At 72.6% G+C, this 107,372-nt stretch carries 95 protein-coding genes (1 of these 95 only partly in view); 30 read left to right on the top strand and 65 right to left on the bottom strand.

Annotation, left to right across the window (positions count from 1 at the left end):
* Nucleotides 1-477 precede the first annotated feature (477 nt).
* The gene (locus AB0H75_RS38835) at nt 478-954 is read right to left on the bottom strand and encodes a MarR family winged helix-turn-helix transcriptional regulator (protein WP_367804788.1); all 477 of its coding nucleotides are present in this window, start codon (nt 952-954) and stop codon (nt 478-480) included.
* Between the two features lie 63 nt (nt 955-1,017).
* Here AB0H75_RS38835 and AB0H75_RS38830 point away from each other — a divergent pair, with 63 nt between their 5' ends.
* Entirely contained in the window at nt 1,018-1,464 is a 447-nt protein-coding gene (locus AB0H75_RS38830; RefSeq protein ID WP_367804786.1) for a PPOX class F420-dependent oxidoreductase, read from the top strand.
* 184 nt (nt 1,465-1,648) lie between these two features.
* Nucleotides 1,649-3,094: a glycosyltransferase family 39 protein gene (locus tag AB0H75_RS38825; RefSeq protein ID WP_367804784.1), complete on the top strand. Its 1,446-nt coding sequence runs from the start codon at nt 1,649-1,651 to the stop codon at nt 3,092-3,094.
* 109 nt (nt 3,095-3,203) lie between these two features.
* Here the strand turns inward: AB0H75_RS38825 and tyrS are convergent, their stop codons facing one another.
* Nucleotides 3,204-4,469, bottom strand: a complete 1,266-nt coding sequence (tyrS, locus tag AB0H75_RS38820; RefSeq protein WP_367804782.1) for a tyrosine--tRNA ligase — start codon at nt 4,467-4,469, stop codon at nt 3,204-3,206.
* Between the two features lie 91 nt (nt 4,470-4,560).
* Here tyrS and AB0H75_RS38815 point away from each other — a divergent pair, with 91 nt between their 5' ends.
* On the top strand, nt 4,561-4,962 hold the full coding sequence (locus AB0H75_RS38815) for a PH domain-containing protein (RefSeq protein ID WP_367804780.1): 402 nt from the start codon (nt 4,561-4,563) through the stop codon (nt 4,960-4,962).
* On the opposite strand, the gene AB0H75_RS38810 is transcribed toward AB0H75_RS38815, so the two are convergent.
* Genes AB0H75_RS38810 through argC form a run of 8 tightly spaced genes read right to left on the bottom strand, consistent with a single transcriptional unit; the run spans nt 4,902 to nt 12,830 of the window.
* The gene (locus tag AB0H75_RS38810) at nt 4,902-5,738 is read right to left on the bottom strand and encodes a DNA-3-methyladenine glycosylase (protein ID WP_367804779.1); all 837 of its coding nucleotides are present in this window, start codon (nt 5,736-5,738) and stop codon (nt 4,902-4,904) included. The genes AB0H75_RS38815 and AB0H75_RS38810 overlap by 61 nt on opposite strands.
* Entirely contained in the window at nt 5,720-7,141 is a 1,422-nt protein-coding gene (gene argH, locus AB0H75_RS38805) for an argininosuccinate lyase (RefSeq protein ID WP_367804777.1), read from the bottom strand. Before argH ends, AB0H75_RS38810 begins: the two co-directional genes overlap by 19 nt.
* Nucleotides 7,142-7,192: 51 nt before the next feature.
* On the bottom strand, nt 7,193-7,699 hold the full coding sequence (locus AB0H75_RS38800) for an arginine repressor (protein WP_367804775.1): 507 nt from the start codon (nt 7,697-7,699) through the stop codon (nt 7,193-7,195).
* The gene (gene argF / locus AB0H75_RS38795) at nt 7,696-8,616 is read right to left on the bottom strand and encodes an ornithine carbamoyltransferase (protein ID WP_367804773.1); all 921 of its coding nucleotides are present in this window, start codon (nt 8,614-8,616) and stop codon (nt 7,696-7,698) included. The genes AB0H75_RS38800 and argF overlap by 4 nt, the downstream gene beginning before the upstream one ends.
* Entirely contained in the window at nt 8,613-9,779 is a 1,167-nt protein-coding gene (locus AB0H75_RS38790; RefSeq protein ID WP_367804771.1) for an acetylornithine transaminase, read from the bottom strand. The genes argF and AB0H75_RS38790 overlap by 4 nt, the downstream gene beginning before the upstream one ends.
* On the bottom strand, nt 9,779-10,663 hold the full coding sequence (gene argB / locus AB0H75_RS38785) for an acetylglutamate kinase (RefSeq protein ID WP_367804769.1): 885 nt from the start codon (nt 10,661-10,663) through the stop codon (nt 9,779-9,781). The genes AB0H75_RS38790 and argB overlap by 1 nt, the downstream gene beginning before the upstream one ends.
* Nucleotides 10,660-11,811 carry a bifunctional glutamate N-acetyltransferase/amino-acid acetyltransferase ArgJ gene (gene argJ / locus AB0H75_RS38780; RefSeq protein WP_367804767.1) on the bottom strand — a complete coding sequence of 384 codons (1,152 nt, stop codon included), beginning with the start codon at nt 11,809-11,811 and terminating at the stop codon, nt 10,660-10,662. Before argJ ends, argB begins: the two co-directional genes overlap by 4 nt.
* A complete protein-coding gene (gene argC, locus AB0H75_RS38775; RefSeq protein WP_367804765.1) occupies nt 11,808-12,830 on the bottom strand; it encodes an N-acetyl-gamma-glutamyl-phosphate reductase in 1,023 nt (340 codons plus the stop codon). Before argC ends, argJ begins: the two co-directional genes overlap by 4 nt.
* Nucleotides 12,831-12,970: 140 nt before the next feature.
* On the opposite strand from argC, the gene AB0H75_RS38770 reads away from it, so the two are divergent.
* The gene (locus tag AB0H75_RS38770; RefSeq protein ID WP_367804763.1) at nt 12,971-13,507 is read left to right on the top strand and encodes a hypothetical protein; all 537 of its coding nucleotides are present in this window, start codon (nt 12,971-12,973) and stop codon (nt 13,505-13,507) included.
* Nucleotides 13,508-13,583: 76 nt separating this feature from the next.
* On the opposite strand, the gene AB0H75_RS38765 is transcribed toward AB0H75_RS38770, so the two are convergent.
* The 5 genes from AB0H75_RS38765 to AB0H75_RS38745 form a co-directional block, all read right to left on the bottom strand.
* Nucleotides 13,584-14,975 carry an alkaline phosphatase PhoX gene (locus tag AB0H75_RS38765; RefSeq protein WP_367804761.1) on the bottom strand — a complete coding sequence of 464 codons (1,392 nt, stop codon included), beginning with the start codon at nt 14,973-14,975 and terminating at the stop codon, nt 13,584-13,586.
* 180 nt (nt 14,976-15,155) lie between these two features.
* A complete protein-coding gene (locus AB0H75_RS38760; RefSeq protein ID WP_367804759.1) occupies nt 15,156-17,210 on the bottom strand; it encodes a bifunctional aldolase/short-chain dehydrogenase in 2,055 nt (684 codons plus the stop codon).
* Nucleotides 17,211-17,216: 6 nt separating this feature from the next.
* Nucleotides 17,217-18,368 (bottom strand): L-rhamnose isomerase, encoded by a 1,152-nt coding sequence (rhaI, locus tag AB0H75_RS38755; RefSeq protein WP_367804757.1) that lies wholly within the window; start codon nt 18,366-18,368, stop codon nt 17,217-17,219.
* A 10-nt stretch (nt 18,369-18,378) separates the two neighbouring features.
* On the bottom strand, nt 18,379-18,696 hold the full coding sequence (locus AB0H75_RS38750) for an L-rhamnose mutarotase (RefSeq protein WP_367804802.1): 318 nt from the start codon (nt 18,694-18,696) through the stop codon (nt 18,379-18,381).
* 121 nt (nt 18,697-18,817) lie between these two features.
* Nucleotides 18,818-20,749 (bottom strand): beta-galactosidase, encoded by a 1,932-nt coding sequence (locus tag AB0H75_RS38745; protein ID WP_367804755.1) that lies wholly within the window; start codon nt 20,747-20,749, stop codon nt 18,818-18,820.
* Nucleotides 20,750-21,084: 335 nt separating this feature from the next.
* Here AB0H75_RS38745 and AB0H75_RS38740 point away from each other — a divergent pair, with 335 nt between their 5' ends.
* From AB0H75_RS38740 to AB0H75_RS38730, 3 genes are all read left to right on the top strand, one after another.
* Nucleotides 21,085-22,086 (top strand): LacI family DNA-binding transcriptional regulator, encoded by a 1,002-nt coding sequence (locus tag AB0H75_RS38740; protein WP_367804753.1) that lies wholly within the window; start codon nt 21,085-21,087, stop codon nt 22,084-22,086.
* On the top strand, nt 22,083-23,507 hold the full coding sequence (locus AB0H75_RS38735) for a rhamnulokinase family protein (RefSeq protein ID WP_367804751.1): 1,425 nt from the start codon (nt 22,083-22,085) through the stop codon (nt 23,505-23,507). Before AB0H75_RS38740 ends, AB0H75_RS38735 begins: the two co-directional genes overlap by 4 nt.
* A gap of 276 nt (nt 23,508-23,783) precedes the next feature.
* Nucleotides 23,784-24,320, top strand: a complete 537-nt coding sequence (locus tag AB0H75_RS38730; RefSeq protein WP_367804749.1) for an NUDIX hydrolase family protein — start codon at nt 23,784-23,786, stop codon at nt 24,318-24,320.
* An 18-nt stretch (nt 24,321-24,338) separates the two neighbouring features.
* Here the strand turns inward: AB0H75_RS38730 and AB0H75_RS38725 are convergent, their stop codons facing one another.
* The 3 genes from AB0H75_RS38725 to AB0H75_RS38715 all read right to left on the bottom strand — a co-directional run bounded on the left by AB0H75_RS38725 (nt 24,339) and on the right by AB0H75_RS38715 (nt 27,581).
* Nucleotides 24,339-24,857 (bottom strand): hypothetical protein, encoded by a 519-nt coding sequence (locus tag AB0H75_RS38725; protein ID WP_367804747.1) that lies wholly within the window; start codon nt 24,855-24,857, stop codon nt 24,339-24,341.
* A 104-nt stretch (nt 24,858-24,961) separates the two neighbouring features.
* Nucleotides 24,962-26,590, bottom strand: coding sequence for an arylsulfatase (locus AB0H75_RS38720; protein WP_367804745.1), 1,629 nt, complete (start codon nt 26,588-26,590; stop codon nt 24,962-24,964).
* Between the two features lie 97 nt (nt 26,591-26,687).
* A complete protein-coding gene (locus AB0H75_RS38715) occupies nt 26,688-27,581 on the bottom strand; it encodes a sulfotransferase (protein WP_367804743.1) in 894 nt (297 codons plus the stop codon).
* A gap of 228 nt (nt 27,582-27,809) precedes the next feature.
* Between AB0H75_RS38715 and AB0H75_RS38710 the strand changes: the two genes are divergently transcribed.
* The 7 genes from AB0H75_RS38710 to AB0H75_RS38680 all read left to right on the top strand — a co-directional run bounded on the left by AB0H75_RS38710 (nt 27,810) and on the right by AB0H75_RS38680 (nt 37,249).
* Nucleotides 27,810-29,066, top strand: a complete 1,257-nt coding sequence (locus tag AB0H75_RS38710; protein ID WP_367804741.1) for an anhydro-N-acetylmuramic acid kinase — start codon at nt 27,810-27,812, stop codon at nt 29,064-29,066.
* Nucleotides 29,063-30,130: a serine hydrolase domain-containing protein gene (locus AB0H75_RS38705; protein ID WP_367804739.1), complete on the top strand. Its 1,068-nt coding sequence runs from the start codon at nt 29,063-29,065 to the stop codon at nt 30,128-30,130. Before AB0H75_RS38710 ends, AB0H75_RS38705 begins: the two co-directional genes overlap by 4 nt.
* Before the next feature lie 58 nt (nt 30,131-30,188).
* A complete protein-coding gene (locus AB0H75_RS38700; protein WP_367804737.1) occupies nt 30,189-30,935 on the top strand; it encodes a carbon-nitrogen hydrolase family protein in 747 nt (248 codons plus the stop codon).
* A gap of 99 nt (nt 30,936-31,034) precedes the next feature.
* Entirely contained in the window at nt 31,035-32,231 is a 1,197-nt protein-coding gene (locus AB0H75_RS38695; RefSeq protein WP_367804735.1) for an endonuclease domain-containing protein, read from the top strand.
* Nucleotides 32,232-32,233: 2 nt separating this feature from the next.
* Nucleotides 32,234-32,902, top strand: a complete 669-nt coding sequence (locus tag AB0H75_RS38690) for a hypothetical protein (protein ID WP_367804733.1) — start codon at nt 32,234-32,236, stop codon at nt 32,900-32,902.
* Nucleotides 32,899-36,315 (top strand): DUF87 domain-containing protein, encoded by a 3,417-nt coding sequence (locus tag AB0H75_RS38685; protein ID WP_367804731.1) that lies wholly within the window; start codon nt 32,899-32,901, stop codon nt 36,313-36,315. Before AB0H75_RS38690 ends, AB0H75_RS38685 begins: the two co-directional genes overlap by 4 nt.
* Nucleotides 36,316-36,436: 121 nt before the next feature.
* On the top strand, nt 36,437-37,249 hold the full coding sequence (locus AB0H75_RS38680; protein ID WP_367804729.1) for an alpha/beta hydrolase: 813 nt from the start codon (nt 36,437-36,439) through the stop codon (nt 37,247-37,249).
* Here AB0H75_RS38680 and AB0H75_RS38675 read toward each other — a convergent pair.
* Together AB0H75_RS38675 and AB0H75_RS38670 are read right to left on the bottom strand one after the other, a co-directional pair.
* On the bottom strand, nt 37,220-38,320 hold the full coding sequence (locus AB0H75_RS38675) for a hypothetical protein (protein WP_367804727.1): 1,101 nt from the start codon (nt 38,318-38,320) through the stop codon (nt 37,220-37,222). The genes AB0H75_RS38680 and AB0H75_RS38675 overlap by 30 nt on opposite strands.
* On the bottom strand, nt 38,317-39,366 hold the full coding sequence (locus AB0H75_RS38670) for a TOMM precursor leader peptide-binding protein (RefSeq protein ID WP_367804725.1): 1,050 nt from the start codon (nt 39,364-39,366) through the stop codon (nt 38,317-38,319). Before AB0H75_RS38670 ends, AB0H75_RS38675 begins: the two co-directional genes overlap by 4 nt.
* 293 nt (nt 39,367-39,659) lie before the next feature.
* On the opposite strand from AB0H75_RS38670, the gene AB0H75_RS38665 reads away from it, so the two are divergent.
* Entirely contained in the window at nt 39,660-40,265 is a 606-nt protein-coding gene (locus AB0H75_RS38665; RefSeq protein WP_367804723.1) for a VOC family protein, read from the top strand.
* Nucleotides 40,266-40,336: 71 nt separating this feature from the next.
* Here the strand turns inward: AB0H75_RS38665 and AB0H75_RS38660 are convergent, their stop codons facing one another.
* Nucleotides 40,337-42,001, bottom strand: coding sequence for an endo-1,4-beta-xylanase (locus tag AB0H75_RS38660; RefSeq protein WP_367804721.1), 1,665 nt, complete (start codon nt 41,999-42,001; stop codon nt 40,337-40,339).
* Nucleotides 42,002-42,251: 250 nt separating this feature from the next.
* Here AB0H75_RS38660 and AB0H75_RS38655 point away from each other — a divergent pair, with 250 nt between their 5' ends.
* From AB0H75_RS38655 to AB0H75_RS38640, 4 genes are all read left to right on the top strand, one after another.
* Nucleotides 42,252-43,922, top strand: a complete 1,671-nt coding sequence (locus tag AB0H75_RS38655; protein WP_367804719.1) for a class I adenylate-forming enzyme family protein — start codon at nt 42,252-42,254, stop codon at nt 43,920-43,922.
* A gap of 203 nt (nt 43,923-44,125) precedes the next feature.
* Nucleotides 44,126-44,527, top strand: a complete 402-nt coding sequence (locus tag AB0H75_RS38650) for a hypothetical protein (protein WP_367804717.1) — start codon at nt 44,126-44,128, stop codon at nt 44,525-44,527.
* Between the two features lie 50 nt (nt 44,528-44,577).
* Nucleotides 44,578-44,937, top strand: a complete 360-nt coding sequence (locus AB0H75_RS38645) for a nuclear transport factor 2 family protein (RefSeq protein ID WP_367804715.1) — start codon at nt 44,578-44,580, stop codon at nt 44,935-44,937.
* A 228-nt stretch (nt 44,938-45,165) separates the two neighbouring features.
* Nucleotides 45,166-46,410 (top strand): MFS transporter, encoded by a 1,245-nt coding sequence (locus tag AB0H75_RS38640; RefSeq protein WP_367804713.1) that lies wholly within the window; start codon nt 45,166-45,168, stop codon nt 46,408-46,410.
* Nucleotides 46,411-46,535: 125 nt separating this feature from the next.
* On the opposite strand, the gene AB0H75_RS38635 is transcribed toward AB0H75_RS38640, so the two are convergent.
* Nucleotides 46,536-46,769 carry a hypothetical protein gene (locus AB0H75_RS38635; RefSeq protein WP_367804711.1) on the bottom strand — a complete coding sequence of 78 codons (234 nt, stop codon included), beginning with the start codon at nt 46,767-46,769 and terminating at the stop codon, nt 46,536-46,538.
* A 103-nt stretch (nt 46,770-46,872) separates the two neighbouring features.
* Between AB0H75_RS38635 and AB0H75_RS38630 the strand changes: the two genes are divergently transcribed.
* Nucleotides 46,873-47,451, top strand: coding sequence for a Uma2 family endonuclease (locus AB0H75_RS38630; RefSeq protein WP_367804800.1), 579 nt, complete (start codon nt 46,873-46,875; stop codon nt 47,449-47,451).
* A 62-nt stretch (nt 47,452-47,513) separates the two neighbouring features.
* On the opposite strand, the gene AB0H75_RS38625 is transcribed toward AB0H75_RS38630, so the two are convergent.
* From AB0H75_RS38625 to AB0H75_RS38550, 16 genes are all read right to left on the bottom strand, one after another.
* A complete protein-coding gene (locus AB0H75_RS38625) occupies nt 47,514-50,069 on the bottom strand; it encodes a phenylalanine--tRNA ligase subunit beta (protein ID WP_367804709.1) in 2,556 nt (851 codons plus the stop codon).
* Nucleotides 50,069-51,109 (bottom strand): phenylalanine--tRNA ligase subunit alpha, encoded by a 1,041-nt coding sequence (gene pheS, locus AB0H75_RS38620; protein WP_367804798.1) that lies wholly within the window; start codon nt 51,107-51,109, stop codon nt 50,069-50,071. Before pheS ends, AB0H75_RS38625 begins: the two co-directional genes overlap by 1 nt.
* Nucleotides 51,110-51,250: 141 nt before the next feature.
* Entirely contained in the window at nt 51,251-52,345 is a 1,095-nt protein-coding gene (locus AB0H75_RS38615; protein ID WP_367804707.1) for an ATP-binding protein, read from the bottom strand.
* Nucleotides 52,346-52,395: 50 nt separating this feature from the next.
* Nucleotides 52,396-53,199 carry a TrmH family RNA methyltransferase gene (locus tag AB0H75_RS38610; RefSeq protein WP_367804705.1) on the bottom strand — a complete coding sequence of 268 codons (804 nt, stop codon included), beginning with the start codon at nt 53,197-53,199 and terminating at the stop codon, nt 52,396-52,398.
* Between the two features lie 79 nt (nt 53,200-53,278).
* Nucleotides 53,279-53,662 carry a 50S ribosomal protein L20 gene (gene rplT, locus AB0H75_RS38605; RefSeq protein ID WP_367804703.1) on the bottom strand — a complete coding sequence of 128 codons (384 nt, stop codon included), beginning with the start codon at nt 53,660-53,662 and terminating at the stop codon, nt 53,279-53,281.
* A gap of 24 nt (nt 53,663-53,686) precedes the next feature.
* Nucleotides 53,687-53,881 carry a 50S ribosomal protein L35 gene (gene rpmI / locus AB0H75_RS38600; protein ID WP_113702878.1) on the bottom strand — a complete coding sequence of 65 codons (195 nt, stop codon included), beginning with the start codon at nt 53,879-53,881 and terminating at the stop codon, nt 53,687-53,689.
* Nucleotides 53,882-54,006: 125 nt separating this feature from the next.
* Nucleotides 54,007-54,612 carry a translation initiation factor IF-3 gene (gene infC, locus AB0H75_RS38595; RefSeq protein WP_367804796.1) on the bottom strand — a complete coding sequence of 202 codons (606 nt, stop codon included), beginning with the start codon at nt 54,610-54,612 and terminating at the stop codon, nt 54,007-54,009.
* 366 nt (nt 54,613-54,978) lie between these two features.
* Nucleotides 54,979-55,830 (bottom strand): shikimate dehydrogenase, encoded by an 852-nt coding sequence (locus tag AB0H75_RS38590; RefSeq protein ID WP_367804701.1) that lies wholly within the window; start codon nt 55,828-55,830, stop codon nt 54,979-54,981.
* Between the two features lie 165 nt (nt 55,831-55,995).
* Nucleotides 55,996-57,156, bottom strand: coding sequence for an endolytic transglycosylase MltG (gene mltG / locus AB0H75_RS38585; protein WP_367804699.1), 1,161 nt, complete (start codon nt 57,154-57,156; stop codon nt 55,996-55,998).
* 211 nt (nt 57,157-57,367) lie between these two features.
* A complete protein-coding gene (gene mltG, locus AB0H75_RS38580) occupies nt 57,368-58,885 on the bottom strand; it encodes an endolytic transglycosylase MltG (protein WP_367804697.1) in 1,518 nt (505 codons plus the stop codon).
* A gap of 55 nt (nt 58,886-58,940) precedes the next feature.
* Entirely contained in the window at nt 58,941-59,420 is a 480-nt protein-coding gene (ruvX, locus tag AB0H75_RS38575; RefSeq protein ID WP_367804695.1) for a Holliday junction resolvase RuvX, read from the bottom strand.
* A 1-nt stretch (nt 59,421) separates the two neighbouring features.
* Nucleotides 59,422-62,094 carry an alanine--tRNA ligase gene (gene alaS, locus AB0H75_RS38570; RefSeq protein WP_367804693.1) on the bottom strand — a complete coding sequence of 891 codons (2,673 nt, stop codon included), beginning with the start codon at nt 62,092-62,094 and terminating at the stop codon, nt 59,422-59,424.
* A 58-nt stretch (nt 62,095-62,152) separates the two neighbouring features.
* Nucleotides 62,153-62,386 (bottom strand): hypothetical protein, encoded by a 234-nt coding sequence (locus AB0H75_RS38565; protein ID WP_367804691.1) that lies wholly within the window; start codon nt 62,384-62,386, stop codon nt 62,153-62,155.
* Nucleotides 62,383-62,772 carry a DUF948 domain-containing protein gene (locus AB0H75_RS38560; protein WP_367804689.1) on the bottom strand — a complete coding sequence of 130 codons (390 nt, stop codon included), beginning with the start codon at nt 62,770-62,772 and terminating at the stop codon, nt 62,383-62,385. Before AB0H75_RS38560 ends, AB0H75_RS38565 begins: the two co-directional genes overlap by 4 nt.
* Nucleotides 62,773-62,860: 88 nt before the next feature.
* Nucleotides 62,861-64,165, bottom strand: a complete 1,305-nt coding sequence (locus AB0H75_RS38555; RefSeq protein ID WP_367804687.1) for a replication-associated recombination protein A — start codon at nt 64,163-64,165, stop codon at nt 62,861-62,863.
* Nucleotides 64,166-64,174: 9 nt separating this feature from the next.
* A complete protein-coding gene (locus AB0H75_RS38550; protein ID WP_367804685.1) occupies nt 64,175-64,657 on the bottom strand; it encodes a hypothetical protein in 483 nt (160 codons plus the stop codon).
* Between the two features lie 168 nt (nt 64,658-64,825).
* Between AB0H75_RS38550 and AB0H75_RS38545 the strand changes: the two genes are divergently transcribed.
* Complete coding sequence (locus AB0H75_RS38545) at nt 64,826-65,728, top strand: peptidylprolyl isomerase (RefSeq protein ID WP_367804683.1); 903 nt, start codon at nt 64,826-64,828, stop codon at nt 65,726-65,728.
* 90 nt (nt 65,729-65,818) lie between these two features.
* On the opposite strand, the gene aspS is transcribed toward AB0H75_RS38545, so the two are convergent.
* The 3 genes from aspS to AB0H75_RS38530 are packed head-to-tail and all read right to left on the bottom strand — an operon-like array spanning nt 65,819 to nt 69,485.
* Complete coding sequence (aspS, locus tag AB0H75_RS38540; RefSeq protein WP_367804681.1) at nt 65,819-67,552, bottom strand: aspartate--tRNA ligase; 1,734 nt, start codon at nt 67,550-67,552, stop codon at nt 65,819-65,821.
* Nucleotides 67,549-68,805, bottom strand: coding sequence for a histidine--tRNA ligase (gene hisS / locus AB0H75_RS38535; protein WP_367804679.1), 1,257 nt, complete (start codon nt 68,803-68,805; stop codon nt 67,549-67,551). The genes aspS and hisS overlap by 4 nt, the downstream gene beginning before the upstream one ends.
* Nucleotides 68,805-69,485 carry an MBL fold metallo-hydrolase gene (locus AB0H75_RS38530; RefSeq protein ID WP_367804677.1) on the bottom strand — a complete coding sequence of 227 codons (681 nt, stop codon included), beginning with the start codon at nt 69,483-69,485 and terminating at the stop codon, nt 68,805-68,807. Before AB0H75_RS38530 ends, hisS begins: the two co-directional genes overlap by 1 nt.
* A gap of 138 nt (nt 69,486-69,623) precedes the next feature.
* Here AB0H75_RS38530 and AB0H75_RS38525 point away from each other — a divergent pair, with 138 nt between their 5' ends.
* The 3 genes from AB0H75_RS38525 to AB0H75_RS38515 all read left to right on the top strand — a co-directional run bounded on the left by AB0H75_RS38525 (nt 69,624) and on the right by AB0H75_RS38515 (nt 72,971).
* Nucleotides 69,624-70,493 (top strand): peptidylprolyl isomerase, encoded by an 870-nt coding sequence (locus AB0H75_RS38525; protein ID WP_367804675.1) that lies wholly within the window; start codon nt 69,624-69,626, stop codon nt 70,491-70,493.
* A 62-nt stretch (nt 70,494-70,555) separates the two neighbouring features.
* A complete protein-coding gene (locus tag AB0H75_RS38520; protein ID WP_367804673.1) occupies nt 70,556-71,785 on the top strand; it encodes a DUF349 domain-containing protein in 1,230 nt (409 codons plus the stop codon).
* A 94-nt stretch (nt 71,786-71,879) separates the two neighbouring features.
* Nucleotides 71,880-72,971 carry a cupin domain-containing protein gene (locus AB0H75_RS38515; protein WP_367804671.1) on the top strand — a complete coding sequence of 364 codons (1,092 nt, stop codon included), beginning with the start codon at nt 71,880-71,882 and terminating at the stop codon, nt 72,969-72,971.
* Between the two features lie 24 nt (nt 72,972-72,995).
* Here AB0H75_RS38515 and AB0H75_RS38510 read toward each other — a convergent pair whose 3' ends face one another.
* From AB0H75_RS38510 to pgsA, 21 genes are all read right to left on the bottom strand, one after another.
* A complete protein-coding gene (locus AB0H75_RS38510) occupies nt 72,996-75,188 on the bottom strand; it encodes a bifunctional (p)ppGpp synthetase/guanosine-3',5'-bis(diphosphate) 3'-pyrophosphohydrolase (protein WP_367804794.1) in 2,193 nt (730 codons plus the stop codon).
* A gap of 203 nt (nt 75,189-75,391) precedes the next feature.
* Nucleotides 75,392-75,910 (bottom strand): adenine phosphoribosyltransferase, encoded by a 519-nt coding sequence (locus tag AB0H75_RS38505; RefSeq protein WP_367804669.1) that lies wholly within the window; start codon nt 75,908-75,910, stop codon nt 75,392-75,394.
* A 154-nt stretch (nt 75,911-76,064) separates the two neighbouring features.
* Nucleotides 76,065-77,069 (bottom strand): protein translocase subunit SecF, encoded by a 1,005-nt coding sequence (gene secF, locus AB0H75_RS38500; protein ID WP_367804667.1) that lies wholly within the window; start codon nt 77,067-77,069, stop codon nt 76,065-76,067.
* Between the two features lies 1 nt (nt 77,070).
* Nucleotides 77,071-78,903: a protein translocase subunit SecD gene (gene secD, locus AB0H75_RS38495; protein WP_367804665.1), complete on the bottom strand. Its 1,833-nt coding sequence runs from the start codon at nt 78,901-78,903 to the stop codon at nt 77,071-77,073.
* A 40-nt stretch (nt 78,904-78,943) separates the two neighbouring features.
* Nucleotides 78,944-79,324: a preprotein translocase subunit YajC gene (gene yajC / locus AB0H75_RS38490; RefSeq protein WP_367804663.1), complete on the bottom strand. Its 381-nt coding sequence runs from the start codon at nt 79,322-79,324 to the stop codon at nt 78,944-78,946.
* A 211-nt stretch (nt 79,325-79,535) separates the two neighbouring features.
* A complete protein-coding gene (gene ruvB, locus AB0H75_RS38485; protein ID WP_367804792.1) occupies nt 79,536-80,567 on the bottom strand; it encodes a Holliday junction branch migration DNA helicase RuvB in 1,032 nt (343 codons plus the stop codon).
* Between the two features lie 267 nt (nt 80,568-80,834).
* Nucleotides 80,835-81,455 (bottom strand): Holliday junction branch migration protein RuvA, encoded by a 621-nt coding sequence (ruvA, locus tag AB0H75_RS38480; RefSeq protein WP_367804661.1) that lies wholly within the window; start codon nt 81,453-81,455, stop codon nt 80,835-80,837.
* Nucleotides 81,456-81,582: 127 nt separating this feature from the next.
* Nucleotides 81,583-82,113 carry a crossover junction endodeoxyribonuclease RuvC gene (gene ruvC, locus AB0H75_RS38475; protein WP_367804659.1) on the bottom strand — a complete coding sequence of 177 codons (531 nt, stop codon included), beginning with the start codon at nt 82,111-82,113 and terminating at the stop codon, nt 81,583-81,585.
* Between the two features lie 141 nt (nt 82,114-82,254).
* A complete protein-coding gene (eis, locus tag AB0H75_RS38470) occupies nt 82,255-83,406 on the bottom strand; it encodes an enhanced intracellular survival protein Eis (protein WP_367804657.1) in 1,152 nt (383 codons plus the stop codon).
* Between the two features lie 11 nt (nt 83,407-83,417).
* The gene (locus AB0H75_RS38465) at nt 83,418-85,166 is read right to left on the bottom strand and encodes a hypothetical protein (protein WP_367804655.1); all 1,749 of its coding nucleotides are present in this window, start codon (nt 85,164-85,166) and stop codon (nt 83,418-83,420) included.
* 248 nt (nt 85,167-85,414) lie between these two features.
* A complete protein-coding gene (locus AB0H75_RS38460) occupies nt 85,415-86,173 on the bottom strand; it encodes a YebC/PmpR family DNA-binding transcriptional regulator (protein ID WP_367804653.1) in 759 nt (252 codons plus the stop codon).
* Between the two features lie 3 nt (nt 86,174-86,176).
* On the bottom strand, nt 86,177-86,755 hold the full coding sequence (pdxT, locus tag AB0H75_RS38455) for a pyridoxal 5'-phosphate synthase glutaminase subunit PdxT (protein ID WP_367804651.1): 579 nt from the start codon (nt 86,753-86,755) through the stop codon (nt 86,177-86,179).
* Between the two features lie 83 nt (nt 86,756-86,838).
* Nucleotides 86,839-88,071: an MFS transporter gene (locus AB0H75_RS38450; protein WP_367804649.1), complete on the bottom strand. Its 1,233-nt coding sequence runs from the start codon at nt 88,069-88,071 to the stop codon at nt 86,839-86,841.
* A gap of 23 nt (nt 88,072-88,094) precedes the next feature.
* On the bottom strand, nt 88,095-88,517 hold the full coding sequence (locus AB0H75_RS38445; protein WP_367804647.1) for a MarR family winged helix-turn-helix transcriptional regulator: 423 nt from the start codon (nt 88,515-88,517) through the stop codon (nt 88,095-88,097).
* A 49-nt stretch (nt 88,518-88,566) separates the two neighbouring features.
* Nucleotides 88,567-90,258: an alkaline phosphatase gene (locus AB0H75_RS38440; protein ID WP_367804645.1), complete on the bottom strand. Its 1,692-nt coding sequence runs from the start codon at nt 90,256-90,258 to the stop codon at nt 88,567-88,569.
* Nucleotides 90,259-90,466: 208 nt separating this feature from the next.
* Complete coding sequence (gene pdxS / locus AB0H75_RS38435; RefSeq protein WP_367804790.1) at nt 90,467-91,381, bottom strand: pyridoxal 5'-phosphate synthase lyase subunit PdxS; 915 nt, start codon at nt 91,379-91,381, stop codon at nt 90,467-90,469.
* Nucleotides 91,382-91,510: 129 nt separating this feature from the next.
* Nucleotides 91,511-92,530, bottom strand: a complete 1,020-nt coding sequence (locus AB0H75_RS38430; protein WP_367804643.1) for a DUF3048 domain-containing protein — start codon at nt 92,528-92,530, stop codon at nt 91,511-91,513.
* A 66-nt stretch (nt 92,531-92,596) separates the two neighbouring features.
* A complete protein-coding gene (locus AB0H75_RS38425; RefSeq protein ID WP_367804641.1) occupies nt 92,597-93,139 on the bottom strand; it encodes a hypothetical protein in 543 nt (180 codons plus the stop codon).
* Nucleotides 93,136-94,266 (bottom strand): glycosyltransferase family 4 protein, encoded by a 1,131-nt coding sequence (locus tag AB0H75_RS38420; RefSeq protein ID WP_367804639.1) that lies wholly within the window; start codon nt 94,264-94,266, stop codon nt 93,136-93,138. Before AB0H75_RS38420 ends, AB0H75_RS38425 begins: the two co-directional genes overlap by 4 nt.
* Nucleotides 94,263-95,171 (bottom strand): phosphatidylinositol mannoside acyltransferase, encoded by a 909-nt coding sequence (locus AB0H75_RS38415; RefSeq protein ID WP_367804637.1) that lies wholly within the window; start codon nt 95,169-95,171, stop codon nt 94,263-94,265. The genes AB0H75_RS38420 and AB0H75_RS38415 overlap by 4 nt, the downstream gene beginning before the upstream one ends.
* The gene (pgsA, locus tag AB0H75_RS38410) at nt 95,168-95,770 is read right to left on the bottom strand and encodes a phosphatidylinositol phosphate synthase (protein WP_367804635.1); all 603 of its coding nucleotides are present in this window, start codon (nt 95,768-95,770) and stop codon (nt 95,168-95,170) included. Before pgsA ends, AB0H75_RS38415 begins: the two co-directional genes overlap by 4 nt.
* Nucleotides 95,771-95,934: 164 nt before the next feature.
* Here pgsA and AB0H75_RS38405 point away from each other — a divergent pair, with 164 nt between their 5' ends.
* Nucleotides 95,935-98,073 (top strand): elongation factor G-like protein EF-G2, encoded by a 2,139-nt coding sequence (locus AB0H75_RS38405; protein WP_367804633.1) that lies wholly within the window; start codon nt 95,935-95,937, stop codon nt 98,071-98,073.
* Between the two features lie 140 nt (nt 98,074-98,213).
* Nucleotides 98,214-99,782, top strand: coding sequence for a glycoside hydrolase family 10 protein (locus AB0H75_RS38400; RefSeq protein ID WP_367804631.1), 1,569 nt, complete (start codon nt 98,214-98,216; stop codon nt 99,780-99,782).
* On the opposite strand, the gene AB0H75_RS38395 is transcribed toward AB0H75_RS38400, so the two are convergent.
* Nucleotides 99,769-100,461 carry a TetR/AcrR family transcriptional regulator gene (locus tag AB0H75_RS38395; protein ID WP_367804629.1) on the bottom strand — a complete coding sequence of 231 codons (693 nt, stop codon included), beginning with the start codon at nt 100,459-100,461 and terminating at the stop codon, nt 99,769-99,771. The two genes, AB0H75_RS38400 and AB0H75_RS38395, sit on opposite strands and share 14 nt — an antisense overlap.
* A gap of 97 nt (nt 100,462-100,558) precedes the next feature.
* Between AB0H75_RS38395 and AB0H75_RS38390 the strand changes: the two genes are divergently transcribed.
* Entirely contained in the window at nt 100,559-101,488 is a 930-nt protein-coding gene (locus tag AB0H75_RS38390) for a zinc-binding dehydrogenase (protein WP_367804627.1), read from the top strand.
* On the opposite strand, the gene AB0H75_RS38385 is transcribed toward AB0H75_RS38390, so the two are convergent.
* On the bottom strand, nt 101,481-102,962 hold the full coding sequence (locus AB0H75_RS38385) for a PLP-dependent aminotransferase family protein (RefSeq protein WP_367804625.1): 1,482 nt from the start codon (nt 102,960-102,962) through the stop codon (nt 101,481-101,483). The two genes, AB0H75_RS38390 and AB0H75_RS38385, sit on opposite strands and share 8 nt — an antisense overlap.
* An 81-nt stretch (nt 102,963-103,043) precedes the next feature.
* Here AB0H75_RS38385 and AB0H75_RS38380 point away from each other — a divergent pair, with 81 nt between their 5' ends.
* Together AB0H75_RS38380 and AB0H75_RS38375 are read left to right on the top strand one after the other, a co-directional pair.
* Nucleotides 103,044-103,961 carry a branched-chain amino acid transaminase gene (locus tag AB0H75_RS38380; protein WP_367804623.1) on the top strand — a complete coding sequence of 306 codons (918 nt, stop codon included), beginning with the start codon at nt 103,044-103,046 and terminating at the stop codon, nt 103,959-103,961.
* Nucleotides 103,962-104,162: 201 nt separating this feature from the next.
* The gene (locus AB0H75_RS38375) at nt 104,163-106,397 is read left to right on the top strand and encodes a hypothetical protein (protein WP_367804621.1); all 2,235 of its coding nucleotides are present in this window, start codon (nt 104,163-104,165) and stop codon (nt 106,395-106,397) included.
* Here AB0H75_RS38375 and AB0H75_RS38370 read toward each other — a convergent pair.
* Nucleotides 106,353-106,883 carry an HIT domain-containing protein gene (locus AB0H75_RS38370; RefSeq protein ID WP_367804619.1) on the bottom strand — a complete coding sequence of 177 codons (531 nt, stop codon included), beginning with the start codon at nt 106,881-106,883 and terminating at the stop codon, nt 106,353-106,355. The genes AB0H75_RS38375 and AB0H75_RS38370 overlap by 45 nt on opposite strands.
* A gap of 219 nt (nt 106,884-107,102) precedes the next feature.
* On the opposite strand from AB0H75_RS38370, the gene AB0H75_RS38365 reads away from it, so the two are divergent.
* Nucleotides 107,103-107,372 carry the start of a PIG-L deacetylase family protein gene (locus tag AB0H75_RS38365; protein ID WP_367804617.1) on the top strand. The gene runs 459 nt beyond the window's last position, so 270 of the gene's 729 nt are visible here — the first part of the coding sequence; the start codon lies at nt 107,103-107,105; its stop codon lies beyond the right edge, outside the window.

The raw sequence follows: 107,372 nt of genomic DNA, 5'->3' as shown, positions 1-107,372 counted from the left end.
TTCCGTCAATCAAATGACGGGGTGATACATGTGTTGCACATGCACTGGCTTTTAACACACTGTTGAGTTCTCAAGAAACGGACGCGTCCATCCTCGCCGCGACTCCACTGGAGTCTCGCTTCGGAAGTGCTATCTCGTCTCCGCAATCTTATCAGACCGATCGGACCCTGTCAAGTTTGGCGCTTGACCGGAGCCGGCACGAACCGACTAGGATTGCGCGCCCCGTTTCCGGGGCAACCCTCACAACTTACCGTGACATCCGGGGCTTGTCCAATCAACCGATTTTCCGGCTACTTCGGACGCGCCCTGGAGCACCTCGGGCTTGAAGCATGCCGTGGCAGCTCAGCCGAGTGGCTCGTCGATCGAGGGGCTTGCCCGGGGCCCGTCCGCCAGAGCGGCGTCCGGCTCACTCCCGGGGCGAGGTGAAAGATTAGGTCGCGATTCGCGAGGCGTCAAATCGCCGGGCCCGGCTCCTCGTCACAGGTCCGTCGCCGCGCGGTCGATGGCCCTCTCGCAGCGGAGCAGGAACTCGCGCAGCATCGCCCGCTCCTCCTGCGTGAACTCCTCCGACAGTGCCCGCTCGATCAGCACGGCCCGCGCGTCGGCCGCCGCGAGGGCTTCGCGGCCGGCGTCGGTGAGACGGGTCTCCAGGACGTTGCGGTGCCAGGGGTGGGGCGAGCGCTCGATGAAGCCGCGTTCCTCCAGGTTCTTGAGGACGACGGTCATGGCCTGCGGGGTCACGAGACAGCTACGCGCGAGGCCCGCGCCCGAGATGCCGGGATTGTCGGCGAGCGCAAAGAGGGCGGCGTACTGCGGGACGGTCAGCCCTGCCGGGCGCACGGCGAGTTGCTTGGCGGTGATCAGGGCCTGCTCGGTGCGTTTGATGTTCATGCCCAGCCGCTTGTCCGGCCGCAGGCCGGCGGCCTGGCCGCGCTTGTCCCTGGACGTCGCCATGGTCGCAATCGTACAAGCCCGGATGGACATTCCAATATTGACGAGCATCAAAGCTTTGATAATGTGCCCGTCGCCGATGAAGGCGTACTGGATGGAAGGGATGAGATGAGCGGAGAGCTGAGGACCATGATCCCGGAGAGCCATCTTGATCTGCTGGAGCGGCCGTTGTTCGCGCACCTGGCGACCGTCGGCGGCAGCGGCGGGCCCAATGTGAACCCGGTCTGGACCGTGTGGGACGGGGAGTTCCTGCGGTTCACGACCACGACCGACCGGCGCAAGTACCGGAATGTCATGGCGGATCCGCACGTGGCCGTGTCGATCAACGATCCGGAGCGGCCCTATCGCTACCTGGAGGTCCGGGGAGTGGTCGAGCGGATCGAGGCGGATCCGGCGGGTGACTTCTTCGACGTGCTGGCGAGGCGTTACGGGCTGGAGTACGACAGACCGGTCGGCGACGCCGAGCGGCGGGTGGTGATCGTTGTGAAGCCGACACATGCCACGAGCCAGTAGGGAGGGTGCGCCGGCGGCCGGGTGCGTGGCGGTGGTGGTGTTGTTGTCGTTCGGTTCGATGGGGTGATCGGGTCCGGTTATCGGCTCGGATGCGAGCGGGTGCGATTCGCGGGTGTTCGCGGGTGATTGTCGCGTGCCGGGCATGACGCCATTCTTGTGGGCCTGTGCCGCGTATCCTGCCCCGGTGACCACTGCCGCCACACTCGCACCCACCGCCCGCCACGCCACACGCCGCCCCCGCGCGTGGAGCCCGTGGTGGACGGCGCTGCTCGCCGCCGGCGTGGCCTTCTCGGGCACCGGCTCCGCCACGCTGAACGGCGACGAGCTGGCCACCGTCAGCGCCGCCCGCCGGTCCCTGGCGGGGATGTGGGAGCTGGCGCTGAACATCGACGGTCACTTCCTGCCGTACTACCTGTTTATGCACTTCTGGACGATGGCGGGCACCTCCGAGCTGTGGCTGCGGTTGCCGTCGGCCCTGGCGGTCGGCGCGGCGGCCTGGCTGCTCACCGATCTGGGCCGGCGGCTGCACTCCGTCCGGGCGGGGGTGTTCGCGGCGGTGATCTTCGCGGTCCTGCCGTCCGTGTCCTACTTCGGGGCGTTCGCCAGGTCGTACGCGTTCGCGGCGGCCGCGGCGGTGCTGGCGTTCTGGGCCCTGCACCGGGCGCTCGAACGGCCGGGGGCGGGCGGGCGGTGGGTGCTGTACGGCGTGGCGGTCGCGCTGGTGTGCTCGACGCACCTGTTCGCGGTCCTGGTGCTGCCGGCGCACCTGGCACTGATCCGGCGGGACGTCGTGGTGCGCATGCTGGGGGCGCTCGCGGCCGGTGGCGTTCCGGCCGTGGTGCTGGGGCTGATCGGGTTCGGGGAACGGCACGCGATCAGCTGGATCCCGCAGCGCGGGCCCGAGGTGTGGCTCAAGTTCCCGAAGATGGCGGCGGGGACGAGCGTGTTCGGGGTGGTGCTGTTCGCGGTGGCGGTGGCGGGGGTCGTCCTGCTGTGTGCCGGGCGGCGGCGTGCGTGGGGTGCTGCGCTGGCGGGCTGGCTGGTGCTGCCGCCGTTGCTGCTGCTGGCGGTGTCGCATCTGGTGACGCCGGTGTACGTGGACCGGTACCTGTTCGTGACGGCGCCCGCGCTGGCGCTGCTGGCCGGGCTGGCGGTGGCGGCGCTCCCCCGCTTCGCCGTGGTGGCCGGGGTCGCGGTCGTGCTGCTCGGGTGCGTGTTGTCCTTCCCCGATCACGTGGACATCCGGGAGGAGAACGGGCGGTTCGAGAACATCCCGTGGGCGTTGCGGGTGATCAGGGCCGAGCCGGACGACGCGATCGTCTACGGCCAGAGCCAGCTTCGCACCGGTTTCGACTACTACGCCGACTCGCTGATGCCGGTGGACGTGCTCAGGTCGGGCGACGAACCCTCCCCCGACGGGTTCGGCTATCCCGAGCGGCCGGACGTGGCCGCCGCGCTCAAGGGGCGCGAGCGGGTGTGGGTGGTCTGGCGGGGTGACAAGCGGGCCGGGCTCGAAGGGGACGCCGTGCCGCGGGTGGCGGAGGTCGAGCGGGCGGGGTTCGAGCTGAGCCTGGCCAAGCACTCCGCCGACCTGCCGGGGCTCACGGTGGCGTTGTTCACCCGGCGGTGAACGGCTGACCGGTGAACAACTGACCGGTGAACGGCTGACGGCGGCGGGCCCCTCCCGCCCGCTCCCCCGTGACGAGGGGCGGGCGGGAGGGCCCGTTCGGATGCGGAGGTCAGCCGACCTCGACGCCGCCGATGGACTTCTTGCCGCGCCGCAGCACCATGAACCGGCCCTGCAGCAGGTCGCCGGCGTCCGGCACGTACGACTCGTCGGTGATCTTGACGTTGTTGAGGTACGCGCCGCCCTCCTTGACCGCCCGCCGGGCCGCCGACTTCGACTCGACGAGCCCGCTGTCGGCCAGCAGGTCCACGAACGACGCCCCGAGCGTGTCGATCTTGGCCTTGGGGACCTCGGCGAGCGCGCCCTCCAGGGTGGCCGCCGACAGCTCCTCCAGCGAGCCCTGTCCGAACAGCGCCTTGGAGGCGGCCACGACCGCGGCCAGTTCCTCGGCCCCGTGCACCATCCTGGTGAGATCCTCGGCCAGCGCGCGCTGCGCCTCCCGGGCGAACGGGCGCTCGGCGACGGCCTTCTCCAGCTCCTCGATCTCCTCGCGCGAGCGGAACGTGAACACCTTCAGGAAGCGCACCACGTCGCGGTCGTCGGCGTTGAGCCAGTACTGGTAGAACGCGTACGGCGAGGTGAGCGCGCCGTCCAGCCAGACGGCGCCGCCCGCGGTCTTGCCGAACTTGGTGCCGTCGGCCTTGGTGATCAGCTTGCCGGTCAGGGCGTGCACGTGGGCGCCCTCGACCCGCCGGATCAGGTCGACACCGGCGGTGATGTTGCCCCACTGGTCGCTGCCGCCGAGCTGGAGCGAGCAGCCGTGCCGCCGGTAGAGCTCCAGGTAGTCGTTGGCCTGGAGGATCTGGTAGCTGAACTCGGTGTAGCTGAGCCCTTCGCCGGACAGCCGGGCCGAGACGGACTCGCGGGCCAGCATGCGGTTGACCGGGAAGTGCTTGCCCACATCACGCAGGAAGTCGATGGCCGACATCTCCGCGGTCCAGTCGAGGTTGCTGACGAGTGTGGCCGAGGTGGGCCCCGGCTCGAACGACAGGAACTTCTCCACCTGTACGCGGATGCGCTGCACCCACTCGGCCACCACCTCGGTGGTGTTGAGCACCCGCTCGGTGCTACGGCCACTGGGGTCGCCGATCAGGCCGGTGGCGCCGCCTACCAGGCCGATCGGCTTGTGGCCCGCGCGCTGGAAACGGGTGAGGATCAGCAGGGTGGCGAGGTTGCCCACGTGCAGCGACGGGGCGGTCGGGTCGAAGCCGGCATAGACGGTGATCGGACCCTTCGACAGCGCCTCACGCAGGGCGTCGATGTCGGTGGTCTGCGCGAGGACGTCGCGCCATTCGAGTTCGTCGAGAATGTCGGTCACTGTGCCGGCTTTCCACGTAGTCAGACAATGGGTTGGGGTACAGCGTGCCCGATCGCGCGGGTGGCCCGCCACTTGGATACGCTCTGTGCCCATGTGGAGGGTCCGTCGCGAGCTGGCCGTTTTCAAGATCTTAGGGGCTGTGGCGTGTGCGGGGCTCGCCGTCTACTGGTGGGTCGGTGGCGACTATCGCGGGGTGATCCTGGCCGTTCCTGCGGCCGCGCTGATCGGGGGGATGGGGCTGCGGGACCTGCTGGCGCCGGTGCGGCTGGCGGCCGACGAGAGCGGGATCACCGTGGTGCACGGGTTCGTCGGCCGGCGGCACGTGCCCTGGGAGGCGATCCGGGACGTCAAGGTGGACGTGAGCCGGCGTTACGGGCGGCGCAGCGAGATGCTGGAGATCGACACCGGCGACCACCTGCACGTCTTCAGCGCTCACGACCTGGGCGCCTCTCCGACGGAGGTGGCCGCGGAGCTGCGGCGGCGCGGCACGTGAGCCCGGTACGGCGACACGGTCGGGTCGCCGTCGATCCAGAACCGCCACGGCACGTCCTTGGCGCTGGAGATGCCGGTGCGCGGCCCGGACCTGATGAGCGCGGGATCGGGCGGCGCGCCTTCGAGCACGGCGGCCGGGCCACCGGGGTGTCCGGCGGCGTGTCCTGCGGGTGAGCCCTCCGCCTCCGGAACGGCGTCCTCCAGGACGGCGTCCTCCAGGATGGCGTCGAGACCGTTGTGCTCGCGGGCCAGGCCGAGGGCGACCGCGAGCCGGGCCGGGCCGCGCGCCAGGTCCCGGTCGGGCACCGGACGGCGCCCGGAGGCCGAGCCACCGGACGGGCCGGTGGCGCGGTCGGTGGGGCGGTCAGTGGCGCGGCCGGCGGTGCGGTCGGTGGGGCGGTCGGTGGCGCGGCCCGTGGTGCGGCGGGTGCGGGCCACGTCCAGGCCCTCCACCACCTCGCCGGCCCGCAGCAGCACGGCCGAGCCGTGGCCCTCGGGCAGGCAGACGAGGTTGGTGCAGTAGTGCATGCCGTAGGTGAAGTACACGTACAGGTGGCCGGGCGGGCCGAACATGACCGCGTTGCGGGGCGTCTTGCCGCGGTAGGTGTGCGCCGCGGGGTCCTCGCCGGGGCCGCCGTACGCCTCGACCTCGGTCAGGCGCACGGCGACGGGGCCGTGGACGAGGACGCGCCCGAGCAGGTCGGGCGCCACCTCGTGCGACGGCCGGTCGAAGAAGCTCCGCGGCAGCGGCGCGGCGCTCAGCTCCCCGTGGCCCATGCCGCCTGGGCGTCGACGATCTCGCGCAGCGCGGCGAGCTGGTCGCGGACGCGGTCGGGCGCGGTGCCGCCGTGCGCCTTGCGGGCGGCGAGGGCGCCGGGCACGCTGAGCACGTCGCGCACGTCGGGGGTCAGGTGGGCGGAGACCTTGAGCAGCTCGTCGTCGGTGAGCTCGCCGAGGTCCTTGTCGTTGACCTGGCACCACACCACCAGGTGGCCGACGGCCTCGTGTGCCTCGCGGAACGGCACGCCGCGCCGCACCAGCAGCTCGGCCAGGTCGGTGGCCAGCGCGAACCCGTCGGGGGCCGAGGACTCCAGGCGGGCGGTGTTGACCCGCATGGTGGCGACCAGGCCGGCCATGGCGGGCAGGACCAGCAGCAGGGTGTCGACGGCGTCGAAGACCGGCTCCTTGTCCTCCTGCAGGTCGCGGTTGTAGGTGAGCGGCAGGCCCTTGAGGGTGGTCAGCAGCGACATGAGGTTGCCGATGAGCCGGCCGGACTTGCCGCGGGCCAGCTCGGCCACGTCGGGGTTCTTCTTCTGCGGCATGATGGACGAGCCGGTGGAGTAGGCGTCGTCCATCTCGATCCAGCGGAACTCCTGCGAGGCCCACAGGACGATCTCCTCGCCCAGCCGCGACAGGTGCACGCCGATCATGGCGGCGTCGAAGAGGAACTCGGCGGCGAAGTCGCGGTCGGCGACGGCGTCCATCGAGTTGGGGGCGGCGGAGGTGAAGCCCAGCTCCGCGGCCACGGCCTGCGGGTCGAGCGGCAGCGACGAGCCGGCCAGCGCGCCGGCGCCGAGCGGCGAGACGGCCGCGCGTTTGTCCCAGTCGGTGAGCCGCTCGACGTCGCGGGCGAAGGCGTGCACGTGCGCCAGCAGCTGGTGGCCGAACGACACCGGCTGCGCGTGCTGCAGGTGCGTCATGCCGGGCGCGGCGGTCTCGGCGTGCTGCTCGGCCTGGGCCATGAGCGCCGTCTCCAGCTCGGCCACGCGGGAGACGATCCTGCGGACGTGGTCGCGCAGGTAGAGGCGCAGGTCGGTGGCGATCTGGTCGTTGCGCGAGCGGCCGGCGCGGAGCTTGCCGCCGAGCGAGCCGAGCCGCTCCAGCAGGCCGCGTTCCAGCGCGGTGTGCACGTCCTCGTCGGCCACCGTCGGCCGGAACTCGCCCTCCTGGCAGGCGCGGTCCAGGTCGTCGAGCGCGCCGATCATGCGCTCGAGCTCCTCGTCGCTCAGCAGCCCCGCTCTGTGCAGCACCCGCGCGTGCGCCCTGGACGCGGCCAGGTCGTACGGCACGAGCCGCCAGTCGAAGTGCACGCTCACCGACAGCCGGGCCAGCGCGTCGGAAGGGCCGCTCTCGAAGCGCCCGCCCCACAGCCGCATCGGCTTGCCTTCACTCACCGTCATCTCCTTCGTGTCCCCCGCGACCCTAGTGCAAGTCGGCTGCGCGGGTGTACGTCAGCTGCGCCGGTCGGCGACTTTCAGCAGCGCCTCGGCGACGGCCCGCCCGCCCTGCGGGTCGCGGGTGATGACGAGGATCGTGTCGTCGCCCGCCACCGTGCCGAGGATGGACTCCCAGTCGGCGTGGTCGATGGCCGAGGACATGAACTGCGCCGCGCCCGGCGGGGTCTTCACGACGACCAGGTTGGCCGAGGCCTCGGCGCTGACCAGCAGCTCCTCGGCCACGCGCTGCAGGCGCGCGGAGGGGGACTCGCCGGCGCCGACCCGGGCGACCGGGATGCGGGCGCCGCCCTCGCCGGGCAGCGCGTACACCAGTGAGCCGTCCTCGGCGCGCAGCTTGAGCGCGCCGAGCTCGTCCAGGTCGCGCGAGAGCGTGGCCTGGGTGACCTCGACGCCGCTGTCGGCGAGCAGCTTGGCGAGCTCCGGCTGGGAGCGCACGGCCTGCCGCCGCAGCAGGTCGGTGATCTTCGCCTGCCGGGCCGCCTTGGTCATCGGGATGGTCATGGTCTGGTCACCAGCCAGTGGAGCAGGGCCTTCTGGGCGTGCAGGCGGTTCTCGGCCTGGTCCCACACGACGCTGCGGGGGCCTTCGAGGACCTCCTCGGTGATCTCGTAGCCGCGGTAGGCGGGCAGGCAGTGCAGCACGATCGCCTCGGGCGCGGCGTGCTCCAGCAGCCCGGCGCCGACCTGGTACGGCATGAGCGCGGCCACCCGCTCCTCCTTGCCGCTCTGGCCCATCGACACCCAGGTGTCGGTGGCGATGACGTGGGCGCCCTCGGCGGCGGCGGCCGGGTCGGTCAGCGCGGTCACCGAGCCGCCGGTCGTCGCGGCGATCTCGCCGGCGCGGGCGAGCACGGCCGGGTCGGGCCGGTAGCCGTCGGGGGCGGCGACGCGCACGTGCATGCCGGCGGTGGCGCAGCCGAGCAGGTAGGAGTGGGCCATGTTGTTGGCGCCGTCGCCGAGGTAGGCGAGGGTCAGGCCGGCGGTGCGGCCCAGGCTCTCGCGGACGGTCTGCAGGTCGGCGAGGATCTGGCAGGGGTGGTAGGCGTCGGTGAGGGCGTTGACGACCGGCACGCGGGAGTGGGCGGCCATCTCCTCGATGAGCTCCTGGCCGGTGGTGCGCCAGACGATGGCGGCGACCTGCCGGTCGAGCACCCGGGCGAGGTCCTTGGCCGGCTCGCCGCGGCCCATGAGGGCCGAGACGTTGTCGACGACGAGCGGCAGGCCGCCGAGCTCGCCGATGCCGGTGTGGAAGGAGACGCGGGTGCGGGCCGAGGGCTTGTCGAACAGGACGGCGACGGTCTTCGGGCCCTCGAAGGGGCGGTAGCCGAAGCGGTCCTTCTTCATGGCCTCGGCCAGGTCGAGGACCTCCGCCTGCTCGGCGGGGGTGAGGTCGTCGTCCTTGAGGAAGTGCCTGGTCACCGGGATGCCTCTTCCACGATCGCGGGGAACGCCGTCACGAAGGCGTCCACCTCTTCGGCCGTCACCACCAGCGGGGGCGCGATGCGTACCGCGTCCGGCTGGAGGGCGTTGACCAGGAACCCGGCCTCGGCCGCGGCCTTCTGGAGCTGTGCCGAGCGCGGCTCGCGCAGCACCGCGGCCAGCCACAGGCCGCGCCCGCGCACGCCCTTCAGCAGCGGGTGGCGGACGGCCTCCAGGCCGGAGCGCAGCCGCGCCGCCACCTCGCGCACGTGGGCGAGGTCCACGTTGTCGAGCACCGCCAGCGCGGCGGCGCAGGAGACCGGGTTGCCGCCGAAGGTCGAGCCGTGGTCGCCCTTCTCGAACAGCCGGCCCACGTCGCCGAAGCCCACGCAGGCGCCGATCGGCAGGCCGCCGCCCAGGCCCTTGGCCAGGGTGAGGATGTCGGGGACGATGCCGTCGGCCTGGTGGGCGAACCAGTGGCCGGTGCGGCCGATGGCGGACTGGATCTCGTCGGCCACCAGCAGCGCGCCGGTGGAGTCGCAGATCTCGCGGGCGGCCTCGAAGTAGCCGTCGGGGGGCGGGACCACGCCGGCCTCGCCCTGGGTGGGCTCCAGGAAGACCGCGATGCAGTCGCCGGTGACGGCTTCCTTGAGCGCGTCGGCGTCGCCGTACGGGACGAAGCGCACGTCCACCGGGAACGGCCCGAACTGGTCGCGGATGGCCGGCTTGCCGGTCAGCGACAGGGCGCCGATGGTGCGGCCGTGGAAGCCGTTCTCGGCGGCGACGAAGTAGCTGCGGCCCTCGCGGCGGCCGTACTTGAGCGCCAGCTTGTAGGCGGCCTCGTTGGCCTCGGTGCCGGAGTTGGCGAGGAAGACGCGGGCCGGGGCGTTGAGCAGCTCGCGCAGCTTCTCGGCGAGCAGCACCTCGGGCTCGTGCAGGAACAGGTTGCTGGTGTGCGCGATGGACGACACCTGCGTGCAGACGGCCTGGACCAGGGCCGGGTGGGCGTGGCCGAGGGAACTGGTGGCGATGCCGGCGATGAAGTCGAGGTATTCCTTGCCGTCCACGTCCCACACGCGGCTGCCCTCGCCGCGCGCCAGGGCGACCGGCGGGACGCCGTAGTTGGGCATGAAGGCGTCTTCGAACCTCTTGAACAGGCTCATCAGGGCATCACCATCGTTCCGATTCCTTCATTGGTGAAGATCTCCAGCAGCAGGGAGTGCGGCACCCGGCCGTCGAGCACGTGGGCCTGCGGCACGCCGCCCCGCACCGCCGTCAGGCAGGCCTCCATCTTCGGGACCATGCCGCTGGACAGGGTAGGCATGATCGTCTCCAGCTCGTCGGCGGTGAGCTGGTCGATCACGTCGGTGTCGTCGGGCCAGTTGGCGTACAGGCCCTCGACGTCGGTCAGGACGATCAGCTTCTGCGCCTGGAGCGCCACGGCCAGCGCGGCGGCGGCCGTGTCGGCGTTGACGTTGTAGATCTCGCCGTCGTCGCCGCGGGCGACACTGGAGATCACCGGGATGCGGCCGTCGCCGAGGAGGGCGTGCACGGCCCCCGGCTCGACCTTGACGATCTCGCCGACCTGGCCGATGTCCACCGGCCGGCCCTCCACGACCGCGTGCTTGCGGACGGCCGTGAACAGGTGGGCGTCCTCGCCGGACATGCCGACGGCGAACGGGCCGTGCCGGTTGACCAGGCCGACGATGTCGCGGTTGACCTGGCCGACCAGGACCATCCTGACGACCTGCATGGCCTCGGCCGTGGTGACGCGCAGGCCCGCGGTGAAGGTGGACTCGATGCCGAGCCGGTCGAGGGCGCTGCTGATCTGCGGGCCGCCGCCGTGGACGACGACCGGGCGCAGGCCGGCGTGCCGGAGGAAGACGACGTCTTCGGCGAAGCCGGCCTTGAGCGGTTCGTCGGTCATGGCGTTGCCACCGTACTTGACGACGACGGTCGCGCCATGGAAGCGGGTCAGCCAGGGCAGCGCCTCGATGAGGGTGCCCGCCTTCAGCTCCGCCGCGCTGCGCCTCCTGAGCTGCGTCACGAGCTGTACGCCGAGTTCTCGTGGACGTAGTCCGCGGTCAGGTCGGTGGTGTGGACGGTCGCGGTGTGCGGGCCCGCCGACAGGTCGATGGTGATCGTCACGTCCCTGGGGCGCATGTCCACCTTGGAGCGGTCGTCGCCGACCGCGCCGCCGCGGCAGATCCAGATGCCGTTGATGGCGACGTTGAGCCGGTCGGGCTCGAAGGCGGCGTCGGTGGTGCCGACGGCGGCCAGGACGCGGCCCCAGTTGGGGTCCTCGCCGTGGACGGCGCACTTGAGCAGGTTGGAGCGGGCGACCGCGCGGCCGACCGTGACGGCGTCGGCCTCCGAGGCGGCGCCGACGACCTCGATGGCGATGGCCTTGGAGGCGCCCTCGGCGTCCACCAGGAGCTGGCGGGCCAGGTCGGCGCAGACCTCGTACACCTTCTGCTCGAACTCGGCCGGGTCGGGCCTGACGCCGGAGGCGCCGCTGGCCAGCAGCAGCACGGTGTCGTTGGTGGACATGCAGCCGTCGGTGTCGAGCCGGTCGAAGGTGCGGGAGGTGGCCCTGCGCAGCGCGGCGTCGAGCTCCTCGCTGGTGAGGTCGGCGTCGGTGGTGATCACGCAGAGCATGGTGGCCAGGGCCGGGGCGAGCATGCCGGCGCCCTTGGCCATGCCGCCCACCATGTAGCCGGCGGCCCGCTTGAAGGAGATCTTGCTGACGGTGTCGGTGGTGCGGATGGCGTCGGCCGCGGCCAGGCCGCCGTCGCGGGAGAGCTGGCCGGCGGCGGTCTCGACGCCGGACAGCAGCGCGTCCATGGGCAGCCGCTCGCCGATGAGGCCGGTGGAGCAGACGGCGACCTCGCCGGCGGAGTCGCTCAGCGCCTCGGCGACCTTCTCGGCGGTGGCGTGGGTGTCCTGGAAACCCTCGGGGCCGGTGCAGGCGTTGGCGCCGCCGGAGTTGAGCACCACCGCTCGCAGCCGGCCGCCCGCGAGGACCTGCTGCGACCACAGCACGGGGGCGGCCTTCACCCGGTTGGCGGTGAAGACGCCCGCGGCGGCGCGGCTGGGTCCGTCGTTGACGACGAGGGCCAGGTCGCGGGCGCCGCCGGGCTTGATCCCGGCGGCGACGCCTGCGGCTCTGAAACCAAGAGGAGCAGTGACGCTCACGGTGCGACTCCTGTCAGGGGGAGGCCGAGCTCTTCCGGCAGGCCGAGGGCGAGGTTGACGCTCTGGATGGCGCCTCCGGCCGTGCCCTTGGTGAGGTTGTCGATGGCGATGACGGCGACGACGCGGCCGGCGCGCTCGTCGAGCGTCACCTGCAGGGCGGCGGTGTTGGCGCCGCAAGTCATGGAGGTGGCCGGCCAGACGCCCTCGGGCAGCAGGTGGACGAAGGGCTCGTCCTTCAGCGCCACCTCGTACGCGGCCCGCAGCGCCTGCCTGGTGAGGCCGGGCGCGGCGGGGGCGGTGCAGGTGGCGAGGATGCCGCGGCTCATGGGGGCCAGCGTGGGGGTGAACGAGACGCGCACCGGCGTGCCGGCGACCGCCGACAGGCCCTGCTCCATCTCGGGGGTGTGGCGGTGGACGCCGCCGACGCCGTACGCGCTGACCGAGCCCATGACCTCGCTGCCCAGCAGGTGGGGCTTGGGCGACCTGCCGGCGCCGCTGGTGCCGCTGGCGGCGACCACGACCACGTCGGGGCCGGCCAGGCCGGCGGCGAAGGCCGGGAAGAGGGCCAGCAGCACGGAGGTGGGGTAGCAGCCGGGCACCGCGACGCGCCGCGCGCCGCGCAGGGCCTCGCGCTGGCCGGGCAGCTCGGGCAGGCCGTAGGGCCAGGTGCCGGCGTGCTCGCCGCCGTAGAACTCCTGCCAGGCGGCGGGGTCGGCGAGCCGGTGGTCGGCGCCGCAGTCGACCACGACGGTGTCCGGGCCGAGCTGGGCGGCGACCGCCGCGGAGTGGCCGTGGGGCAGCGCCAGGAAGACGACGTCGTGGCCGGCGAGCGCGGCGGCGGTGGTGTCCTCGACGACGCGGTCGGCGAGTTGCGGCAGGTGGGGCTGGTGGGCGCCGAGGCGGCTGCCCGCGCTGGAGGCGGCGGTGAGCGCGCCGATCTCGAACTCGGGGTGCCCGAGCAGGAGGCGCAGCAGCTCTCCGCCCGCGTAGCCGCTGGCTCCCGCTATCGCCGCTCTCATGTCCGCCCCTCCTGCATATTCATGCACCACAGCTCATGACCTTGCTTGTGAGAATGATGCACGTCGGAGCGGGGATACGCAAGCGGGCTTTCCCAGCCGGTTGCAGGTGAACACCAAGTGGCGGCCGGAATGATGAGCTTATGAGCGATTTCTTGTCCGATGTGCAGTTCGTCACACCAGGCCGGGGGCGGGACCCGGGGCGGTGGGGGCGCGTCGTGCTCGTGCTGCTCTGGCTGACGATGGGCCTCGTGCCGATGTGGTTCGCCGTGGGCGACCTGGAGCTCGCGACCGGGCGGGTGGGCACGCCGGGGACGTTGCGGGTGATCTCCTGCGAGGACCTGGGCCAGGGGCGCTACGACTGCAAGGGCGAGTTCGCGCCGGACTCCGGCGGCGCGCCGGTGCCGGTGGACGCCTCGCCAGACTCCTCGGCGGGCGACGTCGTGCGGGCGCAGCTCACCCCGGCGGGCGACCGGGCGGTGCCGGCGGGGACGAAGGGAGTGCTGGCGGCGCTGGCGCTGCCGTCGGTCGGGTTCGGCGGGCTGGGCTTCCTGCCGTACGTGATCATGTACTGGGCCGGGGCCCGCCGGGGGCGGCGGGCCGCCGTGATCGGCGGGTGGCTGGTCACGGCGGCCGGGGCCGCGGGGATGCTGGTCGGCCTGGTGGCGGCCTACTCCTGAGCGGTCGGATGCGCCGCCCCCCGGGCGGTCGGATGCGCCGCCCCCCGGGCGGTCGGATGCGCCGCCCCCCGGGCGGTCAGGTGCGCTGCCAGGGGCCGGTGACGGCCAGGACGTGGCCGGGCGAGTAGATGTTGGCGAACAGGATCGAGCCGTCGCCGCTGAAGGTCGGGCCGGCGAACTCGCTCTCGTTGGCCTCGTTGCGGGCCAGCATGTACGGCGTGCCGTCGCGGGTCACCCCCACCAGGTGGTTGTAGCCCTCGCCGTCCTCGGCCAGGATCACCCCGCCGTGCGGCGACAGCGCGATGTTGTCGGGGCCGCCATAACCGCCGGCCGGGTCGGGGTTGACGCCGAAGATGGTCTTGAGCGTGACGGTGCGCGTGCGCGGGTCGTAGAACCACACCTGGCCGTCGTGCTCGCGGGCGCTGCCGTCGCCGGTGCGGGCGAAGCTGGAGACCAGGTACGCGCCGCCCTCGCCCCAGTAGGCGCCCTCCAGCTTGTGCGCGTGGGTGACCTGCCCGGCGGCGAACTGGCTGCGGATCGAGGTGGTGCGGGCGTCGCGGTCGGGCACGTCCACCCAGCGCACCTGGTACGTGGTGCCCGGCCGGCTGGCCTCCGACAGGTCGGCGACGGGCCGGCGGCCGTCGTAGCAGGCCATCGCCTGGAGCCGGCCGGCCGTGTCGCCCCCGGCGGACAGGGCCAGCGCGCGTAAGGCGCCCTTGCCGCCGCGGAAGCCCTGCGGGGGCAGCCAGCGGTAGTACAGGCCGTTGGGGCCCTCGGCGTCCTCGGTGAGGTAGATGGCGTAGGTGTACGGGTCCACCGCGACGGCCTCGTGCGCGTAGCGGCCGAGGAACTTCAGCGGCACCGGGTCCCGGTTGGCCTCGCGGTCGAAGGCGTGCACCTCGAAGACGTAGCCGTGGTCCTTCTGCAGCGGCCCCTGCGCCAGGTACTCGGCCTCCTCGCAGCTCAGCCAGGAGTTCCAGGGGGTGCGGCCGCCCGCGCAGTTGTTGAGCGTGCCGGCGAGGCTGACGTACTCCCTGACGCGCTCGCCGCCGGCGGTCAGCTCGATCGTGGTGGTGCCGCCGCGCGCGCCGGGGTCGTAGGTGAGGCCGGGCAGCGTCGGCACGGCGTAGGGCTCGTCGAAGACGATCTCGTGGTTGCAGACCAGCACCCCGCCCCCGCCGCGCCCGGCGGCGAACCAGGCCATGCCGTCGGGGTCGCTCGGCGTGGGCTGGCCGCTGTCGAGCAGCGTGACGCCCGCCTCGGCGACGATCCGGTACGAGAACCCGGCGGGCAGGCTGAGCAGCCCGGCCGGATCGGGGACGAGCGGCCCGTATCCCTGGAGGACGCGGGTGGCGGCCCGGGCGGTGCCGGTCTCCGCGATGGCCTCGATGCTGCCCGCGAGAGCGATCCCCAGACCCCCTGCGGCGCTGTGGCGGAGGAACGAGCGACGGGACACCGGTGTTGACATGGGAGATCGCCTCCTGTTGCGAGAGGTGTTACCAGTCGGCGGATCGTCGCCGCCGGACTCGCTCCATGTCTCGCACACCGACACCAGGTGAATCCAGGATGAACGCGAAATGAACTGATATTCAGGGGTCGTTGATAGGGGTCCCCTACCGGCGCGCGGCCGGCGGGGGACCCCGCAAGGTCAGCGCAGGAACGCCGCGGCCACGCCCGCGTCCACCGGGACGTGCAGGCCGGTGGTGTGGGTGAGGTCGCCGGCGGCCAGCACGAAGACGGCGGCGGCCACGTGCTCGGGCAGCACCTCGCGCTTGAGCAGGGTGCGCTGGGCGTAGAACTCGCCGAGCCGCTCCTCCTCCACCCCGTACACCTTGGCCCGGTTGGCGCCCCAGCCGGAGGCGAAGATGCCGGAGCCGCGGACCACGCCGTCGGGGTTGACGCCGTTGACGCGGATGCCGTGCTCGCCCAGCTCGGCGGCGAGCAGGCGCACCTGGTGGGCCTGGTCGGCCTTGGCGGCGCCGTAGGCGACGTTGTTCGGGCCGGCGAAGACGGAGTTCTTGGAGGAGATGTAGACGAGGTCGCCGCCGATGCCCTGGTCGATCATGACCTTGGCGGTCTCCCTGGAGACCAGGAACGAGCCGCGCGCCATGACGTCGTGCTGCAGGTCCCAGTCGTCGAGGGTGGTCTCCAGCAGCGAGCGCGACAGCGACAGGCCGGCGTTGTTGACCACCAGGTCCACGCCGCCGAAGGCGAGCACGGCGGCCCGTACCGCGGCGGTGACCTGCTCCTCGGAGGTGACGTCCACGCCGACGGCCACGGCCACGTCCGAGGCGCGGTGGGCGCCGGCGCCGATCTCGGCGGCCACCTTCTCGGCCGCGGCCAGGTCGCGGTCGGCGACCACGACGCAGGCGCCCTCGGCGGCCAGGCGGCGGGCGGTGGCCGCGCCGATGCCCGAGCCGCCGCCGGTGACCAGCGCCACCCGCGTCGCCAGGGGCTTGGGGCTGGGCATGCGGCGGAGCTTGGCCTCCTCCAGCTCCCAGTACTCGATGCGGAACTTCTCCGACTCGGGGATGGGCGCGTAGCGGGAGACGGACTCGGCGCCGCGCATGACGTTGATGGCGTTGACGTAGAACTCACCGGCCACCCGCGCGGTCTGCTTGTCCCTGCCGAAGGAGAACATGCCGACGCCCGGCACCAGCACGATCGCCGGGTCCGCGCCGCGCATCGGCGGCGAGCCGGGGGTGGCGTGCCGCTCGTAGTAGGCGGTGTAGTCGGCGCGGTAGGCGGCGTGCAGCTCGCGCAGCCGCTCGACCGCCTGCTCCAGGGGCGCGTCCGGCGGCAGGTCGAGCACCAGCGGCGCGACCTTGGTGCGCAGGAAGTGGTCCGGGCAGGACGTGCCCAGCGCGGCCAGGCGCGGGTGCTCGGCGCGCGAGACGAAGTCCAGCACCTCGGGGGTGTCGGTGTAGTGGCCGACCACCCGCGTGTCGGTGGCGGCCAGGCCGCGGACGACCGGGAACAGCGCGGCGGCGCGGGCGTGCCGCTCGGCCTCCGGCAGCGGCTCGTGGACCACCGGGCCGAAGGGGTCGGGGCGGCCGTGCTCGGCCAGGTACGCCTCCGCGGTGCGGATGATCTCCAGGGACCGGCTCTCGCACTCCTCGGAGGTCTCGCCCCAGGCGGTGATGCCGTGGCCGCCCAGGACGCAGCCGATGGCCTGCGGGTTGGCCGCCTTGATCGCGGCGATGTCGAGGCCGAGCTGGAAGCCGGGCCGGCGCCACGGCACCCACACCACGCGGTCGCCGAAGACGCGCCGGGTCAGCTCCTCGCCGTCGGCGGCGGTGGCGAGCGCGATGCCCGCGTCCGGGTGCAGGTGGTCCACGTGGCCGGCCTCGACCAGGCCGTGCATGGCGGTGTCGATGGACGGCGCGGCGCCGCCCCTGCCGTGCAGGCAGTAGTCGAACGCGGCGACCATCTCGTCCTCGCGCTCGACGCCCGGGTAGACGTCCTTGAGCGCGCGCAGCCGGTCCAGGCGCAGCACCGCCAGGCCGGACTCCTTCAGCGTGCCGAGGTCGCCGCCGGAGCCCTTGACCCACAGCAGCTCGACGTCCTCGCCGGTGACCGGGTCGGGGGCGCTGCCCTTGGCGGAGGTGTTGCCGCCGGCGAAGTTGGTGTTGCGCGGGTCGGCCCCGAGGCGGTGCGAGCGGTCGAGGAGCTCGTTGATGACGTTGGGCGTGACGTTGGACATGGTGGTTCAGGCCCCCCAGCCGGCCTGCTGCCCGCCGACGCGCTCGGCGGCGATCTTCTCGAAGTACCCGGACGTGGCGTAGGCGGCCATCGGGTCGGGCGCGAGGCCCATCTCCTCGCGCAGCTCGGCGAGCAGCGGCCGCACGTCGGTGTTGTAGGCGTCCATGAGGACGGCGTTGGCGCCCAGCACGTCGCCGGCCCGCTGCGCGGCGGCCAGCGCCTCGCGGTCCACGAGCAGGGCCTTGGCGGTGGCCTCCTGGACGTTCATGACCGAGCGGATCTGGCCCGGGATCTTGGGCTCGATGTTGTGGCACTGGTCGAGCATGAACGCGACCTCGTCGGTGAACCCGCCGCCCCTGATCACCTCGTACATGATGCGGAAGAGCTGGAACGGATCCGCCGCGCCCACCATCAGGTCGTCGTCGGCGTAGAAGCGGGAGTTGAAGTCGAAGCCGCCGAGCTTGCCCTCGCGCAGCAGGAACGCGACGATGAACTCGATGTTGGTGCCCGGGGCGTGGTGGCCGGTGTCCACGACGACCTGGGCCTTGGGGCCGAGCTTGACGCAGTGGGCGTAGGCGGTGCCCCAGTCGGGCACGTCGGTGGCGTAGAAGGCGGGCTCGAACAGCTTGTACTCCAGCAGGAAGCGCTGGCCCTCGCCGAGCCGGTCGTAGACCTCGGCCAGCGCCTCGGCCAGGCGGTCCTGGCGGGCCCTGATGTCGTCCTGGCCGGGGTAGTTGATGCCGTCGGAGAACCACAGCTTGAGCGTGCCGGAGCCGGTGGCGTCCATGATGTCCACGCATTCGAGCAGGTGGTCGGTGGCCTTGCGGCGTACCCGGGCGTCGGGGTGGGTGACGCTGCCCAGCTTGTAGTCGTCGTCCTGGAAGACGTTGGAGTTGATCGCGCCGATGGCCACGCCCAGGTCGCGGGCGTGCCGGGCCAGGTCGGCGTAGTCGTTCACCTTGTCCCAGGGGATGTGCAGCGCGACCGTGGGGGCGATGCCGGTGTAGGCGTGGACCTGGGCGGCGTCGGCGAGCTTCTCGTACGGGTCGCGCGGCACGCCCTGCTGGGCGAAGACCTTGAAGCGCGTGCCGCTGTTGCCGTACGCCCAGGACGGCGTCTCGATGCGCTGCGCGCGCAGCGCGGCCTTGATGTCAGTCATAGCTCCCCGATCAATCCAGGTGGAACACTTCGGTCAGCGGCGTCATGCCCTCGTCGGGACGGCCGTCGAGATCCTCGAAGAACGGCGCCATCTCGGCCTGCCAGCGGGCGTTGACCTCGGTCCCGGCCATCGCCTTCCTGGCGGCCTCGAAGTCGTCGGTCTCCAGGTAGCCCACGAGCAGGCCGTCGTCCCGCAGGAAGAGCGAGTAGTTGTGCCAGCCGGTGCGTGACAGCGCCTCTCGCATCTCCGGCCAGACGTGCTGGTGGCGTTCGCGGTACTCCGCCAGCCGCTCTGGGCGGACTTTCAGCAGGAAGCAGACCCGTTGCACTGGCACCCCCTTCAAAACGTTTTAATCTTTCGTGCAGGAAACTATGATTCCTGGTGCTCGCTGTCAATGCGCCCGCCGCCCCCGGTGCGGCCGGAAGATCGCCCGGGGGCGGTGAACCGTTTTAATCCTCGGGCACCACCAGGGCGTCGCCGGCCGCCACCGTCACCCGGGTGCCGCCGGGCGTGGTGACGGCGGCGTCGGCGCCGGTGTGGTTGATCGCGAACAGGAACGAGCGGCCGTCCCGGTGGGCGCGGCGGACCACCTCGACGCCCGGCGGGGCCGTGGCCGCCGGGCGCACGCCGGCCTCGGCGCAGACCGCCGCGAGGACGCGGGCCAGCGTGGCGTCGTCCAGGAGGGTGGTCAGGTAGTGGGCCGCGCCGGCGCCGTGCTCGTTGCGCGTCCAGGCCGGACCGCCCGCCGCGTACGCGTCCAGGACCTTCGCCCCGGTGGCGCGGGCCAGCTCGCTCCACACCGTGCCGGTGCCGCCCGACTCCAGCGGGATCGGCCGCTCCAGCGGGAAGAACTCCTCGGTGGTGACCCCGAGCAGGTCGCGCCAGGCGCCCGGGTAGCCGCCCAGGCGGACCCGGTCGTGCTCGTCCACGATCCCGCTGTACGGCCCGACCAGCGCCACCCCGCCCCGGCGGACGAACTCCGCCAGCCCGGCCGCCCCGGCGTCGCTCACCAGGTACAACATGGGGACCAGGACCAGGCGGTAGCCGCTCAGGTCGCCCTCGGGGCGGGCCAGGTCGCAGGTGACGCCGGCCCGCCACAGCGCGGCGTGCCAGCGCTTGGCCTCCTCGACCGGGTCCAGCTCGGCGCTCGGCTGGGCGGGGTGGTCCTGGGCCCAGACGCTGGCGTGGTCGAGCAGGATCGCGGCCTCGGCGCTCACCCGGCTGCCGGTCACGCCGGCCAGCCCGGCCAGCTCGGCCCCGAGGGCGGTGACCTCGCGGAAGATCTTGGTGTCGGGGCCCGCGTGCGGCAGCATCGCCGAGTGCCACTTCTCGGCCCCGGCGCGGGAGGCCCGCCACTGGAAGAACATGATGCCGTCCGCGCCCCTGGCCAGGTGCTGGAGGGAGTTGCGGCGCAGCTCGCCGGGGGCCTTGGCGAGGTTGCGCGGCTGCCAGTTGACGGCGCTGGTGGAGTGCTCCATCAGCAGCCAGGGCCGGCCGCCGCCGAGCGAGCGGGCGTAGTCGGCGGCGAAGGCCAGGTCGATGTGCGGCTCGGGGCGGGCGCCGATCAGGTAGTGGTCGGTGGAGACGACGTCGAGTTCGGCGGCGAAGGCCCAGCAGTCCATGTCCCAGTGGGCGCCGGCCATGAGGTTCGTGGTGGCGGGCACGTCAGGGGTGATCGACCTGAGCAGGTCGCGTTCGGCGGCGTACAGCCCCACCAGGGTGTCGGAGCTGAAGCGGCGGAAGTCGAGCTGCTGGCCGGGGTTGGGGAAGCTGGGCGTGGCGCGGGGCGGCAGGATCTGCGTCCAGTCGCCGTAGCGCTGGGACCAGAACGCGGTGCCCCAGGCGTCGTTGAGCGCGTCGAGCGAGCCGTACCGGGCGCGCAGCCAGGCGCGGAAGGCCGCCGCCGAGGTGTCGCAGTAGCAGCGGGCGTTGTGGCAGCCGTACTCGTTGTGCACGTGCCACAGGGCCAGCGCCGGGTGGCCGGCGTAGCGGGTGGCGACCCGCTCGGCGATGCGCAGCGCCTTCTCGCGGTAGATCGGGGAGCTGGGGCAGAAGCCCTGCCTGCTGCCGTGGTGGAGCCGCCGCCCGTCGGCGTCCACCGGCAGCGCCTCGGGGTAGGCGGCGGCGAACCACGGCGGCGGGGAGGCGGTGGGGGTGGCCAGGTTGGCCCGGATGCCGGCGGCGGCCAGCAGGTCCAGCGCGCGGTCGAGCCAGCCGAAGTCGAACACCCCCTCGGCGGGCTCCAGCGCGGACCAGGAGAAGATCCCGACGCTGACCCGGTTGACGCCGGCCTCGCGCATGAGCGCGACGTCCTGCTCCCACGTCTCCTCCGGCCATTGCTCGGGGTTCCAGTCGCCGCCGTAGGCGATGACATCCGGCATGAGCCTGCCTTTCCGTCCGTACGTGACTGTTAGCGCTCACAGCGCGTTGCGCCGATCTTCACGGGGATTAAAACGTTCCTGAGGTGTGCGGCACAAGGGTTCGCGGCCCGCGTGATGCCGTCGTCGCCGGTCGGGGCGGGGAAACAGGGATCGCCCGGGCACTGCGGGAGCGGTCGCCGGGCGGTCGGCCGGAGGGCCGCCAAAAGCGGTTCAAGGTCGCCGTTCAACCGCCGGCCGGGGACCGGGCACCGGGCCTGCCACGGCCGCGGCCGGTTCCGGCCGTGGCCGGTGCGCTGACTGGCGCCCTGCCCATTAGTACGTTTTAATTGGGCTCCATGGCCATGGTCAGCATCAAGGACGTCGCCGCGCACGCCGGCGTCTCCCCCGGCACGGTCTCCAACGTCCTGAACCGGCCGGACAAGGTCGCCCCCGCCACCCGGGAGCGCGTCGAGGCGGCCATCAGCGAGCTGGGGTTCGTCCGGCACGGCTCGGCCTCGACGCTGCGCGCCGGCCACAGCAGGACGATCGGCCTCAGCGTGATCGACATCGGCAACCCCTTCTTCACCGAGGTCGCCGCCGGCGTCGAGGACGTCGCCAGCGAGCTGGGCTACGCCGTCATCCTGGGCAACTCGGCAGGCTCGCCCGACAAGGAGGACCGCAACCTGCGGGTGCTGGCCGAGCACCGGGTGCGCGGCGTGCTGATCACCCCCTCCGGCGAGGACCCCGCCCGGCTGGACCGGCTGCGCGAGCACGGCATCAGCGTGGTGCTGGTGGACCACCCGGCGCACCGCCCCGACCAGTGCGCGGTGGCCGTGGACGACGTGGCGGGCGGCCGGGCCGCGGTCGCGCACCTGCTGGCCAGGGGCGCGCGCGAGATCGCCTGCATCACCGGCCCGCTGACCATCCGCCAGTGCGTGGAGCGCCGCGAGGGCGCCAGGGCGGCGCTGCGCGACGCCGGGCTCGACCCCGGCGGGCTGCGGGTGGTCGAGGCGGCCACGATGACGGCCCGGGGCGGCGAGAAGGCCGGCGCCGAGCTGCTGGCCGGTGCCCTGCCCGAGGCCGTCTTCTGCGCCAACGACCTGCTCGCGCTCGGCGTGCTGCGGGCGTTGCTGCGCGCGGGGGTGCGGGTGCCCGAGGACGTCGCGCTGATCGGCTACGACGACATCGACTTCGCCGCCGCCTCGACGGTGTCGCTGAGCTCGATGCGGCAGCCGACGTACCAGCTCGGGCGCATCGCCACCGAGCTGCTGCTGGACGAGTGCGACAACCCCGACACCCACGCCCATCAGCACATCATGTTCCAGCCCGAGCTGGTCGCGAGGGAGTCGACGCAGTGAGCCGCCGTTTCGCCGCCGTGGACCTCGGCGCCTCCAGCGGCCGGGTGATGCTGGCCGACCTGTCCGGCGGGATCCGGCTGACCGAGGCCCGCCGCTTCCCCAACGGCCCGGTCCGCGTGGCCGGCCGGCTCCACTGGGACATCCTGGGCCTGTACCGGGAGATCCTGGCCGGGCTGCGCGAGGCCGGGCCGGTCGCCTCCGTCGGCGTGGACTCCTGGGCGGTCGACTACGGGCTGCTCGACGAGACCGGCGCGCTGCTGGGCAACCCGGTGCACTACCGCGACGAGCGCACCGGCGGCCTGCCCGAGCGGGTGGCCGCCGAGATCGGCGCGGAGAGCCTGTACGAGACCTCCGGCCTCCAGGTCCTGCCGTTCAACACGGTCTACCAGTTACTGGCGGAGCAGCGCGAGGGCCGGCTCGACCGGGCCGCCACGATGCTGCTCGTCCCCGACCTGCTCGGCTACTGGCTGACCGGCGAGATCGGTGCCGAGGTCACCAACGCCTCCACCACGGGCCTGCTCGACGTGCGCACCAGGACGTGGGCGGCGCCGCTGATCGAGCGGCTGGGCCTGCCCGCGCGGCTGTTCCCGCCGCTGCGGCAGCCGGGCGAGGCGATCGGCGGGCTGCGCCCCGACGTGGCCGCCGAGCTGGGCTGGTCGGCCCCGGTGCTGGCGGTGGGCTCGCACGACACCGCCTCGGCCGTGGCCGCCGTGCCCGCGACCGGCCCCGCCTTCGCCTACGTCTCCTGCGGCACCTGGTCGCTGGCCGGGGTGGAGCTGCCCGAGCCGGTGCTGACGCCGGAGAGCCGGGCGGCGAACTTCACCAACGAGGCCGGCATCGACGGCACCGTCCGCTACCTGCGCAACGTGATGGGCCTATGGCTGCTGCAGGAGTGCCTGCGCGCCTGGCCGGGCGCCGACCTGGCGCGGCTGCTGAAGGCCGCGGCGGACGAGCCGGCGTTCGCCGCCGTGGTCAACCCGGACGAGCCGGTGTTCCTGCCGCCGGGCGACATGCCGGCCAGGATCGCCGCCGAGTGCCGCCGCACCGGCCAGACCCCGCCCGCCACCGAGGCCGGGTACGTGCGCTGCGTGCTGGAGAGCCTGGCCCTCGGGCACCGGCGGGCGGTGCGGCAGGCGATGGAGCTGTCGGGGCGCGAGGTCGAGGTCGTCCATCTGGTGGGCGGCGGGTCGCGCAACGAGCTGTTGTGCCGGCTCACCGCGGACGCCTGCGGGCTACCGGTGGTGGCCGGCCCGGCCGAGGCGACCACGTTCGGCAACGTGCTGGTGCAGGCGCGGGCGGCGGGGCTGGTGCGCGACCTGGCCGAGATGCGGGCGCTGGTCGCCGGGGCCGAGCCGCTGCGCCGCTACGAGCCCTCCGGCCACGCCCGCGCCTGGGACGAGGCCGCCTCCCGCGTGTTCTGAGCCCCGGCCCTGGGTACGACCGTGCTGACCTGCCGGTTTCCGGTTCCGTCCGTCCGGGCGGAGCCGGGCCGGAGGCGGCGGAGACGGTGGAACGTCGGGGGCGGCGGAAGGGCCGCACGGAGCGGAGCGTGGTGGGGCATGGACAAGAAGATCGTCGGGTATCTGCCGTTCCTCGGCATCGTGCTGACCGTCTGCGCGGTGTCGTGGCTGGCCGGGCGCGGCCTTCCGCGGCCGGTCCCGGTACGGCGGTGACGGCTGAGGTCGTACGATCAAGAAATGACCGAAAAGACCGAAACGACGCCCGCCTGGCTGTCACCGGAAGAGCTGGAGTCGGTACGCGGCAGGATGCCGATCCTCTACATCGACGCCGTGCCGGTGCGGGTCGACGAATCCGGCGTGGTGACCCACGTCGGCCTGCTGCTGCGCATCGCGTCGGACGGGACGGTCAGCCGGGCGCTCGTCTCGGGCCGGGTGCTGCACCACGAGCGGGTCCGCGACGCGCTGCTGCGCCACCTGGAGAAGGATCTCGGGCCCGTGGCGCTGCCCCAGATCCCGATCTCGCCGCAGCCGTTCACCGTCGCCGAGTACTTCCCGACGCCCGGCGTCACCCCCTATCACGACCCGCGCCAGCACGCGGTGTCGCTGGCCTACATCGTGCCCGTGGCGGGCGACTGCCGGCCCCGGCAGGACGCCCTCGACCTGGTGTGGTTCACGCCGGAGGAGGCGGCCTCCCCGGCGGTGCAGCAGGAGATGACCGGCGGGCAGGGAGTGCTGCTGAAGCAGGCCCTGGCCCACGTCGGCCGCCTGACCTGAACGGCCCGTCCCGGGCCGTCACGGGCGCCGGGCGCCGTCGCGGACCCACCGGTAGAGCGGGTCGCCGGGGCAGGAGGTCTGGTAGCCGTCGCGGTGGCCCTTGACCTCGTCGCCGGCGCCGCCGTGCTCGCGGAGGTATTCGATGGCGTCGACCAGCCCGTTGAGCAGGTCGTCGTTGGGCTCGTCGAAGCCGGAGTCGCCGAGCAGCGCGAGCACGGCGTAGTGCCCGGAGTTGAGGCCGGCGCCGTTGGCGGCCGGCAGGTGGTGCGGCCCCCGCCCCATGAACAGCTTCCGGTGGGGGCAGCACACCATGTTGTAGCCGATGTCGATGTACCGCTCGCCGCGTCCGCCCCCCATGTGCATGCGCTGGATGCCACGCACCAGGCCGGGACAGTGGTCGTGGTTGTCGGGGTCGGCGAGGTCGGCGAGCACCTTGCCGCCCGTGTAGTGGATCTTCACGCCCCTGGTGGAGGACAGCCGCACGTAGCTCGCGGTGGGCTCCTTGGCGTGCCATTCGCTCCTGGTGATGAGGTGCATGGCTTCCCTCCTCGTTCGCCGTCGCCGATCCCCTGCCGTGTTTAACTATCCGTACGGGGACAGTGACAATCTGTCACCAGGGTGACGGTGGACTAGCGCGGAGGTCAGCGGGCCGTCAGCGCGCTCCTTGAGTGCGCCCTGCGGAAGAGCTGCGAGCGGCCGAGCGCCCTGAACGCGGCGCGGGCGACCAGGCGGTCGCGGCCGGCGGCGGGCAGCGGGAAGCCGACCGAGATCGCCATGCCCGGCTCCACCCGCCGCACCTTGCTCGCGCGGGCCCGGCGCGGGCCGTCGACACCCAGCACGACGTCGTCCCAGGGCACGGTGGAGCCGTTCTCCAGGGTCACCACGACCTCGTCGCCGCGGATCTCGCTCCTGAGCCCGTACGGGATGCGCGGGTCGGGCCCGATGGCGGCGTCCAGCGTGGCCATCAGCTCCTCGGCCAGCTCGGGCCGGGCGGCGGCCAGGTCGCGCGTCTCCCCCGGGTCGGCGGACAGGTCGTACAGCTCGACGCGGCCGTCCGGCCCGGCGCCGGAGATGTGCGGGGCGAACCGCACGCCCTTCCACCGGCCGCGGCGGATGGCCTGCGCCTTGCGCGGCCGGTTCCAGATCAGGTACTCGTGCCTGGGGGCACGCGCGCCGGTGAGCAGCCCGCGGTAGGAGATCCCGTCGAGGTTGGCCGGGACGGGCACCCGGGCCAGGTCGGCCAGCGTCGGCAGCAGGTCCCAGCCGGTCACCGGCTGCCGCACCACGCGCGGCCGCAGCCGCGGCGACCAGGCGATCAGCGGGACCCGGATGCCGCCCTCGTACACGTCGCGCTTGTCGGCCCGCCAGGGGCCGTTGGAGTCGAACAGCCAGGGCGTCACGCCCTTCTCGCGGTGCGGGCCGTTGTCGCTGGTGAACAGCACCAGCGTGTGCTCGGCCTGCCCCGACTCGCGCAGCGCGCGCAGCAGCGCGGCGACGTCGTCGTCCATCCGGGCGACCTGGGCGGCGTGGCGGCGGTTGGCCTCGCTCCAGGGGCGGCTCTCGTACGGGCCGGCGTCGCCGGGGACCGCGCTCGGCGCGTGCGGCAGGTTCGTCGGGAAGTAGAGCAGGAACGGCCGGTCGTGGTCCCGCTTGATGAACTCGACGGCCCGCTGCCGGAACAGGTGGGGCGCGTACTGCTTGCCGTCGAGCCGGACCCGCTCGCCGTTGTGCCACAGGTACGCGGGGAAGTACTGGTGGGCGTGCTTGTGGCCGATGTAGCCGAAGAACTCCTCGAAGCCGCGCTCGTTCGGGTGCGAGGGCTGGCCGGCCCGCTCGGGGCCGAATCCCCACTTGCCGATGCAGGCGGTGCGGTAGCCGGACAGCTGCAGCAGCTCGCCGAAGGTCAGGTCGGCGGAGGTCAGCGCGTGCTGGGGGCCGCCCTCGGGGTTCTCGCGGACGGTGCCGTGGCCGGTGTGCAGGCCGGTGAGCAGCGCGCAGCGGGAGGGGGCGCACAGCGGCGCCCCCGAGTACGCGTCGGTGAAGCGCACGCCCTCGGCGGCCATCCGGTCCAGGTTCGGCGTCCTGATCAGGCACTGGCCGTAGCTGCCGATCTCTCCCCATCCCAGGTCGTCGGCGAGGATGACGACGATGTTGGGACGGATCGGCAGGCCGCCGCCGGACGCCTCGGCGGGCGCGGACATGGCGGGCGGCACGGCGAGGCCGGCGAGGGTTCCGGCGAGTACAGCGCGGCGCGAGGGCCTGTTGATCACGAACGGCAACATATCGGAGGCTCGGGCGAATGGCGGGCAAATGGGAGGCGAACTTCGTCACAGACCCGCAACCGTCACCAAGCGGTCACGGGCCACGTCACCGCATGTAGTCCCAGGCCCGGCAGACCTCGTGCAGCGCCTCCGGCACCTCGTCCGGGGCGGGCAGCGGGCGGCCGGCCACGACCGTGCCCGTGCGGATCTTGTCACGCCAGTCGCCGACGCCCTTGACGAACGCGCCGTGGTCCTTGTCGCCGTACCTGAGCATGCCCGGCTCCCACTCGACGCCCAGGAACAGGCAGATCCTGCGCAGCTCGGCCTCCGGATCGGCGACCAGCGACTCGTAGCGCACGCTCAGCCCCTCCAGATGGGTACGGGCCTCCTCCAGGTACGTCATGTAGCTGAGCGTGCGCGGCACGGCCTCGCTCATGGGCCGCTTGACCGGGTCGGCCTCGTGCCAGGACTGCACGATCGACATGGGGTGGCGCAGCAGGAAGACGAAGCGCGCGTCCGGCCAGCAGGTGGCCAGGCGCTTCCAGACGAACACGTTGCTGGGCGTCTTCTCCACCAGGACCGGCTTGCCGCTGCGGGCCAGCTCGCGGTGGAGCACGCGGTCCCAGACCAGGTGTTCGAGGTCGCTGTGGGTGTGGCCGAGCAGTTCCATGGCCTGGCGTACGGGGTCGGTGCCGAGGCCGACGGTGATGCGCCGGAAGTGCGTCTCGATCGGCGCGTGTATCCGCGAGTGGCTGTTGAGCATGACGCGCAGCAGCGTCGAGCCCGACCGCACGGACGACAGCAGGAAGACGGGCTCGCGCAGCAGCCGGTCGTGCGCGGGGTCCACCGGGGGCCGTACGACGTCGCCGGGCAGGCGCCGCAGCTCCAGCGGGACCTTCGGGGGCGGCGGGGGCTTGGGCGGCGCCTTGCGCGGCTGCCTGGTCAAGGTGTATCCGGTCAGGCCCTCAAGCGTCGCGTTGGCCCGGTACTTCCAGTTCATGGCCCCACAAGGTAGAGACGGCCAGTGAACCCCGGGTGAATCCGGCCTGTGAAGATGTCGCCGGCGGTACAGCCGGAAACACAGCCGCCCGCCCCCGGCCTCCTCAGCCGGAGATAAACACCCAGGTGGTAGGGTCTGCGTCATTCTGACCTACTGTCGTCACTCTGACCTACTGTCCCGAGGAGGCCGCATGCCGCGTGGCGCGCACCTGAGCGCCGGAGGACGGGCATGAGGGTCCTCGGGATGATCTCGGGCACCTCGCACGACGGCATCGACGTGGCCCTCGTGGACTTCACCCTGGAGGGGGACGTGCTGCGCGGGCGGGTCGGGCACACGGCGAGCACGCCGTACCCGGCCGAGCTGCGGGCCGGGCTGCTCGCCGCGCTGCCGCCCGCGGCCACGACGCTGGCCGAGGTGTGCGTGCTGGACACGCTCATCGGGCAGTGCTTCGCCGGGGCCGCCGAGGCGGCGATCGCGGCGGGCGGGCCCGCCGACCTGATCGTCTCGCACGGGCAGACGGTGTTCCACTGGGTGGAGGGCGCGCACGCGCGCGGCACCCTGCAGCTCGGGCAGCCCGCCTGGATCGCCGAGCGTACCGGCGTGCCGGTGCTGTCGGACGTGCGCGTGCGCGACATCACCGCGGGCGGGCACGGGGCGCCGCTGGTGTCGGTGCTGGACGGGCTGCTGCTGGGCGGCCTGGACGGCGGGGCCGCCGTGCTCAACCTGGGCGGCATCGCGAACATGACCGTGCTGCGGGACGGTCGACTGCTCGCCTACGACATCGGGCCCGCCAACGCGCTCATCGACGCCGTGGTGACCGGCCGCGGGCTGAACGCGCGCGGCTTCGACGAGGACGGCGGGATCGCCGCCGCCGGGCGCGTCCATCCCGGGTTGCTGGCGGCGCTGCTCGACGAGCCCTACTACCGGCTGCCGCCGCCGAAGAGCACCGGCAAGGAGCTGTTCCACCTCGGGTACGTGGAGTCCGCCCTGGCCAGGGCGGGCCTCACCGGCCCGGCCGGCACCGGCGTGACCGACGCCGATCTAACCAGCACTGGCGTGACCGACGCCGACCTGACCGGCACCGGCCTGACCGACACGGACCTGACCGACGCCGACCTGGTGGCCACGCTCACCGAGCTGACCGTGCGGACCGTCGCCGCCGACGTGCGGGCGGCCGGCGTCGCGACGCTGGTGGTCTCCGGCGGCGGCTGCCGCAACCCGGTCGTCATGGCCGGCCTGCGCGCGGCCCTGCCCGGCGTGAAGGTGTCCCCCTCCGACGCCTACGGCGCGCCCGCCGACGACAAGGAGGCCATCGCCTTCGCCCTGATCGGCTGGCTGAGCGCGCACGGCCTGCCCGGGACCGTTCCCGGCGGCACCGGCGCCGCCGCCCCCCGCGTCCTCGGCACGCTGACCCCCGGCGCGGGCCCGCTGCTGCTGCCCGCCCCGGTGGCCACGCCGCCCCGCTCGCTGGTGCTGGCCCCATGACCGTGGAACCCGCGGCCGGCGGGCTGCCGGCGGAGCCGCCGCCCGGCCTGATCCTGGCCGCCCGCACGCCGTGGACCGAGCTGACCGAGGTCACCGGCCACCGCACCGTGCGCGCGGTGGACGGCGGCCTCGCCGGCGAGGAGCCCATGACGCTCGACACCCACCACGACCTCGCCTCGGTCACCAAGGTCGTGGCGACCACGACGGCGCTCATGCGCCTGGTGTCGGAGCGGCTGGTGGACCTGGACGCCCCGCTGAGCGCGTACCTGGCGCGCTCGTACGAGGCGATCACCGTCCGGGACCTGCTGCTGCACCGGGGCGGCCTGTGGGAGTGGTGGCCGCTCTACATCCAGGCGGCCCTGCCGCCACCCCGCTACCGCCCCGGCCGCGCCCGGCACTACTCCGACCTCGGCTTCATCCTGCTGGGCCGGATCGTCTCGGCCGTGACCGGGCTGCGGCTGGACCGGGCCGTGGCCGAGCTGGTCACCAGGCCGCTCGGCCTGACCCGCACCACCTACGCCCGGCCCACGGGCACCGAGGTCGCCATGAGCGCCCTGGACGACCGGATCGAGATGACCATGCTCGACACCGGCCGCCCGTACCCGGTCCCCTACCGCAGCGGCGACTTCGCCGGCTGGCGGCACGAGCCGGTGCTCGGCGAGCCGGCCGACGGCAACGCCTACCATGCCCTCGACGGCGTCGCCGGGCACGCGGGGCTCTTCTCGACGGTGCCCGACCTGCTGCGGTACTGCCTGGCGCTGTCCCGCTACCAGGAGCACGACCGGCTGTGGCGGCCGGAGACGGCCCGCGAGTTCTTCGCTCCCGGGCCGGACCCCGAGCAGGCGCTCGGCTTCCGCCGCTACGGCCTGGAGCTGGCCGGCGAGACGGTGACCGTGCTCGGCCACCCCGGGCACGTCGGCTGCGCGATCGGCTTCGTCCCCGGCCGCGACGTCGCGCTGGTCGTGGCGAGCAACCGCCTGCTCGTCGCGGGCGCCCCGACCCCGGCCGACGACCTCTGGCACGGCCTGCTGCGGACCGTCGCGGAGCAGGCGAGGAACGCCTGACCGGGCCCGCGGGAGGAGCGGTTCCGGGCATCGCGTCCGGCGGGTCACAGTAGAAGGCGTGCAGATCATCCTCGTTCAGCCCCCGCGCTACTCCTCCGACGGACACGCCAACTTCGACACGATCGAGGGGCTGGTCACCCCTCGCTCGGCCGAGCTGATGCTGCTGCCCGAGCTGGCCGGGGCGAGCCTGCCGCGCGCCGACTACCTGGCCCGGGTGCGCGAGCTGGCCAGGGGCGCCGGCATGGCGGTGGTGGGCGGCTCGCACTACGACGGCTCCCCCGGCGGCGGGCGGGTCAACCGGGGCGCCGTCGCCGACGCGGGCGGCACGCTGCTCGCCGAGTACGACAAGGTCCACCCCTACGGGCTGGAGCTGCGCTCGGGCGTCGTCCCCGGGCGGCCCGGCACCGGCTTCGAGCTGAACGGCCGCCGCCTGCGCGTGCTGCTGTGCGCGGACCTGTGGTACTCGGCCAGCCTGGCCGGGTACGAGGGCCTGGACGCGGTGCTGGTGCCCGCCTTCTCGGTCACCCGCTGGGAGGGGCCCGCCCCCGCCCGGCAGCTCTGGCAGCACATGAGCGTCGCGCGGGCCTACGAGTTCATGACGTACGTGGCCGTCAGCGACTGGCACCACGAGACCACCTACCACGGGCACCCGTGCGCGGGCGTGACCGGCCTGGCCAACCCGTGCCCGCGCACCCACGCCGGCTTCTTCACCGGGCCGCCCGAGGCCGCCGTCTCCGTCCACGAGCTGGACTTCGCCCGCCTGGACGCCTTCCGGCGTGATCGTGCCGAGCGCGGCTTCCGGTAGGGTGATCCGCCGTCCGGGGGCGGGGGCCGAGGACGGGAACGCGGTCCCGGGGTGACGCGATAGCCTGCCGTATCCGATTTCTCAGGGGGGCGGTGCCGGGTGGGGGCATGGGCGGAGCTGCCGGCCGGGCGGGTGGTCCGGCTCGGCGCGGACGCCGACGCCCTGGCGCCGGCCCTCGACCCCCTGCCGCCCGGCGCGCCCGCCGTCGTCACCTACCTGCCGGCCGGTGCCCTTCCCCTCGACGACCTGGTGGCCTCCGTCCTGGGCGAGCTGGACGAGGCGGCCGTCGCGCTGTTCCCCGCCTGGTTGCCCGAGGCCGGTGACATCGAGGGCGCGGGAGGCGCCGGGGTGGCGGCGGTCCGCGCGCTGGCCCGCCGCCGGGCCGCCGCCAGCGACCACTACGGCCCCTTCCTGGCCGAGCTGGCCGAACGCGCGCTGCTGGCCCGGACACCGCCAGGCGAGCCATGCGGGCCCGGGACAGGCGGGCCCGGGACAGACGGGTCCGGGACGGGCGGGCCCGGGACGGGCGGGTCCGGGACGGGCGGGTCCGGGACGGGCGGGTCCGGGACGGGCGGGTCCGGGACGGGCGGGTCCGGGACGGGCGGGTCCGGGACGGGCGGGTCTCTGCGGAGCAGGGCCGGGCGGAGCAGGTTCGGGCCCGAGACGCGGGCGGCGGGGCTGGCCAGGGTGCTGGCCGACGGCTACGGCAGGCGGGGGGCGGCGATCCTGGTGCGCGTGCCCGGCGGGCTCGCCCCGTGGGCGCAGGAGGCGCTGGTGGCCGCCGGCGAGTGGCTGGCCCACCGGGGCGGGTTCGGCGTGTGGCTCGCCGGCGCGCCCCTGGACGCGGTCGATCGTGTCGCGACCGTTCCGCTGGACCTGCCCGTACCGCCCGCGCCGCCCCTGACCCCCTCCCCCGGGACGCCCGCGATGCGGTACCCGCCCGTCGCCGGGCGGCCCCATCCCGCCAGCCGCGGCGAGCAGGCGCTGGAGGCGGCGCTCGCGGGCCGCGCGTGGGCGCGGGGCCGGGCCTGGAACCAGACGTACCGGCCGCACCCGCTGTCCGCCCCGATCCGGGTGGACCTGATGTGGGAGAAGGAGCGCTGCGTCGTCGAGATCGACGGCGACGAGCACCGGGGGGCCGCCATGTTCGCCGCCGACCGGCAGCGCGACGTACGGCTGCAGCTCGACGGTTACGCCGTCCTGCGCTTCCCCGATGTTCAGGTGATGACGGACATGGACACCGTCGTCCACCAGATCCGGCAGTTTTTACGGTCCCGCCGCGGGACGGAAGGATGAAGATGCCCGAGAAGGCGCTCTCGCTGCCCGAGTTCACCGCCCTGCTGGTGCTGGCCGTCGAGGCCCGCGAGGTCTCCAACACCGAGCTGAAGGAGCGCCACCGGCTCACCATCGACGGCTCCAAGCGGCGCAGGCTCAACGAGCTGCGGCTGGTGGACAGCCGCCGGGAGGGGCGGGCCTACCTGCACCTGCTGACCGACGCCGGCTGGGCCCGCCTGCAGGAGGACCTGCGCGCGGGCGCGGTGCCGCCGCAGACCGGCTCCTCGGGCGCCATCGCGCGGGCCCTGCTCGACTGGCTCCCCCGCTACCTGCGACGGACCGACCAGCGGCTGGCCGACGTCTTCCAGCCCGACGAGCCCGCAGAGCCCACCGAGCCCACCGAGCCCGCCGGGTCCGCCGGGTCCGCGGACGTCGAGGAGCGCATCCGCCGCGCCTACGCCGGGCTGGCCGTGCCCGGCGGCGCGGGCTGGGTGAGCCTGGCCAAGCTGCGGCCGCTGCTCGGCGGCGTCCCGAGGGCCGAGGTGGACGCGGCCCTCGTCCGCATGGAGCGGCTGCCGGACGTGGACCTCGTCCCCGAGTCCAACCAGAAGACGCTCACGCCCGAGGACCGGGAGGCGGCGGTGGTGATCGGCAACCAGGCCAAGCACCTGCTGTGGATCGGCGCCGCATGACCGTCCTGGGAGTGGACGCCCTCGCGGCGCTGCGGATCAACTACACCGCGAGCGCGGACGACGTCTGGCGGCACTCCGCCTTCCACGTGGAGGGCCTGCACCCGGACTCGGCGCGGTCCCTGCTCGCCGGGCTGGCCGAGACCGCCGCCACGCCCGACTCCAGCCCGATCGGGCTGGTGCTGCAGGGCCAGCGCGGCACCGGCAAGACGCACCTGCTGGGCTGGCTCCGCGAGGAGACGCAGCGCGCCGGCGGCTACTTCGTGCTGGTCGGCCTGCTGAGCGCCAAGGGCTTCTGGGAGAGCGTGGTCGTCTCCCTCCTCGACAGCCTCAACCGGGAGGGCGAGGACGGCCAGAGCCAGCGCACGGCGTTCCTGTCCCGCCTGGCCGCCCGGGCCGGCCTGACCCGGATGGCGCGGCGGGCGATCTGCGGCAAGCGCCCGGTCACCAGGGAGGAGCTGGACGCCTTCATCGCCGCCCTGCGCCGCCTGGACCGGCACGTCGGCGGCCAGGCGCAGGACACCGCGCGGGCGCTGGTGCTGCTGGCCGCCGAGGACCAGGCGCTGCAGGACCTCGGCGAGGCGTTCCTGTCCTCGGCGCCGGAGGAGGAGCCCGGGGAGCGGGCCCGCTGGGGCATCCGCCAGGTCGAGCGCACGCCGCAGGAGATCGTCAGGGACGTCTCCCGCCTGCTCGCCCTCACCGGCCCCACGGTCGTCGCCGTGGACCAGATCGACCCCCTCGTCGCCCAGTCCTCGACGGCCAGCGCGCACGACGTGATCCGCTCGCGGCAGGAGCGGCTGACGATCGAGCGCATCGCGGGCGGCCTCATGGAGCTGCGCGAGGTCACCCGCCGGACGCTGACCGTCGTCTCCTGCATCCCCGCGACCTGGGCGCTCGTCGAGAACGTCGCCGTGGACACCGTCCAGGACCGCTTCCGGCGGCCGGTCCGCCTGATGACCGTCTCCGACCCGGACACCGCCCGGCGGCTGGTGGCCCGGCGCTTCGAGGTCCTGTACGAGGCGGCCGGCGTCAAGCCGCCCCACCCGACCTGGCCGGTGCGGCCCGAGGCGTTCGAGCAGGCGCCCGGGTTCACCCCCCGGCAGTTGCTCATCGAGATCGACCGGCACGTGCAGGGCTGCCTGCGCGACGGCGTGGTCAGGGAGCTGGAACGGTTCCAGGACGTGGCCGCACCCCCGGCCCGGCCGCCCGTCCCGGCCGCCGAGCTGCGGGCGATCGACGCCCGCTACGCGCGGCTGCGCGACGCCGTACCGGCGCCGGAGATCGACCAGTTCTCCGAGGACGTGGTGATGCCGGCGCTGCTGTCGGCCGGGCTGTCGGCGTGGATCGCCGAGCAGGGCGAGGTCGGGGCGGCCTACAGCGTGGACCCGCCGCCCAGCTCCAAGCCGCCGCTGCACGCCCGGCTGCGGCGCACGCTCGACGAGGCCAGGGAGGACGAGGTCCACTGGGCCTTCCGCGCCGTCACCGCCGAGCACGGCAACGCGGCGCTCAACCGGGTGCGCAGGGCGTGCGTGGCGGCAGGGCTGGACGCGGAGGTGCCGAAGCGGCGGCTGTTCCTGCTGCGCAACCTGCCGTGGTCGAAGGGCACGGCGACGCGGGAGACGATCGCGGCGTTCGAGCGGGCCGGCGGGCGCACGCTGGCGTACGGCGAGCGCGACCTGCGGGTGCTGGCCGCGCTCAAGGCGCTGCGGGAGGAGAACCCGCCGGGCCTGGCGGCCTGGCTGGCCGCGCGCCGCCCGACCACCGAGGTGAGCTTCCTGACCGACGCCCTCTCCGCCCCCCGGACCACCCCCACCCCGGCAGGCGCCCCGGCCCCGGCGGGCATCCCGGCCCCGGCACCGGCCTCGGCAGGTACGCCGGCACCGGCGGCGGCGGACGCCCCGGCTCCAGCGCCCGCGCCGCCCGCTCCGCCCAGCGCGACCCTGCCCGGCGCGACCCTGCCCGGCGCGACCCTGCCCGCGCGCGTCCCGGGGCTTCCCGTGCGGACGCCGTCGGCCGCGCCGTCCGCCATCGCGCGGGCCGCGGCGGCGCGCCCGGCCGCCGGCCCCGCCGCCGGTCCCGAGGCCGGTTCCGGGGCCGGTTCCGGGGCCGGTTCTGGGGCCGGTTCCGGGGCCGGTTCCGGGGCCGGTTCCGGGTGGGCGTCGCGGTCGTGGTTGCCGCTCGGGCGGCGGGTCGCCGACAGGGCGCCGGTGGGCGTGGAGCTGGAGGCGCTGCGCAAGCACGTGACGATCTTCGCCGGCTCCGGGTCCGGCAAGACCGTGCTCATCCGGCGCCTGGTCGAGGAGTGCGCGCTGCTCGGCGTCCCGGCCATCGTGCTCGACCCGAACAACGACCTGGCCAGGCTGGGCGACCCCTGGCCCGAGCCGCCGCCCGGCTGGCACGGCGACGACGCGCGCAGGGCCGCCCGCTACCTGGCCGGCACCGACGTGGTCGTCTGGACGCCGGGCCGGGCGGGCGGCCGCCCGCTGAGCTTCCAGCCGCTGCCGGACCTGGCCGGGCTGGCCGGTGACCCCGACGAGTTCGCCGAGGCGGTGGAGGCCGCGGCCGAGTTCATCGTGCCGCGCGTCCGGCTGGCCGCCAACACGAGCAGGGCGCAGCTCGGCCAGGCCGTCCTGCGCAAGGCCCTGGCGTACTACGGCCGCCGCGGCGGCACGAGCCTGAAGGGCCTGGCCGCGCTGCTGTCGGACCTGCCCGACGGGGTGAGCGAGCTGGCCGACGCCCGCCGCATCGCCGCCGGCCTGGCCCAGTCGCTGACGGCCGCCATGGACAACGATCCGCTGTTCGGCGGCGTGGGCGAGCCCGTGGACCCGGGCCTGCTGATCACCCCGCCGGAGGGGCGCCGGGCCCGCGTGTCGGTGATCAACCTGGCCGGGCTGCCCGGCCTGGAGCAGCGGCAGAGCTTCGTGAGCCAGCTCCAGATGGAGCTGTTCGTCTGGTTCAAGCGGCATCCGGTCCAGGACCGGCCGCTGGGCGCGCTGCTGGTGATGGACGAGGCGCAGACCTTCGCCCCGGCCGTCGGCGCGGCGGCCTCCACCCGCAGCACGCTGCTGCTCGCCTCGCAGGCCCGCAAGTACGGCCTCGGCCTGGTCTTCGCCACCCAGGCGCCCAAGGGCCTGCACAACCACATCCCCGGCAACTCTTCCACCCAGCTCTTCGGCCTGCTGAACGCCCCGATCCAGATCTCCGCCGCCCGGGACATGGCCCGCGCCAAGGGCGGCGACGTGCCGGACGTCTCGCGGCTGGGCGCGGGCGAGTTCTACGTGGCGCCGGAGGGCGGCTCGTTCGCCAAGCTGCGGGCGCCGATGTGCCTGAGCTGGCATCCCCGCGCGCCGCTGACGACGGAGGAGGTCGTCGAGCGCAGCCGGCGGGCCGCGACGGGAACGAGGCCCGCCGGCTGACCGCCGAAATACGCCCAATTTCCGGAAATCGCGATTTCTTCTTCAAAAAAGAGGAGACTTGGCGGCCGCGGGCCGGCGTTCTAAAGTGGCTCACCGCCATTCCGAAGGACCGGAGGAGAACATGGGCTCCGGAATGTTCCCCGTCCCGGGCGCCGAGCTCTATTACGAGGTACGCGGCTCGGGCCCGGTCCTGCTGACGATCCTCGGCGGCGGCTCGGACGCGGCGATGGCGGCACCGCTCGCCGAGGCGCTGGCCGCCCGCTACACGGTCATCACCTACGACCGGCGCGGCTTCACCCGCAGCCCGCTGTCCGGCCCGCCGGGCGAGCAGCGCGTCGAGGAGCACGCCGACGACGCCCTGCGGCTGCTCGACGCCTCGGGCGGGACGCCCGCGCTGGTGTTCGCCAGCCATTCCGGCGCCCTGATCGGCCTCGACCTGCTGGCCCGGTGCCCCGACCGGGTCCGGCGGCTGGTGGCGCACGAGCCGCCCGCGTTCGGGTTGCTGCCCGACGCGGGCCGGTGGCTCAGGCTGTCGGAGGAGACGGCGGAGCTGTGCCGGAGCGAGGGCGTCGGCCCGGCCGCGCGCAGGCTCGGCGAGGAGACCGGCATGGCCGCGCCGCCCGAGCCCGACCCGCGCCTGCCGGAGTGGGTGCGGGCCATGCTGACCAGGATGAAGGCCAACCTGGGCACGAGCCTGCTGTACGAGCAGCTGCCCTTCTCGCGCTACGTCCCCGACGCGGCGGCGCTGCGCCCGCTCCCGCTCGTGCCCGCCTGCGGCGCGGACACCCGCGGGCCCATCCGCGACTGCACGCTCGCGCTGGCCCGCCGGCTGCGGGCGGAGGTGGCGGAGCTGCCCGGCGACCACGTGGGCTACCTGCGGCTGCCGGCCGAGTTCGGCGCGGCGCTACACGGCCTGCTGTCGGCGGCGGCGTGAGGTGATCACCCGGCGGCCGAGGACGTACAGGTAGAGCAGCCATCCCGCCGCCACCAGCGCCAGGGTGGCGACCGGCTGCCAGCCCGGCGGCCCGGCCAGGGAGCGCCGGCACACCTCGGCCGTGATCGGCACCGTGTAGAGGGCGAAGAACGCCAGCCCGAGCACCCGCCCGGCGACCAGGAACCAGGCGTAGGCCCGCACGCTGCGCCGGGCGGGCGGCCGCTCGCGCCGCAGCACGGCCCGCAGGTACGCCTGCGCGTCCGCCATGAGGTTCTTGTCCCCGGCGGCGTTGGCGAGGGCGTAGTAGACGTCGGTCCGCATGAAGAACAGGAACTGCCAGGCGATCTGCGACAGGCAGATCACCATGACCAGCCGCACCGCGGGCAGGTCGGCGACGTACAGCAGGCACGCCCCCGCGCACGCCAGGAACCAGTCCACCCGCATGCCCGCCAGGTACGCCCGGTAGCGCCGCCGCCGCGGCACCGCCCAGATGCCGGTGATCCTGGTCTGCACGACGAGGAACTGCATGCGGGTGCCGAGCGACAGCTCGGCGCGCACGCCCAGGGACCGGGCGGCGGCGACGTGGCCCAGCTCGTGCACCAGCACCAGGAGCCACGACCCGGCCGCGAACGCGACGGTGAAGGCCAGGCCGTTCCCCCACACCAGCGACGACAGGCTGGGCAGCACGCGGGGGTCGGCGAGCGCGGCGGCCACGGCGGCGGCGGTCAGCAGGGCCAGCAGGGCGTCGGCCGGCCGGGAGAACAGCCAGGCGACGTGGCCGGGCCGGACGCGGTCCCAGAGGTTGGGCGGGCGGCTCGGGCGGGCGAGCAGCCCGGCGCCCTCCAGCCCGGCCACGAACGCGGCCACGTCCACGTCCTCGCCCCGCTCGGCCAGGACGCGGGCGCGGGCCTCGGCGGCGGTCCTGGTGCCGTCGAGTGCCCGGATCACGGCCACCGCGACGCCGGGCACGTTGACGAACGTCTCGCCGTTGCCGATCACGTAGTCGTCCGGGCCGTCGGCGACCACGGACAGGAACGACAGGTCGGCCCGGACGTCCTGGGCCGCCGTCACGCGCACACCCCGCACCCGCCGGACCGGTCGAACTCCCAGGTCGTGGTGGTGAGCGTGAGCAGGTCCAGCCAGACGGCGCGGCCCTCGACGGCGGGCGCGCCGGTGCCGGTGAGGTGCCGGATCACCTCGGCGGCCAGCATCCCGGACACGATCGCGCACAGCGGCCCGAACGAGGGGATCGTCCGCCCGGGGTTGTCGCCCGCGGGCAGCGTGGCCGAGCCGTAGCGGGCGGCGAGCGCGCGTTCCTGGCAGGCCAGGCAGCCGGTCCTGCCGGGCACGACGAGCGGGCCGAGCAGGCCGACGTGCTGGTTGAAGCCGCCGGTGACGAACGGCGTCCCGGCCCGGACGCAGGCCAGGTTGACCCAGCGGCGGATGTGCGGCTGCGGCGTGTCCACGGTGTTGACCACCAGGTCGGCGTCGGTCGGGACGTCATCGGGGCCGGTGATGCGCCGGCGGAGCTGGCGGACCTCCAGGCCGGGGCGGTGCTCGGCGAGCCGGCGCGCGGCGGCGGCCGTCTTGGGCTCGCCGACGTCGCGCGGGGTGTAGAGGTGCTGGCGGTGCAGGTTGCTGGGCTCGACCCGGTCGTCGTCGAGGAGGGTGAGCCGGCCGACGCCGGAGGTGGCGAGCTGGAGCGCCACGCCGCCGCCGATCGCGCCCGCGCCGAGCACCGCGACGTGCCGGTCCTTCAGCCCGGCGAGCGCGGCGGCGGCCTCCCGCGCGGGATGGAACATGGCCAGGAACAGCGCGAACCTCGACAGCTCGGGGTCGGCGGCCAGCAGGTCGAGGTCGTCGGCGGTGACCAGGACGCGGGCGGCGCGCAGCTGCTCGACGGCCGCGTCGATCTCCTCGGGCGGGACGTCGCCGATGAGCTCGTACAGCTCGGCCTGCTCGACGGGGGCCTCGGCGCACAGCCGCACGAGGCGGCGCAGGGGCGGCGGGGCGGGGTCGAGGATCTGCCCGGTCGGCGGGAAGTCGCCGAGCCGCACGCGCTCACGCGCGTCGTCCACGAACAGCGGGAAGGCGGGGTTCACCTGAATCTTCGGCATCAGGGGTCTTCCGGATACGCGGGCGGGCCTCCTGCTCCGGGGGCAGGCGCAGGAGGCCCCATGGCACGTGGGTCAGCAGCTGTTGCTGTTGCCGGTGGTCTCGATCTCCTCGACCTTTCTGATCTCGATCGTCATGAGCGATCCCTTCCTCGATCTTGACGGTTCGCTGTGATCGTAAGTAAATACGGTGAAAAAAGGGAGACCCAATGACGTATGGGAAAATTGTATTTCCGAAAGGACTCTCCGGATTACCGCCCCTTACCACAAATAGTTGAAAGGCGTACAATTAGGGAATGGCCGATACATCCGATCCGGTGCACTGGCGTGGCGTGCACCATCTCGCCCTCGTGACCGCGGACATGGACGCCACCGTGCGCTTCTGGCACGGCGTCCTCGGCGCCCGCCTGGTCACCACGCTGGCCGTCCCCGCGTTCCGGCACTACTTCTTCGAGGTCGCGCCGGGCAACACGATCGCCTTCTTCGAGTACGCCGACCAGCCGCTCGACAGCTTCGCCAAACCGGCCGGCGTCCCGTACGCGCGGGCGGCCCAGTTCGACCACCTCTCGCTGCACCTGCCGGACGAGGACGCGCTGCACCGCATGCGCGACCGGCTGAAGGCGCACGGCTGCGAGGTGACCGACGTCATCGACCACGGCTTCCTGCGCTCGATCTACTTCAGCGACCCCAACGGCATCGCTCTGGAGGCGTCCTGGTGGACGGTCGATCCGACCGGCCGCCCGGCGGACCACTCCGACGAGCGGCTGTTCGCCGACCCCGACCCGGTGCCGGCCGTGCGCGAGCTGCGCGAGGAGGGCCGCCTGCGGCACACGGTCGCCACCCGCCTGGTGGAGGGCATCATCGAGGACCTGCGCCGCGAGGGCGTCACCCTGGACCCGTGACCCCCGGGCGGCGGCAGACCACCCGGGGGCGTACGCGGGGCCGGACCGGCCGGTCAGGCGGGTCAGGCGGGTCAGGCGCAGGTGTAGCCGGAGGGCGTCTGCGTGTCGCCGCTGGGCCGCGCGACCTGGAAGCCGAACGACGTGGTGGCGTTCGGGCCCAGGTTGCCGTTGTAGTTCGCGTTCTTCGCGGTGACGGTCTGGCCGCTCACCGTCACGCCGGCGTTCCAGGAGCCGACCAGCGTGTGCCCGGCGGGCAGGGTGAAGGTGACCGTCCAGCCGGTGATAGCGGAGGTGCCGGTGTTGGTGACGGTCACCGGCTGGACGACGTAGCCGCCGCCCCACTGGGTCTGGACGGTGCCGGCCGCGGTGCAGCCGCCGCCCCCGCCCGGCCCGGACTCGGTGGTGAAGGTGGCGAGCGCGGAGTTGGCCGACAGGTTGCCCGCGCCGTCGCGCGCCCGCACGTACACCTGGTACTGGGTGCTGGGGCTCAGCCCGGTCAGCGTGATCGAGGCGCCGGTGCTCTGGCCGAGCAGCGTGTCGGTGGCGCCCTGCTCGCGGTAGACGTTGTAGCCGGCCAGGCCGCTGCCGCCGGTGTCGGTGGAGGCGGTCCAGGTCAGGGCCGCGGAGTTGGAGGTCACCGTGCCGGCCGTCGGCGTGCCGGGCGTGCTGGGCGGGGTGGTGTCGGTCGGGGTGCCGCCCGCCAGCGCGTCGTGCACGGCGGTGTACGACGGCTTCTGCTGGTAGTTCTCGTCGTAGATGAGCGCGGCGCCCTCGCCGGAGAAGGTGTCCGGCACCCACGAGTACTTGTCGGTGAAGCCCCAGATGGTGACGCCGGCGCAGGCGGTCACGGCCAGGCAGGCGTTGACGACGTTGCGGTAGTAGGTGGCCTGGGTGGTGTCCTTGCTGCTGCTGCGCGGCATCTGCATGCGCACGTCCAGCTCGGTGACGCGGACCTGGACGCCGAGCGCGGCGAAGCGCTCCATGTTCTGCTGCATGTCGTTCGGGAAGCCGTACTGGATGGAGAGGTGGCTCTGGAAGCCCACGCAGTCCACCGGCACGCCCTGCTGGCGCAGCGAGGAGACCAGGTTGTACATCGCGGTGCTCTTGGCGTTGATGCCCTCGACGTTGTAGTCGTTGATGCACAGCTTGGCGTCGGGGTCGGCGGCGCGGGCGGCGCGGAAGGCGTCGGCGACGAAGCTCTGGCCCAGCGTGTTGTACCAGAACGAGGAGCGCCAGCCGCCGTTCTCGTCGAAGACCTCGTTGACGACGTCCCACGACGTCACGGTGGCGTTGCTGGCGTAGCGGCCGACGACCTGCGCGATGTGGCTCTGCATCGCCGAGCGCATCTGGGTGGCGCCGAGACTCTGCACCCAGCCGGGCGTCTGCTGGTGCCAGACCAGCGTGTGGCCGTGGACCTGCTGGTTGTTCTGGGTGGCGAAGTTGACGATCTGGTCGGCGCCGGAGAAGGTGAACTGGCCCGGGTTGGGCTCGGTGGACTCCCACTTCATCGCGTTCTCGGCGGTGACCTGGCTGAACTCCTGGGCCGCGATGGTGCGGTAAGAGGCCTCGTTGGCCAGTTGGCTGGTGGCGAGCGCCGTGCCGATGAACTTGCCCTTGGCGGCGGCGTGCGTGCGCAGCGGCGCGGAAGCGTCGGCCGCCGTGGTGGGCAGGAGGAACGCTGCGGCGACCCCCAGCAAGGTGAGGACTCTGACGAGCGCGGACGAAAGGACGGACATCTACCCTCCGGGTGCGGGCAATCGATCCGAAAGTTTCGATCCCTCGTGGATCGCATCGCAGACGGTATTGACATGCCCTTGGAGGGTCAATGCCGGCGCTCATCGGCGGCTAAAGCAGCAGCTTGGAGGCTGAAAGTATCGGCGTTCCCATGAAATTTTCATCGGGAGGGCGGCCCTAGCGCAACGTACTGACCGGTCGGTACTGTGATTTATCCAGAATAATCGTCCAAAGGCGGGGAGCGTTCTGCAGATGTCCCTTACGCACGCCCAGGTCCAGGCCCAGCTCACCGGCCCCGGCCAGCTCTTCGAGATGGAGGAGATAGGCGACACCGGGGTACGCACGTGGAAGCACGCGCCCACGCACTTCCGCGCCCTGCTGGAGATGAGCCGCTTCCACGGCGAGAAGGTCTTCCTCGTCTACGAGGACGAGCACATCACCTTCGAGGACCACTTCCGCCGGGCCGCGACGCTGGCCAACCGCCTGGTGGACGAGTACGGCGTGCGCAAGGGCGACCGGGTCGCCGTGGCCATGCGCAACTACCCCGAATGGGTGATCTCGTTCTCCGCCGTGCTCGCCGCCGGAGCCGTCGCCGTGCCGCTCAACGCCTGGTGGACGGAGAGCGAGCTGGCCTACGGCGTGCACGACTCCGGCGCGAAGGTGCTCATCGCCGACGGCGAGCGGGCCACCCGGCTGGCCTCCACCGGCGTGCCCATGATCGTCACCCGGGGCGAGCCGGGGGCGGGGGCGCGGGCGTTCGCCGACGTCATGGGCGAGGTCGCGGCCGACGTGCGACTGCCCGAGGTGGAGCTGTCGCCCGAGGACCCGGCCACGATCTTCTACACCTCCGGCACCACCGGCAACCCGAAGGGCGCGCTCGGCAGCCACCGCAACATCGGCCAGGCCCCCATGACCGTCGCCTACGGCCTCATGCGCGCGGTCGCGATGGCCGGCAAGGACGTCGGCACCGCCGCCGGCACCCGCAAGATCACGCTGCTGACCGTGCCGCTGTTCCACGTCACCGGCTGCTTCTCGGCCATGACCACGACGATGTTCAGCGGCGGCGGCCTGGTCCTCATGTACAAGTGGGACCCCGAGCAGGCGCTGCGCCTCATCGAGCGGGAGAAGGTCACCGCCATGATCGGCGTGCCGACCAACGCCTGGCAGCTCATGTCCCACCCCGACTTCGGCAAGTACGACCTGTCGTCGCTGTCCACCCTCGGCTACGGCGGCGCCCCCGCCCCGCCCAAGCTGCTGGAGCGCATCACCGAGAACCTCCCCGACCGCGCCCCCTCCAACGGCTACGGCATGACCGAGACCAGCGCCCTGGCCATCGGCAACGGCGGCGCCGACTACCAGGCCAAGCCGGACAGCATCGGCCTGCCCTCCCCCGTCGTGGACGTGCGCGTGGTGGACCCCGCGGGCGGCCAGCTCGCCCCCGGCGAGGTCGGCGAGCTGTGCATCCGCGGCCCGAACGTCATCCTCGGCTACTGGAACAAGCCCGAGGCCACGGCCGAGACCTTCGTGAACGGCTGGGTGCACACCGGCGACCTGGCCAGGATCGACGAGGACGGCTTCGTCTACATCGTGGACCGCGCCAAGGACATGGTCATCAGGGGCGGCGAGAACGTGTACTGCGCCGAGGTGGAGGCCGCGCTGTTCGAGCACCCGGCGGTGGACGACGCCGCCGTCATCGGGGTGCCGCACGACGAGCTGGGCGAGGAGGTCGGCGCGGTCGTCCGGCTCAAGCCGGGCGCGTCGCTCACCCCGGAGGAGCTGCAGGAGTTCCTGGCGGGCCGGCTGGCCAAGTTCAAGATCCCGGTACACGTCTGGTTCCGCGACGACGAGCTGCCGCGCAACCCCGGCGGCAAGATCCTCAAGACCCACCTGCGGCGCGAGGTCCTCGGCACCTCCCGGTCCTGATCCTCCCCGCGGCCGGTCCCCGGCCGCGGGTCGTTCCCGGCGGCGGCCGCAAGTGGCCGCCGCCGACGAATTTTACCGGCGTTCCCGCAGGTCAGGCCGCATGCCCTGTCCTGCTCTTACCTGGCGCGTAATCGCGGCTCCTACCCCGTGGCTGACATCTTCGAGGTGTCGCAAGCAGTGCAAGCCACTTCAAGGAGGCCGATATGACCGCCGTCACCGTCACCGCCGACAAGACCAGGTTCCTGCGTCTCGCGCTGGCCGCCGACGCCGTCGTCACGGGCGGCAACGGCCTGGCCTACCTCGTCCTGGCCGGGCCCGTCGCCGGACTGCTCGGCCCGGACGCGGGACTGCTGCGCGGGATCGGCGCCTTCCTGCTGGCGTACGGGGTGGCCGTCGGCCTGCTGGCCGCCCGCCCCGATGCCGGCCGGGCCGCCGTCAAGGGCGTGATCGCCCTGAACATCGCCTGGACCCTCGGCAGCGTCGCCGCCGTCGTGACCGGCGCCCTGGAGCTCACCACCGTCGGCGCGGTGTGGGCCCTCGCCCAGGCGCTCGTGGTGGCCGCCTTCGCCGAGCTGCAGATCATGGGCCTGCGCAAGGCCCGCTGAGTAGAACACCTCACTGAGAAGAACACCTGACTCACAAGGAGATGACGATCATGGACAACGCCCTCGTCGAGCGCTACGTCGCCGCCTGGAACGAGACCGACGCCGACGCCCGCGCCAAGGCCGTGGCAGCGCTGTGGACCGAGGACGGCACCTACACCGACCCGCTGGCCGACGTGGCCGGGCACGACGCGATCGCCGCCGTCATCGAGGGCGCGCAGGGCATGTTCCCCGGCCTGGTGTTCACCCCGGGCGAGGTGTACGACGCCCACCACCACATCGCCCGCTTCACCTGGCACCTCGGCCCGGCGGGCGGGGAGCCGGTGGCCGTCGGCTTCGACGTCGTGGAGCTGGCCGAGGACGGCAGGATCCGCCGGGTGCTGGGCTTCCTGGACAAGGCCCCGGCCGCCTGACGACCATCTGACGGCCACCTGACGTCATCCGACGCCATCCGACGCCATCCGACGCCACGTGAGACGGTCACCGACCGGCCCGCCGGAGGGCCCCGGGGTTCTTCCCCCGGGGCCCTCCGGCGCGTCCGCGATCTGCGAAAACGATTTGCGGCGCGGCGCCGCCGCCCCGGACAATCTAAGGTCGTGCCTGACCGAGTAAAAAGTCTTCTTCGTCACTTTCGCATTGATGTGGGCCCGCTGCGCGACTCGCGCGACTACCGGCTGATGTTCATCTCCGGGGTCATCACAATGTTCGGCACCTTCATCTCCGCGGTGGCCGTGCCCTACCAGATGAAGGAGCTGACGGACTCCTACCTGGCGGTCGGGCTGGTCAGCCTGGCGGAGTTCGTGCCGATGGTGGTGTGCGGGCTCTGGGGCGGCGCCATCGCCGACGCCCTCGACCGCCGCAAGATCATCGTACTGAGCGAGGCGGGCCTGCTGGTCACCGCGCTCGCCCTCATGGTCAACGCCCTGCTGCCGGAGCCCCAGATCTGGGTCCTCTACGTGATGGGCGCGATCTCCACCGGTGTCGCCTCCCTCCAGCGGCCCAGCATGGAGGCGGTCTTCCAGCAGGTCGTCAAGCACGACCAGCAGGGGGCGGCCGCGGTGCTGTCGAGCCTGCGCTGGAACTTCGGCGCCATCGTGGCCCCGGCGCTGGGCGGCCTGCTGGTGACCTCGGCGGGGCCGGCGGCGGCGTACGCGGTGGACGCGGTGACGTTCGTGCTCTCGCTGGTGCTGCTGTGGCGGATCCGGTCGCTGCCGGCCGGCGAGGACGCCGCGCCCGCGTCGCTGCGGTCGCTGGTCGAGGGCGTGCGGTACGCGGTGGGCCGGCGCGACCTCATGGGGACGTACCTGGTGGACATGGCGGCCATGATCTTCGCCATGTCCACGGCGCTGTTCCCGTTCCTGGCCGACCAGTTGCGCGCGCCGCAGGCGCTCGGGCTGCTGTACTCGGCGGGCGCGGTCGGCGCGCTCATCGCCTCGCTCACCGGGGCCTGGGCGGCCCGCGTGCACCGGCACGGCCTGGGCGTGATCATCGCGGCGGCGTTGTGGGGCGCGGCCGTGGCCCTGACCGCGCTGGCTCCCAACATCTGGTTCGTCGTGCTGTTCATGGCGCTGGCCGGAGCGGCCGACATGATCAGCGGCATCTTCCGCTCGACCATGTGGAACCAGACGATCCCGCAGGAGCTGCGCGGCCGGCTGGCGGGCATCGAGCTGCTCTCCTACGCCAGCGGCCCGATGCTGGGCAACGCCCGCGCCAGCCTCATGGCCAACCTGGGCGGTGTGCGCTTCTCGCTGGGGGCGGGCGGGCTGCTCTGCGTGGGCGCGGTGCTCGCCCTGGCCGCGGCGCTGCCCGGCTTCCGCCGCTACGACGCCCGTACCGACGAGCACGCCCTGGCCGAGAAGGCCCGCCGCGAGGTCAGCCCGGTGTGAGACCGGGCGGCACAACCACCGCCCCGCGCACCGGCTGAGCGCGGGGCGGGCGCAGAGGGCGGGCGCAGAGGGCGGGCGCGGGGTGCGCGCGGGGTGCGCGCGGGTGCGCGCGGGGCGGGCGGTGCTCAGCCCGCCTCGCGCCAGCCGCCGTACCGCTCGACGAGCTCGTCCACCTTGGCCAGCGCCTCGGGGTCGAGCCCCTCGACGGCCACCACCCACTGGGCGTCCTCGGCGTCGTCCTCGCCGGCCAGCGTCTCCCGCACCACGCGCGGCACCCCGAGCCCGGGAAACCACTCCCCCAGCGTCTCGGCCACCTCCTCGGCATCCTCCCGCTCCCCGAACACCAGCAACTGCGTCATGCACCGATTCTCTCAGGCTCAATTCGTATGCGTTCTTTTACACAGCGTGAACGCACTACATTGGTAGCGTTGAGTCATGACTGCCGAAGCGGTGAACGTTGAGATGACGTCTCCCTCACTGCCCGATTGGGTCTTCCCGCCTCCACGAGGCTTCACGGCAGAAGACCTCGATCACATTCCGGATTTGCCTGCGCACACTGAGTTGATCGATGGAAGCTTGGTTTTCGTGAGCCCCCAAGCCTCCTTCCACATGTGCGTCGTGTCGCTTCTGGAAGGCGAGATGCGTCGCGCGGCGCCGGCGGACTACCGCGTCCGCAGGGAGATGAGCGTCATCCTCAACCCGTCCCAGCGGCCCGAGCCAGACCTCTGCGTCGTGTCGGCCAGCGCCATCAGAGACCACGGGCAGACCTTCTTCCACGCGCAGGACGTGATCCTGGCAGTTGAGGTGGTCTCTCCCGAGTCCTCCGTCCGCGACCGCAGGCGCAAGCCGGTGCTCTACGCCGAGGCCGGGATCCCGCACTTCTGGCGGGTCGAGGAGCAGGGGGGCAAGCCGGTCGTCTACGTCTACGAGCTCGACCCCGCCACCAGCCTCTACGCCCTGACCGGGCTGCACCACGACCGGCTGAAGCTCACCGTCCCCTTCGACCTCGACCTCGACCTGGGCGAGATCGACCGCATGTGACGAGGGCCGGCACGGCGTCCACCGTGCCGGCCCTCGGGCCCGGGCCCTCGGCCCGAGAAGGGTCAGGAGCTGCGTAGCTGGGCGCCCACGCGGTCGGCGGCCATCGCGACCGCCGCGTCCCGGGCCGCCGTCGTCTCCTCGGCCGTCAGCGTACGGTCGGGGGCGCGGAAGCGCATCGTGTAGGCGAGCGACTTGTTGCCCTCGCCCACCTGCTCCCCGGCGTACACGTCGAACAGCCGGATCGACTCCAGCAGCTCTCCGGCGCCGTCGCGCAGCGCCGCCTCGACGTCGGCCACCGGCGTGAAGTCGGGCACGATGAGCGCGACGTCCTGGGTGGCCACCGGGTAGGCGGACACCGCCGGCGTCTCGACCGGGCCGGGCATGGCCTGCTCCAGGCGCGTCAGCTCCAGCTCCATCGCCGCGGTGCGCGGCGGCAGCCCGTACGCCTCGACCACCCGAGGATGCAGCTCGCCGGCGTGCCCCACCAGCGTGTCGCCCACGTAGAGGGCGGCGCACCGGCCCGGGTGCCAGGGCTCGTGCTGGTCGGCGCTGATGGACAGCTCCACCCCGGCCTCCGCCGCCACCAGCCGCGCGGCCTGCACGGCGTCGGCCCAGGAGACCTGGCGGCCCTTGCCCCACCAGCCGGAGCGCTCGAACTCGCCGGCCAGCGCCACGGCGACCCGCACGGGCTGCTCGGGCAGCGCCGCCTCGATGGAGGCCAGCTCCTCGGGGGTCGGCCGCCGCTCGACGCCGAGCACCGGCGCGACCTCGGGGGCGTTCGGGCGCGGCCGGTAGACCGCTCCCGCCTCGAACAGCGCGACGTCGGGGAAGCCGCGCCCGACGTTGCGGACCAGGGTCTTGAGCAGCCCCGGCAGCAGCGTCGTGCGCATCAGCGGCTCGTCCTCCGACAGCGGGTTGGCCAGCCGTACGGCCGCGCGCCGCGCGTCCTCGGCCGGCAGCAGCAGCCGGTCGAAGTCGTCGGGGCTGACGAACGGGTAGCTCAGCACCTCGACGTAGCCGCCCTCGGCCAGCGCCCGGCCGGCCCGCCGGCGCAGCCGCTGGCCCTCGGTGAGCCCGGCTCCGGCGGGGGCGCCCGGCAGCACCGACGGCAGGTTCTCGTAGCCCTCCAGCCGGATGACCTCTTCGGCCAGGTCGTTGGGGTCGGTGAGGTCGGGCCGCCACGACGGCGGCGTCACCGTGATCATGTCGTCGCCGGTGACGGCCAGCCGGGCCGCGAGGGCGCCGCCGGTGACGACCCCGGTCGGGTCGACGCCGCCCTTGCGCACGGCGGCGTCGTCGCCGTTGACGACCACGCAGCCGACCTGCTCCAGGCGGGCGACCACGGTGTCCTTGGCGTAAGAGGTGCCGGCCACCCGCCCCGGGTAGCTCGCCGGGATCGCGATGCGCGCGGGCGTCACCTCGACCTCGGCGTGCGTGACCCCCGGCTGGATCGTGGCGCTGCCCAGCTCGGCCAGCATCCGCACGGCCTTCCAGGACGCGACCAGCGGCAGCTCGCGGTCGACGCCGCGCTCGAAGCGCTTGGACGCCTCCGACACCAGCCCGTGCCGCCGCGACTCGCGGGAGATGCCGGTGGCCGAGAAGTGGGCGGCCTCGATGACGATGTCGGTCGAGCCGTCGGAGATCTCGGTCTCCAGCCCGCCCATGGTGCCGGCCATCGAGATCGGGCCCGACTGGTCGGTGATGAGGATGTCGTCGGGGTCGAGCTCGCGTACGACGTGGTCGAGCGTCTCCAGCCGCTCGCCCGGCCGGGCTCGGCGCACGACGATCTCGCCCTGCAGCTTGGCCCGGTCGAAGGCGTGCAGCGGCTGCCCGAGCTCCAGCATCAGGTAGTTGGTGATGTCGACGGCCAGCGACACCGGCCGCATGCCGGCCCGGGACAGGCGGGTGCGCATCCACAGCGGGCTCGCGGCGGCCGGGTCGAAGCCGGTGACCTCGCGCAGCACGAACCGGTCGCAGGCCGTCGGGTCGGCGATCGAGGCCGGCCACGCCGGCTCGCTCCCGGCCGGCACCTCGACGTCGGCGGGATCGCGGAAGGCCACCCCGAACGCGGTGGCCGCCTCGCGCGCCACGCCCCGGATCGACAGCGCGTAGCCGATGTCGGGGGTGATCTCCAGCTCGATCACGTCGTCGCGCAGGCCGAGCAGCTCGACCACGTCCGCGCCGATCGGCGTGTCGGGGGGCAGCACCATGATGCCGCCGTGGTCGTCGCTCAGCCCGAGCTCGCGCTCGGAGCAGATCATGCCTTCCGACATGCGCCCGTACGTCTTGCGCGCCCCGACCTCGAACCCGCCGGGCAGCACGCCGCCGGGCAGGACGACGGGCACGCGGTCGCCGGCGGCGAAGTTCGTGGCGCCGCAGACGATCATGCGCGGCTCGGCCTCGCCGGTCTCGACCTTGCAGTGCCTGATCGGCTTCTTGAAGCCGGTCAGCTCCTCGACCTCCAGCACGTGGCCGACCACGACGTTCTTGACGTCGTGCCCGTGCGAGGTGATGGACTCCAGCTTGAGCCCGGCCGCGGTGAGCTTGTCGGCCACCTCGTGGGCGGTGACCGCCGGGAGATCGACATACTCCCGCAGCCAGGAGAGCGGGACCTTCATCAGATCTCCATTCCGAACGGGAGCGTGAAGCGCACGTCTCCTTCGACCATGTCACGCATGTCCTCGGCGTTGTGCCGGAACATCAGGGTCCGCTCGATGCCCATGCCGAAGGCGAACCCGGAGTAGCGCGAGGGATCGACGCCGCAGGCGACCAGCACCCGCGGGTTGACCATGCCGCAGCCGCCCCACTCGATCCAGCCCTCCGACTTGCAGGTGCGGCAGGGCGGGTTGCCGGGCACCGCCGAGGCGCCGCGGCAGACGAAGCACTTGAGGTCCATCTCGGCGGACGGCTCGGTGAACGGGAAGTAGTTGGGCCGGAACCGGGTGGTGATGCCCTTGCCGAACATGACCTCGGCGAACCGGTCGAGGGTGCCCTTGAGGTGGGCCATCGTCAGGCCCTCGTCCACGGCCAGCCCCTCGGTCTGGTGGAAGACCGGCGTGTGGGTGGCGTCGAGCTCGTCGGTGCGGAACGTCTTGCCCGGCGAGATGACGTAGACCGGCAGCTCGCGCTGGAGCAGCGCGCGGATCTGCACCGGCGAGGTCTGGGTGCGCAGCACCATGCCCGACTCGGTGGAGCCGACGAAGAACGTGTCGTGCTCGGAGCGGGCCGGGTGGTCCTTGGCGATGTTGAGCGCGTCGAAGTTGAACCACTCGCCTTCGAGCTCGGGCCCCTCGGCCACTTCGTAGCCCATGGCGACGAAGGCGTCGGCGATGCGCTCCTGCAGGGTGGTGAGCGGGTGGCGGGCGCCGCGCGGCCGGCGGTCCCACGGCAGGGTGACGTCGACGGTCTCCTCGACGAGCACCCGCGCGTCGCGCTCGGCCTCCAGCTCGGCCTGGCGGGCGGCCAGTGCCTCGTTGATCGCTCTGCGCGCGCCACCGACGCGCTTGCCCGCCTCGGCGCGGGCGGCCGGCGGCAGGGCGCCGATCTCGCGGTTGGCCAGGGCGATGGGCGAGCGGTCGCCCGCGTGCGCCAGCCTGGCCTGCTTGAGTGCGTCGAGGCTGTCGGCCGCCTTGATCGCCGCGATGGCGTCGGCCTCCATGCGCGACACCTCGTCGGCATGCAACGGTGTCACCTCGACGGGGTCGTAGTCAGACAAGAGTGAGCTCCGTATCCAGGGCTTGAGCGGAAAAGAGTCTAGTGGGGTCGGCCCACCGGCCCCGCATTCCGCCTGCCGGGCCTGTCAGACCGAGGTGGCGAAGTCGGGCGTGCCGGTGGGCACGGTAAATCGGAACTCCGCCCCGCCCTCGGGCGCCCGCTGCACGGTGATCGTGCCGCCGTGGGCCTCGACCAGGCCCTTCACGATGAACAGGCCGAGCCCGGTGCCGCCGCGGCGGCGGCTGTTGCCGCCCCGCCAGAACTGCCGGAAGACGCGCGTGGCCAGCTCGGGCTCGATGCCCTCACCCTCGTCGCGCACCGACACGGCGACTCCCCATTCGACGGACTCGATCTCCATTGTCACGGTGCCACGCCCGTGGCGCAGCGCATTTTCCACCAGGTTACTCAGGATCTGGTCAATTTTGTCCTGGTCGAGCCAGGTCTCGGGCAGGTCGTCGTGGACGACGAGCCGGAAGCGCTCCTCCGGCTCGCCCGCCGCGACGCGGCCGTCGATGATGCGGCGGGCGCGGGCGGGCAGATCGACGACCTGGCGGCGCACCTCCAGCCGCCCGGACTCGATGCGGGAGACGTCGAGCAGCTCGGTGATGAGCCGGGTGACGCGATCGGCGTCGTTGTTGACGGTCTCCAGCATCACGCGCTTCTGCTCGTCGGTCAGGCGGCTCCACTTGGCCAGCAGGGTCGCGGTGAAGCCCTTGACGCTGGTCAGCGGCGAGCGCAGCTCGTGGGCGACGGTCGAGACCAGGTCGGCGCGGCTGCGCTCCAGCCGGGCGCGGGCGCCGCCGTCGCGCAGGGTGATCGTGACGCGCTCGACCTCGCCGCCGCGCTCGGGCTCGCGGACCAGCCGGGCGGCGACGTGGAGCTCCTGCCCGCCCGGCAGGTGCAGCGGCCGCTCGGGCGCCCGGACGCGGGTGCTCAGCCCGCCCTCGGGGTCGAGCGCCTTCCACCAGTCGCGGCCGTCGTGGTCGCGGAAGGGGAACACGTCGCTCATGTGCCGGCCGACCGCGCGCTCCGCGCGGACCCCGGTGAGCCGGGCGGCGGCGCGGTTGACGGTCAGCACGCACCCATATCGGTCGGTCACGATAAGGCCGTCGGGAAGGTCGTCGATGGCTATCGTGCACGCGGCGGCCACTACTTGCCCGTCGGTTTCTGCGCCGTGCACGACCTCGCCTCCTCCGCCTACAACGCCGACAATAGCGGGTTTCCGCCCGCCTAGGGCACCCGCTGGGCCCTGGCTGAGGAGTAAAGGCATACCGCCGCGGCGGTGGCCAGGTTGAGACTTTCAGCCTGTCCGTAGATGGGCACTCTGACCACATCGTCCGCCTCGGCGCGTATCTCCTCCGGCAGTCCCCAGGCCTCGTTGCCGAAGATCCACGCGGTGGGACCCGCCAGATCGACGTCGTCGAGCGTCTGCTTGCCCGAGCCGTCGGCCGCCAGCACCCGCAAGCCTCGTTCCTTGAGTTGACGCACGGTGGGGCTCACCGGTGCACCAATGACGACGGGCAGATGAAAAATGCTGCCCGCGCTGGCGCGTACGCACTTGCCGTTGTAGGGGTCCACGGAGGCGTCGGTGAACACCACCGCGTCCGCTCCCGCGGCGTCGGCCGCCCGCATGACCGTGCCGGCGTTGCCCGGGTCGCGTACGTGGGCGAGCACCGCCACCAGCTTCGGCTCCCCCTCCAGCGCCCGCTCCAGCGGCACGTGCACGAGCCCGCAGACCGCGACCAGCCCCTGCGGGGTGACGGTCTGGGTCAGCTCGGCCATGACCTCGCCGCTGGCCCGGTGCACGGGCACGCCCCGCAGCGTGGCCTCGGTGATCAGCTCGGGGTGGCGCAGCTCGGCCTCGGCCGTGGTGAACAGCTCCAGGGTGACGCCCTCCAGCCGCAACGCCTCGCGGACCGCCTGCGGCCCCTCGGCCAGGAACTTGCGGTCCTGGTCGCGGAAGGCGCGCTTGGTGAGCCGGCGCGCGGCCTTCACCCGCGGCGACTTCACGTTGGTCAGCTCGGACCCGGCCATGCGTTCCCCCTGGGGTCGTTCACATACGGCGAAGGGCCCACCGTCAACGGTGGGCCCTCACGAGAAAATGCTCGGCTCGTCAGCTCGCGGCCGGCGCGTTCACGTTCGCCGGCAGCGCCTTCTTGGCGGCCTCGACGAGCGTGGCGAAGGTCTGGCTGTCGTTGATCGCGAGATCGGCGAGGATCTTGCGGTCGACCTCGATGCCGGCCAGGCGCAGGCCCTGGATCAGGCGGTTGTACGTCATGCCGTTCTGCCGGGCCGCGGCGTTGATCCGCTGGATCCACAGGCGGCGGAAGGCGCCCTTGCGGTCCTTGCGGTCACGGTAGGCGTAGGTCATCGAGTGGAGCATCTGCTCCTTGGCCTTGCGGTACAGCCGCGACCGCTGGCCGCGGTAGCCGCTGGCCCTTTCGAGGACGACCTTGCGCTTCTTCTTGGCGTTGAGCGCCCGCTTCACGCGTGCCATGTTTCTTCTCCCCGGGGAATCGCGCTACTTAGCGAGCAGCTTCTTGATCTTCTTGGTGTCGGCGTCGGAAAGGACGACCTCGTTCTTGAGACGGCGCGTCAGCGTGGACGACTTCCACTCGTTGTAGTGCGCGCGGTTGGCACGGCGACGCTTGATCTTGCCGGTGCCGGTGAGCCGGAACCGCTTCTTCGCACCACTGTGCGTCTTCATCTTCGGCATGTCGCCGTCTCTCCTCGTTTCGGTCGTGCCGGTGGCCGGGCCGGTGGTGGCCGACCCGGTCGCGGCGTCTTTCGTCTGCCGGTGGCTGGCTCGGGGTGCTCTGTAAGGCTAACCCCGGCCCGAGGTCAGGCTTCCTGTGGGGAAGTCTCCTCTGCGGAGGTCGCCTCGTCGCCGCCACGCTGGGCCTTGGCCGCGGCCTTCTCGGCCTTGGCCTCGGCCTTCTTCTTGTGCGGACCGATCACCATGATCATGTTACGGCCGTCCTGCTTGGCGTGGGACTCCACGAAGCCGAGCTCCTGGACGTCGTCCGCGAGCCGCTGCAGCAGCCGGAAGCCGAGCTCCGGGCGGGACTGCTCGCGTCCACGGAACATGATCGTGACTTTGACCTTGTCCCCCGCCTTGAGGAACCGCACCACGTGACCCTTCTTGGTCTCGTAGTCGTGCGGGTCGATCTTCGGCCGGAGCTTGATCTCCTTGATGATCGTGTGCGCCTGATTCTTGCGCGCCTCGCGCGCCTTCATCGCGGACTCGTACTTGAACTTGCCGTAGTCCATGAGCTTGCACACGGGCGGTCGAGCCGTGGCCGCGACCTCGACCAGGTCGAGATCGGCCTCCTGGGCGAGCTTCAGGGCGTCGTGAATCGAGACGATGCCGACCTGCTCACCGTTCGGGCCCACGAGGCGAACCTCGGGAACTCGGATACGCTCGTTGATGCGGGGCTCAGTGCTGATGGGGCCTCCTAGGTTTGCGATCCCTACGTGCTCGTCGCGCGGGAGGCTTTTCGCGTTACCCCTAACGCGAAAAGCCCCGCACGTCGCGCATGCGGGGCCACTGAGCTCTATGGCTTTCGTGGCCTCGAGCTCCCCGGAGTAGTCCGGCGTGATCCTGGACCCGGCCACCTGGGGCGACTCGGGTGGGAGGGAGACCTCCGCTTGCGCGTCCAGCAAGGCATGCCGGACCGATCAGGGAGCTACATTACCACAACCATCGGAGCGGCTCGAATCTTCCCGACGGGCACGAGTTCCTGGCCGGGACGGGTTCCCGGCGGGGACGCCCGCCGCTCGTCACGGGTTCCCGGCGGGGACGCCCGCCGCTCGTCACGGGAGCGCGGCCCGCCTGCGGATCTCGGCCTCGCCGGCCGCGCGCATGGCCTCCACCGGCACGTCGGCGCGCCCGGTCATCAGCTCCACCTGCCGCACCGCCTGGTGCAGCAGCATCGCGAACCCGCCGACCACCGTGCCGCCCGCCGCCGCGACGGCCGCGGCCGCCCGGGTCGGCCACGGCGAGTAGACCACGTCGAACAGCGCGGGCACCCCCGCCAGCCGGTCGGCGAAGCCGTCGGCCGCGCCGCCCGGCAGCGTCGAGACCACGAGATCGACCCCGGTGAGCGCGTCGAGCTTGTCGAACGTCTCCACCGCCAGCGCCACGCCCAGCCGCTCGGCGACCTCGGCCGTCCCGCCCGCGCGGGCGGGATCGCGCACCAGGAGGGTGGCCGCGTACAGCCCGAGGTTGCGCAGCGCGGCGAGCGCGGAGGCCGCGGTGGCGCCGCCGCCGAGCACAACGGCCGAGCGCGGCGCGGGCACCCCGGCCTCGGCCAGCGCCTGCTCGATGCCGTGGATGTCGGTGTTGTCGCCGTGGCGGCGGCCGTCGCGGAACACCACCGTGTTGGCCCCGCCGACCTCGACGGCCGCCTCGGAGACGGTGTCGAGCAGCGGCAGCACGGCGCGCTTGAGCGGCATCGTCAGCGACAGCCCGGCCCAGACGCCGTCCTCGCCGGGCTCCTCGCCGCGCACCGGGGCCAGCTCGCCCAGCAGCTCCGGCAGCCGCGCCTCGTCGCACTCGAACGCCTCGTAGCTCCACCCGGCCAGCCCCATCTCCCGGTAGGCGGCCCGGTGCAGGTGCGGCGAGAGCGAATGGGCGATGGGCGACCCCATCACGGCAGCTCGCATCCGCGCTCCTTCCCCCCTCACGAACACGACGACCCTATCGCGGGCCGCGCGGGCCCCGTCCGGCCTTCCGGACGGCACCGCCCACCCGCGCGGGCGGCGCGGGTGGGCGGTGCCGGTGTACCGGTGTGCCGGAGCGCGGGGCCGGTCGGCCGCCTGTTGGGGCGGTCAGCCGCCGCAGCCGCCGTTGGCGGCGCACTTGGCGAGCAGCGCCTGCCGCTCGGCTTCGGTGGTGGCGAACTCGGTGACGCCGCTCTTGGGGTCGGTGGCCACGAAGAACAACCACGGGCCCTTGGCCGGGTTGAGCGCGGCCTCGATGGCGTGGTCGCCGGGGTTGGAGATCGGGCCCGGCGGCAACCCCTGGTGCATGTAGGTGTTGTACGGGGACTTGGTCTGCAACTCGGCGTGGGTCGCGTAGGTGCGGTACTTGCCGAGCGCGTACATCACCGTGCTGTCCATGGACAGCGGCATCGGCGGGTCGCGCTCCAGCCGGTTGTAGATGACGCGGGCGATCTTCGGCATGTCCTCGGCCCGGCCGGCCTCGGCCTGGATGATGCTGGCGATGACGACGATCTCCTGCGGCTTACGCTTGAGCGCCTTGGCCGCGCTCTCCAGGTCGACCCGCTCGGCCGTCTGGTTGAACCGCTCGACCATCGCGGCGAGCATCTGCTTGGCCGTGGTCTTCGGCTGGAACTGGTAGGTCGCCGGGAAGGCGTACCCCTCCAGCTTGCCCCTCGCGTACGGCGGCAGGTCGTCGCCGAGCTGCCGGGACGCGGTCTGGAACTCCTTGACCGGCTTGCCGGTCTGCTCGGCCAGCTTGACGAAGGTGTCGGACAGCCGCAGCCCCTCCGGGAGCCGTACCGTCTCCAGCAGCTTGTTGTCCGGGGTGAGCGCGGCCACGGCGGCCGCCGCCGACATCTGCTTGCGCATCTTGTAGGAGCCCGGCTGCAACGAGCCGCTCTTGTTGGCGTTGCCGATCGCGGTGGTGAACGCCCTGGCGCTGGCGACGACCCCCTGCTTCTCCAGCTCCTGCGCCACCTCCGACGCGCTCTGGCCGTCCTTGATCTCGACGACGACCTCGCCGGTGCCCTGGCCGGTGTAGTCGTCGGGCACGAGGGCGTCGCTGAGCCAGAGGTAGCCGTAGTAGCCGCCACCGCCGATGATGCCCGCCAGCACGACGAAGGCGAGCAGCGGCGCGATGAACCGGCCCCGGCTGCGGCGGCGCCGGCGTCTGCGGCCGCCGCGCCCGCCGGAGGCGCGGGAGCGTCGCCGGGGTTGACCTTCGTCATCCTCGGCGCCGAGCAGCGTGTTCAGATCGAGGTCGCTCATAGGTTCGCAGGCCAATCTCCCGGTACGGCCGGTCGGGAGTCAAGAGGAAGTGCCCAACCGGCAGCTTTCACCGAGTGAATTCGGGGGGTCCGCCGGGCACGCGGCCATGACCAGCGGGGATCACTCTGGGTAGCCATGCTAGAGGACGGGAAGAGGACGCGCGCCCCTTTCAAGGGCTTTTGCGCAGGAACGAAGGGGGGTCCGTCGAACATCAGCTCGTCCCGAGGTTCTTGTTCAACTCTTCCCGGTATCTCACGAACTCGCTCTCTTTGTCGGTGAATTTGGTGATTCTATGCGCCGGATCCGTCGTCACAAACCAGTGCCAATCACCCTTGGCCGGGTGCAGAGCCGCCACCAGCGCCTTCTCACCGGGATTGGCGATGGGCCCCGGCGGCAGTCCCCTCCGGTGGTAGGTGTTGTACGGAGAGTTGACCTTGGTGTCGTTCTCGGTCACTCTCAGCGTCCGGCGGTTCTGTGCGTACAGGACGGTGCTGTCGAGTTCCAGCGGGGTGCCCCGCCGCAATCGGTTGTAGATCACTCTAGCGATCTTGGGATAGTCCGCGTCCCTGCCGCCCTCGGCCTCGATCACGCTGGCCGTCGTCACGACCTCCAGCGGCGTCAGGTTCAGCCGGGCCGCCTCCTCGGCCAGCCGGACCTTCCTGGCCGCGGCGCCGAAGCGCTCGACCATGGCCGCCAGCACGTCCACCGCGGTGTCGCCCGGCTCGATGTCGTAGGTGGCCGGGAACAGGAAACCCTCCAGGCCGGGCGCGTACGACGGCAGGCCGACCAGGGCGCTGTCCACCGCCCGCAGCTCCTTGAGCGGCAGACCGGCACCGGTGGCCAGGCGGGCCAGCACCTCGCTCGTCCGCAGGCCCTCGGGGACGGTCACCCGCCTGACGATCCGGGAGACGGGGTCCAGCAGCAGGTCCAGCGCCGCCGCGGCGGCCATGCCCTTGCGCAGGCGGTAGGAGCCGGGGTGCAGCCGCCCGGTCACCGCCCGGTTCTCCGTCTCGCGTACGAACGACTGGGCACTCGCCACCACCCCGGCGTCGGCCAGCGCCGAGCCGATGGCCTGGGCGCTGGAACCGGGCGAGATCCGGACCGTCACCGTGCCCTCGCCGCCGCCGGTGAAGTCGGCGGGGCTGAGGTACGGCTTGAGCACGGCGATCGCGCCGGCGCCGACAGCGACCAGCGCCGCCACCAGCCCGGCGGCTACCAGCCCCGCCTTCCGCACGGCCCTCCGCCGCTCCCCCGGCCTCGCGGCATCCCGCTCGCGAACCACCCGGTCGTCCTGAGCCACCAGCCCCTCGTCCTCCTCGCGCCCCGGCCCCTCGGCCCGGACCACCGGACCTTCGCTCCGCTCATGACCCGGATCCCCGGCCCGGGACACGGGGGTCTCGCCCCAGCGCCTGGGCGTCTGGTTCTCGCCCTGGGTTGCGGGCGGCGGCGTATGGCCCCCGGGGGTCGAGGTGTGATCGTCCGAGTGGGGTGCCGGGCCGGTGGTGCGGGCCGGCGTGGTGCGGGCCGGCGTGGTGCCGGGCGCGGGTGGTGGGGCGGACGCCGCTGCCGCCTCGGTCGTTCCGCCGGACGGTCCGTCCGCGGCGCGGTCACCGGCATGGGCGCTGGTCGAGTCGCCGGCCGGGGCGGTAGCCGGGGCGTCGGCAGGGGCGAACGGGATCATGTCGCCGAGGTCCTGGTCCTCGGGCGGGTCGTTCGGTGTCGTGTTCACGCGGTCACCGCCTCGGCGGCGCCCGCCGCGCTCCCCCGCCCCGTGGGCCGCCGGCTCATTGGGCAGGTCCGTCGGCCGCCTGGGGCGGTTCGACGGGCCTGCCTGGTGGTCTGTCTGTGGCGCGTTCGGAGTCGAGCGCGTCCTGCAGAAGCACGACGGCCGCCGCCTGGTCGACGACGCCCCGCTGCTTCTTGGCCTTGACGCCGCTGGCCCGCAGCCCGTGCTGGGCGGCGACGGTGGTCAGCCGCTCGTCGAACAGCCGTACGGGGGTGGGCGCGAGCCGGGCGGCGAGCCGGGCCGCGTACGCGCGGGCCAGCTCGGCCGCCTGCCCCTCGCGCCCGGACAGCGACCGGGGCAGCCCCACCACGACCTCGATCGCCTCGTGCTCGGCGACGATCGCGGCGATACGGTCGAGGTCGCCCTTGCCCCGCCGGACGGTCTCGACCGGCGTGGCCAGCATCCCCGAAGGGTCGCTGCGGGCCACGCCGACGCGTACGGAGCCGACGTCCACGCCGATCCGCGAACCGAACCTCATGTCAGCCGATCTGCCCCACGATGGCCTCATCGACCAGGCGCAACGCCTCGCCGATCGCCTCCGGCCGGGTGCCACCACCCTGCGCGACATCATCCTTGCCGCCACCGCCACCTCCGAGCGCCTTGGCGGCGACGCCGACCAGTCGCCCGGCCTTGAGCCCTCGCTCGCGTCCCGCCTCGTTGACCGCGGCAACGACCACAGGCCGGTCGGAGGGGACACCGGCGATCACGACGACCGCCGGCCTGTCGGACGGGAACCTGCCACGCACATCAAGCGCGAGCTTACGCAGGTCGTCGGCACCGGTGCCATCAGGCGCGCGGTGTGTCACGACGGAGACGCCCTGCTGGTCGCGCGCCTGCGCCACCAGCTCGCCCGCCACCGCCAGCACCTGCGCCGAGCGCAGCTTCTCCAGCTCCTTCTCGGCCGTGCGCAGCCGGGTGACGATGCCGTCGATGCGCTCGGGCAGCTCCTCGCGGCGCGCCTTGAGCTGCTCGGTGAGCTGGTGGACCAGCACGCTCTCGCGCGCCAGGAAGCGGAAGGCGTCGAGGCCGACGAGCGCCTCGACGCGCCGCACGCCCGCGCCGACCGACTGCTCGCCGAGCACCTTGACCAGGCCGAGCTGGCCGGAGCTGTGGACGTGGGTGCCGCCACACAGCTCGCGCGAGTAGTCGCCGATCTCGACCACGCGGACCTCGTCGCCGTACTTCTCGCCGAACATCGCCAGCGCGCCCATCGCCCGCGCCTCCGCCTGGGAGGTGTAGAAGGCGTTGACCTTGAGGTCGTTGATGAGCACGGCGTTGACTTCGTCCTCGACGTCGCGCAGCACGCTGGGCGGCACCGCGCCCGCCGAGGTGAAGTCGAAGCGGAAGCGGCCGGGTGAGTTCTCGGAGCCCGCCTGCGCCGCCGTCTCGCCGAGCGCGTTCTTGAAGCCGCGGTGGACGAGGTGGGTCGCGCTGTGGCTGCGCGAGATCGCGCGGCGGCGCTCGACGTCGATCTCCGCCTGCGCCTCGTCGCCGATCTTCAGCTCGCCGTTGCGGACCTTGCCGCGGTGGACGATGAGCCCCGCGATCGGCTGCTGCACGTCGGTGACCTCGACCTCGGCGCCGCCGGTGCGGATGACGCCCTGGTCGGCGAGCTGGCCGCCGCCCTCGGCGTAGAACGGGGTGCGCGCGAGCACGACCTCGACCGTGCTGCCCGCGCCCGCCGCCGGGACGGACGCGCCGTCCACGAGGATGCCGACGACGCTGGTGTCGGCCTGGGTCTCGTCGTAGCCGAGGAACTCGACCTTGCCCGCCGCCTCCAGCATCTGCCCGAACACCGAGATGTCGGCGTTGCCGGTCTTCTTCGCCGCGGCGTCGGCCTTGGCCCGCTGCCGCTGCTCCTTCATGAGCCGGCGGAAGCCCTCCTCGTCGACCTGGAGGCCCTGCTCGGCCGCCATCTCCAGGGTGAGGTCGATCGGGAAGCCGTAGGTGTCGTGGAGCTGGAACGCCTGGTCGCCGGAGATCGTGGAGCCGGACCTGCGCCTGGTCTCCTCGACCGCCACGTCGAAGATCGCGGTGCCGGTGCGCAGCGTGCCGAGGAAGCTCGCCTCCTCGGCGTCGATGACCGCGTGGATCTGCGGCGCGTCGGTCTTGAGCTCGGGGTACTGCTCGCCCATGACGTTGATCGCGACGTCGGTGAGCTCGTGCATGTAGCGCTCGTCGCCGGAGCCGAGCAGGCGCAGGTTGCGCACCGAGCGGCGCAGGATGCGGCGCAGGACGTAGCCGCGGCCCTCGTTGCCGGGCAGCACGCCGTCGGCGACCAGCATGGTGCCGGTGCGCACGTGGTCGGCGACGACCCGCAGGCTCACGTCGGAGCGCCGGTCGTGCCCGTAGCGGGTCTTGGTGAGCTCGGCCGCCTTGTCGAGGATCTTGTAGGTGGTGTCGATCTCGTAGATGTTGTCGACGCCCTGCAGGATCGCCGCCATGCGCTCCAGGCCCATGCCGGTGTCGATGTTCTTGGCGGGCAGCTCGCCGGCCACGTCGAAGTCGACCTTCGAGCGCACCGCGCTGAGCGTGTACTGCATGAAGACGAGGTTCCACACCTCGAGGTAGCGGTCCTCGTCGGCGACGGGGCCGCCCTCCTTGCCGTGCTCGGGGCCGCGGTCGTAGTAGATCTCCGAGCAGGGGCCGCCGGGACCGGGCACGCCCATGTGCCAGTAGTTGTCCTCCAGGCCGCGGCGCTGGATGCGGTGCTCGGGCAGGCCGACCTTGTTGCGCCAGACGTCGTACGCCTCGTCGTCGTCGTGGTAGACCGTCGCCCACAGTTTGTCCTCGGGGAAGCCGAAGCCGCCGTCGGACTGGGAACGGGTCAGCAGCTCCCACGCGAACGGGATCACCTCGGACTTGAAGTAGTCGCCGAAGGAGAAGTTGCCGAGCATCTGGAAGAACGTCGCGTGCCGGGTGGTCTTGCCGACCTCGTCGATGTCGGGGGTGCGCACGCACTTCTGGGCGGTGGCCAGCCGGGACGCCGGAGGCTTACGCTGCCCCAGGAAGTACGGCTTGAACGGCACCATACCGGCAGGAACCAGGAGAAGCGTGGGGTCCTCAGCGATCAGGCTGGCCGAGGGCACGACCTTGTGCCCACGCTCCTCGAAGAAGCGCAGGAAGCGGCGGGCGATCTCTGCCGACTCCATGGTGGCCATCCTTTGCGTTAGTCAGTCGTGTCGGGTCGTGTCGGGGTCGCGGGTCTCGTCAGCGGGGGGTGTCTTCAGCCTGGTCGAGCCCGAAGCGTGCCCGCAACTCGGTTTCGCGCGCGGCGGCCTCGCCGAGCGCGTCCGAGGTAAAGTCTCTCACCCGCTGGAGCATGCCCGCCGCGCCGGCGGCGGTGCGGCGGGCGACGTGTTCGGGATGCAGCGCCTGCAGCCTGCGCACCACCCAGAGGGCCAGGAACGCGCCGAGCGACAGGTAGAACAGCCGCCGGATCATCTGACCCGCCCCGATCGCGCGTTGCCGCGCCTGACCGGCCGGCGGGCCTCGATGGCCCGGCGCATGCCGTAGCTCAGCGACGACACCTTGATCAGCGGGCCGGTGAACACGGTCTCGGTGACCGCGCTCAGCCTGGCGGCGTGGCCGCTGACCTGCTTGGCGTCGCGGGCGATGGCCTCGATCGCCACGAGCTGCCTGTTGGTCTCGTTGACGGTGACGCTCACGTCGTCGAGCAGGGGGGCCAGACGGTTGTTGAGGTCGGAGACCGCCTTGGTGGTCTCCTTGAGCAGCCGGGCGAGCTTGACGAGCACCATGGACAGAACGCAGACCAGGACAATCCAACCCGTGGCGGCGATCAGCCCGGCGACCTCTCCCGCGGTTAGCATCCGCTCATCTCCCTTTTGCGCTGGGCCGGAACGGCAAGACCCTATCGCGTCCGGGTGACAAGGGTGGTGAACGAAGCCCAGTGCCGGGTCAGGAGCCGCCGCGCAGGAAGTCGCGGATCTTGGCCCAGCGGTCGGCGACGGGGGCCTCGGCGCCGTGCCGGGTGGGCTCGTAGTAGCGCCGCTCGCGCACCTGCTCGGGCGCGTAGTCCTGGCGGACGAGCCCGTGCTCGAAGTCGTGCGGGTACTTGTAGCCGCCGCCGTGGCCGAGCTTGGCCGCCCCGGGGTAGTGGGCGTCGCGCAGGTGGCCGGGCACCTGGCCGATCAGCCCCTTGCGGACGTCGCCGACCGCCGCGCCGATGGCCTTGACGACGGCGTTGGACTTGGGGGCCAGCGCGCAGTGGATGACGGCGTGGGCGAGGTTGATCTGCCCCTCGGGCAGCCCGATGAGCTGGACGGCCTGGGCGGCGGCCACGGCGGTCTGCAGGCAGGTGGGGTCGGCCATGCCGACGTCCTCGCTGGCGAAGATGACGATGCGGCGCGCGATGAAGCGGGGGTCCTCGCCGGCCTCGACCATGCGGGCGAGGTAGTGGAGCGCGGCGTCGGCGTCGGAGCCGCGCATCGACTTGATGAACGCGCTGATCACGTCGTAGTGCTGGTCGCCCTGGCGGTCGTAGCGCACGGCGGCCTTGTCGACGGCCTTCTCGACGACCTCCACGGTGATGTCCTGGGCCAGCAGCGCCGCCGCCTCCAGGTAGGTCAGCGACCTGCGCGCGTCGCCGCCGGCCAGCCGTACGAGGTGCTCCAGCGCCTCGGGGGCCAGCGTGTGCCGCCCGCCGAGCCCGCGCGGCTCGGCCACGGCGCGCTCCAGCACGGCGCGGATGTCGTCGTCGGTCAGGGACTCCAGGGTGAGCAGCAGCGAGCGCGACAGCAGCGGCGAGATGACGGAGAAGTACGGGTTTTCGGTGGTGGCGCCGATGAAGGTGACCCAGCGGTTCTCGACGGCGGGCAGCAGGGCGTCCTGCTGGGCCTTGTTGAAGCGGTGCACCTCGTCCACGAACAGCACGGTCTGGCGGCCGGTCATGCCCAGCTCGCGGCGGGCGTCGTCGATGGCGGCGCGTACGTCCTTGACGCCGGCCGAGACGGCGGAGATCTCCACGAAGCGGCGCTTGGTGACGTTGGAGACGACGTAGGCCAGCGTGGTCTTGCCGGTGCCGGGCGGCCCCCACAGGAACAGCGACATGGGGGCCTCGCTCTCGACCAGGCGGCGCAGCGGGGTGCCGGAGCCGAGCAGGTGGCGCTGGCCGATGACCTCGTCGAGGGTGCGCGGGCGCATGCGCACCGCCAGCGGCTGCGGCGTGGCTTCCTCGGCCGCCGAGTCGAACAGGCTATCCACAACGCGAGATTACATGCCCCAAACCGCCCTCGCGCCCGAGTCCCCGGCCATGAAGCAGAAGGAGCCGGCCACGGCCGCCAGCGCGAGCGTCAGCCCGGACAGCGTCACGGTGACGGGGCGGCCGAAGCGGTCGCGGCCGACGGAGCCGCGGGCCGGGCGGGTGGCGATCACGAGCAGCAGCGTGACGGCGGCCAGGCCGAGCACCGCCAGCAGGAGCGGGACGGCGAAGCTCTCGTGGGTGGCGATGCGCTCGCCGAGCTGCCCTTCGGCGGTGGCGAAGCGGGCGGCCCTGAGGCTCTCGCCGCTCTGCCTGGCGGCGAGGACGGCCGCGGGCGCGGCCAGGGACAGCAGCACGGCGGCCCAGGCCACGTACGGCCGCCACCGCGGCACCAGCGCGTGGACCGCGGACACCGCGACGAGCAGCGGCGTCAGGACGACGGCGAAGTGGACGATCAAGGCGTGGGCGGGCAGGCCCAGGATCTGGTCGAACATGGCGGCTCCCTAGTGCTCAATTCAACTACGTTCGGGAGCGTCCAGAAGTTCGGCACCTCACAAGTCGCACATCTCGGCTTTCGCCACTTACGTCCGGCACATATCGGAGGCCGGTAGCATGCGCGGAGTTGTTTGGTCATGTGTCGGCAAAGATGAAGGAGACAAGCGGTGAGCGGCGAAGACCGCAAGAGCGATCTGGCGCGGGAGCACAAGGAGCGGCAGGAGAAGCGCGCGGCGGCCGAGCAGTCCTCCACGGCGAAGCGGAACACCTTCATCGGCGCGGGCGTGGCCGTGGCGGTCGTGGCCGGCGGCATCTTCGCCGCCACCACGCTGGGCGGCAACGACGATCCGCGGAACGTTGCGGCGGAGAGCAGCCCGTCGGCCTCGGCGTCGGCCTCGGCCTCGGCCTCGGCCTCGGTGCCGATCGTGCCCAGCACCCCGGCGAAGGCGGGGCCGGTGACGTGCACGTACAAGCGTGACGACTCGGTGCCCAACAAGTTCGTGGGCCTGCCGGGCAAGAAGCCCAACATGAAGCTGAAGAAGATGACGATCACCTTCAACACCGGCAAGGTCGTCGTCGATCTCATGACCGACGCGGCGCCCTGCACGGTCAACTCGCTCAGCTTCCTGAACAAGAAGCACTTCTACGACAACATGAAGTGCCACCGCCTGGTCACCCCGGACGTCGCCGGCGTGCACCTGCTGCAGTGCGGCGACCCGCAGGCCAAGGCCGACGGCAAGAACCCGACCGACGGCCAGGGCACGGCCGGCTACGTCTACGGCGACGAGAACACCGAGATCCCGCCGGCCAAGGGCGTGGTGTTCATGTCCCAGCCGGGCGACGCGATGGGGCAGAACAACAGCCAGTTCGTCTTCTCGCTGTCGGACGAGAACACGCAGATCGGCGCCGGCTTCTCCACCGTGGGCGTGGTCAGCGAGGGCCTGGACATGCTGGTCGGCCTGGCCAAGAACGGCGGCGACCTGATCGTCAACGAGGCCGACATCACCGGCGACGGCGGCACCACCGCCCCCAAGAACCCGGTGATCATCAAGAACATCAAGTTCTCCTGACCGTCGCGGAAGGCGGGCACCGGCACACGAGGCCGCCGGCACACGACGAAGGCCGGTAGGGGCGCGCCCCTACCGGCCTTCGCGCGCGGGTCAGTCCTTGCGCGGCGGGGCGTCGACGCCCGCCTCCTTGCGCTGCTCGGCCGTGATGGGCGTGGGCGCGCCGGTCAGCGGGTCGAAGCCGGAGGCCGTCTTCGGGAAGGCGATGACGTCGCGGATGGAGTCGCCGCCGGACAGCAGCATGCAGATGCGGTCCCAGCCGTAGGCGATGCCGCCGTGCGGCGGCGGGCCGTACTTGAACGCCTCCAGCAGGAAGCCGAACTTGCTCTCGGCCTCCTCCTTGGAGATGCCGAGCACGTCGAAGACGCGCTGCTGCATCTCGGCCCGGTGGATACGGATCGAGCCGCCGCCGATCTCCATGCCGTTGCAGACCATGTCGTAGGCGTAGGCCAGCGCCTCGCCCGGGTGGTCCTGGAAGGTGTCGGCCCACTCCGGCTTGGGGCCGGTGAACGGGTGGTGCACGGCCGTCCAGCCGCCCTCGCCGTCCTCCTCGAACATCGGGGCGTCCACGACCCACAGGAACGACCACTGCGACTCGTCGATGAGCCCGCAGCGGCGGCCGATCTCCAGGCGGGCCGCGCCGAGCAGGTCGCGGGCGGCGGCACGCGCGCCGGCGGCGAAGAAGATCGCGTCGCCGGGGGCGGCGCCGACCTCGGCGGCCAGGCCGGACAGCTCCTGCTCCGAGAGGTTCTTGGCGACCGGGCCGCCGAGCGTGCCGTCCTCCTGCACCAGCACGTAGGCCAGGCCCTTGGCGCCGCGCGAGCGGGCCCACTCCTGCCAGCCGTCGAGCTCCTTGCGGGTCTGCGAGGCGCCGCCCGGCATGACCACCGCGCCGACGTAGTCGGCCTGGAAGACCCGGAACGAGGTGCCCGCGAAGTAGGAGGTCATCTCGACCAGCTCCTGGCCGAAGCGCAGGTCGGGCTTGTCGGAGCCGTAGCGGGCCATGGCCTCGGCGTACGTCATGCGCGGCAGCGGCATGGGGATCTCGTAGCCGAGGATCTCCTTCCACAGCCGGCCGACCAGCTTCTCGCCGACGGCGATGACGTCCTCCTGGTCGACGAAGGACATCTCGATGTCGATCTGGGTGAACTCTGGCTGCCGGTCGGCCCGCAGGTCCTCGTCGCGGTAGCACTTGGCGAGCTGGTAGTAGCGCTCCAGCCCGGCCACCTGGAGGAGCTGCTTGAACAGCTGCGGCGACTGCGGCAGGGCGTACCAGTTGCCCGGCTGCAGGCGCACCGGCACCAGGAAGTCGCGGGCGCCCTCGGGGGTGGAGCGGGTGAGCGTGGGGGTCTCGACGTAGACGAAGCCCAGCTCGTGCATCACCTCGTTGGCGAGGTAGGTGGCCTTGGAGCGGGTGCGCATGGCGTGGGCCACCTGCTGGCGGCGGATGTCGAGGTAGCGGTACTTCAGCCGGGCCTCCTCCGAGACCCCGGCGTTGCTCTCGATCGGGAAGGGCAGCGGCGCCGACTCGCTGAGCACCTCCACGGTGTCGGCCACGACCTCGATCCTGCCGGTGGGCAGGTCGGGGTTCTCGTTGCCCTCCGGGCGCACCCGGACCTCGCCGACCACCTTCACGCAGTACTCGGCGCGCAGGTCGTGGGCGTGGTCCTCCTCGCGGAAGACCACCTGCGCCGAGCCGGAGGCGTCCCGCAGGTCGATGAAGACCACGCCGCCATGGTCGCGGCGGCGGGCCACCCAGCCCGCGAGCGTCACCTGCTGCCCGGCGTGCTCCTCGCGGAGCGACCCGGCCGTATGCGTGCGGATCACTGCACTTTCCCCTTCAAGACGTCCACGACCTGGGCCAGCGGCACCTCGGTCTGGTCTGCTGTGGTCAGGTCCTTCACCTGCACGGCCCGGGCCGCGAGGTCGCGCTCGCCCAGAATCAGCGCGAAGCGGGCGCCGGAACGGTCGGCCCCCTTCATCGCCCCCTTGAGCCCCTTGCCGCCGAAGGCCATGTCGGCGGCGACGCCGGCCGCGCGCAGCTCGCTCACGAGAGAGAACATGGCGCGCGCGGCCTCGTCGCCCAGCGCCACACCGTACACCTCGCAGCGGGCGGGGGTGGCGGGCTCGATGCCCTCGCGCTCCAGCGCGATCACGGTGCGGTCGAGGCCGAGGCCGAAGCCGATGCCGGGCAGCGCCGGGCCGCCGATGGCCTCCGACAGACCGTCGTAGCGGCCGCCGCCGCCGATGCCGGACTGCGCGCCGAGCAGCGGGTGGTCGAACTCGAACGTGGTGCGCGTGTAGTAGTCGAGCCCGCGCACCAGCCGCGGGGAGTCCTCCCACGGGATGCCGAGGTCGGCCAGGAGCTGCTTGACGCGGTCGTGGTAGGTCTTGCAGCCGGCGCACAGGTGGTCGCCGATGAGCGGCGCGTCCTCCAGCTGCTCGCGCACCTCGGGCCGCTTGTCGTCGAGCACGCGCAGCGGGTTGATCTCGATGCGGGCGCGGGTGGCCTCGTCGAGGTCGAGCCCGCGCAGGAACTCCTGCAGCCGGGCGCGGTAGACCGGGCGGCACTCGCGGCAGCCCAGCGAGTTGAGCAGCAGGCGCACGCGGGTGAGGCCCAGCGTGGTGTACCACTGCCAGGCCAGCGCGATGGTCTCGGCGTCGACGGCGGGGTCCTCGCTGCCGATCGCCTCCAGGTCGAGCTGGTAGAACTGGCGGTAGCGGCCCTCCTGGGGGGCCTCGGCGCGGAAGACCGGCCCGTCGGTCCACACCTTCACCGGCAGCTGGCCGCGGTGCAGGCCGTACTCCAGGACCGCGCGCAGCACGCCGGCGGTGAACTCCGGGCGCAGCGTCAGCGACCGGCCCCCGCGGTCGGTGAAGGTGTACATCTCCTTGCTGACGACGTCGGTGGACTCGCCGACGCCCCGGGCGAACAGCTGGGTGTCCTCGAAGACCGCGGTCTCCAGGTAGGAGTAGCCCGCGCGCCTGGCCGTCTCCGCGAACGCGGCGCGGATCGCGGAGAACGTCGACGCCTGAGGTGGAACGTATTCCTTGACGCCCTTTGGTGCTTGGAAGCTCATTAGATCCCTCGTGTGGGACCGGCGTGCGGCGCTGCTTCCTTCAGGTACGGGTTGGTCGCGCGCTCGCGGCCGATCGTGGTCTGTGGTCCGTGGCCCGGCAACACGACCGTATCGTCAGGCAGCGGCAGGCACTTGGTGGCCAGGCTGCGCAGGATGGTCGGATAGTCGCCGCCGGGAAGATCGCTGCGGCCGATGGAGCCGGCGAACAGCAGGTCGCCCGAGAACATCACCTGGTCATCGGGCAGCCGGAAGCTCACCGACCCCCTGGTATGGCCGGGCGTGTGGTCCACGACGAGCTCCAGGCCCGCCAGCTCCAGCACCGCGCCGTCGGTCAGCTCGCGCACGTCGTCGGGCTCGCTCAGGGTGACGCCGCCGAACAGCGCGGCGCTGTCGGGCGACCAGCCGGCGGCCGGGTCGCTCAGCAGGTGGCGGTCGTCGGGGTGGATCCAGGCGGGCACCTCGCGCGCGCCGCAGACCGGGGCCACCGACCAGACGTGGTCGAGGTGACCGTGGGTGAGCACGACCGCGACCGGCTTGAGCCGGTGCTCGCGCAGCAGGTCGTCGACGCCTTCTGCGGCGTCCTGGCCGGGATCGACGATCACGCACTCCTCGCCGGCCGCGGGCGCGACGACGTAACAATTGGTCTGGAAGGCCCCTGCGGGGAAGCCGGCGATGAGCATCTGCCTCAGGTGATCTCGTCGAAAAGCCAATGGGAATGTAACCGAAGGGTACCGGTGCGGGTCGCCGGGCTGCGAATCATTACCCGTTGGCCGATACGATTCGCCCACCTTGGTTGATTGACTACGGGAGGCAAAGCGGTGGCCACGGGGAAGGACCGGCAGAAGCAGCTGGCGCGCGAGCACTACGAGCGGCAGATGCAGCGCCGCATCGAACGTGAGCAGAAGGCCAAGCGCACGGCGATCATCGGCTCCACCGTGGGCGTGGTGATCGTGGTCGGCGGAGTCGTGGCCGCGGTCGCGCTCCTCGGCGGCCAGGACACGAACACGGAGGCCGCCGCCTCGCCCACGGCGTCGGCGGGCGAGACGGCCTCGGCCTCGGCGAACACGGGCCCCAAGCCGTACGACGCGGCGACGGGCACCTGCGACTACGCCAAGGACACCGGCGGCGGCAAGGTCAAGGACGTCGGCACGCCGCCGACGAAGGTCAAGACCACGCCCGCCAAGAAGACGATGACGATGAAGACCAACCAGGGCGACATCGTGGTCGAGCTCGACAACGCCAAGGCTCCGTGCACGACCAACTCGCTGGAGTTCCTGGCGAAGAAGAACTACTACGACGGCAGCAAGTGCCACCGGCTGGGCAGCCAGAAGTTCCCCATGCTCCAGTGCGGCGACCCGACCGCCAAGGCCGACGGCAAGAGCCAGGACGGCTCCGGCGGCCCCGGCTACGTGATGGCCGAGGAGAACCTGAAGGGCGCCCAGTACAAGCGCGGCGTCATGGCCATGGCCAAGACCTCCGCCCCGGGCAGCACCGGGAGCCAGTTCTTCCTCGTCTACGGCGACATCGGGCTCACCCCGGATTACACGCCGGTGGGTACGATCACGAAGGGTCTCGACATCCTGGACAAGGTGAACAAAGCAGGCGTCATCGCCGACATGGGTGACGGAACGGGGGCGCCGAAGGAAACCGTGGAAATCAAAGACGTGACAATCGCCAGCAAGAGCTGACGTAATACAAACTAGGGACGAAGTAGTCCCGAAGGGTCTGATGGAGAGTGCGGGAGGACACGGTGAGCACCGACCCGTGGGGCCGGGTAGACGACGACGGCACCGTCTACGTGCGTACGGCTGAGGGAGAGCGGGCCGTCGGCTCCTGGCAGGCCGGTGAACCCGAAGAGGCACTGGCCTACTTCCATCGCAAGTACGACGAGCTGGCCGGCCAGGTCCAGCTGCTCGAACAGCGGGTGCGCGGCACCGACCTGGCCCCGGCTCAGGCCGAGACCAGCATCGCCAAGCTGCGCGAGGCGGTCGCCGACGCCCACGCCATCGGCGACCTGCAGGCGCTGACCGCGCGCCTGGACGGCCTGACCGAGCTGGTCGCCCAGCGCCGCGAGGAGGTCAAGGCGGCCCGCGAGCAGGCGCGCGCCGAGGCCAGGGCCATCAAGGAGCGCATCGTCGCCGAGGCCGAGCGCATCGCGGAGGAGACCACCCACTGGAAGTCCGGCGGCGAGCGGCTGCGCCAGCTCGTCGAGGAGTGGAAGGCCGCCGACCGCATCGACCGGGTCACCGAGGCGGCGCTGTGGAAGCGGCTCTCGGCCGCCCGCACCGCCTTCGCCAAGCGGCGCAAGCAGTACTTCGCGGGCCTGGACGAGCAGCGCGAGGGCGTGCGCGCCGAGAAGGAGCGCATCGTCGCCGAGGCCGAGGCGCTGGCCGGCTCCACCGACTGGGGCCCGACCGCGGCCGTCTACCGCGAGCTGATGCAGCAGTGGAAGAGCGCCGGCCGGGCCTCGCGCGAGGCCGAGGACGAGCTGTGGGCCCGCTTCAAGGCCGCCCAGGACCAGTTCTTCCAGGCCCGTTCCGCGGTCTTCGCCGAGCGCGACGCCTCGCTGGCCGCCAACGCGCAGGTCAAGGAGGAGCTGCTGGCCGAGGCGGAGAAGATCCTCCCGGTCACGGACGCGCGGACCGCCCGGGCCGCGCTGCGCCACCTGCTGGAGCGCTGGGAGGCCGCCGGCCCCGTGCCGCGCGAGCAGCGCGACCGCCTCGAAGGCGGGCTGCGCCGCGTGGACGAGGCCGTGCGCAAGGCCGAGGACGCCGAGTGGAAGCGCTCCAACCCCGAGGCCAGGGCCCGCGCGCAGAGCACGGTCGACCAGCTGCGCACCTCGATCGAGCAGCTGGAGAAGCGGCTGTCCAAGGCGCAGACGGCCGGCCGCGCCAAGGACGTCAAGGAGGCCGAGGAGGCGCTGATCGCCCGCCGCTCCTGGCTGGAGGAGGCCGAGCGCACGCTGGCCGAGTTCAGCTGACCCCTCTCTGACCCCCTCTCGTCCGCCCCGGCTTTCCGCCCGATCACGGGGAATCGGGCGGCACGCGGCCGGGTGCGCGATCTAGGCTGGCCGCATGGATCCGGTCAGCGTCGCGCGGGCGCTCGTCGAGGAGATGTTCCCAGGTGCCCTGTACGCCTTCGTCGGCGGCAGCGTGCTCACCGAGCACCGCACCGGCACCTCCGACCTCGACGTCGTCGTGGTGCTCGACGGCCTGCCCACGCCCTACCGCGAGTCGCTGCGCTGGCGTGGCTGGCCTGTGGAGCTGTTCGTGCACAGCGAGACGAGCCTGCGCGCCTACCTCGACCAGGACTTCGACCGGCGGCAGCCGAGCCTGGCGCGCATGTGCGCCGAGGGCGCGGTGCTCGCCGACCGCACCGGCGGCCGGGCCAGCGACCTGCAGGCGGCCCTGGGCGAGCGGCTGGCGGCCGGCCCCGGCGGGCTGAGCGACGGCGAGGCCCAGCGGGCCCGCTACATGCTCTCCGACCTGCTCGACGACCTGGCGGGCGCCGCCGACCCCGGGGAGCGGGCGTTCATCTCCTGGCAGGTGGTGCAGGACACCGCGCGGCTGGCGCTGGGGTTCGGCCGCCGGTGGCAGGGCAGCGGCAAGTGGCTGCTGCGCGAGCTGCGCGCGCACGACCCGGAGCTGGCCGAGCGGCTGCTGAGCGCGTGCGAGGACCCGTCGCTGCTGGCGGGCGTCGCCTCGGACGTCCTGGAGCGGGCGGGAGGGCGCCTCTGGGAGGGCTACCGGGTGGAGGGCGACCCCTTTCACCGGCCGCTGCGTCACGTGCCCGCACAGGCGCTCTCAGGGGAGACGGCGCAGAGCTCCGGCATGCGCAGGCTGGCGGCGGTCAGCGGCGCGAGCGCCGGCTCCGAGCGGCTGTGGATGGGCCAGACGCACGTCGCCCCCGCCACCCGCTCGGCCGACCACCACCACGGCGCCTCCGAGACCGCGATCTACGTGGTCAGCGGCACGCCGTCGTTCGTGTTCCTGCGCGACGGCGAGGAGACGCGGCTGGAGACCGGGCCCGGCGACTACGTGTTCGTGCCGCCGTACGTGCCCCACCGCGAGGAGAACCCCGACCCCGACCGGGAGGCCGTGGTCGTCATCGCCCGCAGCACCCAGGAGGCGATCGTGGTCAACCTGCCCGACCTGCGCCCGCGCTGAGCCCGCCCTCGGCCCGTGGGGAGGTCAGCCGCCGGCCCCGCTCACCCGGTAGACGTCGAAGACGCCCTGGATGCTGCGCACGGCCTTGAGCACGTGCCCCAGGTGCTTGGGGTCGCCCATCTCGAAGGTGAACTTGCTGATCGCCACCCGGTCTCGGGACGTGGTGACCGACGCGCTGAGGATGTTGACGTGCTGGTCGGACAGCGTGCGCGTGACGTCGGACAGCAGGCGCGGCCGGTCGAGCGCCTCGACCTGGATGGCCACCAGGAACACGCTGTCGTCGCTCGGCGACCAGCTCACCTCGACCAGCCGGTCGGGCTGCGACTTGAGCTGCTGGACGTTGGTGCAGTCGGAGCGGTGCACGGACACGCCGTGGCCGCGGGTGACGAAGCCCACGATGTCGTCGCCGGGCACCGGCGTGCAGCACTTCGACAGGCGCACCCACACGTCGGCGTCGCCCGACACGACCACGCCCGCGCCGCCCGCGCCCCGGGGACGGCCGCGCAGCCGGGTCGGCAGCGAGGTCTCGGCGATGTCCTCCTCGGCGCTGTCGACGCCGCCGATCGAGGCCACCAGCTTCTGCACCACGGACTGGGCCGCGATGTGGCCCTCGCCGACGGCCGCGTACAGCGCCGACACGTCGGGGTAGCGCAGGTCGCGGGCGAGCGCCAGCAGCGCCTCGCCGGACATCAGCCGCTGGAGCGGCAGGCCCTGCTTGCGCATGGCGCGGCCGATGGCCTCCTTGCCCGCCTCGATCGCGGTCTCGCGGCGCTCCTTGGAGAACCACTGCCGGATCTTGTTGCGGGCGCGGCCCGACTTGACGAACTTCAGCCAGTCGCGCGACGGCCCGGCGTCCGGCGACTTGGAGGTGAAGATCTCCACGGTGTCGCCGTTGCCCAGGCGCGACTCCAGCGGCACCAGCCGGCCGTTGACCCGCGCCCCGATGCAGCGGTGGCCCACCTCGGTGTGGACGGCGTAGGCGAAGTCGACCGGCGTGGCGCCCTCGGGCAGGGCGATGACCTGGCCCTTGGGGGTGAAGACGTAGACCTCGGAGACCGACAGGTCGAAGCGCAGCGACTCCAGGAACTCGCCCGGGTCGGCGGTCTCCTTCTGCCAGTCGAGGAGCTGGCGCAGCCACGCCATGTCGCTGCCCGGCTTGACCTTGCCGCCGGGGCCGCCGGAGCCGACCTCCTCTTTGTACTTCCAGTGCGCGGCCACGCCGTACTCGGCCCTGTGGTGCATCGCGTGGGTGCGGATCTGCAGCTCCACCGGCTTGCCCTCGGGACCGATCACCGTCGTGTGCAGCGACTGGTACATGTTGAACTTGGGCATCGCGATGTAGTCCTTGAACCGCCCCGGCACCGGGTTCCAGCGCGCGTGGATGGTGCCGAGCGCCGCGTAGCAGTCGCGGACGCTGTCGACGAGGACGCGGATGCCCACCAGGTCGTAGATGTCGTCGAAGGCGACGTCCCTGGCGATCATCTTCTGGTAGACCGAGTAGTAGTGCTTCGGCCGGCCCTTGACCACCGCGCGGATCTTCGCCTCGCGCAGGTCGCCGGAGACCTTCTCGATGACCTCCTGCAGGAACAGGTCGCGGCGCGGCGCCCGCTCCGACACCATGCGCGCGATCTCGTCGTAGCGCTTGGGGTAGAGCATGGCGAAGGCGAGGTCTTCCAGCTCCCACTTGATGGTGTTCATGCCCAGGCGGTGGGCCAGCGGGGCGAAGATCTCCAGGGTCTCGCGGGACTTCTGGTGGCGCTTGTGCTCGGGCAGGTAGCGCATCGTGCGCATGTTGTGGAGGCGGTCGGCCAGCTTGATGATGAGCACGCGGATGTCGCGCGACATGGCCACGACCATCTTGCGCACGGTCTCGGCCTGCGCGGCGTCGCCGAACTTCACCTTGTCGAGCTTGGTGACGCCGTCGACCAGCGAGGCGATGGTGTCGCCGAAGTCGCCGCGCAGCTCGTCGAGGCCGTAGGCGGTGTCCTCGACCGTGTCGTGCAGCAGCGCGGCGCACAACGTCTCGTCGTCGGTGCCCAGCTCGGCCAGGATGGTGGCCACGGCCAGCGGGTGCGTGATGTACGGGTCGCCCGACTTCCGCTTCTGGTCGCGGTGGTGGTAGGCGGCCACGTCGTAGGCATGCTCGATCAGGCGCAGGTCGGCCTTGGGATGGGTGGCGCGGACGGTCCGGAACAGCGGCTCCAGCACCGGGTTCATGGCCCCACCCCCAAAACGCCGCCGGCGCACCGACGGCGCGCCGGACTGCTCGGCATTGCCGGAGTCGGTTACGTCGGGCACGACCGCGTCACGGGGCACTCAGACTCCTCCCGCAATGGCTCCTCACGCAATTGGCTCCTCACGTTCGGGTCCAGATCCCCCAGTGTATCCAGGCGGCGAACCCGAGCCGTCGGCGGCCGGGCTCAGACGATCACCAGGGAACGGACGTCCACTCCGTGCAAACGCTCGCGGCCCTTGAGAAATGCCAGCTCCATCAGGACCGCGACGCCGGTCACCACGCCGCCGGCCCGCTCCACCAGATCGACGGTCGCCCTGGCGGTGCCGCCCGTGGCGAGCACGTCGTCGACGATCAGGACCCGGTCGCCCGGGGTGAACGCGTCGCGGTGCACCTCGATGGTCGCCGATCCGTACTCCAGATCGTAGGACTCCTCCAGCGTGGCGGCCGGCAGTTTCCCCTTCTTGCGCACCGGGACGAAGCCCGCGGCCGCGCGGTAGGCCACCGGGGCGGCCAGGATGAAGCCCCGGGCCTCGATGCCCACGATCTTGTCGGCCTGGTGCAGGCCGGCCAGCTCGTCCACCACGGCGGCCATCGCCACCGGGTCGGCCAGCAGCGGGGTGATGTCCTTGAACATGACACCCGGCTTGGGATAGTCGGGGACGTCCCTGATCCGGTCCAGGATCATCGTGCTCAGCTCGGTCATGACGTTTCCCCTCGCCTCTCTGCGCCGGTGGCCGTGTGCCCGGCACCATGATGGTGCATCCCGGCCCCTCCCGGGACCGCAGGGGTGCGGACACGGCGACGCCCCCGCGCCGGGACCCGGGCGGGGGCGTCGTCACGGCCTCACGGCCGGAGAGCTAGCCCTTGGCTACCGCGGCGCTTTTGGAGCCGCCCTTCGCCCCCTTGCCGGAGGCGCCCTTGGTCGAGGCCAGCCGCCTGGCGATGGCCTGGTACTTCGGCTCCCGCTCCTTCAGCGTGACCAGCAGCGGCGTGGCCACGCACAGCGAGGAGTACGTACCGACGATCATGCCCACGAACAGGGCCAGCGACAGGTCCTTGAGCGTGCCCGCGCCGAGCAGCGTGGTGCCGATGAACAGGATGGCCGCCACCGGCAGGATGGCGACCAGCGAGGTGTTCAGCGACCGGATCAGCGTGTGGTTGAGCGCGTTGTTGGCCGCCATCGAGTACGTCATCTTCGAGGTGTGGCCCAGCTTGGCCGTGACCTCCTTGATCATGTCGAACACCACGACCGCGTCGTAGAGCGAGTAACCGAGGATGGTCAGGAAGCCCAGCAGCGTCGCCGGCGTGACCTCGAAGCCCGACCAGGCGTAGATGCCGGCCGTGATGACCAGGTCGTGGACGAGCGCGACGATCGCGGCCAGCGCCATCTTCGGCTCGAACGCCATCGACAGGTAGAGGATGATCGCCAGCATGAACACGCCGAGGCCGATCCAGGCCTTCTGCGACACCTCGCCGCCCCAGGTCGCGCCGATGGCCTGCACGCTGACCTGGCCGGTGGAGGTGTTGTAGTCCTTGGCGATGTCGGACTGCACCCGCACCCGGAGGTTCTCCTCCAGGGCCTCGGTGGTGACCCGCCAGCCGTTGCCGGCCGACTGGACGATCACCTGGTGCACGCCCTCCTCCTTGATCGACTCACGGATCTGCTCGACCGTGACGTTCTGGGAGGTCTTGAACGAGAAGACCGTGCCGCCCCTGAACTCCACGCCCAGGTTGAGCCCGTTGATGACCAGGCCGACGATCGAGATGAGCAGCAGCAGGCCCGACAGGCTGTACCAGAGCCTCCATTTGCCGACGAAGTCGACGTCGATCTCGCCCCTGTAGAGGCGACGCGCGAGTCCCATGTCAGGCCTCCTGCGGGGTGGTCGGGCGGGCGGGGCTGTGGGTGTCGGCCATGCGCTCGGCGTCGAGCCCCGACAGCGGGTGCCCCTTGGCGAAGAACTTCAGCCTCGCCAGCAGGGCGATGAACGGCTTGGTGAACAGGAACACCACCACGATGTCGATCAGCGTGGTCAGGCCCATCGCGAACGCGAACCCGGCCACACCGCCCACCGCCAGGAAGTACAGCACGATCGCGGCGATGAACATGACGGCGTCGGCGATGAGGATCGTGCGCCGGGCCCGGACCCAGGCGACCTCGACGGCCGCCCGCAGCGTGCGGTGCCCCTCCTTCATCTCGTCACGTATGCGTTCGAAGTAGACGATGAAGGAGTCGGCGGTGATGCCGATCGAGACCACCAGCCCGATGATGTGCGGCAGCGACAGGCGGAAGCCCGCGTTGTGGCCGAGCACCACCACCGACGTGTACGTGATGACCGTCGCCACGACGAGGCTCAGCACCGCCACGATGCCGAGACCGCGGTAGTAGAGCAGGCAGTAGAACACCACGAGCGCGAGGCCGATGGCGCCCGCGATCAGGCCGCCCATGAGCTGGTCCTGGCCCAGCGTGGAGGAGACCGTGTCGACGGAGCTGCGGTTGAACTTCAGCGGCAGCGCGCCGTACTTGAGCTGGTCGGCCAGGGTGGTGGCGCTGGCCTGGTCGAAGCCGCCGGTGATCTCGGCCCGGCCGCCGGGGATCGGGCTGATGATGTTGGGGGCGGTGATGACCACGCCGTCGAGAACGACCGCGACCTTGTTGCGCGGCTCCTGCGAGTTGTACGCCTTCTGGGTGAGGTCGGCCCAGGCGCCCGCGCCCTTGCTCTTGAAGTCGAGCTGGACGACCCACTCGGTGGTGCCCTGGCGGATGCCGGCGCTGGCGGTGTCGATGTCGGTGCCGACGACCTTGGCGACGTCGAGGACGTACTTGTAGCTGCCGTCGGCCTCGCAGCCGGCGTACTGCTTGTTGGGGTCGTCCTGGACGCCCTGGCCGCGGTTGGCCGGGTCGGCGCAGTTGAGCTTGTTGAACTGGGCCAGCACCGCGGGGTCGATGCCCTGCGTGTTGACGGCGGAGTTGGGGTCTTGGGCGGGCGGGGTGCTGGCCTGCGCGGACGGCGACCCCGACGGCGAGGTGGCCGGCGTGGCCTTGGCGTTCTGGCCCTTCTTGCCGGTGCTCTGGCCGTCCTGGCCCTGGGCGCGCTGCGTCGCCGACGGCTCGGCGGGCGCGGACGCGGCCGGCGTCGGCGCGGTCAGCGCCGACGACAGGGCCTTGCCGGTGGGCGAGGCGGAGGGCGCCGGCGTGCCCGCCGATCGGGACGAGCCGGGCTTGGCCGACTGCTGCGTGGAGGGGCTGCCCGTGGCGGAGGCCGCCGGCGAGGCGCCTGGTGAGGGGGCGTTGGTCGCCAGGTCCTGCGGCACCTGCGTGGCCTCCATCGCGAGCACCTGGCGGAAGCGCAGCTCCGCGGTGGTGGCGACCAGCTTGATGGCCTCGTTCTGCCCGGCGCCCGGAATGGAGATGATGATGTTGTCGCCGGACTTGGCGACCTCCGCGTCGGAGATGCCGGTGCCGTTGACCCGGTCACGGATGATGTTGACCGCGCGGTCGAGGATCTCCTCCGGTGGACTCGCGTTGTTGAGAGTCACGGGGGACAGAGTCACCGTCGTGCCGCCGGCGAGGTCGAGCCCCAGCTTGGGCGTGAACGCCTTCTGCAGGAGCATCGTCGCGCCCATGGCGAGGATGAGCGCCAGCAGCACCAGGAGCGTGCGCCCCGGTCGGCTGTGGCGGCTGGTCGGTCGGGCCACTGGTCGTCAGTTCTTTCGGATAGAGGTTTGTCGCAGAAGCTTAGTCAAGTCGCTTGGTGCTGGAGTCCTGTTCTCCGTCGCGGTCGGCGGCGATGCCGGACTCGTTCTTCTCCTCGACGGCCTCGTCGACCAACGGCTCGTCGGCCACCGGCTCACCCGGAGCGACGACACGGCCGATCGCGGCCTTGACCCAGCGGGTCTCGATGCCCGGCGCAACCTCGAGGATCACGTCCTCATTGTCCACCGTCACCACGGTCCCGAACAGCCCGGTCGTCGTCATGACGCGAGTGCCGGGCGTCAGGTTGTTCTGCATCTTGATCGCCTCTTGCTGGCGCTTGCGCTGCGGGCGGATCAGCAGGAAGTAGAACACCACCACCAGAAGGATCAGCGGCAGGATGCTTCCGAGGTTTCCCATGTCCATAAGGGGCGACCTTCCATTGTCGTACAAGGAGTTGACACCGGCCTCGCGCCGGAAATTCCGTGCGTTGCGTCGGGCCGCGCCGCTCAGCCCGTCAGCCTACACAGGCAGCCAAGCCACGGAGTGTAGGCGCTTGTTGAGAAACGCGGCAACGAGGCAGCGTTTCGGCGCGCGGGGAAGTTCCCGATATGTGACGGTTGCAACCTTTCCGTGATCAGTCCGCAACGACCGCACCGAACGCGTCCGGTGGCGGGGTCATGCCCAGGTGGATCCAGGCCGCCGCCGTCGCGACCCGCCCGCGCGGGGTCCTGGCCAGCAGCCCTTGCCTGACGAGGAACGGCTCGGCCATCACCTCGACGGTCTCCGGCTCCTCCCCCACGGCCACCGCCAGCGTGGACAGGCCGACCGGGCCGCCGCCGAACTTCTTCAGCAGCACGCCGAGCACCGCCCGGTCGAGCCGGTCGAGCCCTTCGGCGTCGACCTCGTACAGGTTGAGCGCGGCGGCGGCGATGTCGCGGTCGATCACGCCGCCGGCGCGGATGTCGGCGAAGTCGCGTACCCGCCTGAGCAGGCGGTTGGCGATGCGGGGCGTGCCCCGGGAGCGGCGGGCGATCTCGCGGGCGCCGTCGGCGGGCAGGTCGAGGCCGAGCAGCCGGGCCGAGCGGTAGAGCACCTGCTCCAGCTCGGCGGGCTCGTAGAAGTCCATGTGGGCGGTGAAGCCGAAGCGGTCGCGCAGCGGCGCGGGCAGCAGGCCGGCCCTGGTGGTGGCGCCGACCAGCGTGAACGGGGCGATGTCCAGCGGGATGGCGGTCGCGCCCGGGCCCTTGCCGACGACGATGTCGACCCGGAAGTCCTCCATCGCGAGGTAGAGCATCTCCTCGGCGGGCCTGGCCATCCGGTGGATCTCGTCGATGAACAGCACCTCGCCCTCGGACAGGGTGGACAGGATGGCCGCGAGGTCGCCGGCCCGCTCCAGGGCGGGGCCGGAGGTGATGCGCAGGGGGGCGTTGAGCTCGGCCGCGATGATCATGGCCAGGGTGGTCTTGCCGAGGCCAGGGGAGCCGCTCATCAGCACGTGGTCGGGCGGGCGGCGGCGGCGCAGGGCGCTCTCCAGCACCAGCGAGAGCTGCTCGCGCACCCGGCCCTGCCCGATGAACTCGTCGAGCCGCTTGGGACGCAGGGCCGCCTCGATCTGCAGCTCGTCACCGGTGGCGTCGGGCGACACCAGCTCACGCTCGATTCCCACGCCGATCACACCCTCTCCTCGACCCCGGCCCCATCGGCCCCGGCCCCCTCGATCCCGCCGCCTTTGGCCCCGGCCCCATCGGCCCCGGCGCCTTTGGCTCCGGCCTCGTCGGCTCCGGCGCCGTCGGCAGCCGTCCTGCCAGTATCGGCCCTGTCCGGACCGGCCCCGACCGCGCCGACCCCGCCGACCCCACCGCCGCCGATCCCGCCGGAGGCGGGGTGTGGGCGCGGGGGCGGGAGGCGGGGCCCGGGGGCGGCGGTACGGGGGTCATCGGATGCTCAGGGATCGCAGGGCGGCCTTCAGCAGGGCGGCGACCTGGGGCTGGCGGCCGGCGGCGAGGTCGGCGTCGGCGAGGGGCTCGACGGTGGCGATCGCCTCGTCGGCGTCCTTGCCGGAGTAGCCGAGCCCCACCAGGCCCGAATGGACCTGCTCGCGCCACAGCGCCGCCCGCCGCTCGCCGTTGAGCGCGGCGTCGACAGCCTCCTCCGGCGTGCCGAGGCGGTCTTTCAGCTCCAGCACGATGCGCTGGGCGCCCTTCTGGCCGATGCCCGGCACCTGGGTGAGCGCCTTGAGGTCAGCGCCGGCCACGGCGAGGCGCAGCGCGTTGGGCGGGTGGACGGCGAGCATGGCGAGGGCCAGCTTGGGGCCGACGCCGCTGGCCGTCTGCAGCAGCTCGAACACCGTGCGCTCGTCGTCGGTGGCGAAGCCGTAGAGGGTGAGTGACTCCTCGCGCACGACCAGCGAGGTGGCCAGCCTGGCCTGCTCGCCGACGCGCAGCCGGGCGAGGGTCGCCGGCGTGCAGTGCGTGAGGACGCCGACGCCGCCGACCTCGATGACGGCGGCGTCCGGCGCGATGGCCGTCACCTTCCCTGCCACCGACGCGATCACAGCCGGCCCCCTGTCGTTGGTGAAACGTTCATCGTCGTCGTCAGGCCCGCCGCCGCGGCCCCGCCACCCCTCGCCAGGGCCCGCCCCGGAGTGACGGGCGGCCGGCGCGCGGCGGCCGGGAGGGAGGTCACGGGCGCGAGCCCTTCGGGGTGGCGCGGGCCAGCGCTGCGGCCAGGCGGCTCTGCGCGCCGCCGCGCCAGACGTGGCAGATGGCCAGCGCCAGGGCGTCGGCGGCGTCGGCGGGCTTGGGCATCTCCGGCAGCCGCAGCAGCCGGGTGACCATGGCGCCGATCTGCTTCTTGTCGGCGGTGCCGCTGCCGGTGATGGCGGCCTTGACCTCCGAGGGCGTGTGCAGCGCCACGGGCAGCCCGCGCCGGGCCGCGCACAGCACGGCGATCCCGGCCGCCTGGGCGGTGCCCATCACGGTGCGGACGTTGTGCTGGCTGAAGACCCGCTCCACCGCGACCGCGTCGGGCCGGACGTCGTCGAGCCACCGCTCGATGCCGGCCTCGATGCCGACGAGGCGGGCACCGAGCTCCTCGTCGGAGCCCGTGCGGACCACCCCGACGGCCACCATCGTCAGCGGCGCCCCCGGCCGCCCCTCGACGGCTCCCAGGCCGCACCGGGTCAGCCCCGGATCGACGCCCAACACCCGCACCCGATCGCCCTCCCCGCACGGCCGAACATCTGTTCGGCACGAGACTTTACCGCGACCGCGCCGGCCGCGCACCGTGCGGCGCCCGGCGGGTCGCCCGCCCGCCGGGCCGGAGAACCCGCCGGCCCGTACGGGGAAAGCCTGTCAGAAGTAGTCGAGCATGTACGCCTTGGCGGCGAAGGCGGCGTCGAGGGCCTCGTCGTGGCGCTCGTCGCCGGACATCAGCCCCGTGGCGCGCAGCGTGGCGGTCGGGACGCCGCTGTAGAGGGCGGACAGGCCGTTCGCCGAGAGCACGGCAGCGGGTGCTCCAGCGGAGCCGGCGGGAATGGCCGTGCCGGAGCCGCCCGCGACCTCCAGCCGCCAGGTGCCGCCGCCGCGCACCGGGTCCTCGACGGTGACGACGGCCTCGCAGGTCACGGCCGCCGGGTAGCCCCTGCGCTCGACGGCGGCGGCCACGTCCAGCACCCGGAACATCCACCGCTGCTCGGTGACGTGGTCCTGGGAGCGCTCGGGCAGCAGCCACAGCACGGGGTCGTCGGGCGCGACGGGGGCGATGACGTTCTTGGCGATCGAGGACGAGCTGCCCACGATCGACCACAGCGCCCTGGCCGTCTCGGCGGAGCCGGCGACGAGGTTGTCGATCTGGACGTCGCCGTCGTGCCAGCGGTAGATGAGGTAGCCGTCGTCGGCGATGTAGCGGAAGTCGTCATCGTCGTCGAGCCACAGGCCCCAGGTGCGCTCGTCGTAGGAGATCGGCCCGCTGGAGCGGGCGGCCGCGTGCACCCGGTGCAGGACCGCGATCAGCTCGGCGGCGTCGGCGGGCCCCATCCTGCGCACCTTGACCTGCCCGGACGGCCGGAGCCTGCGCAGCGACTCGGCGGGCAGCGTCACCTTGCGCTGGGCGCCGGCGTGCTCGTAGCCGAGGGCGCGGTAGATGGGCGTGGTGGCGGGGAACAGCGCGGACACCGCGTCGCCGAGCGCCACCGCCCTGTCGATGACCGCGCGCATGATCCGGGTGCCGACGCCCCGGCCCCGGTCCTCGGGGCCGACCGTGACGCCCGCGACGCCGGCCATGGGCTGCGGGCGGCCGTGCCACCACTGCGTGAACTGGCGCAGGCGGGCGGCGGCGGCGAGCCGGGAGCCGTCGAACGCGCCCAGGTAGCGCCCCTCGCCCAGCACCGGGATCACGGCCCGCCGCCAGGTCTCGGCGTCGGAGGCGGCCAGCGGGCCGAACGCGCGCTTGCGGAGGTCGAGGACGTCGTCGAGGTCGTCGGGGGTGAGATCGCGAATTTCCACAGCCGTCCAACCTACGCAGCGCCGACCCGCTCGCGCGAGTCGTTTCCCGCCCCGGCGGACGCGTCGTTCGTCACGATCGCGAGCCGGTCGAGGTACAGGAGCTGGGCGGCCACGGCGGCGGCCAGCGCGACGGCGACGATCGCCAGGGGCGTGGTCAGGCCGGCGTCCGGGGCGGCGGAGAACTCGCCGAGCCGGGCGAACTGCGTGGCCGGGGCGGTCAGCAGGCCGGGCTGCTGGGCGACCAGCATCGGCCAGAGCAGGTCCTGGGCGTTCACCAGGGTGACGGCGCCGGCCAGGATGCCCGCCATCGGGAGCGACGGGAGGACGACGCCGCCGAAGAAGTCACGGCCGCCGTCGCGCTCGGCCAGGCCCTTGCACAGGAAGGTGAGGACGAACAGGGCGGGAACGCTCACCAGCAGCGGCGGGACGAGGGCGAGGAAGGTGTCGATCAGGCCGAGGTTGCGCATGTTCTGCCAGTTCGCGACGCCGAGGACGCCGGTGCCGGCGAACAACCAGGGCGCGAAGACCAGCAGCAGCCACTCGCTGGACCGGCCGAGCGGGCGCAGGCCGCCGATGCCCAGCGCGGCCAGGTACGCGACGCCGACCGAGACGAGGGCTCCGGCGGCGGCCGGCACCCAGGTGTTGAGCTGGGTGCGCAGCCCGTCCTGGGCGGCGGAGGGGGCGGTCCCGGGCGCGCCGGACAGGACGGCCGAGATCCACGGCCAGGCCAGCAGCACGCCCGCGGCCACGAGGAGCACCAGCGCCACCGCCCCGGCGACCACCGCGCCGGTCGCCGGGCGGCGGGCGCGGCCCGGGACCGTTCCTGCGGCCCCGGACGGCCCGGCGGGGGCAGTGGGGGCGGCGGGGGCAGCGGCAGCGGGAGTGGCGGGCGGGGCCGGGCGGGTCAGGGTGATGCGCAGGCGGGTGGTGACGGCGACGATCGTGGCGGCGACGCCCAGGACGCCCAGCAGCACGCCCGTGACGGTCGCCGCGGACGCCCCGGGGCCGAACCTGGCGAGCCTGAAGGCGTAGTCGTACTCGAGGAAGGCCAGGGTCGCCGTGGAGTGCGCGGGACCGCCCCGGGTGAGCGTCGTGGCGATGGCGAAGGTCTGCAGCCCCACGGCGACGGTGGCGATCGCGACGAGGACGCCGACGACGACCATGGCGGGAGCGGGCTCGTCGCCGCGCAGGGCGGGCAGGTAGGCGGTGACGGCCACGGCGCACACCACGCCGAACGTCGCCGCGGCCACGACGATCCGCACGGCGCCGGGCGCGGCGGCCGGATCGCCGAGGTCGGCGGCCGTCAGGCCGAGAGGCCCGGAGGAGGAGGCGGCGGAGGAGGAGGCGGCGGAGGCGCCCGCGTGGAGGGCGCGCAGCCAGGCGGTGGCCACCCCGACCGGCGAGAACGTGACGATCGCCAGGGCCAGCACCACCCGCCCGGCCCGGCGCGGCCAGGCGCCGCCGCGGTCGAGCGCCAGGGCCAGCAGCGGCGCCACCACCACGGACACCACCAGCGGCGCGACGATCAGCGACGCGGTGAACCCCAGGGCCTGCCAGAACCGGGGCTCGCCGAGCAGGCCGGTGTAGTTGGCCGTGCCCGCGAACACGCTCTCCGTGATGACGCCGCCGCTCTGGAAGCTGAGCCAGATCGTCTGGGCGCTGGGCAGCACCAGGGTGATCAGGGTGCCGAGGAGAGCCGGCAGGGCGAGGAGCCAGCCGATCGCGCGGTAGGAGGGCTGTGGCGGGTTGGGGGAAGTCACGTCGCCCGACCCTACGCGGGCCCGCCCGCTCCCGCATCCCGGCCACCGCCCCACGGCCGCTTCCGCCCGACCGCCGCCCGCACGGCCGCCGTCTCCGCGCGGACACCTCGGCACGGGCCACGCCGGGCCGAGGGCCCGGCGCATACCACCGGCCCTCGGCGGCGGACCGCCGCGATGACCCGAGCGGCGAGCCGCTGTGGTCACTCGACGGCGGGCCGCCGCGGTCATTCAGCGGCGAGCCGCTGTGGTCACTCGGCGCCGAGGCGCTCCAGCACCGCGTCGCTGACGTCGAAGTTGGCGTAGACGTTCTGCACGTCGTCGCTGTCCTCCAGCGCCTCGATCAGCCGGAACACCTTCTTGGCGCCCTCCTCGTCGAGCGGCACGCTCATGGACGGCAGCCAGCTCGACTCGGCCGAGTCGTAGTCGATGCCCGCCTCCTGCAGCGCCCTGCGCACCGGCACCAGGTCACCGGCCTCCGAGACGACCTCGAAGGAGTCGCCCATGTCGTTGACCTCTTCGGCGCCCGCCTCCAGGACGGCCATGAGGACGGTGTCCTCGTCGAGGCCGTTCTGCTTGGGGACGATCACCACGCCCTTGCGGTTGAACATGTACGACACCGAGCCGGGGTCGGCCAGGGAGCCGCCGTTGCGGGTGAGGGCGACGCGCACCTCGGAGGCCGCGCGGTTGCGGTTGTCGGTGAGGCACTCGATGAGCACCGCGACACCGCCGGGGGCGTAGCCCTCGTACATGATGGTCTGCCAGTCGGCGCCGCCGGCCTCCAGACCACCGCCGCGCTTGCGGGCCCGCTCGATGTTGTCGTTGGGCACCGAGTTCTTCTTCGCCTTGAAGATGGCGTCGAAGAGGGTGGGGTTGGCGTCCGGGTCAGGGCCGCCGGTGCGAGCCGCCACTTCGATGTTCTTGATGAGCTTGGCGAACAGCTTGCCGCGCTTGGCGTCGAGCGCGGCCTTCTTGTGCTTCGTCGTCGCCCATTTGGAGTGGCCGGACATTACTTAGAGCTCCCTAACCATGTCTACGAAGTAACGGTGCACGCGCGTGTCCCCGGTGAGCTCGGGGTGGAACGACGTCGCGAGCAACGGACCTTGACGGACCGCGACGATCCTATCCCCAGGCTCGCACATGGCCAGCACCTCGACGTCACCGCCGACGGATTCGACCCAGGGGGCGCGGATGAAGACGGCGTGGACGTGCTCCCCCGCGAAGTCCAGGTCCGCCTCGAACGAGTCCACCTGGCGGCCGAACGCGTTGCGCCTGACCACCATGTCGATGCCGCCGATCGTCTGCTGCCCGGCGATGCCGTCCTCGATCCGGTCGGACAGCATGATCATGCCGGCGCAGGAGCCGTAGGCGGGCAGGCCCTCCTTGATCCGCAGGCGCAGCGGCTCCAGCAGCTCGAAGGTGTCGGCGAGCTTCCACATGGTGGTGGACTCGCCGCCGGGGATGACGAGGGCGTCGACCGCGTCCAGCTCGGCGGGCCGGCGCACGGCGACGGCCGAGGCGCCTGCCTCCTGAAGCATGCGCAGGTGCTCGCGCACGTCACCCTGGAGAGCGAGTACACCGATCGTGGGCACAGTCGATCCTTCCGTCCGGGATGCGGGTTCGCATATTCAACACCAGGATGGCCCCGGATCTTCCTACGGGGCCGGTCCGGTGCTCAGCGGGCGGGGACGGCCTCGGCGTCGCGCAGGTGGTGGCCGGCGTCCACGCGGTCCAGGGAGCGCAGGTGGTGGCGGCGCAGGTACAGCACGCCCATGCCGGCGAAGCAGCAGATCGCGCCCACCGTGTACGGCACCGCGGGCCCGATCTTCTCGCCCAGCTCGGTGGCGACGAACGGGGCCAGCGCGCCGCCCATCCAGCGTACGAAGTTGTAGCCCGCGGAGGCGACGGGCCGCGGCGCGTCGGAGACCTCCATGGCCGACTCGGTGAAGACGGTGTTGTTCAGCCCGATGGGCACGCCGGTCAGGACGGTGCACGCGACGAGCCCGGCGTGGATGCCGGTGCCCGCGAACACGGCGATGCCGGCCTGTAGCACGGCGAGCGCCGCCAGCGACAGGTGCAGCACGCCGACCGAGCCGATCCGGCGCTGGAGCGGCGGCGCGCCGAAGACCGAGGCCAGCGCCACGCAGACGCCCCAGCCGAAGAAGACCGCGCCGATCCCGTACGGCGACATGCCGAGGATGAACGGGGTGAAGGCGAGCACGGTGAAGAAGGCGAAGTTGTAGAACAGCGCGGTGAACGCGGTGGTGGACAGGCCGCCGTGCGCCAGGGCCCGGATGGGGGCGCTCAGCGCGGTCCTGGTGGCCGGTCTGGGGGTGGCCTTGAGCAGCGTCACGACGAGGACGAAGCCGACGGCCATGAGCGTGGCGGTGCCGAAGAACGGGGCCCGCCAGTTCCAGTCGCCGAGCAGCGCGCCGGCCAGCGGCCCGGCGGAGATGCCGAGGCCGAGCGCGGCCTCGTACAGGATGATGGCCGACTCCGCGCCGCCGCTGGCGGCGCCGACGATGACGGCCAGCGCGGTGGCCACGAACAGCGCGTTGCCGAGGCCCCAGCCGGCGCGGAAGCCGACGAGCTCGGCGACGCTGGTGGAGGTGCCGGCGAGCGCGGCGAACACGATCACCAGCGCCAGTCCGGCCAGCAGCGTCCGCTTGCCGCCGATGCGGCTGGAGACCCAGCCGGTGATCAGCATGGCCACCGCGGTCACCAGGAAGTAGCTGGTGAACAGCAGGGACACCTGGCTGGGCGTGGCCTTCAGCCCCTGGGCGATGCTGGGCAGGATGGGATCGACGAGGCCGATGCCCATGAAGGCCACGACCGCGGCGAACGCGGTGGCCCAGACGGACATCGGCTGACGCAGGATCCCCCCGCCGGTCTTGGTGCCGGTGTGCATGGTGCTCCTTCTGAACTACGGGTCTAGCTGCGGCCGAGCTTGGCCAGGACGGGCAGCGCCGCCGCGAGGGCGGCGCGCTCCTCGTCGGTGAGCGCCGCCAGCTCCTCGGTGAGGCGGGCGATCCTGGCCTCGCGGACGGCACGCAGCCGCACGCGGCCCTCGCCGGTCAGCTCGACCGTCCTGACGCGGGCGTCGGCGGGGTCGGTGCCCCGCGCGACCAGGCCCGCGTCCTCCAGCCGGTTGATCTGGACGGTCATGGTGGGCAGCTGGACGCCGTGCTCCTCGGCCAGCTCGGTCATGCGGCGGGCGCCGTGCTCCAGCGAGCCGAGCACGCCGTACTGCTGGCTGGTGACCGGCTGGCCTGCGACCGTGCGCCGCAGGAGGAAGACCAGGTGGCGCAGCACCGACGAGACCTGTTCCGCCAGGCCGGCGGGATCGTCCTTCATACTTAGCCCAACTAACTTAGCTGGGCTAATATTCCGGCACCCCTGGGGTCTACGGGCGCTCGGTCTCCTGCCGGACCGTGTCCTCGGCGGTGATCTGCTGCTGGGCGCGCATGGCCGGGTCGAGCGGCCGCAGGTAGGTCTCCTGCACCCCGGGGACGCGGTCCTCGATCACGAACGTGGCCCGGGTGTGGACCTCCGCCCCCGGCTCGGTGACCAGGGGCACGACCTTGAAGTCGGCGGTCAACTGGTCGCGCTCGATCGTGGTGAGCACGTAGCCGCGCTGGTTGTTGTAGAACTTCAGGTGCGGGTTGATCGCCAGGAACGGGTGCGCCGCCGGGTCGGAGTCGGCGCCGTCGCCCGTGGTGGAGATCGAGGTGGTGACCAGCTCCGAGCCCACGGACGGCCCGGTCGGGTCGTCGTAGTCCAGCTTGAGGTCGCCGGCCCAGTGGGCGTGCACGTCGCCGGTCAGCACGACGGCGTTGCGCACCCCGGCGTCCACCCAGCCCTGCGTGATGCGCTGCCGGGAGGCCACGTAGCCGTCCCAGGCGTCCATGCTGGTGACCTTGAGGGGGCCGGCGTCGCTGTCGCGCTGGGCGAAGAAGACCTGCTGGCCCAGGATGTCCCACTGCGCCCGGGAGTGGCGGAAGCCGTCCAGCAGCCAGGACTCCTGCTCGGCGCCGGTGATGGAGCGGGCGGGGTCCGCGGCGGCCGGGCAGTTCCGGTAGCCGTCGCCGCAGCTCTGGTCGTCGCGGTACTGGCGGGTGTCGAGCATGTGGAAGGTGGCCATCCGGCCCCAGCGCACCCGCCGGTAGAGCTGCATGCCGACGCCGCGCGGGATCGAGGTGCGGCGCAGCGGCATGTTCTCGTAGTACGCGCGGAAGGCGGCCGCGCGGCGGGCCGGGAAGTCCGGCTGCGGGATCTCCGGCTTCTCGGGCACCTCGCCGGCCCAGTTGTTGTCCACCTCGTGGTCGTCCCAGACGACCAGCCAGGGCGCGGCGGCGTGGGCGGCCTGCAGGTCGGGGTCGGTCTTGTACTGGGCGTGGCGCTGGCGGTAGTTCGCCAGGGTCTCGGTCTCGGGGCCCTCGTGGTCGCGGACGTTGCCGCCGGGGATGGTGTAGGTGTCCCTGGTGTACTCGTACTGGTAGTCGCCCAGGTGCAGGACCAGGTCGGGGTGCTCCTCGGCGAGCCTGCGGTAGGAGGTGAAGTAGCCGTGCTCGTACTGGGCGCAGGAGACGAACGCCATGGACAGCGCGCCGCCGTAGGACAGCGGGTGCGGGGCGGTGCGGGCGCGGCCGGCCGGCGAGACGTACGGGCCGACGCGGAAGCGGTACCAGTACTCGCGGTCGGCGGGCAGCCGGTCCACCTCGACGTGGACGCTGTGGCCCCACTCCGGCGCGGCCGTGGCGACGCCGGCGCGCACCACCCGGCGCAGCCGCTCGTCGGCGTAGACCTGCCAGTGCACGGTGAACGGCCGCTGCGGCATGCCGCCGAGGCCGTCCTCGGCCAGCGGCTCCTGGGCGAGCCTGGTCCACAGCACGAAGCCCTCGTGGTCGGGGTCGCCGGAGGCCACGCCGAGCGTGAACGGGTCGGCGCGCAGCTCGCGCGGGGCGAGCGATCGCCCGGCGGCGGCCACCGGGCCGCCGTCGGCGTGGGCCACCCCTGGGACGGCCCCGGGGACGGCCGCGCCGGCGCCGGCCGCTAAACCGGTGACGAGGAAGTGCCTGCGGTTGAGCTGGGACATGTGGCGCTCCTGGGACGATCACGGCTGAGGGTCGCCCGTAGCCTGACTCAGCATCATGACTGCTCGGTAAACGCCACACAACACGAAAAGGCGGCATCCTTCGCGGATGCCGCCTTGATCGCAGATCCATGTCAGCGCCGTCGCCCCCGCTCCTCCGGATCGTAATCCGCAAGTGCCCCGGTGACCTGCGACGACGCGCCGGCGATCGTTACCAGCCGCGCTCGGCCAGGCGGTGCGGCTGCGGGATCTCGTCGACGTTGATGCCGACCATCGCCTCGCCCAGGCCGCGCGAGACCTTGGCGATGACGTCGGGGTCGTCGTGGAAGGTGGTGGCCTTGACGATGGCCGCCGCCCGCTTGGCCGGGTCGCCCGACTTGAAGATGCCCGAGCCGACGAACACGCCCTCGGCGCCGAGCTGCATCATCATCGCGGCGTCGGCCGGGGTGGCGATGCCGCCCGCGGTGAACAGCACGACCGGCAGCTTGCCGCTCCTGGCGACCTCGGCGACCAGCTCGTAGGGGGCCTGCAGCTCCTTGGCCGCGACGTACAGCTCGTCCTCGGGCAGCGAGGTGAGCCGCTTGAGCTCGGCGCGGATCGTGCGCATGTGGGTGACGGCATTGGAGACGTCGCCGGTGCCGGCCTCGCCCTTGGAGCGGATCATGGCGGCGCCCTCGGTGATGCGGCGCAGGGCCTCGCCGAGGTTGGTGGCGCCGCAGACGAACGGCACGGTGAACTGCCACTTGTCGATGTGGTTGGCGTAGTCGGCGGGGCTCAGCACCTCGGACTCGTCGACGTAGTCGACGCCCAGCGACTGCAGCACCTGCGCCTCGACGAAGTGGCCGATGCGGGCCTTGGCCATCACCGGGATCGACACGGCGTTGATGATGCCCTCGATCATGTCGGGGTCGCTCATCCGGGACACGCCACCCTGGGCACGGATGTCGGCCGGCACACGTTCAAGGGCCATGACGGCGACCGCGCCGGCGTCCTCAGCGATCTTGGCCTGCTCAGGGGTGACGACGTCCATGATGACGCCGCCCTTGAGCATCTCGGCCATGCCGCGCTTGACGCGGGCGGTTCCGGTGACGGGGGTGCTTTCTGGCGTGCTGCTGGACACGGTCATCCTCACGGGCTCTCACGGCGGATCGGTATGTTGTCAAGCCCATCGTAGGTCCTGGAGGACCCCTCCCCCGACATGCCAAGATGTCAGGATTCGCCGCCCTTGTTGTACAAGCAGGCGCCTAAGGGATGCCTAAGGGATGACGGGCTTGCGGCTGGCGAGCGCCACCCAGACCTGGCCGGGCGCGAAGTTCATCGGCTCGCCGCTCTCCGTGGTGAACGTCGTACCGGAGGTCTCCGATTCCCGTTCCCAGCGTGCTTTGTAAGCTTTACCGTCGCGCAGCACGACCGCCGAGCCCTTGCCGGTGGTGTGCACCAGCGGCGTGTAGCTCTGGTTCTTGTCGTGGAACTGCGAGCGCTCGGTCTTGGTGTACTGGACCACGACGGTGGGCGCGCCGAGCTGCCCGCCCTCGGCGGCCATGTCCTTCTTGCCGTCCTGCCAGATCATCCACTGCTTGCGCTGCTCGTTCCAGGTGAAGGTGAAACGCGCGGCGGGCCAGCGCACCGTGTAGGACGTGCGCTCCACGCCGCCCTCGGCCGGCGCCTCGCCGAAGGTGAAGCCGATGTCCTTGGCCTTGCTCGCCTTGGGGGCCTTGGCCAGCAGTTGTTTGGTGGTGGCGAACAGGTTGTAGGGGGCGAAGCGGCCCGGCTGGCGGAAGTACGCACCGGGGTTGCGGGTGTCGCCGACGTCGAACAGCGACGCCTCGGCGACGAACGGCAACATCTTGGTCTGCACGCCCGAGTACGCGAAGGCGGGCTTGCCGAACATCGGCGCGATGTGCAGGTCGGAGATGCGGGCGCTGCGTACCGGGCCCACCTTGGGAGGCAGCTTGGAGGAGAAGATCGCCATGAGCCGGGTCAGCCCGGCCTCGACCTGCTCGACGTAGACGATGTCGGCGCTCTTGAGCCCGAGCTGCGGCTTGCCCGCCGCGGTGTTCTCGATCTTCACCGCGAGCACCGGCCTGAGTGCGTCGTACGGCTTGCCGGTGAAGGGGTGCGCGGGCGCCTCCTCCGCCGGCTGCTCCTCGCTGGGCGCCGAGGTGGCGGTCTCGGGTGCCTGGCCGGCGGCGGGCTCGTCGCTGGAGCAGGCCGCCAGGGGCAGCAGCACGGCCGCTCCGGCCAGCGTGACCGAGATCATCCGGGGTAGCCGCACGTCGAACACTCCTCGCTCCCATGCCTGGTAAAACGGCATGAGCTTACTGCTTTCCGTCAAACCAGGTCATTCAGTTGCCATGGTCGCGGGTGGATTGTCATCGATCTCGAAGAATTCGGGGTAGTCGGTGTGCCCGGCCAGCCGCAGCGTCCTGGCCAGCCAGCGGCGCTGCGCCGCGCGCGTGACCGCCACCGCGTTGTTGTAGAAGCGGCGCGCGTAGACCACCTTGGCCACCGCCGCGTCCAGCTCCTCCAGCAGGTCGGCGCCGCCGGGCGTCTCGGCCAGCTTCTCCCTGAAGCGCTCCTGGTCCACGGCCGCCCGCAGCGCCCGCGACAGGTCGCTCTCGGCGTGCTCGCGCTCCTCGGGGCCGGCGATCCTGGCCTCGTGCGCCGCGGCGGCCAGCACCAGCGAGGTGGCCGGGTCGAGCAGGCGCGAGCCGGCCAGCTCCAGCACCACCGCCCGGCGCCGGGTCAGTGCCGCGTCCATCGCCTCGCGGGCCAGCTCCAGGCGGATGTGCAGGCGGTCGAGGCGGCCGGCGCGCCAGGAGACGTACACCGCCAGCAGCACCACGACGAGGCCGGCGACCAGCACGATCATGGTGGACGTCACAGGTCTTCCTCCACCCGGCCCGCGCCCGCCGCGGTCACCGTCTCGTAGACGCGCACCACGTCGCGCGCCACCGTGGACCAGTCGTACTTCCTGACCGCCAGCAGCGCCTCCCCGGCCAGCTTGGCCCGGCGCTCCGGCGCGTCGAGCAGCGCCGCCGCCTCCCGTGCCAGCGAGGCCGCGTCGCCGTTGGCGAACAACGCGCCCGCCTGCCCGTCGCCGAGCACCTTGCGGAAGGCCGGGATGTCGCTGGCCAGCACGGTCGCCCCGGACGACATGGCCTCGGCCAGCACGATGCCGAAGCTCTCGCCCCGGGTGTTGGGGGCGCAGAACACGTCCACCGAGTGGTAGGCGCGGATCTTGTCGGTCTCGCTCACCATGCCCAGCACCGTCACCCGGTCGTGGAAGCGGGCCGGCACCCGCTCGTAGACGTCCTTCTCGTCGCCGGGCCCGGCGACGAGCAGCTTCACCCCCGGCCGCTCGGCCGCCAGCGTCGCGAACGCCTCCAGCAGGATCGGCAGGCCCTTGCGCTCCTCGTCCATGCGGCCCAGGAAGCCGATGGTCTGGCCGTCGGGGCCCCACCCGTCCAGCGGCTCGGCCTGCGCGTAGCGGGCGACGGTCACCCCGTTGGGGATGAGCACCGCGTCGCCGCCGAACTGCTCGACCAGGCTCTTGCGGGCCGCGTCGGAGACCGCGATGCGGCCGCTGAGCTTCTCCAGCGCGCTGCGCAGCAGCGGCTCGGCCACCGCGATCGCCCGCGAGCGGGAGAACGAGGCGTGGAAGGTGGCCACGATCGGCCCCCTGGCCGCCCAGCAGGCCAGCACGCCCAGGCTCGGGATCAGCGGCTCGTGGATGTGCAGCACCTCGAACTCGCCGGTGCGCACCCACCGCCGCACCCGCGCCGCCGACAGGAAGCCGAACGACATCCGGGCCACCGACCCGTTGTAGGGCACGGGCACCGCCCGGCCCGCCCCCGTCACGTAGGGCGGCAGCTCGTCGTCGTCGGCCGCCGGGGCGATCACCGAGACCTCGTGCCCCTGGGCCATCAGCGCCTGGGCCAGGTCGTCGATGTGCTGCTTGACGCCGCCCGGCATGTCCCAGGAGTAGGGGCAGACGATGCCGACCCTCATCGCCGGAGGTCTTCCAGCCAGAGCCGCTGCAACATGTGCCAGTCCTCCGGGTGCTCGGCGATGCCCTTCTCGAACACGTCCGCCAGCCCCTGGGCCAGGACGGCGACCTTCTCCTGGCGGGTGCCCTCGGCGGGCACCGGCAGCTCCTCATGGATGTCGATGCCCCAGCCGTCGCCGTCGAAGTAGATGACGGCCGGCAGCAGCGCCGCCCCCGTCTGGACGGCCAGCAGCGACGGCCCGGCCGGCATCTTGGTGGTCGCGCCGAAGAAGCGCACCTCCACGCCGGTCCTGGTGAGGTCGCGCTCGGCGGGCAGGCACACCACGCCGCCCTTGCGCACCCGCTGGGCCAGGATGGCGAAGTTGTGGCCGTCGCCGCCGGTCAGCGGCAGCACCTCCATGCCCAGGCCCTCGCGGAAGGCGACGTAGCGGCGGAACAGCGACTCGGGCTTGAGCCGCTCGGCCACGGTGGTGAACGGGTGGCCCACGTTGACCAGCCACGCGCCCGCCTGGTCCCAGTTGCCCATGTGCGGCAGCGCCAGCACCACGCCCCGGCCGGCCGCCACCGTGTCGTGGATGTGCTCGGCCCCGGTGACGCGGGTGCGGCGCACGATCTCCGCGCCGTCCATCCGCGGCAGCCGGAAGATCTCGTGGAAGTAGCGGAAGTACGAGCGCATGCCCGCCCTGGTCAGCTCCCGCAGCTCGCGGCTGCCCGGCTCCAGGCCGGTCACCCTGGCCAGGTTGGACTCCAGCCGCAGCACCGACCTGCCGCGCCTGGCCCACACCCGGTCGGCCAGCGCGCGGAAGGCGGCCGCCGTGGGGCGCTCGGGCAGTGACGGCACGAGCTTCCAGCCGGCCGCGAAGCCCGCGGCCACCACGCGGTCGCCGAACGACGTCTTCCCGCTCATCTCTCCCTCGCCTGCTCGTACACGTGCCACACCCGCTGTCCCACGGTGATCACGCTGGCGGCCGCCAGCAGCCACATCCCCGCCGCCAGCACGTACGGCACCCCGAGCCCCGCGAAGAATGCCGCGACCAGCGCCACGACCAGCCGCTCCGGCCGCTCGGCCAGCCCGACGTCGGCCGTGAGCCCGAGCCCCTCGGCCCTGGCCTTGGCGTAGGAGACCAGGGCGCCGGCGGCCAGGCAGGCCAGCGTCACCGCAGCCATCAGCGTGTCGCCTTCGGAGATGAAATACAAGATCAGGCCGGCGAAGATGGCGGCGTCGGCGACCCGGTCGAGCGTCGAGTCGAGGAACGCCCCCCAGGTGCTGCCCCCGTTGCCGCCGAGCCGGGCGACCACCCCGTCGAGCAGGTCGAACAGCACGAAAAGCGTGATCACGAGGGCGCCCCAGGACAGCAGCCCCAGGGGGAAGAAGGTCAGGGCGGCCACGACCGTGCCGAGGGTGCCGATCGCCGTGACGGCGTCCGGGCCGATCCCGCGGCTCACGAGGGCCCTGCCCAGCGGGGTGAGTATCCGGGTCACGGCCGGGCGCAGGAGTTTGAGCATCGCCGTCCGATCGTAGGCCATCGGAGAGCACGCCGGTTTCTTTGCCCCGCACCCCTTGTGATATCCGCCACACGGGTATTTGGTGAACACACCGCGTCCATGCGGTTCCCAGTACCTCCGCGGGGCGCGGTGTCGGCACGGTCATCGACGCGCGGGAGGCGAATGTGGCGGAGAGGAACTCGGGCAACGCCGTGGGAGCCGCGGGCAGGGCACCCGCGGCCGACAGGGCGGATGCGATACGCAATGTCGTGCTGGTCGGCCACTCAGGAGCGGGTAAGACGACCCTCGTCGAGCAGCTGCTGGCCGCCACGGGCACCATTCAGCGCCCGGGGCGGGTGGAGGACGGCACCACCGTCAGCGACCATGACGAGGTCGAGGTCCGGCAGCAGCGGTCGGTCAACCTGGCCGTGGCTCCGGTGACGCACAACGGCATCAAGATCAATCTGATCGACACCCCCGGCTACGCCGACTTCGTCGGCGACCTGCGGGCCGGGCTGCGCGCGGCCGACGCCGCGCTGTTCGTCGTGTCGGCCTCCGACGGGATCGACGGGCTCACCCAGATGCTCTGGGAGGAGTGCGCCCAGGTCGGCATGCCCCGCGCGGTCGTCATCACCAAGATCGACCACCAGCGCGCGAACTTCGAGGAGGTGCTGGCCACCTGCCAGGAGATCTTCGGCGACGGAGTGGCGCCCCTCTACCTGCCGGTCATCACCAACGGCCACGTCAACGGGCTGATCGGGCTGCTGACGCAGAAGTTCTACAACTACGCCACCGGCGACCGTACCGAGAAGGACCCCGGCGCCGACTACGAGGCGCAGATCGAGGAGCACCGCAGCGGGCTCATCGAGGGCATCATCCAGGAGAGCGAGGACGAGTCGCTCATGGAGCGCTACCTCGAGGGTGAGCCGATCGACGTCAAGGTCCTCATCGAGGACCTGGAGAAGGCCGTCGCGCGCGGCAGCTTCTACCCGGTGCTGTGCAGCGGGATGGGCGTCGGCACGCACGAGGTGCTCGAAGTGATCACGCAGGGTTTCCCCTCGCCGCTGGAGCACCCGATGCCGGAGATCACCGACCTGTCCGGCAGGCCGGTCCAGGGCGTCTCCTGCGATCCCGACGGCCCCCTGGTGGCCGAGGTCGTCAAGACCACCAGCGACCCGTACGTGGGCCGCATCAGCCTGGTCCGCGTCTTCTCCGGCACCCTGCGCCCGGACATGACCGTGCACGTCTCCGGCCACGGCCTGGCCGACCGCGGGCACGAGGACCACGACGTGGACGAGCGCATCGGCACGCTCTCCTGCCCCCTGGGCAAGCAGCAGCGCCCGATCGGCAAGGGCGTCGCGGGCGACATCGTGGCGGTGGCCAAGCTGGCGCGCGCCGAGACCGGCGACACGCTCTCCGACGTCGAGCGGCCGATGTGCATGACCTCCTGGACCATGCCCGACCCGCTGCTGCCGGTGGCGATCAGGGCCAGGTCCAAGGCCGACGAGGACAAGCTGTCGCAGGCCCTGGCCCGGCTGGTGGCGGAGGACCCGACGCTGCGGCTGGAGAACAACGCCGAGACCAAGCAGCTCGTCCTGTGGTGCATGGGCGAGGCGCACACCGACGTGCTGCTGGACCGGCTGTCCAAGCGGTACGGCGTCGAGGTCGAGCGCATCGAGCTGCGGGTGCCGCTGCGCGAGACGTTCGGCGGCCGGTGCCAGGCGATGGGCCGCAACGTCAAGCAGACCGGCGGCCACGGCCAGTACGCCATCTGCCACATCGAGATCGAGCCCCTGCCCTCCGGCGGCGGGTTCGAGTTCGTGGACAAGATCGTGGGCGGCGTGGTGCCGCGGCAGTTCATCCCGTCGGTGGAGAAGGGCGTGCGGGCGCAGATGGAGCGCGGCGTCGTGGCCGGCTACCCGGTGGTGGACGTGCGCGTCACGCTCTACGACGGCAAGGCCCACTCGGTGGACTCCTCCGACATGGCCTTCCAGATCGCCGGCCAGCTCGCGCTGAAGGAGGCGGCGTCGAAGGTGCCGACGCTGCTGCTGGAGCCGGTGGACGAGCTGTCGGTGCTGGTGGCCGACGACTACGTGGGCTCGGTGATGTCCGACCTGTCGTCGCGGCGCGGCCGGGTGCTCGGCACCGAGCCGGTCGGCACCGGGCGCACGCTGGTACGGGCCGAGGTGCCCGAGCTGGAGATCACCCGCTACGCCATCGACCTGCGCTCGATGTCCCACGGGACGGGCACCTTCACCCGTTCCTTCCTGCGCTACGAGCCGTTGCCGCCGAACCTGGCGGGCAAGGTGACGGCCACGTCGTAGGCGCCGGGCGAGCCGCGGAGCCGGGAGGGCGAATCGGGTCCCTCCCGGCATTTCATAACGAAACATAACGAACAGCTCACGATTCCCTTTGGCGCTTTTGGCCTGATCATCGGCCCTGAGCTGCCAGACTGGGTGGCACTATGCGAACTGGACGCCCACTCCTGGCCGCCGCCGCTCTCGCCGTCGCCACCACCACGGCCGCCTACCTGTTCGGCCCCGGAGCCGGAGAGAGCCCCGCCGCGAGCAAGAAGAAGACGACCAACGCCACCGCCGCCACCTCCGCCGCCGCCGGCGCGGCCGCCTGCGAGCCCGACGCCCGCTACCCCAAGCGCCAGCTTCGCGGCGTCTGGATCGCCACCACCATGAACATCGACTGGCCCGCCAAGCCCGGCCTGTCGCAGGCACGGCAGAAGGCCGACTACGTCAAGATCCTCGACGCCGCCGTCGCGCGCCGGCTCAACGCGGTCTTTGTGCAGGTCAGGCCAGCCTCCGACGCCATCTACAAGTCGTCGCTGGAGCCCTGGTCGAAGTTCCTGACCGGCACGGCGGGCAAGGACCCCGGCTGGGACCCGCTGCCGTTCCTCATCGACGAGGCCCACAAGCGCAACCTGGAGTTCCACGCCTGGTTCAACCCGTACCGGGCCGCGTACGAGTCGGACGTCTCCCAGCTGCCGGCCAACCACCCCGCCAGGCGGCACCCCGGCTGGGTCGTCAAGCACGGCGGCCGCCTCTACTACAACCCCGGCCTGCCGCAGGTGCGCGAGCACGTCGTCAAGGTCGTCACCGACGTCGTCGACCGCTACGACATCGACGGCGTGCACTTCGACGACTACTTCTACCCGTACCCGGGCGAGGGCGGTCCGTTCGCCGACCAGGCCGCCTTTACAAAGTACGGCAAGGGCCAGAAGCTGGCCGACTGGCGGCGCGGCAACGTCGACAAGCTCGTCGCCGAGGTCGACGAGGCCGTCCACGAGCGCAAGGAGCACGTGAAGTTCGGCATCAGCCCGTTCGGGATCTGGCGCAACAAGGCCCAGGACCCCGACGGCTCCGCCACCTCCGGCATGTCCGCCTACGACTCGATCTACGCCGACGCGCGCTCCTGGATCGAGGACGGCACCGTCGACTACGTCATGCCGCAGCTCTACTGGCCGCGCGGCTTCAAGGCGGCCGACTACCGCGAGCTGATGCCGTGGTGGGCGGGCGCCGTCAAGGGCAGCGACGTGCACCTGTACATCGGCCAGGCCCTCTACCAGGTCGGCGCCAACCAGTCCTGGTCCAAGCCGGGCGAGCTGGCCGCGCACCTGACCCTCAACCGCAAGCACCCCGAGGTCAAGGGCGACGTCTACTTCAGCGCCAAGAACCTGCTGGCCAACCCGCTCGGCGCGATGGACCGCGTCGTCAAGGGCGGCTACGCCCGCCCGGCGCTGCTGCCCCTCATGAAGGACCGCGGCGGCCGGGCCCCGGCCAAGCCGGCGGGCGCCAGGGCGGCGGGCCGCACGGTGTCGTGGACGGCCTCCCAGGGGGCCCGGGCGTACGCGGTCTACCAGGTGCCGAAGTCCGGTGACGACTGTCACGAGAGCGACGCGCGCAACCTGGTCGCCGTGGTCGCCGGCCCGGCCTACACGGCCAAGGCCGCCGGCACCTACCTGGTCACCTCGCTCGACCGGCTGCACCACGAGAGCGAGCCGGTGCGGGTCAAGGTGAGCTGACGCGCGCCGCGCCGCCCTCGGCCGGGGTCAGGGCGAGGGCGGCGGGCAGGGCCGCCGTGGTCTCGCGGATCCGGTCGGCCAGGCCCTCCCGACCTGTGCCGGGGACGCCGGACGTGCCAGGGGCGCCGGACGTGCCAGGGGCGCCGGACGTGCCGGAGGTGCCCGTCCAGGCGGCCATCGCCTGGTGGAACGCGGCCACCAGCATGTCCAGCGCCAGGCGGGGGCGCGGGTCGCCGGGGCCGCCGAGGCCGAAGCGCCGCTCCAGGATGTCCAGGGCGGCCTGGGTGGTGCGCTCGCAGAAGTGCCGGTTGTGGCCGTCCATCGAGGGCGTGCGCTGCGAGAGCGCGTAGGCGAGCGACATCCGCTCCGCCCAGCCCTCCTCCCCGACCTGCTCCAGCCCCGCCAGCAGCGCGTCGCGGGCCAGCTCCAGCAGCGTCCTGCCGCCCGGCTCCGCGGACTCCAGCTCCACCAGGAACGCCGCCCACAGGTCCTGCGCGGGCGCCATCGCGACATCCTCCTTGCTGGCGAAGGTGCGGAAGAAGGTGCGCTTGGACACCTCCACCGCCTCGCACAGCTCGTCCAGCGTGACGCCGTCGAAGCCGCGGCGCGTGAACTGCTCCAGCGCCGTGTCGATCAGTGCCTGCCGGGTCCTGAGCTTCTTGCGTTCGCGCAATGTCACCCGGGAAGTGTAGCAAGGGGGCGAATGCCACTTGCGCGCTTATGCCACTGAGTGGCATAACTGGACGGGTCAGTCACCGTCCCAAGGGGGATCCCTCATGCGTGCCCTGCTCGTCGACCACTCCACCGCCTCCGGCCTGCGCCTCGGCGAGAGCCCCGATCCCGAGCCCGCCCCGCACCAGGCCCTGGTCCGGGTGAGCGCCGTCTCGCTCAACTCCGGCGAGGTCAAGCACGGCATCGGCGGCGCGCCGGACGGCACGGTGCTCGGCTGGGACGCCGCCGGGGTGGTCGAGCGCCCGGCCGCCGACGGCTCGGGCCCCGCCGCGGGAACGCTGGTCGTCACCCTCGGCGCCGACGGCGGCTGGGCCGAGCTGCGGGCCGTGGACACCGGAGCGCTCGGCGTCGTGCCGGCGGGCGCCGACCTCGGCGCGATCAGCACCGTCCCGGTCGCGGGGGCCAGCGCGCTGCGCGCCCTGCGCGTGATCGGGCCGGTGCTCGGCAGGCGCGTCCTGGTCACCGGCGCCACGGGCGGGGTCGGCCGGTTCGCGGTGCAGCTCGCCCGGCTCGGCGGCGCGTACGTCGTGGCCGCCACCGGCGACCCGCGCGCGCACGGCGACAGCCTGCGGGCGCTCGGCGCGCACGAGGTGGTCAGCGCCCCCGAGCAGGCCGGGGGCCACCTGGACGGGGTCGTGGACTGCGTGGGCGGGCCGCAGCTCGTGCAGGCGTTCCGCGGGCTGGCGGCGGGCGGCACGCTGGTCTCCGTCGGGCGCTCCTCGGGCGAGCCCGCGCACTTCCCCGCCGACGAGTTCCAGGGCGACCAGGGGCGGCACGGGCGCTCGATCGTCACCTTCTACCTGCTGGACGGCGTGCCGATCGGGCAGGACCTGGCGTGGCTCGGCGCGCGGGTGGCCGACGGCACCCTCGACCCGCACGTGTCGTGGCGCGGCGGGTGGGACCGGGCGGGCGAGGCCGTCGGCGCGCTGCTGGAGCGCCGCCTGCACGGCAAGGCCGTCCTCGACCTCACCTGACCTCCCGGTCCCCCGGGTGGCGGTCCGGGTGGCGGTCCGGATGGCGGTCCGGATGGCGGTCCGGATGGCGGTCCGGATGGCGGTCCGGATGGCGGTCCGGGTGGCGGTCCGGGTGGCGGGCGGCCCACGCGCGGGCCAGGCCCGCCACCGCCCGGTCCAGGAGGGCCGGGGGCAGCGCGAAGCTGAGGCGCAGCCGGTCGCGGTGGCGGCCGTCCGGGGAGAACAGCGAGCCGGGCGCCACCGCCACCCCCTCCTCCCTCGCCTCGGCGGCGAAGCGGTCGGTGTCCGTGCCCGGCAGCCGCGCCCACACCGACAGGCCGCCGGCCGGCCGCTCCCACGACCAGGCGGGCAGGCGGGCGGCCAGGGCGGCGGTGAAGTGCTCGCGGCGGCGGGCCAGCTCGGCCAGCCACGGGCCGGGCGGGTTGTGCTCCAGCAGGTCGGCCGCCAGCCGCTGGGCCACCGCGCCGGTGGCCAGGTCGGCGTCGAGCTTGGCCTCCACCAGGCGGGCCAGCAGCGGCTCGGGCGCGGCCAGCCAGCCCACCCGCAGCCCGCCCCACAGCACCTTGGACAGCGAGCCGACCGTCACGGTCCCGTACGGGTGCAGCGGGGCCAGCGGCTCGGGCGGCGGCGTGCCGTCGTACACGACGGCGGCCAGCGTGCGGTCCTCGACCAGCGGGACGTCCGCGGCGGCGGCCAGCTCGGCGACGTGCCGCAGGTCGGGTACGGCCCCCGTGGGGTTGTCCACGGCGACGACGAGGACGGCGGCGGGCCGGTGCCGGGCCAGGGCGTCCTCGACGGCGGCCGGGGAGGTCAGGTCGAGCGGCACCGCGACCGCGCCCGCGCGGCGGAAGACGCTCAGCGCTCCCCCGTAGGTCGGATCGCCGACCAGGACCCGCTCGCCGGGGCGCAGCAGCACGCGGGCGGCCAGGTCGATGCCCTGCTGCGCGCCGGCCGTGATCAGGATGTCGTCCCCGTTCCCGCCCCGGCCCCCGCCCCCGTCCCCGCTCGCGGGCCAGGCGCAGGCCGCGCCGCCGCGCAGCAGCGCCCGCAGCCGGGGGTCGCCCATGGCGTCGTAGCCGTGGCCGCTGGGCGAGCGCAGCAGCGCGGCCGCGTCGATCGGCGGCACCACCAGGTGGGAGGGGTCGGGCACGACCGAGGTGGACAGGTCGGCCACCACCGCCCCGCTCCGCAGCAGGCCGCCGAACGAGGGCGTGCCCAGCACGTACGTGCCGCTGCCGTGCCGCCGCTCGCACATGCCCTCCTCGCACAGGACGTTGAAGGCGGCCGCCACCGTGCCCCTGCTCAGGCCGACCGCCTGGGCCAGGTCGCGCTCGGAGGGCAGGCGGGTGCCGGGGGCCAGCGCGCCGGTCTGGGCCAGGTCGGCCAGCGCGCCGGCGAGCCTGCGGCTGGGGGTGCCCCGGTGCAGGCGCAGGCGGTCGCGGACGAGCGTGACGAGGTTTTCATCCCTTCCCATGCCACTATTATCCAGGTATTGTGCCACTTATTCGACAATTGGACTATATGGCTGGCCGGTAGCCGGCCATTGGAGAAGAGGGTGAGCGCGGTGCGCGAGGCGGCGTACATCTGGATGGACGGGGAGCTGGTCCCCTGGGGCGAGGCCCGCGTGCACGTACTGACGCACGGCCTGCACTACGGCACCGGCGTGCTCGAAGGCACCAGGGCGTTCGCGACGCCGGACGGGCCGGCGGTGTTCCGGCTGGAGGAGCACCTGCTGCGGCTGGTGCGCAGCGCCCGGATGGTGGGGCTGGCGCTGCCGTACACGGTGGAGGAGCTGCGTGCCGCCACGCTGGCCACGGTGGCCGCCAACGGGCACGCCTCCTGCTACATCCGGCACCTGGCGCACCGCGGCTACGGCGAGATGGGCATCACCGCCCGCCGCTGCCCGACCGTGGTGTCCGTGGCGAGCTGGGAGTGGCCGCCGCTGCTCGGCACCTCCGGGGTGCGGCTCATGACCAGCTCCTGGCAGCGCAACGACCACCGGGTCACCCCCTCGGCGGCCAAGGCCACCGGCCCCTACCTCAACTCGGTCATGGCCAAGGACGAGGCGCTGGACGCCGGCTACGACGAGGCGGTGCTGCTCAACGCCGCCGGGTACGTCAGCGAGTGCACCGGGGCCAACCTCTTCGTCGTGCGCGACGGCCGGCTGCTCACCCCGCCGCCGAGCGCGGGCGCGCTGGAGGGCATCACCCAGGACACCGTCGAGCGGCTGGCCGCCGACCTGGGCGTGCCGGCCGCCCGGCAGGACCTGCTGCGGACCGACCTGTACGCCGCCGACGAGATCTTCCTGTGCGGCACCGGCGCGGGCGTCGTCCACGTCGGCTCGGTGGACCGGCGCGAGCTCGGCGGGCCAGGGCCGGTCACCGGCAAGCTGGCCGACGCCTACGAGGCCGCCACGCACGGCCGCGACGACCGCTACCGGCACTGGCTGACCCCGGTCCCGCCGGCGTCCTGAGCCGGGCTCCCTCGCCCTCTCCCGCGCGTCTCCGGCCCCGGCTCCTTCGCGCCTTCCCGGCGGGCTCCTCCGTGCGCGTAACCGGCACCTGGCGGGTGCGGGGCATGAGAGGGTAGTCGCGTCCGACGGCGCGGGCGGCCCGCACAGGCAGGCAGGTCGCGTCGGCGGCACGACGCCATCGAGTCGCGGGAGGTCATCGAGGTGAGGCGCGCGCTGATCGTGCTGGCCGTGCTGCTGGGCCAGCTACTGACCGGCCAGGTGCTGCTCGCCGCGCCGGCGTCGCACGCCGCCACCGGCACGACGGCCACCACCGGGGCCGGAGCCCCCGCCGCGGACCGCACGACGGCCACCACCGGGACCGGAGCCCCTGTCGCGGACCGTACGCCGATCACCGCCGGGGCGGCGGTCGCCGGGAGCCGGGCGGCGGCCGCCGAGGGCCGGGTAGAGGCCGCCGAGGGCCGGGTGGCACTCATCGGCGTGCCCGCCCTGCACTGGAACGACCTCACCCAGGCCGACACCCCGCACCTGTGGTCCCTGGTCTCGTCGAGCGCGATCGGCTCCCTGTCGGTCCGCACGGTCGGCAACGTGACCTGCCCCTACGACGCCTGGCTGACCGTCTCGGCGGGCACCAGGTCGGCCGTCGGCTACGGCTGCGGCGCTCCCCCGGCCCCCGAGCAGCGGGGCGCGGGCGCGGCCATCCCCGACTACCGCTACCTCATCGACGTGGCCGGCCAGCGCGAGGCCGGCAACCTGGGCGAGGCGCTGAAGGCCGCCGGCCAGTGCTCGGTCGCGATCGGCCCCGGCGCCGCGCTCGCGCTCGCCGACCGTCAGGGCGCGGTCCCGCGCTACCACGCCTCCCCCGCCGGGCTCGGCGCCGGCGACCTGGAGCAGTGCCGGATGGTCGCCCTGGACGTGGACGACCTCGTCCGCCCCTACCTCACCGGCGACCGCCTGCCCAAGACGCCCGAGCAGCTCGCCCCCGCCCAGCGGCGCGCGGCGCTGCGGCTGGCCGACGCCAAGGCGGGCGCGCTGCTGTCGATCCTGCCCGCCGGCACGACGGTGCTGCTCGCCGGGCTGTCCGACCACGGCTCGGTGCCCCACCTGCGGGTGGCCGCGCTGCGCGAGCCGGGCGCGGAGGGCCGCCTGCTGGGTGCCGCCTCCACCCGCCGCGAGGACATCTCGATCCTGCCCGACCTGACCGCCACCGTGCTGACGAAGCTCGGCGTGCCGGTCCCCCCGACGGTCGTGGGCGTGCCGATGCGGGCCGGCGAGCGCGGCGCGACGATCGACCGGCTGGCGCGGGCCGACGCCAGCGCGCAGACCATGCGCTCGGCCAAGGGCCAGTACTTCACCGCGCTGGCGGTGCTGCAGGTCCTGTTCTACGTGCTGGCGTTCGTGCTGCTGCGCCGCCGCAGGCGGCTGCCCTGGGTGCGGGTGGCGGCGGTGGCCCTGGCGGCGCTGCCGGTCACCTCGTTCCTGGTCAACCTGCTGCCGTGGGCCACGCACCTGCAACTGTTCGGCGGGATGCTGGCCTGGTGGGCGGTGATCGTGACGCTGGCGCTGGCCGGGCCGTGGCGGCGGCGCCCGCTCGGCCCGCTGGCCGTGGTGGCCGGCGTCACCGCGTGCACGCTCGCCGCCGACCTGCTGACCGGCACCACGCTGCAGCTCAACAGCTTCATGGGCTACAGCGCCGAGCAGGGCGCCCGCTACTTCGGGCTGGGCAACATCCCGTTCGCGCTGTTCGCCACCGGCACGCTGCTGACCACCACCGCGATCGCGCACCGCTGGCCGGGCCGGATCGGGCTGGCCGCGATCGTCGTGCTGGGCGCCGCGGCCATGGTGCTCGGCGGGTCGGGGCTGGGCAGCGACTTCGGCGGTGTCATCGCGTTCGTGCCGGGCATCGCGGTGACCGCGCTCGTCCTGTCGGGCAAGCGGGTGTCGCTGGTCAAGCTCGCGTTGTTCTGCGTGGCCGGCGGGGTGATCGTGATGACGTTCGCCTGGCTCAACTACCTCAAGCCGCCCAGCGAGCAGACCCATCTGGGCCGGTTCGTGGGCCAGGTGCTGACCGGCGAGGCGCTCGACGTCATCTGGCGCAAGCTGCAGGCCATGCTGGGCACGCTGCTCAGCCCCAACCTCATGCCGATCGTGATCGTGGCCGTGGCGTTCCTCGTGTACGCGATCCTCCGCCCCGAGCAGGCCTCGGCCGGGGTGGTGCCGGCGGCCTTCGAGCACTCCCCCGCGCTGCGGGCCGGGCTGATCGGCACGCTGGTCGCCGGCGTGGTCGGGATGCTCGTCAACGACTCCGGCGCGGCGGTGCTGTCCATGGCGCTGGCGCTGGCCGTGCCGCTGCTGCTGGCCACCGGCATCGGGGTGCTGGTGGCGCGCGAGGAGTCAGTGCCAGGCGTCGGCGAGCAGCTGGCGGGTGTCGCGAAGTAGCTGCGGCAGGACCTTCGTCCGGGCGACGACCGGCATGAAGTTGGTGTCACCGCCCCACCGGGGCACCACGTGCTGGTGGAGGTGGGCGGCGATGCCCGCGCCGGCGACGTGGCCGAGGTTCATGCCGACGTTGAAGCCCTGGGCGCCGCTGGCCTTGCGCAGGGCCCGCAGCGCCTTCTGGGTGAACTCGCCCAGCTCGGCCAGCTCGTCCGGGCGCAGCTCGTCGTAGTCGGAGACGTGCCGGTAGGGCACCACCATGAGGTGGCCGGAATTGTACGGGTAGAGGTTGAGCACGGCGTAGACGCTCTCGCCCCGTGCCACGACCAGGCCGTCCTCGTCGCTCATCCGGGGGATGGCGTCGAACGGGCACCCGTCGTCGGGGCCGGTGCCCGTCGGCTTGTTCTCGCCCTTGATGTAGGCCATGCGATGCGGGGTCCAGAGACGTTCGAAGTTGTCCGGCTCCCCGGCTCCTGCCTGATCGTGCATAGCTAGCAGCATAGGACCACGGACGGACCGGGTCTTCTTCCGGCACGGCGCCGGACTCCGGCCCCGGCCGGGCCCGTCGGGGGCTGTTCCTGGCGCGCTCCGGACGCGTTCCGGACGCGTTCCGGGTGTGCTCCCGGCGCGTTCCGAGTGTGCTCCCGGCGCGTTCCGGGCGTGCTCCCGGCGCGTTCCGGGTGGCGGGCGGGTGTCTAGGGTGGGATCATGACCGACAGCGATCAGCTTGAGCCCATGCCCGGCGACTGGCGGCGCGCCCTGGCCGTCGTCGCCCATCCCGACGACCTGGAGTACGGCTGCGCGTCCGCCGTCGCCGTCTGGACCGACGCGGGCCGCGAGGTCGCGTACGTGATCGTCTCCAGCGGCGAGGCGGGCATCGACACGCTGGAGCCAGCCAAGAGCGGGCCGGTGCGCGAGCGCGAGGAGCGGGCCGGCGCCGCCGTGGTGGGCGTGACCGAGGTGGAGTTCCTCGGCCAC

It is taken from the genome of Nonomuraea sp. NPDC050783 (assembly GCF_040802095.1).
GTDB lineage: Bacteria > Actinomycetota > Actinomycetes > Streptosporangiales > Streptosporangiaceae > Nonomuraea.
The sequence above is the reverse complement of the archived record's forward strand: the minus strand, read 5'-3'. Positions and strand labels throughout refer to the sequence as shown.

Excerpts from the sequence above, each read along its gene's own strand:
- AB0H75_RS38715 (WP_367804743.1), bottom strand. The coding sequence starts at position 27,581 with ATGAACTGGAAGTACCGGGCCAACGCGACGCTTGAGGGCCTGACCGGA.
- rplT (WP_367804703.1), bottom strand. The coding sequence starts at position 53,662 with ATGGCACGCGTGAAGCGGGCGCTCAACGCCAAGAAGAAGCGCAAGGTC.
- ruvX (WP_367804695.1), bottom strand. The coding sequence starts at position 59,420 with ATGAGGTTCGGTTCGCGGATCGGCGTGGACGTCGGCTCCGTACGCGTC.
- AB0H75_RS38760 (WP_367804759.1), bottom strand. The coding sequence starts at position 17,210 with ATGTCCAACGTCACGCCCAACGTCATCAACGAGCTCCTCGACCGCTCG.
- AB0H75_RS38680 (WP_367804729.1), top strand. The coding sequence starts at position 36,437 with ATGGGCTCCGGAATGTTCCCCGTCCCGGGCGCCGAGCTCTATTACGAG.
- AB0H75_RS38685 (WP_367804731.1), top strand. The coding sequence starts at position 32,899 with ATGACCGTCCTGGGAGTGGACGCCCTCGCGGCGCTGCGGATCAACTAC.
- AB0H75_RS38800 (WP_367804775.1), bottom strand. The coding sequence starts at position 7,699 with ATGACCATCCCGATGACCAAGGCGGCCCGGCAGGCGAAGATCACCGAC.
- AB0H75_RS38790 (WP_367804771.1), bottom strand. The coding sequence starts at position 9,779 with ATGAGCCTGTTCAAGAGGTTCGAAGACGCCTTCATGCCCAACTACGGC.
- rpmI (WP_113702878.1), bottom strand. The coding sequence starts at position 53,881 with ATGCCGAAGATGAAGACGCACAGTGGTGCGAAGAAGCGGTTCCGGCTC.
- AB0H75_RS38565 (WP_367804691.1), bottom strand. The coding sequence starts at position 62,386 with ATGATCCGGCGGCTGTTCTACCTGTCGCTCGGCGCGTTCCTGGCCCTC.
- AB0H75_RS38745 (WP_367804755.1), bottom strand. The coding sequence starts at position 20,749 with ATGCCGGATGTCATCGCCTACGGCGGCGACTGGAACCCCGAGCAATGG.
- AB0H75_RS38765 (WP_367804761.1), bottom strand. The coding sequence starts at position 14,975 with ATGTCAACACCGGTGTCCCGTCGCTCGTTCCTCCGCCACAGCGCCGCA.
- argH (WP_367804777.1), bottom strand. The coding sequence starts at position 7,141 with ATGACGGTGAGTGAAGGCAAGCCGATGCGGCTGTGGGGCGGGCGCTTC.
- AB0H75_RS38730 (WP_367804749.1), top strand. The coding sequence starts at position 23,784 with ATGACCGAAAAGACCGAAACGACGCCCGCCTGGCTGTCACCGGAAGAG.
- AB0H75_RS38445 (WP_367804647.1), bottom strand. The coding sequence starts at position 88,517 with ATGAAGGACGATCCCGCCGGCCTGGCGGAACAGGTCTCGTCGGTGCTG.
- AB0H75_RS38705 (WP_367804739.1), top strand. The coding sequence starts at position 29,063 with ATGACCGTGGAACCCGCGGCCGGCGGGCTGCCGGCGGAGCCGCCGCCC.
- AB0H75_RS38370 (WP_367804619.1), bottom strand. The coding sequence starts at position 106,883 with ATGCACGATCAGGCAGGAGCCGGGGAGCCGGACAACTTCGAACGTCTC.
- AB0H75_RS38505 (WP_367804669.1), bottom strand. The coding sequence starts at position 75,910 with ATGACCGAGCTGAGCACGATGATCCTGGACCGGATCAGGGACGTCCCC.
- yajC (WP_367804663.1), bottom strand. The coding sequence starts at position 79,324 with ATGGACATGGGAAACCTCGGAAGCATCCTGCCGCTGATCCTTCTGGTG.
- AB0H75_RS38530 (WP_367804677.1), bottom strand. The coding sequence starts at position 69,485 with ATGCTCATCGCCGGCTTCCCCGCAGGGGCCTTCCAGACCAATTGTTAC.
- alaS (WP_367804693.1), bottom strand. The coding sequence starts at position 62,094 with ATGGAGTCGGCAGAGATCGCCCGCCGCTTCCTGCGCTTCTTCGAGGAG.
- secF (WP_367804667.1), bottom strand. The coding sequence starts at position 77,069 with ATGGGACTCGCGCGTCGCCTCTACAGGGGCGAGATCGACGTCGACTTC.
- AB0H75_RS38770 (WP_367804763.1), top strand. The coding sequence starts at position 12,971 with ATGAGCGATTTCTTGTCCGATGTGCAGTTCGTCACACCAGGCCGGGGG.
- AB0H75_RS38460 (WP_367804653.1), bottom strand. The coding sequence starts at position 86,173 with ATGTCCGGCCACTCCAAATGGGCGACGACGAAGCACAAGAAGGCCGCG.
- AB0H75_RS38660 (WP_367804721.1), bottom strand. The coding sequence starts at position 42,001 with ATGTCCGTCCTTTCGTCCGCGCTCGTCAGAGTCCTCACCTTGCTGGGG.
- AB0H75_RS38440 (WP_367804645.1), bottom strand. The coding sequence starts at position 90,258 with ATGTCCCAGCTCAACCGCAGGCACTTCCTCGTCACCGGTTTAGCGGCC.
- AB0H75_RS38710 (WP_367804741.1), top strand. The coding sequence starts at position 27,810 with ATGAGGGTCCTCGGGATGATCTCGGGCACCTCGCACGACGGCATCGAC.
- AB0H75_RS38515 (WP_367804671.1), top strand. The coding sequence starts at position 71,880 with ATGGATCCGGTCAGCGTCGCGCGGGCGCTCGTCGAGGAGATGTTCCCA.
- mltG (WP_367804699.1), bottom strand. The coding sequence starts at position 57,156 with ATGAGCGACCTCGATCTGAACACGCTGCTCGGCGCCGAGGATGACGAA.
- pheS (WP_367804798.1), bottom strand. The coding sequence starts at position 51,109 with ATGGAGGCCGACGCCATCGCGGCGATCAAGGCGGCCGACAGCCTCGAC.
- AB0H75_RS38670 (WP_367804725.1), bottom strand. The coding sequence starts at position 39,366 with ATGCCGAAGATTCAGGTGAACCCCGCCTTCCCGCTGTTCGTGGACGAC.
- AB0H75_RS38610 (WP_367804705.1), bottom strand. The coding sequence starts at position 53,199 with ATGGCCGGGTCCGAGCTGACCAACGTGAAGTCGCCGCGGGTGAAGGCC.
- AB0H75_RS38645 (WP_367804715.1), top strand. The coding sequence starts at position 44,578 with ATGGACAACGCCCTCGTCGAGCGCTACGTCGCCGCCTGGAACGAGACC.
- AB0H75_RS38635 (WP_367804711.1), bottom strand. The coding sequence starts at position 46,769 with ATGACGCAGTTGCTGGTGTTCGGGGAGCGGGAGGATGCCGAGGAGGTG.
- AB0H75_RS38740 (WP_367804753.1), top strand. The coding sequence starts at position 21,085 with ATGGCCATGGTCAGCATCAAGGACGTCGCCGCGCACGCCGGCGTCTCC.
- pdxS (WP_367804790.1), bottom strand. The coding sequence starts at position 91,381 with ATGACCGTGTCCAGCAGCACGCCAGAAAGCACCCCCGTCACCGGAACC.
- AB0H75_RS38450 (WP_367804649.1), bottom strand. The coding sequence starts at position 88,071 with ATGCACACCGGCACCAAGACCGGCGGGGGGATCCTGCGTCAGCCGATG.
- AB0H75_RS38590 (WP_367804701.1), bottom strand. The coding sequence starts at position 55,830 with ATGCGAGCTGCCGTGATGGGGTCGCCCATCGCCCATTCGCTCTCGCCG.
- AB0H75_RS38665 (WP_367804723.1), top strand. The coding sequence starts at position 39,660 with ATGGCCGATACATCCGATCCGGTGCACTGGCGTGGCGTGCACCATCTC.
- AB0H75_RS38415 (WP_367804637.1), bottom strand. The coding sequence starts at position 95,171 with ATGAGCGGGAAGACGTCGTTCGGCGACCGCGTGGTGGCCGCGGGCTTC.
- pgsA (WP_367804635.1), bottom strand. The coding sequence starts at position 95,770 with ATGCTCAAACTCCTGCGCCCGGCCGTGACCCGGATACTCACCCCGCTG.
- rhaI (WP_367804757.1), bottom strand. The coding sequence starts at position 18,368 with ATGACTGACATCAAGGCCGCGCTGCGCGCGCAGCGCATCGAGACGCCG.
- hisS (WP_367804679.1), bottom strand. The coding sequence starts at position 68,805 with ATGAGCTTCCAAGCACCAAAGGGCGTCAAGGAATACGTTCCACCTCAG.
- argC (WP_367804765.1), bottom strand. The coding sequence starts at position 12,830 with ATGAGAGCGGCGATAGCGGGAGCCAGCGGCTACGCGGGCGGAGAGCTG.
- AB0H75_RS38810 (WP_367804779.1), bottom strand. The coding sequence starts at position 5,738 with ATGGGCCACGGGGAGCTGAGCGCCGCGCCGCTGCCGCGGAGCTTCTTC.
- AB0H75_RS38385 (WP_367804625.1), bottom strand. The coding sequence starts at position 102,962 with ATGGGAAGGGATGAAAACCTCGTCACGCTCGTCCGCGACCGCCTGCGC.
- AB0H75_RS38655 (WP_367804719.1), top strand. The coding sequence starts at position 42,252 with ATGTCCCTTACGCACGCCCAGGTCCAGGCCCAGCTCACCGGCCCCGGC.
- AB0H75_RS38560 (WP_367804689.1), bottom strand. The coding sequence starts at position 62,772 with ATGCTAACCGCGGGAGAGGTCGCCGGGCTGATCGCCGCCACGGGTTGG.
- AB0H75_RS38510 (WP_367804794.1), bottom strand. The coding sequence starts at position 75,188 with ATGAACCCGGTGCTGGAGCCGCTGTTCCGGACCGTCCGCGCCACCCAT.
- AB0H75_RS38625 (WP_367804709.1), bottom strand. The coding sequence starts at position 50,069 with ATGAAGGTCCCGCTCTCCTGGCTGCGGGAGTATGTCGATCTCCCGGCG.
- AB0H75_RS38420 (WP_367804639.1), bottom strand. The coding sequence starts at position 94,266 with ATGAGGGTCGGCATCGTCTGCCCCTACTCCTGGGACATGCCGGGCGGC.
- AB0H75_RS38835 (WP_367804788.1), bottom strand. The coding sequence starts at position 954 with ATGGCGACGTCCAGGGACAAGCGCGGCCAGGCCGCCGGCCTGCGGCCG.
- AB0H75_RS38690 (WP_367804733.1), top strand. The coding sequence starts at position 32,234 with ATGCCCGAGAAGGCGCTCTCGCTGCCCGAGTTCACCGCCCTGCTGGTG.
- AB0H75_RS38630 (WP_367804800.1), top strand. The coding sequence starts at position 46,873 with ATGACGTCTCCCTCACTGCCCGATTGGGTCTTCCCGCCTCCACGAGGC.
- AB0H75_RS38400 (WP_367804631.1), top strand. The coding sequence starts at position 98,214 with ATGCGAACTGGACGCCCACTCCTGGCCGCCGCCGCTCTCGCCGTCGCC.
- AB0H75_RS38550 (WP_367804685.1), bottom strand. The coding sequence starts at position 64,657 with ATGTTCGACCAGATCCTGGGCCTGCCCGCCCACGCCTTGATCGTCCAC.
- AB0H75_RS38815 (WP_367804780.1), top strand. The coding sequence starts at position 4,561 with ATGTGGAGGGTCCGTCGCGAGCTGGCCGTTTTCAAGATCTTAGGGGCT.
- AB0H75_RS38650 (WP_367804717.1), top strand. The coding sequence starts at position 44,126 with ATGACCGCCGTCACCGTCACCGCCGACAAGACCAGGTTCCTGCGTCTC.
- AB0H75_RS38390 (WP_367804627.1), top strand. The coding sequence starts at position 100,559 with ATGCGTGCCCTGCTCGTCGACCACTCCACCGCCTCCGGCCTGCGCCTC.
- AB0H75_RS38725 (WP_367804747.1), bottom strand. The coding sequence starts at position 24,857 with ATGCACCTCATCACCAGGAGCGAATGGCACGCCAAGGAGCCCACCGCG.